The organism is Nitrobacter sp. (assembly GCF_051535215.1).
Lineage (GTDB): Bacteria > Pseudomonadota > Alphaproteobacteria > Rhizobiales > Xanthobacteraceae > Nitrobacter.
In genome coordinates this window covers 1-91143 of record NZ_JBPPLY010000010.1, presented here as the reverse complement: position 1 = coordinate 91143, position 91143 = coordinate 1, and the positions used below count along the sequence as shown (strand labels likewise).

Here is a 91143-nt window from a genome sequence, read left to right as displayed (position 1 = left end):
CAACATTATCCGCGCTTCGAACGCCTTCGGAACCGGAGCGCTGATGTCGCGGGGCTGAGAACCCCGCTCTATTCGGTTTGCGTCATCGCGGCCGCATCGAGTCCTCGCTGAGTTTCTGCACAGCCTGGGGGTCTCCCCGCAGAAGGGGTCGGCCGAGACCCTGGGCTCGGCCGCAGGGGAAGGCTTTCCCTCCCGGCCTCCCAGATTGCGGCCACGTCATTCCCAATCAGCGGGCGACTGACTCCCAAGCGACCGGGATTCTGGGCTGGCGGCAGTTCGGCGACACGGCCCTCGCGCCTTGCTCACTGGCTGCGGCGACAATCAGGGTGTCTCGTTCAACGGCCAGACTTCAACGACGCCATGCGCTACAGCGCAAGGCACGCGCGACACCTTCTCGATGGCCTCGGCCAGGTCGGCTGCCTCGATGATGGCGAAGCCGGCAATCGGCAATGCGGACGACATGAACGGTCCATCGCGGGTTTCCATGCCACGCGCTTCCGGATTGCGGACCTGCACCGGCACGCCGGCGATCCCCATCACCGCGCCTTCGGACCGCAGCCTCGCGTCCTGGGCATGAGCGGCGTCCCTGACGGGACGCGGCGTGCGCTCGTAGCCGGCCTCGTCGCCATATCCGATCGTGATGAACTTCGGCATGATTCCGTCTCCTTTCAGGGGTTTTGCGCCGCGGCTTCGGCCACAACGGCGGCGTAGGCGGCTTGCAGCAATCAGATTGCAGCATAACGCCGAACCGTCGGCGTTCGATTATGTGCCAGCCATCCTTGAGGCCTGATCCGGGCCATGTCGCAGCTTGGTTGAAAACTGTCAGAAAACTGCTTATATTTCTGACAGGAGATTGGCCGTGCAGCGACTGACCGAACAAATTCTGGCGCATACCGAAGGCTTGCCCGAGGGCGCTCCGATCGCGGCGAAGAGCCTGCTCCATCTCGGCAATCGCGCCGCGGTGGACCAGGCATTGTCGCGACTGGTTGAACGTGGCCGGCTGATGCGCGCCGGGCGCGGCGTCTATCTGCGCCCAGTTTCGAGCCGGTTCGGCGTTCGGGCACCATCCGTCGAGAAGGCCGTCGAAGCCCTCGCGCTCCAGCGCGGCGAAGTCATCGTGTCGAATGGCGCCGCCGCCGCCAATGCGCTCGGCCTCACGACCCAGGTGCCGGTCCGGTCGGTCTATCTGACATCGGGCCGCAGCCGGACGATGAATCTGGGCCAGCAGGTCGTCGAGTTGCGGCATGCGCCGCGCTGGCAGTTGGCGCTGGCCGATCGGCCAGCCGGACAGGCGGTGCGTGCGCTCGCCTGGCTAGGGCCGGAGAAGGCGGAAGCTGCCTTGAAGGCGTTGAAGCGCAAGCTGCCGTCTTCCACGTTCGGCGAACTTGTCGCGGCCGCGCCCCAGCTTCCGAGCTGGCTCGCCAGGACGGTGGGCAAGGTCGCGCATGGCTGAGGCCTTCCTCACATTGTCGGCGGATGATCGGCGCGAGGCCTTGGCCGTCGCCGCCGATCGATCCGGCCGCCCGCTCCATCTGCTGGAGAAGGATGTGTGGGTCGTCTGGACCCTCGCGACGCTGTTCGGGTCCGACCTCGGTGAGCATCTCGTGTTCAAGGGCGGCACGTCGCTGTCGAAGGCGTATCACGTCATCCGGCGGTTTTCCGAGGATGTGGATCTCACCTACGACATTCGCGCCATCGCCCCCGATCTGGTGGGCGAGAACGGCGAGGCCTTGCCGAAAAACCGGAGCGAGGAGAAACGGTGGTCGAAAGCCGTCCGGCACCGCCTGCCCGAGTGGGTTGACGGAACGGTCCGGCCTCTCCTTGCCGGCGCCATCGACGCGCAATCGCTGCCCGCGACGCTCAGGGTCGAAAGCGACAAGCTGTTCGTCGACTATGAGGCGACCGCTGCGGGATCGGGCTATGTGGCTCCGAGCGTGATGCTGGAGTTCGGCGCCCGCTCGACCGGCGAGCCAGCCAGCCCGCGCGATGTCGTGTGCGACGCCGCAGGGCTGATCGAGGGCGTGGAATTTCCAACGGCGCGACCGCGGGTGATGCATGCCGAGCGTACCTTCTGGGAGAAGGCGACGGCCATGCACGTCTTCTGCCTGCAGGAACGGCTTCGTGGCGAACGCTTCGCCCGCCACTGGCACGATGTCGTTCGACTTGACGAAGCCGGGATCGTTGCGAGCGCCGTGACCGATCGCGATCTCGCTCATGCCGTTGCGCGCCACAAGGGCATGTTCTTCGCAGAGAAGGCTGTGGATGGTGCTGCGATTGACTACGAAGCCGCCGTGAATGGAGACCTTCGGCTTGTACCGAAGGGTGATGCCCTCGCAGCGCTGGCGAAGGATTACGGCCAGATGATCGAAGACGGCTTGCTGTTGGAAGAAGCCGAACCATTCGACGCACTCATCGACCGGTGCGCGGGTGTCGCCGCGCGTGCGAACGACGTCGGCCAATAACAACAAGAACGGGAGACTGGGGGCATGCTGGACAGGGGATCGGAATGGCGGAGGTGGGAGCCGCATATTCACGCGCCAGGCACGGTCATGAACAACCAGTTCAACGGGCCGAGCGCTTGGAACGATTATCTGACTGCACTTGAACAAGCCACGCCGGTCATCGAGGCCATCGCGGTTACCGACTACTATGTGACCGACACCTACGAGGAGGTGCTCCGGCATAAGGCAGCAGGGCGATTGCCGCGCGCCAATCTGATCTTTCCGAACGTGGAACTAAGGCTCGATGTGGCAACGGCGAAGGGCGGCTTCGTCAATCTCCACCTGTTTGTCAGTCCGGAGGACGCGCAGCATATCGAAGAACTGCGACGGCTCCTGTCGCGTCTGCGCTTCAGCGTCATGCAGGATCACTTCGACTGCACGCGCGCGGATCTCATCCGACTTGGCAAAAAGGCCGACCCTAAAATCACCGACGAACGTGCGGCGTTGAGCTATGGAGCCAACCAGTTCAAGGTCAATTTCCAGCAATTGCGGGAGGTCTTTGCCGGCAGCGGGTGGGCCAAGAAGAACATCCTGATCGCTGTGGCCGGCGGTGTGACAGACGGCACATCGGGCGTGCGGGAAGCTGCGGATCAGACGATCCGACGTGAAATCGAGAGTTTCGCCGATGTGATATTCGCAGGGAGCCCCGCGCAACGCGAATTCTGGCTCGGCCACCGGGATCTCGGTCCTGATGAAATTCGAGCCCGGTATGGGGGGCTCAAGCCCTGCCTGCACGGAAGCGACGCACACAAGCTCGACGATGTGGCGTCTCCGTTTGGGGATCGCTTCTCCTGGATTAAGGGCGGATTGGAGTTCGACGCTCTCCGACAGGCATGCATCGATCCTAGCGGGCGCGCGCATGTCGGCGCCGAGCCGCCGGCGTCGGCCACGCCTTCCCAGGTAATCTCGGAAGTCCGCATCCTTGACGCTCCGTGGATGACGACACCGCTCATTCCTCTCAACCCGGGCCTTGTCGCCATCATCGGCGCACGCGGCTCGGGCAAGACTGCGCTGGCTGATATGATCGCGGCCGGTTGCGATTCCATCTCCGACGAGGCCTGGCGTGCGGAGGAATGGGCCAATCCGTCCTTCCTTGTGCGCGCTCGCCCCCTTGTCGGCGAGGCGAAGGTCAAGGTGAGCTGGGCAGCAGGCGAGCCGAGCACGCGGGCGCTCGACGGTTCGGACGCCAACGGCCCCTACAGCTATGAACGTGTACGCTACCTGTCGCAGCAGTTTGTCGAAGAGCTGTGCTCATCGAGCGGCCTGACGGACGGGTTGCTGCGCGAGATCGAACGCGTGATCTTCGAGGCGCACGCAGATGACGCGCGGGACGGCACGCTGGATTTCAGCGAGCTGCTCGAACACCGTGCATCGCGACATCGGCTTGCTCGCGATCGTGAAGCCGAAGCCGTTTCGCATATTTCAGAACGCATCGGCACCGAGCTGGAGAAGGAAAAGCTGGCTGCGACCTACGAGGCGCAGGCGGCGCAGAAAAAGAAACTGGTCGAGGCCTACACGGCCGACCGCGCGAAACTCGTTTCGGCAGGTAGCGAGAAGCGAGCACAGCGCCACACGGAATTGGCGGGGGCCGCCAATCAGATCCGAACGAAGCTGCGACAGTTCGCGGGCCAGCGACAAACCTTTCTGGCGATGCAGGACGAGGTGAAGGATTTGCGCCGCAACCAAGCGCCCGAGGCGCTGCGGCAAGCCCAAGCGCGCCATGCGCACAGCGGTATGTCCTCAGAACAATGGGCCGCCTTCTTGCTGGATTACAAGGGTCCGGTCGACAACGATCTCGTCGACTATGTGAAGTGGGTCGACGGCAAGATCGCCGAACTCAAGGGCACGACCCCGACGCCCGACGACCCGAATAAGCCGTACTTCCCCGACGACGCCAACCTCGGCACGCTGCCGCAGGCCGTCCTCGAGGCGGAAATGGCACGGCTCGAAAAGCTCGTTAGCGCCGACAAGGAAACACAGCGCCGGTACACCGCGCTTTCGGGCAGCATCGCGACCGAGACGGCGGCGCTTCAGACGCTGAATGACAAGCTCGCCGACGCGAAGGGCGCCAGAGACCGCGCCCGCGATCTGCAGACAGAGCGCGAAGAAGCCTATGGCAGAGCCTTCGACGCCCTCGTCGCGGAGCAGTCGGTTTTGGAGGATTTGTACGCGCCCCTGATGGCCCGACTTGCTGCGGCGTCAGGCACGTTGAGGAAGCTTTCGTTCTCGGTCACACGCGTGGCCAATGTGGAGCAGTGGGCGACCGAGGCCGAAGACGGCCTTATCGACCTCCGAAAGGCCGGGGCCTTCCGGGGGAAGGGCACGTTGTTGCAGAGAGCAAATGAGGTGCTCAAGGGTGCGTGGGAAACCGGCGATTCCGCAGCCGTCATTGCCGCTATGGCCGAGTTCCGACGCCTCTACCAAAAGGACCTGCTTGATCATTCTCCTGTCGCGCATACTGATCAGGCAGAATTCCGAGCCTGGTCGAAGCGCTTCGCCCAGTGGCTCTTCAGCACGGATCACATCTCGATCCGCTACGGCATCGACTACGATGGCGTCGACATCCGCAAGCTTTCGCCCGGCACCCGCGGTATCGTACTTTTGCTTCTCTACCTGGCGCTGGACGACAGCGACAACCGGCCGCTGGTGATCGACCAGCCAGAAGAGAACCTTGATCCCAAGTCGGTCTTCGACGAGCTGGTGCAGCTCTTCATCGATGCTAAGGCCCATCGACAAGTGATCATGGTCACGCACAACGCGAACCTCGTCATCAACACCGACGCCGATCAGATCATCATTGCCGAAGCCGGCCCGCATCCGCACGGCTCCCTACCGCCGATTTCATATCGATCGGGCGGACTTGAGAACGCAGAAATCAGGAAGGCCGTCTGCGACATACTCGAAGGTGGTGAAGGAGCCTTCCAGGAACGCGCGCGCAGGTTGCGCGTGCGGTTGGAGCGATAAATGATGATGGCGAGAAGAATCGACGAGCGTCGGCTAAGAGCCCGCATGGTGTAGCCGAAGGGGGGATCATGTTTTTGAACGATCAGGAGACGGCGACCGATCTCCTCTATTACGAGGCGATTGCAAAGACAGTCGTCAATCTGATCCGAAAGACGCCCGACGCGCCGGTCACAATCGGTGTCCATGGTGACTGGGGTGCTGGCAAGTCGAGTGTTCTCAAGATGCTGGAGGACACCTTCAAGGATGACAAGCGCGTCCTATGCCTCTGGTTCAACGGTTGGACTTTCGAGGGCTTCGAGGACGCAAAAACCGTCGTCATCGAAACCATCGTCGACGAACTTCGTCGCGCCCGCCCGATGTCGAAGAAGGTGGCTGACGCCGCGAAGAAGGTGTTGAAACGTGTGGATTGGCTGAAGCTCGCCCGCAAGGCCGGCGGTTTCGCCTTCACCGCCGCGACCGGCATCCCGACGTTCGATCAGGTCAAGGGCCTCTATGACATCGCGACGTCGTTCCTGGAAAAGCCGCAGGACCATATCTCGAAGGAGGATCTGAAGGGGCTTGCTGACAAGGCAGGCGAGTTCATCAAGGACGCGCCGGACGACAGCGATAACCTTCCCGAGCACATCCATGCCTTCCGCGAGGAGTTCAAAGAGCTTCTCGACGCCGCCGACATAGATCAGCTCGTCGTCATCGTGGACGATCTCGATCGGTGCTTGCCGAAGACGGCGATTGCGACCCTCGAAGCGATCCGCCTCTTCCTGTTCGTCGAACGTACCGCGTTCGTGATCGGCGCCGACGAGTTGATGATCGAGTATTCGGTACGTGAACATTTCCCGGATCTGCCACCGAGCTCCGGCCCAGTCAGCTACGCGCGCAACTATCTGGAGAAATTGATCCAAGTTCCATTCCGAATTCCTGCACTCGGCGTTGCCGAGACGCGCGTATACATAACGCTGCTGCTCGCGGAGAACGCGCTTGGCTCAGCTGATCCGCGCTTCCTGGCCTTGCTCAAATCGGCGCGCGAGGACATGCGACGGCCGTGGAAGAGCCGCGGTCTCGATCGGCGGACCGTTGAGCAAGCAATGGGCGGCACCATGCCGCCCGAGGTCGATCAGGCGCTCGTCATCAGCGCACACGTCACGAAGATTTTGAGCGAGGGCACGCGCGGCAATCCTCGCCAGGTCAAACGCTTCCTTAATTCCATGATGCTGCGCCACGCGATCGCTGAGGAGCGCGGCTTCGGCGCCGACATTCAGCGCCCGGTGTTGGCCAAGGTCATGCTGGCTGAGAGGTTCTATCCGGATTTCTACGAACAGCTCGCACGGCTCGCAGCCAACCACTCCGATGGCCAACCCGAGGCGCTTCGTCGTTTTGAGGAGCATGTGAGGGCGCCCGACGCGGAGGAAGATGACGAGAAACCCGCCGGCAAGAGCGGACGCAGGGCCTCGCGATCTACACCGGCACCGCTTTCGGCCGAAGCCGCCGAATGGGAGAAGAACGAGTGGGCGAAAGGCTGGGCAGCAATCGACCCGCCGCTGACGGGCGTCGACCTACGACCATACGTGTTCGTCACGCGCGACAAACGTAGCTCGTTGGGCGGGTTGGCCGCGGCAAGTCACCTGGAAGGCCTTGTCGAGAAGCTGATGGGGCCGACGTTGATGGTTCGTGGCGCAGCGAGCGAGATCATAAAGCTCACGGGACCGGAACCAGAGGAGGTCTTTGAGGCTATCCGCGGCCGTATTCTCCAGGACGATAACTTCACCGCCAAGCCAAAGGGGGTGGACGGCCTCGTGCGACTGGTTGAGGCACATCCGACGCTACAACGTCGGCTCTTGGAATTCATCCGAGAGTTGCCCGTGGCGAAGATCGGGAGCTGGGCGGCTTCCAGTTGGGGGGCTTGCTTCACGGACACCGGCATCGCGGCAGAGTTCCAAGCGACGCTGCGCTCGTGGGCTGAGCAGGCCGATAACGCGGTACTGCAAAAGGCCGCGCAGGGCATTAGCAAGCTGCAGCGGAGTTAATCGGATGGGCACGTCAAAAGGCTACGGCGGCCCGTCGAGCGGCCTTGTTCCATCTTTTGTGGATGACCCGGCGCCACCCACCCAACCCAGACCTCCGGGAACGACGCCAGCGGCTCCGGGCACACCTGGCGCTCCAACCAGCCCCGCCTCACCCCAACCGGCGACTCCGCGCACTCCGCCACGTCCAGATACGCAGGGCACTGGCAGTCTGGGCAGTGCCAGGGGTAACTTCACGCGCTTCGCAAGGACAGGCAGCCGCAGCGCGCTTGGCAGTGCGCTGTCGAGCTACGTGCGTAACAGCACTGGCGGAGCCCGACGGGCCGCGCGACGGATGGGAGCATCCCGAGCGACCGCCAGCGGATTGCTCGGTGTCGTTCGGGACTTCCAACGTATCGGGCCGACCGAAACGCTTCGTCAGCTCAACTTGGCGGGGTTGGCAGCGCAGCCCGCTGCCGATGTCTTCGTCGCCATCTTGGAATTCATTTGTCCGCCGGGCGGCGCTGTCGATGACGCGATTGCCCGTCAAGCGATGCTCGAGACCATCGGTGATCTGGCAGAAGCCGGGGTGGGCAGCTTCGACACCCTCACGCCGGATCAGCTTCAGGACGTCTTCCTAGATTTCATATCCCGCTCGATCGAGGGACGAGTCATGGCGGACCTGGGGAGCAGAGGTATCACCTTGCCGGACGACATTGCAGCGGTGGAAAGCGCCCAAGCGCAACTTCACGACTTCGTCGAAGGTGCAACCCGGGGTCAATTCTCTGGGAGGCTCGACGGCCTGGAGCGGTTGTCGGACCGCGAAGTCGAGACCGTGGTCAACCAGATTTACGAGACGGCGTTTGAGTTGATCGCCGTCGCCGGGGAGGCCGCCGCATGAGACACCACACGATCATTGGTCGGCTCGGCCCTGGAGACAGCATCAAAATCGCCCCTAGCCGCGTGGATACGCACGAGACGGAGATCAACTTCGTCGATGGCGAATTTCGGCTTAGCTATGGGCTCGGCCAGGCTTTGGACCAGCTTTGCGAGCTTGGCCTCCGCCCGTCCGAAACCGCGGTCGATCTGGCGTTGCTGGCTGCGGCGATCACCGCCGCTGACACACGCATCTCCCGCGCCGCTGACGCACAGGATGCCTGGACGCGGGAGATCGACCTCCACTTGCCGGTATATGACGCCGCCCGCTGGCACCAGTTGGCACCGCTGATCGTGACGACTTTGAATTTCCTGACCGGCGACCGTTGGGACGTGTATTTCCGTCCTCGTGCAGCCGGCACGCGCGATTTGGCGCCGAAGCCGACCAAGTTGCGCACGGCGACGCCCACAACGGTCTGCCTGTTCTCCGGCGGATTGGACAGTTTTATTGGCGCGATCGACCTGCTCGCGCGCGGTGAGGCGCCGATGTTGGTGAGCCACTACTGGGACGGCATCACCAGTACACATCAGGCATATTGCGGCGACGTCCTAAAGCGCCACTTCAACGGAACGACGCTTCATCACATCAGGGCGAGGGTCGGGTTCCCGACCGATACGGTGGAACACTCCACCGTAGAGGACACGTTGCGAGGGCGATCGTTTCTCTTCTTCGCGCTGGCTGTCATGGCGGCGGACGCGATCGGCGGCGACATGGTTGTGCATGTGCCGGAGAACGGCCTCATTTCGCTCAACGTGCCGTTGGACCCGCTCAGGCTCGGTGCGCTTAGCACTCGCACCACTCACCCGTTCTACATGGCGCGTTTTGGGGACCTGCTCAAAGGCCTCGGCCTCAGCGTCCGATTGGAAAATCCCTATGCGTTTATGACGAAGGGCCAAATGGCAAAGGGATGCGCCGATATCCCTTTCCTTCGGAAAGAGGCGAAGCACACTATGTCGTGCTCATCACCGGGAAGTCGCCGCTACGATCCCGACCCCAGTCAACGAACGCCGAAGCATTGCGGGCGTTGTGTGCCCTGTCTCATCCGGCGCGCCGCGATTCTGGAGGGCTGGGGCACGGACGACACACCATACCGAATCGTCGACCTTCGAGCCCAAGTCCTCGATACCAACAAGGCGGAGGGCGAGCATGTTCGCTCCTTCCAGCTCGCACTATCTCGGCTGGTGCGAAAGCCCGGTCGGGCACGGTTCGACATTCATCGGCCCGGCCCTCTGATCGACCATCTCGATAAACTCGCCGACTACGAGGCCGTCTATGTTGCTGGCCTGCAGGAGGTGGGTAGGCTCCTGAAAGATGTTCAGGCTCGCCCGCTATGACGACGCCATCGAAACAGTCAGCGCCGCGCTGGGTCGATTTCCATTGTCACGTCGACCTCTACAAGGAGCATGCGGCTCTCATTGCTGAATGCGATCGGGAACGCGTGGCGACGCTCGCTGTCACTACGACACCGAAGGCTTGGCCACGAAACCGGGAACTGGCGTCGAAGTCGGCGCATGTTCGCATAGCATTGGGGCTTCATCCGCAGCTTGTCGCCGAACGCGAGAATGAATTGCCGATTTTCGAGCGTTATCTGCCGGATGCGCGGTATGTGGGCGAAATAGGCTTGGACGCCGGGCCTCGTTTCTATCGCAGTTTCCCGGCGCAGGAGCGGGTGTTTGAACGCGTCCTGCGCGCCTGCGCAGAGCAGGGCGGCAAGATTCTGACCGTTCACAGCGTCCGTGCGGTGAGCAAAGTGCTCAACCATATCGAAGGTGCGCTGCCGCCGGACCGTGGTCGCGTCGTCCTACATTGGTTTACGGGTACGCCAGCAGAAGCGCGCCGAGCGGTGGCTCTGGGTTGCTATTTCTCGATCAATGGCGAGATGCTGCGATCTCCCAAACACAGACAGTTAGTCGGCGACCTGCCGCTTGAACGGCTGTTGACGGAAACGGACGGTCCGTTTGTCCAGAGCGAAGGGCATCCCCTCAGACCGCGTGACGTCGTAACGACAGTGGCGGAGCTGGCGGCGGCACGCAATCTTTCGCCCACGGCAATGGGGGACACGATCCTCCAGAATTTGAAGCAGCTGGTGAGCGCGTGAGCCGCTACTGCGGCGACGGATAGACGTGATCTATCCAAGATGCACACGCCTCCACCACGCTGAGCGCCATCCCGGGCGAGTGAATGTCGGAGGCGCCGTGTGATAGGCCGTTTCGCAGGGCGATCAGGGCTTCGATCGGGTCGGAAAGCGCGTTGGCGCCGGGTGCGAGTGGCGGTAGGACGCCAGCCTTCCTTGCCCTGTCGACGAGATTGCGCAGCGTGCCGCGAGCGGTGCCGCCATTGCCGTTGAGCAGATGTTTCAGCGCCAGTTCGAAAGCGCCGAATGCCTGCATTTCCCCCACCACAAAGAGATCGTAATCGAAGAAGGCGTAGATGATGGTGTTTCGAGCGCGATCGAAAGCCGCCACTACTTCCGCCGGCGCGGCGCCTGTAAGGCCGACGCTTGCCAGCGTCCCATGATGATCCGCGAGCGTCATTCGGCGAGCTACGCCGTTCTCGACGACACAGAGATCCGCGAAGCGCGGGTCGGGCTGAAGAATGCTTTCGACCGTCTTGAAGGCCATTTGACTGATCCGATTCGTTCGATACACGACCGGCTCGTCATAGACCTCATGCGGCCAGGCGGGTCTCCTCTTCCACTTCGCCCGCCTCCTGCCCAACTGCTTTGGTCAGGAAACGATCGAGCGCCGCTCTCCGGGAATCGCGATCCAATGCGTAGGCCGTCTGCTTGAACTCGATCCCGTCGAGCAGCCCATGAATATAGCCGGAGATGGTGTCGGCAGCCATGATGAGTGCGGTATCGAGCGTGTGAATATATTTGCTCGTCACCGAGCCCTTGGAGTGGCCGACCAGTGCGGCGATCGTCACCTCGGTGAAGCCGAGATCGTTGGCGATGCTGGCAAAGCTGTGGCGCAGGACGTGCGGGGTGACGCCGGCGAGCGGGCTGTCGTTGAAAATCTGCTCCCAATGGTTCGGGAAGCTGCCGAACGCGTTGTCCTCGCCCTGACCGGGGAAGACATAGGTGCCCGCCGCGGTCTTACGCCGTTCCTCCAGATATTCGACGACGGGCAATCCGATTGGCCGAATGGACTCGCCTTCCTTGCTGTCCACCAGGCGCATGCAGCTCGCGTCGGTGTCAGCCTCGATCCACATTAGCGAGATCATTTCCGAGCGGCGGCAGCCGGTGAGCGCGATCTGACGGATGATGTCCACGGTCATGGCGTATTTTTCGTTCGCCGTGGCATCGCGAAGCATTTGCCCGAGTGTGCGATACTCCGCCTCGGTAAGCCGACGATTCCGAACATTGTCCTTGGGCTTCTTGATTCCGTGCGCCGGATTGACCTCGATTATCCCAGCGTCGACAGCGTAGGTGAGGATTCCGCCCAACAGGCCGACCGTGCGCGTGGCGGTGCCCGCGCCACCACGAACGATGGCCTTTCCACGCAGCTTCTTCGTCTTGACGGCGACGCGCGTCTTGCCGGCCATGATGTCCTTCAAGACCTTGTTGATGTCGGCCTTGGTGAGATCCTTGACGCGGCGTGCGCCGATCAGCGGGATGATGTGCCGCTCGATGCGGCCAGTGTCGGTGACGATGGTGGTCGGCTTTTTTGGTCGCCCGCCCTTGCCCAGGATGAGGCCTGCGTTCAGGTCAGCGGTATAGAGGGCGCAAAGCTCCTTGACCGTGATGGCCTTGTGATCGAGCTGACGTTCCTCCGAAGGGTTGTCGCCGCGCGCGACACGCCCCAGTTGGACCTTTGCTTCTTGCCGGGCTGTCTCTGGCGTCCACACGCCATGCAAGCCGATGGTGTAGCGTCGCGTGCGTCCAGCAGCGCGGTATTGGATGAGGTAGCTGCGCTTGCCGGAGGCGAATACGCGGAGGCCGAAGCCGGGCAGTTCGTCGTCCCAGATGAAATAGTCCTTCTCGCGAACAACGGCAGCGTCCACGATCCGCTTGGTCAGCTTTGCCATGAGGCATTCCCCTCGCTAGTGAGGGGCTGCTTCCGCGGAAGCACCACGGAAGCAACCGGATGGATATCGGAGCGAAATTCTGGATAAACAGTTCGGCGCGGAAATCCGAATTGTCTAGCGACTTCAGTTACATATCGCATTGTAGCGTGCCCTATCGTGCATTTAGGATAGGCAGGCTAAATTGCTCCGAAGGCAAAGGTCACACGTTCGAATCGTGTCGGGTGCGCCAATAAAATCAAATACTTGGCTAGTTTTTCGGTTTCGCGCCACACATAGACGCCACACAGATAAACACAGCCCCTCACCATTGACGGACTGGAACGAATCCTTTGCTGTGAGATGAATTTGACGGGAGCGGTCTCAACCGCTCGACTTTTAAGTTCAGATGCCAGATGTGAATCACGAGTTCGGAGGCCAGCACACTGACTTAAAGCTGGCGATCGTCGAGAGTTATTTGACAGCGTTTGCAACCGCTCTTCGTCCCTACTTCAATCAGCTTTGGTACATTGATGCATTTGCGGGCACCGGCTTCCGCACGATCAAGCACGAAGAACGTCCTGAAAACCTGTTAGAGGCTGCCGAGCCGGAGCGTGTCGAGCAACGGCGCGGATCTGCGCAGATTGCCCTCAGTGTTGAGCCGCCATTCGACTTCATGGTTTTTATCGACGCGAAATCGTCACACGCGGCCGCATTGATGGACCTTAGAGCGAAGAACGCGCAGCGGCGCATCGAAATCGTCAACAGCGACGCCAATGCAGCCTTGCTGTCGCTCGTCGCCAACAACTCATGGGGTTCGACACGGGCCGTCCTGTTTCTCGATCCATACGGTATGGAGGTCGAGTGGCCGACACTCGAAGCAGTGGCCGCGACTAAAGCTATCGACGTGTGGTTCCTGTTTCCGTTGGCGGCCCTCTACCGCCAAGCAACGCGACAACTTACGGACATAGACGCTCACAAGCGTGCCGCGCTGATCAGGATGTTCGGTTCGGAGGCATGGGAAGAAGAGCTATATCCGAAAGAAGATTCAACGGACCTGTTCGGCAACACTCTCGAACGCAAGCGCGAACTTTATGTGGCCGGTCTTCAGCGGTTCGTCCAAAATCGACTCGGGAGCATTTTTGCGAAGGTGCTGGACCCTCTGGCGCTGCCCCTAAAGGGACCGCAGATGTTTTCGCTGTTCCTGTGCATCTCGAATCCGGCGCCGAAGGCCGTTGCGCTTTCGACGACGCTTGGCAACTACATCCTAGACCGCAAGCGGCACGGCTGATGGCATGTCGTCATAGGTGCGGCCGTGCAGAGTGCGACCTGCGGCTTTCTTGTTCTTGCCGCCCCACTGTTTGAAGAAAAACGTTGCGCCTGAGCGATCACACATGGCTTTGATTTCGTCGACCCACTCCGGCTTCATCTCGCGTGCGCGCGGCCCGCTCTCGCCACCGACAATCGCCCACTGAATGTCTGTCAAATCGCCGTCCGCGACAGAGCCGATTAGCGGCTCGAACGACACAAATCGGACGACGGCCGGCACACAGCGCAGTTGATCTAGGCGACGCAGAACTCGGTCATCCTCAACGCTCGTGCCGAGCCACACGTTCGGCAACACGTCAAAATCGGGTCCGGACAGGATCTCGGCCATACGATCGGGACGCTTCGTCAGAATCTGATAGGTATGGCGCGGCGTATCTTTCATCACTTGCCACACCCGCAGTATGAACCCAGCCGACACCTTATCGTGAAACAGATCGGACATGGAGTTGATGAACACCTTGCGCGGCTTCGTCCACAACCCCGGGGTGTCCAGCGCCTTCTCGTCGAGCCGTATCTTGCCAGTCCACACAGCGCGGCCACCACTCTTACGTGTCAGCCCTCTGTATTTCGAAACGCCCATAGCTTCGAGCCGCGCCGCCATGCGCATCGCATAGCAGTTCGTGCAACCGGCGGACAGTACCGTGCAGCCAGCCACCGGATTCCAAGTCGCGTCCGTCCACTCGATTGACGTTTCGGCCATGATGCACGCTCCAAAGCGCAACGAGGATTATGGAAAAGTGGTTAGATTGCGTTAACGTTGTCAAGCCGTCGGGGTTGCGACCGCCGCTCGCAAAGATGTCAAGAGGTCACCTCAGAGTCGCTTGTCAGCAGCGCTCGCGTCATCGGGCATAAGCCCGATCCAGCTCACCACCCATGATCGCCCGCACAACAGCGTCATCGTTCGCGGGTACGAATCGCTGAACCGCGTTCGGCGGCGCTTGCGTCGCTGCACGCGAGCCACCAGCCATGATAATGTCGAGCAGTGCAGCCTTGCGTTCGCTCGTCGTCAACAACTCATGGGGTTCGACACGGGCCATCCCGTTTCTCGATCCGTAGGGGGAGGGAGGTAGAGATATCTGCGCCACCCGATCTGCTTCCGCGACACGCTATCGATATTATGGACATACGTCATGGTTAGTGCCGCCGCGTCGACTCGAGGTTGCCGAGATCACCTGCGACCGAATGCATATTATAGAGTGTCGCAACTCGTTCCATCGTGGTTTTTACGCGCGACAATAGTCAAAAAAATTGGGCGCGTTTAATGCGTCTCGGTGCGGCTCCATGACAAGGGCTCGGTTTATCCATCCTTCCATTTGATCGAGCAGCCAAGGGACGGGTTTTGATCAGCCGGCGCCATACCGGTCTTCGCAATCGCGCGCATGGCTTCGACGAGTTCTCTAGGCGCCCCCGCAGGGGGCGGAGTTTTGCGGCCTTCGTCGAGCCGGCCCCGGTACTTGAGCTTGCGGTCAGCGCTGTAGCCGAAGAAGTCCGGCGTGCACACTGCCCCATATGCTCGCGCGACTGCTTGGGTCTCGTCGTGCAGATAAGGAAATGGGAAACCATGAGCTTTGGCGAAATGCTTCATGTTCTCAAATGAATCTTCAGGATGGCTCGCCGCATCGTTCGAACAAATCGCCACAAAACCAATGCCCTCCGACATCAGCACCCGCGCGTCCGCAACCATGCGGTCGATTATCGCTTTGACATAGGGGCAATGGTTGCAGATGAAGACGACGACAGTGCCCTTTCCGCCGGCAAGGTCGTCCAGTCTGTAAGTCTTGTCGTCGGTCGCCGGAAGCCGAAAGTCCGGCGCCGGCGTATCGAAAGTAACCTGGTCGGCTGTTATCGCCATGTCGCGTCTCCTTTGTCGCCACTATAGAACTGTGATCGGTTTTCGAAATGCCCTTCGGCTCAAACGGTGAATCCCTTCGTGCTTTCTGTAGATCGCGGCAGTTCCAACAAACGATGAACCGTCAAATTGTCACTGATGCCGTACTATCTATCGTAATGGAGCGTCGAATGGGCAGCGCCAAATGGCCAACCGTGAACATTGCGGCCCTCGGCCACTGTGTTTGCTTCAGCGGCGGATGTTTCAAGGCGTACCGATTTTACGAGCATCGCGCCGATCCTGGAAGGTGACAACGCAGCATCCCGCTCTGATGAAGGGCATCGGAGTGAATTAGCTCTCCCGCCAATTTCCAAGGCCAGCTCGGCCGCGACAGCCGGCCGCTCCAGCCGCATTTCTCGGCGGGGCTGGCGCCCGTGCTGCCTCGGCGGGAAGCGATCGACACTCTCCGGCGAGAGTTGAAACTTCCCAGCCGGGCCTTCGTAAGACGAGGGCACTTCCTCGAGCGGCGCCTTGCCCTTCGGCGCCATCTTGCTACCTTTCTTCCACTTGGCTATCGGATAACCTCCGACGTCTGGTCAACCCGATCCGGCGTTCCCGCGCAGGTCGGCCGCTTTTGTCAGTTATCGGAGCTTGTCGCTGTGTGGAAGAAAGAGACCATCGCGCATCACGAGGCCGGACACGCCGTGATCGCGCGCGTACTGGACATCCCGGTAAGCTACGCGACCCTCGATGCACACGACGGCGCTGGCGCCGTCGTGACGACGTCCAGCGCGACAGACCTCGCCCCGGACGATCTTGAGGCGCCGGAGAAGTACGCCATTGTCGCGCTGGCTGGCCCGCAGGCCCAGCATCACTATCGTCCCATGTCCCTCGAAGCCCAGAATCGCGCGTGCGACGGCGGCTGGCGCGTGGATCGCGCCAACGCGACCAGCCTCCTGGCGATGCTTGTTTTGCGGCAGCATGGCAAGCCAGCGGTGCCGGGCAGCTACGTCGAGTTGGATGGCCCCGAGACAGAGGAGTTCGACCGCCTATTCAGCCATACGACCCAAAAGACTGCGGATCTGGTCGAGGAAAACTGGCCTGCGATCCAGCGCGTCGCTGCGGCCCTGCTGAGCCGTCCCGCGCTTACCGAAGGCGATATCGACGCACTAATCGCGGGGCACGACTAGCTGATCTACTTTATCCCGATGCCAAATCTGCGTTCGAACCTTGAGTTGGCGTAAGATCCAACCTAGCGCGCCCGCCGCGTCTCGTCGACACGCTATAGCCGACGCTCTCTGCTTCGAGTAATTGGCTGTCTCGGTGAATCCGCAGTCCACTGTCCTATGCGTTGATTTCGCGTCCCAATGGTCAGCCTAACTCCTCGTGAGAATGATCTCTTCTGGTTCAAACTAGGGCGATTCATCCTCCCGATCGTCCAGTTCCGGATGTACTGCGCCGTCGTCTCGATGACGACGGAGCTTTTCTTCCCGAGCAGACGAGCTGGACGCAAGAAAATGTTACCTTCACGAAAAGCTACGCGAGGCTCGATTGCTGGATCAGAATGCCGAGGTTGAGCGCTAACATCATCTCTCAGTACTCGAACCACAGAACATTGCTCATAGTCATTGCACGGCAAGTGGTAGACCACAGTGAGCATCGCATTCGCTGTTTGCGATTTAACGAAACTACTATCTTCTATTGGCGAATTTCCGCGCTGCGAACACGCACCCACATCTGGCCGGGCGTCCTGCGCATTCGTGCCGCCGCGGTGCGGGCGACTTCAGTCGGAAAGCCATTTGTGTACGTATGCGTCAATGAGCTCGCGTACGGATTCTGACTTGATCACGAGGCCGAGGTCGATCATTTCCGCGCCGACGGACTGCGCCCGGGTCTGCGCGGGCACCGGTCCGGGCACGAGTTGGTTGGCCTCTTCGCGGAAAAACACCGCCGCCACCACCCCTGCGAACCAGATGGAACGTGCCGAGTCCCCGCGCGGGCGAAGCGGATCGTCGCGCATCACGAATACAGGGCTGCCGCTCGACCCGGGATATACCGCAGCGTCGATGAGGAATTGCTTGTGCCCCTCAAAGTCGAGCTCCAGCGGCGTGGCCGTGGTGCCGCGGCGCAGGATAGGCATGAGGTTGACCTCATCCCACACCCCGCTGGGATAGCCGACAAACAGCACGTCCTCGAGCGCGTCGAAGCCCCGCACCGTTGCCACATCGGGAATGCGTTCGCTGTCGATCGCGTGATAATACAGTTGGACACCGAGATCGCGCGCCGCGCGCTCGAGCGGTCGCAGCGGCACAATGGCCAGATCGACCTCGGGATCAGGATGGACAAACCACGCGGCGGGGAAGTCATCGATATTGAGCTGAAAGCGCTGGCCGAATGCCGGCTTGCCCTCGTTTAACTGAGTGAACACCAGGCCGCCGCGGCGCACGCCTTCGACCAGATGGCGGTTGGTGACGACAAACAGTGCGTTTCCCCGCGGGTGGGCGTGGCTGAGGATGAAGGCAGTGCCGGAGCCGGCGCTGCCATCCTCGAGCTCGGTATCCACTCGCACCGTGGAAAATAGCAGTTTTTTTGCGATAGAATCGATTTCCATGAGCTCACCCGTGCGGGACGGCGCGCTGGTTCAAGCGCTCGATCGCGGCCACTGCCGCGCGCTGGGCTTCCTCGGCCTCGGCTTCGTTGCCCATCATGGTCAGACGGCCGAAAGAACCGAAGGCCTTGACGTCCACCAGGGTGATGTGCGCGGCCTTCTCGGCCTCATTGGCGGCATACATGATATAGCCCGCCGGCTCGACCTCCAGGATGAACATGCTTTTACCGGGCAGGATCATCGAGCCCTTGCGCAATTGGCGATTTATCAGGGTGGCGTGGTCAGGTGTGATGGCGCGGATGATCTCGTTCCACGCTACCTTGCAGCGCAGCCGCGAATCCATGGTGGTGTTGAGTTGCCGCAGGATCAGTTCGCCAGCGGCGAGCACCTCGCTCTGGTTGCGGAAGTGAAGCTCCATCGAGCCGAAGGCGCGCTCGACCACCTGCTCGCCCATGCGCACATTGGTCTTCTTCAGAGCGATGTCCGAAAGGTTGTGCACCGCCATGCCGGGAGCGACCTCGATCCACATGCAGGCATCGCCGGGCACCGGCAGAAAGCCCTGTGAGGACGTCGCGATATAGGACGCGAGCTGCGGCTGCAGCGCGTCCATGAACACGTAGGTTCGCAGGGTGATCTTCATCTTCGGCCCACCCTCACCGCGTCAGGCTCATGTAGAGCATGGGCAGTTTTTCCGGCAGGCGTTCGACCTGATCGATGACGGTGAAGTTTTTCAAGCCGAAGATGCGTGACACATACTGGTCGGCATGTGGATCGAGCGACAGCGCATACACCGTGATGCCCTGGCGGCTGAGTTCTTCCACCGCGGCCTTGGTGTCGTGGCGCAGGTATTGCGGATCCGTCACGTCATTGTCGGCGGGCTCGCCGTCAGTGACGACAAAGACCACGCGCTTGCTCTTGGGCTGCTGCGCCAGGTAATGGGCCGCATGACGCAACGCCGCGCCCATGCGGGTGGAGAGCCGCCCTTTCATCCCCGCCAGCCGCGCCTTGACCAGATCGTCATATGGCTGGTCGAAATCCTTGAAGCGCTGGTAGTGGACATCGTGCCGGCCGTCGGAACAAAAACCATGAATGGCGAACGGATCGCCGATGCGATCCAGCGCGCCGGCCAGCAAGACCGTGGCGGCGCGGGTAAGATCCATCACCGTGTAGTCGTGCCCGCGCACCTTGTCGTTGGACGATTCGGACATGTCCAATAGAACGAGCACCGCCAGATCGCGCAGCGCACGCTTGTAGCGCATCATGATGCGCGGATCGTGCTGTTGGCCGATGCGGATGTCGATCATCGCGCGCACCGCGGCGTTGATGTCGATCTCGTCGCCGTCCTCCATGTGGCGGATGCGCTGCATGCCCTGCGGCACCATCGACTCGATCAGGAACTTGAGCCGCGAAATCACCGGCTTGTGCTCGAGGATGATGCCTTCGATCACTTCCAGATCGCCTAGCTGCGGATGATACTCGAGCAATGTCACCCAATTGGGCCGCTCGAGCTGAATCTGATAATCCCATTCCGGGTAGTGGTAGGGCTCGGAGATCGGCGGACGACCTTCGAGCGAGTTGATGCTCACGTTTTCCTGGTCGAGATAGAACTCGGTCGGAAGCTCCCACACCTCCTGCGCATCGTCGCCGGCGAACTCGACGTCCACCTCGTTGACCATTTCCATCACGTTGACTTTTTTGCGCACCTGCTGGCGGGTCTCCCAGGTGGCTGCCATCACCTGCGCCTCGTCGTATTCCTCCAGGAACCAGACGGCGCGGTTGTCGTCTCGGTAGATGGCGCTGAGCCCGTCGGTGAGCTTGTTGTAGGTCGGCAGGTCGAGTTCAAACAGGCGATGCGATAAATCCACGCCGAGATTCCAGCTCACCTGATTGCTGTCCAGGTCGGCCTGGGCACGAAACGCGGCCACGCCCTCACGCACAAAGGGATGCGGATCGGTCGAGTCGAGGTCGAGGAGCGCGCGGGCGAGGCGGTCGAGCAACTCGCCGACGGTCGCCGGCTGGGACGAATAGTCAAAAACCGGATGCAGCGCCAACCAGGCCTCGCGCATTCCGGGGAACTTGCGGATCGCGAGTTCTTCCACTCGCGCATCCTCGAACAGCTCGATCACTGCCATCTGCACCGGCAGCAGCTGCTGCATCGACAACGGGTGCTGCGTAAACACCAGATGAGCGGCGCAATGGTTGGCGGCGGCGCGGTAGACCTCGAGCGCGCTGACCGGCGCCGTCGCATCGCCCTCGGGCTTGTAGTCGTCATAAGCGTCGGCGATGTAGATGACATAATGCTCGATGTAGGGCTTGAGCCCTTCACGGCTTTCGTAATCGCCGGCGGTGGGGCGCAGAAAAAAATCGCGACCCCAGATCGCGCGCATGTAGATGTTGAGCCGCCTCTGGATGTCGACGAACAGCGTGCCCTTTCGCTCCTGCTGCAGCACCGCCTGCGCGTCCGCGCTCTGCAGCCCGAAATAAGACGCCTGCCCTTCGAAATCAGTCTTGTAGGCCTGCGCGCCCCATTGCACCCAGCGGCGCAGGCCTCCCAGCGTGAGATGATTGAGCAGGCGGTCGAGGTTTTCCAGCATCGGCCGCAGGCCGCGAGGAGCCTGCGCCGCCACGATCTCCAACACCTTCAGATAATGGCGAAACAGATCGGAATCGCCCACGCGGTGCGCCACGATTGGCGCGGTACCGACGATCAGCCCCAGCACCTGTCCCGAGGTCTTGGACGCCATGCCAAGCAGGAAATTCACCAGATCGGGCAGCACCTCCTCGCCGATCGCCCGTGCCACCTCCGGCATGGACTGGATGAAGCTGACCACCAGCTCCTCGCCGCGACCGAGTTGATGCAGCGCCGCCGCGCCCTTGAGATAGTTGTCGAGCCCTCGTGGGCTCATGGCCCTCGCCGCTTCGTTCCAGGAGGCGCGCAGCAGTTCCTGCGCACCACCGGGCAGTTCGTCGAGGAGTTCCTGAAATTCGTCGAGGTGGATGGCCATGATATGCAAAATTCGGACTGCTGGCTGCTGGCTCGGCTGTCCTCAAGTTTCCTTCTCTCACCTCGCAGCTTGCCGCCCGCTCGGCAGCGCTCAGAAATACGTCGTCACCGCGGAATCGAGCGCATCACGCATATCGGGATCGTCGGTAATCGGGCGCACCAGCGCCACCCGGCAAGCTGCCAGCGGCTCGACACCGCGCGCGATCAGCGAGCCGGCGTAAATCAGCATGCGGGTTGAGATGCCCTCATCCAGCCCGTGACCTTTGAGGTTGCGCGCATGCTCGGCGATGTGCACCAGCTTTTTCGCGGGATCCATCGCAACGCCGCTCTCGTGCGCGACGATCTCCGCCTCGACCTCGTGCTCGGGGTAGTTGAAGTCGAGCGCGCCGAACCGCTGCTTGGTCGACTGCTTCAGATCCTTCATCAGCGACTGGTAGCCAGGGTTGTATGAGATGACGACCTGGAAATCCGGATGGGCCTCGACGATCTCGCCCTTTTTCTCGAGCGGCAGAATGCGCCGCGCATCGGTCAGGGAGTGGATCACGACCGTGGTGTCCTGCCGCGCCTCAACCACTTCGTCGAGATAGCAGATCCCGCCGAAACGAGCGGCCATGGTCAACGGCCCGTCCTGCCAGCGGGTGCCGTTGGCGTCGAGCAGGAAACGGCCGACCAGATCGCTGGCGGTCATGTCTTCGTTGCACGCGACAGTAATCAGCGGCTTGCCGAGTTTCCACGCCATGTATTCGACGAAGCGCGTCTTGCCGCAACCCGTCGGACCCTTGAGCATCATCGGCATGCGCACCGAATAGGCGGCCTCGTAGAGCCCGACTTCATCGGCAACCGAACGGTAATAAGGCTCCTTGGTCACGCGGTAGGCATCGAGCGCGGCAGGAGAAGAGCCGGCCGTATCTGCATCTGCCGGACGCACGGCGCTGCTACCGAGCGCACCGGAGGCGGCAGGCGTGTGGAAGGCAGGGTCGCGTCTAGGCAGATAGCCGCGCTGGGAGGGGTCGTTACGCATGATCAACTTCCTGCAAAAATTCAATCCGGCCAAATGCGCTCGGGAAACAACTCCTCAACGCTCGGGGGTGGCTCTGCCGCCAGCGAATCCGCGGGCGCGGACGTGGCGGACTTTTTTTTGGCGGAGGCCACCGGTGCAGCGCGCGGCGTCTTGTGTGCCTCCTCCTTGTTGTCTGCCTCCACCTTGCCGGACGAGGCGGGCTCCGCGCCGGTCTTGGCCTGGCGGACGCTGCTGGCGAGCTTGTCTTTGATGCTGGTCATTCAAGGATCTCCTCAATGAGGCCGTCGATCTCCTCGACGGCGCTTTGCCCGCGAGCCCCCAACTGGTAAGCCGACACGCCCTCGAGCGCAGCGGTCTTGTAGATGCCGCGGCGGCGCACCGGAGTGCGCAGGACCGGCAGGCCGAACTCGGCCAATGCCTCCTGCATCGCCGCCGAGAGCGCGCTGCGCGCCTCGATCTGGTTCAGCAGCAGGTAGGCGCGCAGCCGCGGATTGAGCCGCCTTGCTTCATCGATGTCCTGCGGCAGCCGGATGCTGGCCCACAGATCCACCGGCGAGGGCAGCACCGGAATGACGGCCACATCGCAGCTCTGCAGCGCCAGAGCCGCGGCTCTGCTATCAGCCGCGGGCGGGCAGTCCAGCACGACGAAGGGATAGGCGCGAAAGTCACGCCGCAGATCGATCGCCCCGGTACCTACGCGCAATTGCTTGACTGTCGCGGGAAAGGACTGCGTACCGGCGGCGGCCCATTGCGTGGCCGAGCCTTGCGGATCCAGATCGACGACGACGGACGAAGCCCGCCGCGTCAGACCAGCGCCGAGGTGCATCGCTACGGTGGTCTTGCCGACGCCGCCTTTCTGGTTGATTACCGCGATGACCAGCGGACTGCCCATCGCTCACTCCCCGCGCCCGGCGAGAGCAGCGATACGCGCGGCGAACTGTTCGTCCTCGGCGCTCAACGCGTCACCATCGGCCGCGCCGATCGTGACATTGACGTAGGTGGTGCCGAAGTTGATGTTCTGCGGATGGCGCTGAACCTCCTCCGACAGCGCCGACAGCGCGTCAAGGAAGGCGCGGGTCTGCGCATACCGCGCAAACGCGAAGCGGCGAAACAACGTAGGCGGTTTGTCGCGGCGCTCCCAACCTTGGAAATCATCAGTCATCGGCGTCCTACCCCGGGGGTTCGATCTGGGTTACGTGGTCGAGATGCGCTCGCGCCTCCTGTAGAAATCTTCGAACAGCGACGCGGTGTCTTGGCCGCGTAGCTCGCCGCGTATACGTCAACGCGTTCGCCTGACGCTGCAGGGCCTTGATCTCGGGCCGCGGTCATGCAGCCCATACCGGGCAGGATTTCCCGCTCCATCAAACGCTCGGTTCACCCCGGTTGCTCCGTCCCGGCGCGCGGACGGCGCGCCAGTCCGGTATTTCCCAACCGGCGCGCGAGTACGCTCGGGTGGGATACTGCTGCACGCCGCCATCTCGCGGTTGAACGCGAGCGCCGGCCAGCCCAGGCTTCGCCGATCGACCTCCATGATACGCTCCGCGCAGGATCAGCTGCGGGTGGACGTGATCTCGGCGTCGCGGCCGCCACGGCCGCCGCTGGAATCCGGCTGGTTCGGCAGGATGCCTTCGACCTCGTTGTGCACGCGGGCGATGATGTGCGCGGCCACGAGGCCGTCACCGACGCGCTCGCAGGCGTCTGCCCCGGCACGCACCGCCGCGTTGACCGCGCCGGTCTCGCCGCGCACCAGCACGGTGACGTAGCCGCCGCCGACGAATTGACGGCCGATCAGCCGCACTTCGGAGGCCTTGGTCATCGCGTCGGCCGCTTCGATCGCGGGAACCAGTCCGCGCGTTTCAATCATGCCCAGGGCAATACCGTTCACATGTGTCGCCATGTCGTTGTCCTTCCAGTTACTAACAGTAGAAAAAAGCCGGGCTCAGGCGCTCGGCGCCTTCGGCAGGATGCCCTCGACCTCGCTGTGCACGCGGGCGATGATGTGCGCGGCTACCAGGCCGTCGCCCACGCGCTCGCAGGCATCAGCCCCGGCACGCACCGCCGCGTTGACCGCGCCGGTCTCGCCGCGTACCAGCACGGTGACGTAGCCGCCGCCGACGAATTGCCGCGAGATCAAGCGTACCTCGGCGGCTTTGGTCATCGCGTCCGCCGCTTCGATCGCGGGAACCAGTCCGCGAGTTTCGATCATGCCCAGGGCAATACCCATCGTTTCAGCCATTTGTTCGCTCCTTGTTGTCGAAATAAAAGAATCTCAAGCCAGTCACTGCATTCTGACGCCCGCTATGCGCGCGCCGTTGTTGCTCTTTGCTCACCGCGTCGTCACCCCTCCTCCCAGCCATCAATGATGCCGCAGATGGTAAGGTCGGTAGCCACTGTTCGATCGGGCATGGCCATTCGTGCGGCCGTGCCCGCGGCGGTGAACACCCATTTGCCAGGCGGCGCTCCGACCGGATCGGTCGCCACCGAGATTTCTCCCTTCTGGCCTTTCAGGATACGAAGCGAAGCCGAACTCATTCCCGGCACACGCCGGGTACAGACGAGATCATCCACCACGCGCCAGACTTCCATCACGCTCCCTCCGGATTCCAGTGGTCGATGATGCCGACGATCGTGAGATCGGACGGATAATCCCTGGCTCCGGCAGCATCGCGCGCCGCGGAGGATCCGACACAAATCACCCAGTCGCCCGGGATGCAGCCGACGGCGTCGACCGCAACGCTGCGCGTCCCATTCGGTGTCTCCTGCACGACCAGCAACGGGCGATGGCCCATGGCGTCGATGCGATTGGTCGACACGAGAGTGGTTATCACACGCATGATTCTCATGACGCATAAGTCCTCTCAATGATCGTCGACGGCGGCGTCGGCGACGAAGGCGCAGCACTCGTCGCCGGCACGGTCACTCACCGCGATTGCGCAATTGAGCAGGCCCCTTGCAGCCAGATCGGGGTAGCGTGCCGCGATCGCATCACGCACCCGCCGGCCTCGTGCGATCGCCCGCTCGCGTGATGCAGGGATCCGGCCATCGTACTCGAAGTGGACGAGTACCGGGACCGGCAGACCGTGCGCGACATTGAGCTTCGCAAAAATATCGATCCCGACATCCATGTCGGGCGCGCCTTCCTCGACCGTGTCGAGGTGGGCGAAATAAAACAGGTTGCGCAATTGCAGCGGCCGCACCGCTTCGCCGGCGACAATGCATTCCTCGTCGTGCCCGATGGTCGCGTAGCGCCCCGTATGATGCTTGATGACGTATTCGATCTGCGACAGATTGGCTTCGGCAAGCGCCAGCACCAGGCGGCGCATGCCCTCGTGCATGCGGCCATTGCCCTGTCCCCAGCCGCCCATGCCCTCGGCATCGGCCACGATCTCCGCGATGCGCTTCCGCGCCGCTTCGGGCGCAAGGCCGAGGGTGTCGCGATAGACCTGCGCCGTCTCGAAATAGCGATGCGCGTTGATCTCGCCAAAGCTGTCGGGCAGGTGGATGCGCAGCGCATCCAGATCCGTGTCCACGCCGATGAGCAGCACGTCGGGCGCGGCGCCCGAGCCGAATGTCCTATCGATGGCTACACGCAACTCGTTCTGCAGGCGTTGCAGCGCCGCTTCCGTGGCCTGGCGATCGTTGCTGCCGTGAGCGGCGCAACCGTGACCGTTGGGGGACGAGCTGCTGAAATGGTAGACGGCGATCTTGAGGTAGTTCAGACGCTCGCCATCGACCATGGCGCCCGACAACCGTTCGACTTCGCGCTGCGCCCAGTCACAGACATCGACCTCGACATCGAACAGCGCGCCTGCATAGGCCTTCACCCGCACGTTCGGCCCCGGCAGCATGCGTAGCACATAAGGGCTGACGCCTTGCAAGCGGCCATCCGAACAAGGGCTGATATCCACCGTGTGATAGCCGCACGACCGCAGAAAATTCTCATCGAGCGGCATGCGCTGACGCCAGCCGGCCTGCTCGACCTGAGCATTCTCGACGCACAACTTGAGGCCGCTGAAGATGCAGCGCGAATGCAAGGCGGATAAATCCAGCCCGCACACCCATGCGTCCTCCAGCACCTGCGACGGCAGATCGAAACCGAGTTGCTCGCGTGCGAGCTGCTGCGCGCGCTCGGTGAAGTTCTCGTCGTGCTGATGTGTGGAGATGCGCTTGAGCACGTCGACGATGCGAGTGAAGCGCGAACGCACCGTCCGCTCGTAGTCGAACAAAAGGCGATTGAGGTCGCGATCGACCAGCGCATGCTCGCAGGTCTGCCCGCTGCCAATCATGCACGCCGGATTGTCGGGCACCGCCGCCGCTGACGCTGCCGCGCTGGCAACCGGGGTTGCCTCTCGTCGCAGGGCCTGAAAGCTTTTGCGCGTATCCATCTTCGCGATCCTCAGCCGCGCGCCCCGCCGGAGACGGTCACTGTGGCGCCGCTCCGGGTGTTGCCGGCCGAGCCGGTAACCACCGATAGAGGCACTTCAGGCCGTTCGATGCTGCGAAACGCCATGGCGCTGGTGCCGGCGCCGCGCGGCTGCCCGCGCATCGAGGGATTGCGCGCCAGGCTGGAGGAACCTTCGGTGCCGGTGACACGGCTGTTACCATCCCAGGCGTCTCCGGAAATGCGCCGTCCCTGCTGGCTGCCTTCGCCGCTCAAACGGCGCGCGGCAGGGAGCGACTGATCGTCATCGCGCGGCCGGCGCACCTGATCGCCATGGCGGAATTCCGGCGTGCCGGTAATCAGGCCGTCGGCCTTGTTGATGGGACCGGTAATACGCGAAGTCCCCATGCCGCTGCCGGTGATGACCTCGGTTTGACGCTCCTCGCGAGCCTGCCGCGCCGGAATGCTGATACTGAAATTTCGGGGAGGTGGCGGACGCTGATCCACATCACGCGCGCTGAAGCGATCGCTCATCGCGCATTGTCCGGATGCAATATTGTCCAGCCCCAGATAGGGCGTGCCCGAAATCGGCTCGCAAGCGCCACGCTCGTCGCCGGTGACTTGCGCCCCGCCCGCGCCCGGCCGATCGCCGGTAACCACTGTGGCCGGGATCACCGCGCTGTCGCGAACCCGCGCCGCCTGCCGCTCGCGCTGCGGCGCCTGGCAGAACGCGGCGTACTGGCCCTGGCCGATGTACGGAGTGCCGCTGATCGGCGAGCACGTGCCGGCCTCGTTCCCGGTGACGTGGTCCGCCCGACCTGGAGCGATGCCAGTTACCCTCTGGCCGCGCAGCGTGGTGTCAACGATGACCTTGCTGACCGGGGAGACCGTCGGCACTGCTTCGGCCGGGCACACCGCAGCCAATTGGCGGGTGCCAATGTAATCCATGCCGGTGACGGGTTCGCACCCATAAGACTCGTCACCGGACAATTTTGGGCTTGGAGCGACCTCCGAACCAGTCACGGTCCGACCGCGCAGCGTCTGCATCTCGGCCACTTTCTGGGGACCGGGTGTTTTGCACAGCCCCGCGAAATCAGCCGTCGTATAGTATTGGCTGCCGGTGATGCTGCGGCAGGAGCCGACCTCGTTGCCGGTCACCTTGGCCGAACGATCGACCGCTGTCCCCGAGACAGTTTGTTCGTCACGCGTGGACATCACGCTGACCTTTCGCGCGCCTCCCGGGGGAGCCGTTCGACAAAAATCGCGGAACTGTTCAACAGTGTGATATTCGGTCCCGGTAATCGGACGGCAGCTTCCGGCCTCGTCACCAGTCTGCCGCTCGCTGCGGCCGACCACTGTGCCGGTCACGGGCTTGCCCGCAGCCGTATGGGTGATCGCCACCTTGGGCGGAGCATCATCGGTTTCGCCCTGACTGTAACGCGTGCCGGTAACGGCGCGGTCGGCGCCGTGCTCCACACCAGTGACGCGGCGCGGACGATCGACCAGCGCGCCGGTGACCGTCTGGCCCTTATCAGTGCGGGTGAGCGCCACCTTTCCAAGTGGCACTACCGGCCGCGTCGAACAGAACTGCTCGAAGCGCTCAGCCGAGAGATATTCGGTACCCGTCACGGGACGACACGCGCCCGGCTCATCGCCCGTGGTCTTGGTGGAGCGGCCCAGCGCAGTGCCGGTGATGCGCTGCTCGCGTAGCGTGCTGCTGACTGCGACCTTGGGCACAGTCGGCGCCGGCCGGGTGCCGCAGAGGGTCTGGAACTGCTCGAACCCGATATATTCCGTGCCGGTGATCGTGCGGCAGGAGCCCGGCTCATTGCCGGTCACCTTGACGCTGCGCTCGACCTGCGTCCCGGTGACGGCTTGCCCCGACAAGGTATGCCCCTCCTCGACCTTGGCAGGCGCCTCGACCACGTTGCGAGCGCGCACACGGCCGGTCGGGCGAGTGCTGGCACCGGACGTCTTGTCGACCCGGCCCGCCAGCGCCTGTACCAGCCGGCGCTGCATCGCGACCTGACGGCCGGTTGCGCCTTTGAGCATGGCGCTCTGCCAATCCTGCTGCGGCATCGCGGCAGCGATTCGCGTTGCCTGGGCGACGCGCTTGAGACCCTTCTTGCCATCCTGACTCAGCGCAGCACGGCGCATCTTGGCCAGCGCGCGGCCAGTCGCCTCTGACGCGTTCGATGCTGCACGCTCCACCGCCGGCATGACGTGCTGAACCGCTTCGGTACGCGCCGCCTCCTTGCGCTCCGCGCCATGGCTGCAGCCGCATTGTCCGCCGCAACTGCACTGTCCGCCGCAGCCACAACCGCAATCGGAGCCACGCACCTCGGCCGCCGCCCGGCCTGGGCGCAGATGCGCCGCGGGGCGGGTTGCCGTGCCGTGCCCGGCATTTTTCAACGCCGCCTTGCCAACGGTGGACAACGCCTGCCGCCGGGCTCGCGCCGCGGACTTCTGCGCCACCGGCTGAGTGAACGCCGCTGACGCAGGCACCGCCGAAACGCCGCCATGAGAGACGTTGGAGATATGCGCCGCATTCAGCCGAAAGCGTTCGGCGGCGGAGCGCTCAGTTTGCGCAGCCTTGGTGGTCCCGGTCTTGCCGTGACGCGCCATGGCCTGCCGGCGCTGGAGCGCCAGTTCGCGACCGGATAGAGTTGCAGTGGCATGACCGGGGGCGACGTTTGTCATACGGACCTCAGCACAAAGAACCCGATGAAGGGAGCGGCACCGATGCGCCGCGCCGCGTTCAATTCATGGGCGCCGAACCGAGCAGGCTTCAGCGCCCAGCTCATCAGCGATACACCACGAATGCCATGCCCTGGCTCTGGGCGTAGTTGTCGTACGCGACGAACCGCACCATCTGATCCGGAAATTCGCGGTGACAGGCCTCGATCTCCGCCATCACGGTATCGACGGACTGCTCGCCGAACAGCGGCAGTTTCCACATGTACCAATAGCTCGCCTTTGCGGGCGTGCCCTTTTCGGTGTGCTCGACCGCCGGATTCCAACCCTGCGCGATGGCGTGAGCGATCTGACGACGCACCTGATCGGGCGTCATCTGCGGCAGATAGGAGAAGGTCTCGTACTTTTTCATCGAGCGGTAGGCTTGAACGGCCATGACTTCAGTCCTTTCGAAAGTGGTTCTGCTGGGCGGCGGCGCGCCCCACAGGGGCGCTGCCGACCGCAGCCGGCGGGTTACTTGTTGGCGATGGCGAGCTTGTCCATGGTTTCAAACTCGAACTTGATCTCTTTCCACGTTTCCATGGCGATCTTCAGTTCGGGCGAATGAGCGGCCGCAGCGGTGAGGATGTCCTTGCCTTCCTTCTCCAGATGACGGCCTTCGCCGCGCGCCTGGACGCAGGCTTCGAGCGCGACACGGTTGGCGTGCGCACCAGCCGCATTGCCCCACGGGTGACCGAGCGTGCCGCCACCGAACTGCAGCACCGAGTCGTCGCCGAAGATGGTGACCAGCGCAGGCATGTGCCAAACGTGAATACCACCGGATGCAACGGCGAAGCCGCCGGGCATCGAACCCCAGTCCTGATCGAAGAAGATGCCGCGCGAGCGGTCTTCGGGAACGTAGGATTCGCGCAGCAGGTCAATCCAGCCCAGCGTGGAGGCGCGATCGCCCTCGAGCTTGCCGACCACGGTGCCGGTGTGCAGATGGTCGCCGCCCGACAGACGCAGGATCTTGGTCAGCACGCGGAAGTGGATGCCGTGGTGCGGGTTGCGGTCGATCACGGCGTGCATGGCGCGGTGGATGTGCAGCAGCATCCCGTTGTTGCGGCACCAGTTCGCCAGACCCGCATTGGCGCAAAGACCGCCGGCGAGGTAATCGTGCATGATGATCGGCGCGCGGATTTCCTTGGCATACTCGGCGCGCTTGTACATTTCCTCGGGCGTGGGCGCGGTCACGTTGAGATAGTGACCCTTCCGCTCGCCGGTTTCCTGTTCGGCTTTCTGGACAGCCTCCATCACGAAATCGAAACGGTCGCGCCAGCGCATGAACGGCTGGCTGTTGATGTTCTCGTCGTCCTTGGTGAAGTCCAGACCACCACGCAGGGCTTCGTAGCAGGCGCGGCCGTAATTCTTGGCGGACAGGCCGAGCTTGGGCTTGATGGTGCAGCCCAGCAGCGGACGGCCGTATTTGTTGAGCTTGTCGCGCTCGACCTGAATGCCGTGGGGCGGGCCACCGCAGGTCTTCACGTAAGCGATGGGGAAGCGCAGATCCTCCAGCCGCAGCGCGCGGACAGCCTTGAACCCGAACACGTTGCCCACCAGCGAGGTGAACACGTTGACCACCGAGCCTTCCTCGAAAAGGTCGATGGGATAGGCAATGAAAGCGTAAAAGCACGTATCGTCGCCCGGCACGTCCTCGAGGCGATAGGCGCGTCCCTTGTAGTAGTCGAGGTCGGTCAGCAGATCGGTCCACACCGTGGTCCAGGTGCCGCAGGACGACTCGGCGGCCACCGCCGCTGCCGCCTCTTCGCGATCCACTCCAGGCTGCGGCGTGATCTTGAAACAGGCCAAGATATCGGTGTCGAGAGGCGCGTAATCCGGCTGCCAGTAGCTTTGCCGATATTCCGTGACGCCGGCCTGGTAGGTTTTGACTGCCATCTTCGAGGACTCCTTCATGCGCGCTTTTGCGGTAGCGACGGGCGAGGACCTACCGCGATGCGGCGGCCATCCCCCCACCCGGCCCGGGGATTACGTTCGTGCATCTCAGCAGGACCCTCATTCAGCACGGCCCCGCGAATTCACGAGTGCCAAACATAAAAGAGGCTCTGCATAAAAACTAATTGTTATTATTGATCTGATGCATTAGCCTCGCTTATGGATCAGCCATGCACCTGACCTTAAGACAGCTCCAGATCTTCGACGCAGTCGTGCATCAGCAGAGCTTCACGCGCGCGGCCGACGCGCTGCATCTGACGCAGCCGGCTGTCTCGATGCAGATGCGGCAGCTGGAAGAGCAGGTCGGCGTGCCGCTGTTCGACCACGTCGGAAAACAGATTCAGCCGACTGATGCCGGTCGCGAGTTGCATCGCCACGCCAAGCTCGTCGCCGCCAAGATGCGCGACCTTGAATCGGCGATGGAGGAGTTCCGCGGCGTCCAACGTGGGGAACTCGACCTCACGGTGGCGAGTACGGCCAACTATTTTATGCCCAAACTGATCGCAGCCTTTTGCGCCCGCCACGCCCGGGTGCAGGTGCGCCTTCAGGTGTCCAATCAAACGCAGATCCTGGAGTCGTTATCGGCATCGAACAAAGATCTGGCCATCATGGGGCAACCGCCAGAGGACGCCGAACTCGTCGCTCGCGGGTTTCTCGATAACCCGCTGGTGGTCATCGCTTCGCCCGAGCATCCCCTGGCCGAACGTCGGCAGATTCCGCTGATGCAACTGAGTCGCCAGCCCTTCATCACCCGCGAGCCCGGCTCGGGCACGCGCAATGCGGCGGAGCGACATTTTTCGCGTTACGAGGTGGAATTCCATTCGGCGATGGAAATGAGTAGCAACGAGGCGATCAAGCAGGCGGTCGAAGCCGGCCTGGGTTTGGGCGTCCTGTCGCTGCACACTCTGGAGCTCGAGCTGGCGATACGCCGCCTGGTCATCCTTGATGTGGAGAGTTTCCCGATCGTGCGGCAATGGTTTGTCGTGCACCGCAAGGGGAAGCGGCTGTCAGCGGTGGCTCAATCCTTCCTGGCGTTTCTCACCCAGCAGGCGCGCCCGCTGGCCTCGCCCAAGCATCCGCAGCTCGTCCAGCTCACGCCATGAACTTGACCGGACGACCGACCTGGATATCGCTGACGAAAATCACGCCCGAGTGGGCCTCGAAAAACGGCTGAAAGCCTTCTAGCAGCGGATCGAACAGGCTTTGCGGCACGGCGACGATGATCATGATGAGGGCATCATCCTCATTGAACATCAGGTGCCCTTCGTACATGCCGTGGCTGCCCTTGCCCGACAGGTTGCCGACGATGGTGTAGCCCTTGACTCCGGCGCGATCGAGCAAGTCGGTGGCGAATTCCTTGTGCGCGCCTTCGAGAATGATTTCCAGCTTTTTCAGTGGATGCAGCTTGATGGCGTTCATGCGGCATGTTCCTCCTCGGCGGCAGCGACGAGAGGCGAGCGCTCTTCCCACTGGCCATTGTTGAAGACGAAGGGTTTGTAGCCCTGGGTGGGATCGATCACGATGGCGCGGATCCAGCCACCGAGCACCAGGTTCTTGACCTTGACCACGCTTTGCAGCGCGCGCCCGGCGAAATCCAGCGGCGCCTCGATGAGAGCGATCATGCGCATGGGCTCGTGATAGGGCTGGCCCTCCCGCATCACCGTCTGCATCGGCAGGCCGGTACGCAGATCGCTCAGGTTACCGGTCATCACGCCGAAGCGTCCCGCCACGTTATGATAAGCCTTGCTGCCGCTGCCCATGCGGGCATTGTCCACGGTGGAGAAGAAGTGTTCGAGGTTGATCCATTGACCGACCACCACCGGCGCCGCCAACAGGTTTTCCAGCAGGCGTCCCTTCGGATCGCAGCGCCAGTCATACGACAGCAGGAAGGGCCGCCCCTCCAGGTCGGCATGCTCGCTGAGCGAGCGCCGACCGACGATGCCGTACAAGTTTTTCGACAGCCCCCACTCCGGCCGTACTTGAGCCCAGTCCACCGCCTGGCGGTGAGCCAAGTGCCAGGCCTGCGCCGGCTCGATCGCCTGCGCCTCGGGCAGAAGCTTCGGCATGCGCTCGGCCGCGGCGAGCTTGGAGGCAGCGAGCAGGCCGTTACGCAGCCGATCCAGATAGACAAGGTGACGCGGCGGCAACAGGTCGAGGTCGAACAGCTCAATGGCATCGGTGGTGGTGATGTGCAGCGCCGGCAGGAACCAGGTATCATCGGGAATATTAATGCCCATGCCGCGCAGCCGCTCGCGCACCTCGTTCTTGTTGGCCATCTGCGCCAGCACGCGAGCATTGACCAGGCCGCTGGCGCCGCCGCAGGCGCCGCAATCCAGCGCCGACTCATAGGGGTTGTTCTCGGTCTGCCCGGTGTGGCCCACGATGAGCACGAAGCGCGAAAAGGTCTTGGTCAGCCCGATCATGGTCAGGGCCGTGTGCACGTAATTGACCTGCTCGTCGAGCGAGTAGCCGATGCGCCCTAGCCGCACGAGCTGATAATTGGCGTAGTCAGCATCGACGCGGTATTCCTCACGCAGTTTCTCGATAAACTCTGCCTCCTGCTTGTCCAGCACGCTGAAGGCCGTGCGCAGCCGCGTCGGACCTTGGCGGTGACGCAACGCGGTTTCGCGCAGTTCGCGGATCATGTCGTCATCCACGCGCTCGCGCTCGATATGCAGTTCGGTATGCAGTGCCTTGACGATCATCGCCCGCTGCAGCGTGCGGATGATGGAGTCCGCGTGCTCGCGGGTGAGCTTGTCCACCAACAGGCGGGTAACAGGCTTTTCGGCATCGATGCGGTTGCGCCAGCGGCTATAGCCCAGCGGCGCCAGCGTCTTGCCGAACAGATCCAATCCGAACAGGATACCCACCGCCTCCACCGTGACGTAAGGTGAGAGCACCGAGCTCTTGAGATCGTGCAGCACATGACCGAGCGTGCTGAGCAGGTCGTCCTCTTCTGGATCGAGCTCGGCGGGCAGTTCCAATACGAGATTCTTGGGCGTAACCACCGCCGGACAGAAGTGACTCTCGCTGCCCTTGCCATAGCCGAGGAAGCCCACGGGCACGCCGAAGAAGCCGGCGATGCCGAACGTCTGGTAGTCGCCGACACGTTCCAGGTGGCGGCGGATGGGCTCGGCACGCACATCGATGCAGAACCAAGCCTGCGCGAATGGCCGCTTGCCGGCCGGCAGATCCTCGGGCACCTGCACCTGCGTGAGCAACCGGTCGATGGATTCCGCTTCCATCGCCAGCGTCCATACCATGCCCTCCTGCGGCGCAAATTCGTGCAAGCCCCGCAACAGACCCCCGACGTTCTCCGGCGTCAGCGCATCGAGCACCGCCGTGGCATCGGCAGCGGCAGCGAGTTCGCGAAGCATGCTGGCCTGCTCCTGCCCGCGCTGAGCCTGCCATAGCGGCCAGTAGCGTTGCAGCAGACTCTCGCAGCGTTTACCGCCGCCGCGCGACAAGGTGTCGTCGATGCGCTGCGCCCAGTCGGGCAACACATCGCCGCTGTGCAAAGCGTAGCGCAGCAGGCTCTCCGCGCCGCGATCGTGCAGCACGGCGTCGAGCTGCTCGCGCCGAACCGGCGTACGGCGATGGCGCGCGCTTTCCTGCAGTAGCGCCAACCCCACCACGAGGCGAACGGCCAGAAGATCAACGACGTCGGCGGGGTAGCGCTGCGCCCAGTAGTAATGCTTGGCAGACGAACGCCAGCGCACAAAGCCAGTCCAGCCGTGCAGCCTGGTGAGCTCACGGGTGAAGTAGGCCGACCAGTCGTCGGCATCGATGCCCATTTCCTCCATGACGTGCACAACCGCGCTCTCGGCGTCCTGCACCCGATCAAGGATGCGTCGCACGTGCAGCCCGCGCAGGAACAGTCGCGCATTGCGCCGCGCGATCTCGCTCCAGGCGGCGAACAGGCCGCGCTCGCGTCCCGGCATTCGCCAGGAAGATTGGTCTTCGTCGAAAAAGTCGAGGCAGCTCTTGATGACCAGTTCATCAAGTTCGTCGGCGAGCCGCGGACCCCATAAGGCGTCGACCGCTTCGAGCAGCGTCAGCTCGTGCAGGCGCCGCTTGAGCGTGGGCAGCTGCGCAGCCACATCCACCGCGTGGGCGGATGGCCGCTTTGCGTGCAGCGCGGCGTGGACGTCCTGCTCGCGCACGCCCGGCACCACTGCATCGCGGTCATGCGCCGACTGCATCAGCGCCTGCAACCAGCGAGGCCAGTCGACGCCCGGCAGCGCAGGCAGTTCCTGAGCGCGGCGCGCGAGCTCTTCCGAAATGGTATCCTGCCGCACCTTGCCCTCGCGCTGCCAGTGCTGGTAGTTGCTGCGCGGCAGGAACATCCGCGCGTGGAACAGCTCCGCACCGCGACGTACGGCCTGCTCGAAAGGCATGTGCTCAAGGCCGTAGAGCGGGTTGTGGTGAATGAAGTTACGCATCGGCCAGAAAAATGGCACCGGCTCGCCCGCGACGTAGGCGGTCGAACGCACCCGCAGACGCCGTCCGAGGTTCAATGCATCCACCATGACCATCCTCCGATCGAACCCAGCACTGCGGCAGCAGCAGCGAGCACCAGCCACAGGGCTGCGCCGCTGCGTGACAGGTCAACCGTGCCGGCTGTGCGTGGCCATTGGTCTCCGAACAGGCCGTGCTGCCACAGCGCCGCGGCCGCCCAGCTCCACAAAAGCCACACCGCGAGCACCACAGCGGCGAGACCCGCGGGAACCTGCTTCAGCACCGCGAACATGGCGAAGAATCCCGGGAAGGGCGGAGCCGCAAGGGCTGCGAGCAACGCCACCACAAACACGCCGGTCAGACGCGGAAAGGACGGCCCGATGCGTCCGCGCAATCCGAGATACGCCCCTCCGAGACGCCGGCTCAGGCTGCAGCCGATCATCATCAGTGCCGCAGCGGGAATTGTGACCGCCAAAGCTACCAGCACGAGGTTCGTGCCATGGAGGCCATGCAGCCAGGCCAGCCAGACAAGAGGCCAGGCCGAGGTGGCCTGCAGACGGGCCCAGACGAACACCTCCTGCACCGCGAGCAGCCGCCAAGCATAAAGCAGTGCGGTGAACGCAGCCAATAGCTGCAGCGCATTTGTCCATTGCCCGGCCGGCGCTGTCGCCTGGTTGAGTAGCAGGGCGCCCGCAGTGGGGAGAGCCACTAGCGCTGGAATGCGCAGCCACACGGGCAGCATCTGGAGCCCCGCGTTGAACAGCATGCTCAGGGGAAAAAGCGGCAACAGGATCAAGGCAAGTAGCAGCGCGACCATGACCGTTCAGACCCAACGCAGCCAGATATTCACCCGCTTAGTTGCGGCCAGTGCGCCGCGCGCCAGTTGGGCATAAACGTCGGGCACGTAAAACTCCCGCGAAAACAACGCATAGAGATTGAGGTAGATGGCGTTCCACAGCGTGCCGGGCGTTCCCTCGAATTCGAGCGACTGGGCATAAAACGTCATGAGCCAGGCCCCGACCAGCACAACGGTTAGGAATACAACCAGGATATCGAACGCCAGGAAGTTGATGCCCGCAGCGGCGTAGATGGCATCGCGCAACACCGGATCCGGGTAGAGGAAAGCCTCGAACGCATGCGCGATCAGCGTGTAACCCACCACCACGATCAGGAAGGACAAGAGGATCATGGTCAACGAGCGCCAGGGGCTCTCGCTGGGAAGCTTGTGAATGGAAAAGAAAACCTGCGCTCCCGTGACCCAGCCGAAGAATAACAACACCACCGCGCCTTGCTTGTGGAAGAAGTCCTCCGCCACCAGCCAGTGCGACAGGCCCAGCACCAGCGCAGGCACGAGCACGGTGATGAGCGCGGCCAACAGCCAGGGCACCTTCACTGCGCGCAGCGGACGACGCTCGACTACGAAGGTGTAGATGTCGTCGGGTGGCACGCCATCGTCGCGGCGGGTCGCGCCAATCACATTGCCCGAATTCAGAAACAGCGTGGCTTTGAACAGCCCGTGTGCGATGAGGTGATAGACGGCGAGCGAAAATGCCCCCAGCCCGCACTCCATGATCATGAAGCCCATCTGCCCCATGGTGGAATAGCCCAAGGATTTTTTGACATCGTTCTGCGTCAGCATCAGCGCCGACCCGACCAGCGCCGTCACAACACCGACGACGAAGGCCAGGTGCAGCGCGTGGGGCGCGTGGACAAATACCGGAGCGAAGCGATTGAATAAAAATCCACCGGCGTTGACGATGCCAGCATGCATCAGCGCGGATACCGGCGTGGGGCCGTCCATGGTGTAAGGCAGCCAAGTATGCAACAGAAACTGCGCCGATCGCGCAAACGCCGCCAGCGCCAGCAGCATCGCCGCTACCGGCACCACCGCCACCTCGCCGAGGTGCACGCTCGGATCGGCGCTGATCCGCGAGAACAGATCCGGCAGCTGCGCCGTGCCATAGCCATGCCACAACAGTAGCGCCGCACCCACGAGCGGCAGATCGCCTACCCGATAGGTCAAGAATGTCCACAAAGCATAGCGGCCGCTGGCCTTGCGGCTGGTGTCGAACCCCAGCAGAAAGAACAGCAACACTCCAATCAAGAACCAGGCGGCGAGCAACGTCAGCAGATCGGCTGCGGTGACCATCAGCAAGATCACGGCGGTCATCAGATCGAGCAAGGCGAAAAACCGCGGATAGCCGGGCTCGTCGGCCATGTAGCGCACCGCATATACGTGCACCACCAGGCTGATGGCCGCGACCAGCACCGCCATCGCTATGGCAAGATGGTCGAGCAGCAGAGCCGCCGGGCCAAGTTGCACCAGCGCCACGTCATCCTGTGGCGCGCGCAGCACTGCCACAAGCAATGCCAATGCGACCGCGGTGGTGGCAGCGAGCATAGCCACGCTGACATGCGCCGCCCGTGCCGGCCGCCCTGCTCCGGCCAGCGGGGCGATGATCGCGGCTAGCGCCGGCAGCGTCGGCAACACCACGAGACACCAAGAGACCCATTGGTCCACGGTAGAGACTCCTCGCTCAATCGGGATGGCACGATGCGAAGCGGCTTGGTCCGCCAGTTCCCTCTTCCTCTGGCTGAACGGTCCTACGATAAGAGATGAATTGAATAAGGAAAAATTTGAATTGCTTATTCAATCCCAAAGGCGGACTGATACACTTTGACGGCCGCCGCCCCCGCAACTCATCTCAGGCCTGTGTTCCCCATGGATAAAAAATACGTCGGACTCGATCAGGACATCTACGGCATCACCCAACTTGGACGCATCGTGCTCGATGCGCGCGTGTTCGGTCTCATCCCCGAGACACAGGACTGCGCAGGATGGAACATTGGCCAAATGCAGGCGCTCAAATGCAAAATAGAGGAGCTCTGGGATCGGTACGGCAACCTGCCGAGCGCGCTTCCGCCGGAGTTGGCCGAGCGCCATAACCGCCTCTATGCAGAGGCCATCGCCCGCGCCAAGGAGCGTGGCTGGGACGCCGAGCTGTCAGAGGATGAATAGCGCGCCATCGCGGCGCGGGCGGGACGTTCCCGGCAATTCGCGGTAAGCGCCCGCTGCAACTTAATCCGTTTGCGGGGGTTTCCGGGTGTCGCAGTGAGGTCTTTCGATCTGCATTAGTTCATCACCAAGGAACTCACGGCCAGAACACCTGCTTATCAATGAAGCTCGGGGTGGTGGGTGTGAGGGAGCCCAGCTCTAGAGTCGCAGGAAGTATCTAAGTCGATCGCCGGGACAGGCCAACGCGCAAGTTTGAGGGGTTCGAATTTCCAATAATCCGAATCGAACGCCCGCAAAAAACCTGCGTTACCTCCGTTTCTGTTTGCCGCAATCCGCGCGTGGTGGACCGTTCGACCAGGAGGGAACGATGAAAAAGCTCGAACGGACGGAAGACCAAAAGCCAGGGACCGTTACATATGCGTTAGATGATGGTCGCCATGTCACGCTCGAGGAAAGCGCTGTGCAGCAGTACGGGGTAAAACAACTTCTGGAATGGCTCGATATCGAACTTCCAGCGACGACCGAAAAGAAGGAGAGACATTCCTAGGGCGTCCCATTAGTCGGCCAAGATCGTGTGGCCCATGATGATCATTTCCCAAGACAAGCCTAACTCGACCCTCTTGGCTTCTGCTTTTCGCGCTGCTGCCAGAACTTCACCATCCTCAGACGAACCGAGCATTCCGAGTATTTTTGAAAGCAGTTTCAATCGTTCGTTTTGATGAGCAATTGGCTCCTGCCGGTTCTTACGGGCAAAGCGTCCGGCTTCCCTTCGCCTGGTCGCCAAAACCCACTTTCCCTCGATGCGGACCACCTTTCCTAAAGCTTCCAAAGTTCGTAATGCGCGATGAACCGATATGATTATCGATCTGCTGCGGACTCCGTGGTTGATCTTGCGAGCGAGATCAATCGCCGAGAGCGTGATCACCAGCTTGTCCGATAAAGCATCAAGGATCGCCTGCTGAATCGCGCTGAAGCCTCGCGACATGGAACCCTCCAACGCTGTTCGCGCACGCTTATTTTAAGCATTACCAAACGGAATGCCACCAGCACTTGACGCTGAGTTCCCAGCCATGGCGCGAACCGACGATCGAAGCCCGGCGACTGGAGGCAGTCCGGCATCGGAGGCTGAACGCTACGGTCAGTCGCTGCGGCAGGAAGCGCGACGACCTTCGACAAGGAATACGACCTCGCCGCGTGGTTGGGTCTCCTAATGTTGCTGCCCGTTTCCGTGCAGGCATTCCGCGCCGATGAAGACCACGCCAGCTAGGGGGGCGAAATGTCGTTCTACGGCCGGCGCGCCGGCGTCCGATTCCAACACCTGAGCTTTCACGGCTCGTCTCGAGCTAGACAAGACTGTCACCATCGGTCATCATCATGTGCACGTCGGCCGAAAAACCTACGCGAATGTCACGATGCGCGATGTGCTCAAGGCGTTGACAAGCAAGCTGGCCTGGCGTGACTGGCCGAGAATTCGGGCTCGAACTTTCGACAAAAATCAGGTTAGCGGCGCCGAGCCGATCACAGCGAGGCGCTTTACCCGCGCTGCCTTACCGGAGCTAGCTGGCTGTTCTGCGGCCTCGAGCAGAGCGACTCTCTTTTGCGTTCACAGAAATTGTTCTTCGCTTTTGAAAGCACCCTTCGATGTCCAACGTCATCATATTGCGTTGTCGTTGCTTGCGGTGCGCCCGGCAACGGTTGCCGCAATCGAGATTTCCATCGATCGGCCAAACCTTTCGGCATCGACGGATGAACGGGATGTGATCGGCTCGCGACGCCAACCACGATCCCGGATTTTTAGACCGTCTTCATAGTTGACACAAAGGAGAACTTTTATGACCAAAACTTTCTTTCGTGCCGCGGCAATGATCGCAATCATCATCGCAGCGGCGCTCGCCGCCACTGAGCCTGCAGCCGCGCGAGATGGCTGCGGTCCTAACCGATACCGTGGACCGGGCGGCGCCTGCCACTGGTTCGGCAACGGTCCCTATCCGGGCGGCTATTACGGCCCACGCAGGGCTGGGAACCGCTGCCCTCCCGGCTACTGGCGAGGTCCGTGGGGTCATTGCCGCAACACGCCGTATCACGGCCGGCTCCCCGGCGGCGGCTGGCAATAGGCAGCGCATCCGCGGCCGCGCGATTGGTCTTTCCGAGCGCGCGGCTCTCGCTCCACGGGCCATGCAGAATAGGGAGCCGAGAATTCGATGTCCGACCGATTAGGTATTCGCGCACGAGCCGACAGCCTGGCTTCACACATCCTGCCCGTATCAGGCACGATGATCGGCGTATGTACGACCTTGATTGGACTGGTCAAGCTCGCGGAAACAAAGTACGGCGCATCGCATGTCGACGAATATGCGGCGATCGTGGCGGTGACGTTCCTTGCCAGCGCTCTGACGTCCTATCTTTCGATCCGCTGGTCCAATCGCGCCGAGCTCAGCGTTTGGATCGAACAGATTGCCGACATGATTTTCTTTTGCGGCCTTGTTGGTATCACGTTAGTGGCGACCCTTTTTGCATATGAAGTGATTTGAGCCAAAGCACCCTGCTCAGGAGAAGCGCGTTTTCTCATCCCTTAAATATTGCCATCTGAATTCAAGCGTCATGGGAGGTCGAACCATGCTACCGCGATTGATCAAAAGTTTTTCTTTTACATTGGCGATGATCTCGATTGGCGCGGGCGCCTTCGCGACGACACAGCAGGCCTGAGCGAGCCGTGCTACAAGGTCAGGTTTCCGGCCGTGTCGAACAGGACAGCCATGAACAGACGGCGTGCATCCGATCCGTCGATAGGCGCTGAGCCCGCCTCTCGACGGTACGTCCCCGATGTTTTGCGCGGGATGCGCCTTCTTTCATCGATTGATCCAGCGTGAGGCTGCCATGAAGGTTCCGGAGAAATCCCGCGCTGTCGCGCCGCGACTGGCCCGCTGGTTCGGCGCGCTGCTTTGTGCGGCTGCGCTATCGTGTCCGGCGGCGACGGCGCAGGCGCAAACCGCATTCTATCAAGCATCCGCTCGAGAACTCGCAGGACCGCCGGGCAGCCTGATCCGATCCGAACCCATGATGTTCGCACCCGCGGGCGCCCAAGCTTATCGGGTGTTGTATCGTTCTGCCGGCATGCACGGCGAGCCGATTGCGGTATCCGGCATCATCGTGGTCCCGCCTGGTCCGGCGCCCGCCGGTGGCCGGCCGATCGTGGCCTGGGCGCATCCGACCACCGGCGTGGTGCCCCATTGCGCGCCGTCGCTGGCAATCTTCGCATTCCAGCAGATGGCGGGCCTGCGCCGACTCATCGAGCAGGGCCCCGTGGTTGCGGCGACCGATTATCCCGGCCTCGGGACGGTTGGCCCGCACCCTTATCTCGTCGGCGACAGCGAAGCGCGGGCGGTGATCGATTCCGTGCGCGCTGCGCGCAATCTGCCCGGTGTCGGCGAAGGTAATCGCTTCGCCGTGTGGGGACATTCGCAGGGCGGACAGGCGTCGCTCTATACCGGGCTGATCGCCAAAACCTATGCTCCGGAGTTGCGCCTGGTTGGGGTCGCCGCGGCGGCGCCAGCGACATCGCTCGTGACCCTGATGGACGACGATTTCAAGACGTCCGGTGGCAAGAACCTGACGGCAATGACTCTGTGGTCGTGGTCACGTGTCTATGGAGCACCGATCGACAAAGTCGTGTTGCCTCAGGCGATGCCGACTGTCGACCGGCTGTCGACCGAGTGCATCGAGTCGATCTTCGACCTCCTGGAGCGGCGGCGGACCGAGAAGCCGCTTGAGCAGACCTTCCTCTCGGTCCCCAGCATTGCCACTGTCGAGCCATGGCGCTCGCTGGCCGTCCGCAATACGCCGGGCGCGTTGTCGCCGCAGATTCCGCTTTTTCTGGCGCAGGGCACCACCGACAACATCGTTCGCCCCGAGGTGACTCGGGCGTATTTCCAGCAGCAATGCGAGGCCGGCGGCAAGGTCGCCATGATGTGGGTACCAAGCGTCGGACACGGTTTCATCGCGCGGGACAGTGCCGATACCGCGGTCAGTTGGATAATGGATCGCTTCGCGGACAGGCCCGCGCCAAGCGATTGCGGCAAGCCGGTTTCGGCGACGGCCCGGCAGAAGTTGCCCGACAGCGGCGCAGATTAAGTCGCACCGGGTGCTCGGCGTGCTCCCGTCACGGCGCCGCTCGATGAGGATTATGCCCATGAGTGATAAAGGGCGGCGAACCATGAAGACGACGGATAGTAATTCCCACAACGATTTCAGGTCGCACCGACAACCGCGTCGGGACTTCGCCTGCGCCGTTCCGACCATTGCGCTCTCGCTGCCCGTTCAGTCTTTCCTGAATTTCGCGAAGATCGAGACCCGTCATGAAATTGCACCATAAGATCTGCTGCCACCCGATCCGGCGTCGCTTCGGCACTGCGCTCGCGGCCGTCGTTCTCATTGGATCGACTTGTGCGGCGTCGGCTGCCGAGAAACCGCCGCTGACTCCCGACACCGTGATGCCGTTCAGCACGGATTCTCGCATCTCGGCCAGTATCGAATTTGGTCTGCGTACCCTCGCCTCCGACATCGAGAAAGACATTCCCCGCCGCCTCGCGAGCATCGACGAGAAGATCAGTTGCGTGCACAGGCGCGTGCTGTTCTTGCGGGTCAACGCCAATTGCGACGTCTGGGGCTACGTCGAGCGGTCAGGGCCGGTGTCGCTGTATGGTCGCGGCGACCACATCTATGGCTCGGTTCCGATTCATGGCGTGCTCGAAGGGCAAGGCGCTAACAGGATCACCTCGCGTATTCACGGCGAGACAGAGGCCAGCGCGACGATCGAGGCCGAGGCCCATCCTCAGCTTGGCCGCGACTGGTCGCTCGACTTGAACTTCGGCGACGGCTTTCGCTGGAGCGAGCCACCAGTGCTTCATGTGATGGGCCGCGAGATCCCGCTGGCGAAGTACGCCGAACCTCGCATCCAGGCTCAGCTTCGTATCGTCAGGTCGCATGCACGAGCGGCGGCGCGACGCCTCAATCTCCGCGACAAGGCGGCAATCGCCTGGCGGCACGCATTCGAGCCGATCCAGCTTTCCGATCATCCCGCCATATGGCTGCAACTCGCGCCGCAAAACGCCTCTTTCGCCGGTGTCCGTGCCGACGCAGAGGTCTTGCGGGGATCGCTCGAACTGACCGGGGCCGCCACGACCGTTGTCGGCCAGCCTCCGTCGTCAGTCACGGCCACGCCGCTGCCGCCCTTGGGCCAGGACGTCGACAGGCCTGGCACGTTCGACGTCATTCTCCCGGTCAAGATCGGCTACGACACGATAAGAGACAGACTGAAGCAGGCGATCGCCGCGATGCCAGCGGTGCAAGGCGTCTCAGTCCGTGACATCGACGTCTACCCGTCATCCGGCAAGCTGGTGCTTGGTTTGCGCATAGCGAAGGCCTCCGAGGCGGATCCGGCCGATGGCAAATGGATCTATCTCACCGGCGGAATTCAGGTCGATACAGACGGGCATGCCGTTCGCCTTTCCAGTCTCGCGGTGATCTCGGACGACGACGCGCTCGCTCCGTTGATCGCGCCGATTACGGCTGAGCTTGGATCGAAGGTCAGTGTCGACTACGGCATTGCCTACGGGAATTTGCTGAATGCCGCCAATTCCAGGCTCACCCGGTCTCTGAAGGATGGCTTCCGTATGGAAGGGCACCTGTCCTCCGCGCAGCTTGAAAAGATCTATCTGCCAGCAGATGGCATCGTGATCGCGCTACGAGCCAGCGGAAATCTGAAGATTCTCTACGGCATGTAGCAGGCCCGAATTATGGTGGACTTCAGGTGCGGACTTGCACTGGCCGACGCTCGAAAGCACCGGCCTGACATGCTGGAACTGGAACTTACGTTAAGCGCCGGGACATCCGCACCGTGGTTCCGCGCATAGGAGGGAAGGCATCGCCGGATAGAGGCCCGTCCCGCCGGCACGATGCCGTGATGCGAGGCCCGATCGAACCGGTCGATGGCCGGACCTTCTCCTCCCGCGAGCAAATGCGATTGCAAAGCACTGTCGGTTGGGAACATATTCAAACAGTCTCGAATCCTGCGGGAGCTGTCGGCCCATGCGTCACATCGGCTGGGTGCTTGTCGTCGCCGTTCTCGCCGCGCTCGGCGCCCTGCTCTGGTTCGCAACCCGCCCGCCGCCGCTCATCCTTCAGGGCGAGGTGTCAGCCAACCGTATCGACATCAGCGCACGCGTCGCCGGCCGCGTCGCCAAGCTCAACACCGATGTCGGCAAGGAAGTGAAGGCCGGCGACGTCGTCATCGAGCTGGAGAGCCCGCAGCTTGAGGCGGCCCGCCTCGCCGCCTCGGCGGCGGTCGGCGTCGCCCGTGCGGATCTGGCGCGCATCGGCAGCACCCGGCCGGAGACGATCGACGCGCGCAAGGCGGAACTCGCGGCTGCCGAGGCCGATGTGAAGCTCTACCAGGAAGTCTATGACCGGCAGACGCAACTCGTGCGCAGCGGAAGCACTCCGCAAGCCCGCGTCGACGAGGCCACCCGCAACCTCGACGCCGCAATCCGCAAGCGCGAGGCCAGCGAAGCCAATCTGCGGCTCGCCACCCAAGGCGCGAGCCCGGAGGAGCGAGCCCTCGCCGCCGCGCAGGTGAAGCAGGCGGAAGCCGGCCTTGCCCAGCGCGAGACGGATATCGGCGAACTGACGGTGCGCGCCCCGATAGCTGGCCAGGTGACGACGCGCGTGGCCGAACTCGGCGGCAATTACGGCGCCGGCGCGCCGCTGCTCTCGCTCATCGACATCGCCCATCCCTGGTTCACCTTCAATCTACGCGAGGATCTGCTGGGCGGGCTGAAGATCGGTGACCGCTTCAAGGTCGATATCCCGGCGCTCGGCAGGAATGGCATCGAGGTCCGCGTCACCGTGATCAATGTGCAGGGGCAATACGCCACCTGGCGCGCGACACGGGCGACCGGCGGCTTCGACCTGCGTACCTTCGAGGTCCGGGCCGAGCCCGTCGCCGCAGTCGAGGGTCTGCGCCCAGGCATGAGCGTCATCGCGCAATGGACAGACCGGAGCCGCTGAGATGCGGCGCCGGGGTGATCTGCATTTCGGCTTCTCGCTCCTCTTCTGGCGGGAGCTCGGCTGGCTGCGGCGCCGGCCGCTGCTGCTGGTGATGACCACGCTCATACCGCTTGCGGTCATGGCTGTGCTGACGCTGCTGTTCAATCAGGGGCTGGCGACGCGCCTGCCGATCGGCGTACTCGACCTTGACCGTTCGGACCTGTCGCGCAGCATTGTCCGGGCGGTCGACGCGACGCCCGACACGCGCGTCGGCGCCGCAGTCGCGGACATGGCCGAGGGACGAAGACTGATCCTCTCCGGCCACATCCACGGCCTGCTCTATCTGCGCAAGGACCTCGAACGCGACGTGCAGGCCGGCCGCCAGCCGGAGGTGGTGTTCTTCTACAACGCGCAGACGCTGACGAGCGGCAACCTCGTGCTCCGGGGCATCAATGCGGCGCTGCCGACCGTCTCCTCCGGCATTCGCCTGTCGTTGCGCACAACGCGCGGCATGCCGGCCGAGGAGGCGCGCGCCTCGCTGCAGCCCGTGCCGGTCCAGCTCAGTGCGCTGTTCAACCCGACACTCGACTACACCTTCTTCCTGCTCGCAGCACTGCTGCCCAGCGTGTTGCAGATCGTCGTCACCACGACCGCCGCCTATTCCGTCGGCCTTGACGTCGAGACGCCGCATCGCTTGCACATCCTGCGCCGGCTCGGCGGCGGGCTGCTGCCGGCCATCGCCGGCAAGCTCCTGCCCTATACGGTTCTGTTCCTGCTGGTGCTCGGCATCGCTGATGCGGTTCTTTTCGGCGTCTTCGGCCTGCCTTTGCGGGGCAGCCGGCTGATCCTCGTCGCTGGCGCGGTGCTGTTCATCGTCGCCTGCCAGCTAATCGGCGGGCTGCTGGCACTGTTGCTCAAGCCGATGGCGAGCGCGGTCAGCATCGCCACCCTCGTCACAGCCCCGGCCTTCGGCTTCATGGGGATCAGCTTTCCGCGCTTCGGCATGAACCTTTTCTCGCAATGGTGGGGCGCGCTTTTGCCTGGCACCTGGTTCCTGACGCTGCGCATCGACCAGACAGTCCGGGGCACGCCGCTCGACCTCTCACTGAAGCCACTCGTCATCCTCGGCTTCTTCGTGCTCGTCCCCGCCCTGCTGCTGCTTCTGCGACTCGAGGCGCTGCGCCGCGGCAGCAAGGCTCCGGCGCCTCGGAAAACTGAGGCGGCCGCATGAGCGGGATGCTGATCATCTTCCGCAATGAGCTCCGCCGCATCCTGACGCTGTGGCCGGTCTTCTCCGTCATGGTCGTGGCGCTCGCGATCTATGCGCTGCTCTATCCGCAGCCCTACCGCGCCGAGGTGCTACGCCGCACGTCGGTCGCGATCGTCGACCAGGACCAGACCGTGACCAGCCGCGATCTCGTCCGCCGCCTCGACGCCTCACCGGATGTGGCGGTCGCGTCAGTGCTGCCCGATTTCCCGGAGGCCCGGCGCAGCGTCTTCGCGCGCGAGGTCTCCGGCATCCTCGTCTTGCCGGAGGGCTTCGAGCGCGAGCTGCTGCGCGGCAATCCCTCGCCGATCGCGCTCTATGCCGATGCCAGCTATTTCCTCGTCTACCAGCGCGTGGCGCTCGGCGTTTCGGCCATCGCCCGCACCGTCGGCGCGGAGGTCGAGATGCGGCGCCTGATAGGGCTCGGCATCGATGCCCCCATTGCGCGGGCGGCGGTGAACCCGATGCCACTCACCACGATCCCGCTGTTCAATCCGCAGGAGGGCTATGCCAGCTACGTGCTGCCAGCCGCCTTCATCCTGATCCTTCAGCAGACGCTGCTGATCGGCGTTGGCCTGCTCGGCACCCTGCCGGGCGCGGACGCCGTGCGACGCACGCCTGACGGAAGAACGATCGCAGGCCCGTTCGCCGTGGTGGCCGGCAAGCTCCTCGCCTATCTGGCCTTGGAGGCGGTCATCCTGCCGCTCTATCTCGTCGTACTGCCCTCCATCTACGGCATCCCGCGTTTAGGCGGGCTGCTGCCGACCCTCCTCTTCGCAGTGCCCTTCGTCCTAGCAACCGGCGCGCTCGGGCTGATCGTAGCGGCCGCCTTCCGCACCCCGCTCGCAGTGCAACTGGTGATGGCGGCGCTTGGCCTGCCGTTCTTCTTCCTCTCCGGCTTTTCCTGGCCGTTCGAGGCGATGCCGCCGGTCGCCCGCTGGCTGGCGCTGCCGGTGCCGAGCACCGCAGCCATCGACGGCTTCGTCTCGCTCGGCCAGATGGGCGCGACACTCGCAGACATACGCGGTCCGATCCTGACGCTGCTCGCGCTGAGCCTGGTTTATGGAGTTGCCGCCATCGCGCTGGAAAAGTGGCGGAACGCCTAGCGCTATTCCGGCTTTGATGAATCAAAGCCGGGCTCCAGTTTTATTTTGACGCGTTTCCTTACGCGAACCGGCATCCGCTTCACTTGAGAGGCTATAGGATTGAGAAGCCAGCGAAGCCGCCATCGATGATGCCTAAGATTTGCCCATCGGATTGGGGAGGCACGGATTCCGAGGCGATATATGGACAAGCGCATGCCCGGCCACGATGGCGGGCAGCGAAGACAGCGCTACGATCAGCCACGCTCGCGAATGACGTCTGACCAGCGTGGGCTGAGACTTTGTCATTTGAGTTTGGTCATCTGAGCTTGGCGGCGAATGTGATTCCATCCAGCTTTGGCATCGATCTGCCGACCGATCCTGCCGCCGCGCATGCAATGATTCTGGTCGAGCGTGCCATGGCGCGTCGGCCGATCAGGTTCGGGCCACCAGCATGATGCCGATCAGAATAACGACAATTCCGGCGATCCGTTGGATCGTTAGTTGGTCGCTGAAGAGCCACCACCCAAAGAACGTCGTGAACGCGAAGCCGAGGCCTACGAAAGGGTAAGCCTGCGACAGTTCGATCCTGCTCAGAGCGCTCAGCCAGAGCAAGGTGCCGACGCCGTAACACCCCAATCCCACTATTACGCCCGGCGTCAGCAGCGCAAGTGGGATTGTTTGCAGGGGATCCGACGACGCATCAGAACGGTTCAAAGAATTCAGACCGAGCTTGAAGCAGACCTGACCGATGGCTGACAGCATGACACTAGTGACGATCGTTCCCAGCGAGATCAGTGTCATACGCGCCCTTTTGTAGCTCTGTTTTTAATGTTGCGAACTATACAGGGCGACAGGCGAAAACTTCGTGCTTCTGATTTTCCCGGCGCTTTGGATTTTAACCGTTTTGGCTGGCAGCTCCGATCCATTCACCTTCAAACCAAATCCATCTGTTTGGAGTCTCCGCTTCCTGGAGATAAATTGGATTGTCTTTCTGATCCTCGGGTTGATTGGCATCTTCTATTTCAAAGGCGCTCGATTTTTCGTCGCCGTATTTTTCATGATCAATCTATATTTCATGGTAGCGATGACAGCCTCTCAACTATAGGCGTTACGCGACCTTGGATTTAACGTTCTGTATCGCATTGTGCTTCGTTTGCTGACGGCGGCGCTTTGAGCGGCGATGATCGCCGCATGATACGGCACAGCAAAACGCGGGCACCCCACAACGAGGTTTCGACTGCCGGGCGCGATACTGCGCCGCGTCAACCGTCTGGCGCCCTACAGCATGTCAACACGCGCAAAGTAGCGCTGGCTCCAACCCATCATTCAAAAGTCTGCAGAAAAACAATCGGTTAGGCGCTATAAATGGCGGAGAGAGTGGGAAAAAATTTCTAGACTAAGCATCTGATCTGTTTTTGTATTTCAAAATATGAAAGTTGCTGCGTACAAATTTGCGCACAAACTCTCGCCGCAACAATTCACAAAGGAAGGCGGCCGCTCGACACGGCCGCCTCGGGGTTGGTTCAAGCCTCGCCAACTAAGTCTTCCACCATCGAAAAGATAGCCACTTCATCTGTCCCGGAGGGCTCTTCGTCGGCTTCACTTCGACGGCACCATTTGAAAACCTTGGCCTTGAATCGAAGGCCATCAATCGTCGACGCGGGCATCGCGACAATTCGCTTGGCGAGATCATGAGCGACGCCGGCGCTGGCCGTAGCAAACTCTTCGGCCTCTATGCGGCCAGACTGCTGACGCCAAAGGCCAAGCGTTACCTGTTCGCGGCTGATCTGACGAATACGTTTTTTGAGGTCCGCGTGACAGCTGGGACCGAGTTCTTCAAGCTTCGGAATCCAACCCGGCGAAATAAAGTCGCATGGAGCCGATATGCCAAGAAGCCGCGCGATCCCTCGATCGACAGGATTATCTTCGAGGCGCATGATTTTCAGGTGGCGCTTCCAATCGAACTTATCGTTGATCTTATAAACGATCTCCCATCGAGCATCGTCTTCTATAACTGCCACGTCGAACGCATTGCCGAGCTCGATCAGAGCGTGATCGGGATGGGTCGGCGATTCCACCGCGATCGGCGCGGTCGTTGCATCGGGAAAGACTTCCACACCGACGAATTCGCAAAGCCGATCGACCAATCGCCGAAAGGCGATTTGCCCCGAATCGGCGTGTTTGATCGAGAACGCATCAGTCCACAGCTCGTTGTTTGTTGCCGCAGTAGCTCTCGCTTGAAGGACCACGTCAGCCATCGTTTCCGGTCGCTTGTCTAGAATCAAACGAGCCAGGGCGCCTTGCTCGGCAATGATTTCGTCCCACTCCGTGTCGATGTCCTCATGGTCCTCTTCTGTCTCAATCTCATCCAGCTCGCGGCGACGGCACCAGCGCGCGTGATAGCGCTCGAAGCGCGCGGCCAGATCGGGCCATGAGCAAAAATCGTTGGTTGCCGCGATCGACGGCGATGCGATAACAGCCGAAGCCGTCGCGACGGAAGCAATGGTCATGAATCTTCTCCGAGATACGGTTGAATTCGGTTCGGCCGGACGGCCGCGCGGGCTCGTTGTGTCGGAGAGCAGCGCATTGGTCTGCGCGGACCGGCGCGCATGGTTAAGGGCGCCCTCGGTCGAGGGCGCCGGCAACTTAGGCGGTGTTGCCGAAGGCGCATCTAAAGGCGGAGAAGGTGATTCAAGACACGAATAATCTTGATCCGCGCGTGGCGGAGACGTTGGTCGAGCAAGAGTCATGATGAAGGCTCTCTAGGTTCTGGCTTTCCAAGGCCGATGCAGGTGACAGACCGGCAGCCGGGAGTTGGAAACCTGCCTAGAGACAGGCCGATGCACTTTTAAGCCCGAAGGCTCTGGACATGGCGCACCGCTCCCGGCCATATTGGCCAGGTCGGCGCACCCGCCAAGGTGCTGCCATAGCGCTAAGAGAGCCCGCCAAGGCTCAACGCGCTTCGGACGTTACCCCGCCAAGGGTCGCGTGCCGTTCTAGGTCCGGGTTTCCAAGCCCACGGACAGATTCCCTGATTTGCAGGCAAAAGCCAAGCCCCTCGCGGGCCGCTTTCGCGCGTTCCGGATTATCGCTGGTTATTTGGAGTTGTCGCCGAACGGCGGGCGACCGCGCTGGATCACTTTGCCGTCCTTCACGATGGTGGCGCGGTCGAGCATGGCGTTCGTGATCTCCGGAGCGTCGTCGGGATCACGCCACGCGCGGGCCTCAGAGGCCGAAGTGGCCGAGGATTTTGCTTTCTTCCTTGGCATGGCAGCACCTAGGGATTGCGACGGCTCATTTAGGAGCTGCACGGATATTCCCTCAATTGAGGGAATAAAATCGGGAGCGAATTTGAAATTCCGCCAATTGGCGGAATTTCCCCCTACTAACAAACTTCGAAATTTGCGAATATTTGGACCCGAGCGACCCCGCGAACGTCCCTTTTTGAGATGATTTTTGCCGATTTCCTCAGGGAAAACGGGTATTTGCCCAAGTGAACCATTGGGCGGGTTTCATCGTTTTTCAATGGTCGCATGGCATGCTACGCCATTGTCCCCAAGTGACCGGTAGGGATTGTGCTTTCGTTCAAGGTTAAGAATCTCGGAAGAATTGCGGAAGCTGATTTCACGGCTGCACCGCTCACGATTCTTGTTGGCCAAAATAATACTGGCAAAAGCTATCTAGCTTCTTTGATCTGGCTACTTGCCAGACCAGAGATCGCACCCTTCACGGATACGAAAAACACCGGCGTCAAATGGCTCGACCTGCTCATCAGTCGCTTTGAAAAAGAGGGCCAGGAGGCCGTCGCCAAATATTCCGTCGGGCCGGAACAGGCGTCTCAGTGCATTGAGTATCTGCAGTCGCTTTATCATGAGAGATTTGCCGAGCTTCTCGGACGTCTGTTTTCTTACGAAGGGTTCGAAGAAAGCAGCATTCAACTCAAGCTATCCAATGAATTCGAACCGTTCGAAATATCCATAAGCCGCACCTCCCCCGGCGGGGTAGATGCAAAGCCTAGCGAGCGGCAGCGCTACGTAAACGTAAAGTTTTCGTCCGACGGGAATACTGTTCGACAGTTCCGCTTTCCATCCAGCAAAAATTTCCCTCGTAATCTTTACATACATCGCGTGCTCTCTGAGTGCGCGGCACTTGCCTTATTCGGCCGCGACTGGCCAAGCTACCGTACTCCTGTCTATATTCCTGCCGCTCGAACCGGCCTTATGTTGACAATACGCTCGCTAATCGCGGAGCGTCTCGATTTCGACTCTGAGCGTGAAACAGTATTGCCACTCCCTATCGCGGACTTCGTCAGCACATTTGTTCGCGCCGGCGCATTCGCGTCGAGACCTAAGGCACCGGTTGCCTCGTGGCTTGAAGATACGGTGCTAAATGGGACGCTTGATGTTAGCGAAGAGGAAGTCCCTTCCTTCAGTTATGTCCCGGCGCACTCTTCCCGGAGAGTCCCACTTCACGCGACCTCGTCGATGATCACCGAGATGGCTCCCTTTATTCATCTCATAAAATATAATCCGGGTGGTCACTTCATATTCGAGGAGCCGGAGGCGCATTTGCATCTTTCTGCCCAACGACAAATGGCCCGAGCTATCGCTCGACTATTAAACGCTGGAGCCAAATTTACAATTACAACGCACAGCGACACTTTCGTTCAACAGATCAACAATCTGATGCGATTACACGGGCACCCAGATCGCCAGAACCTGCTAACGCAATATGGTTATGATGAAAGCGATGTCATCGACCCGAGCAAAGCAAGAGCATACGAATTTATCCAAACAACAAATGGGACTGAAATCACAGAATTAAATAAAACTGGGGAGGGATTCGTTGTCCCAAGCCTAAACGAAACACTGATCTCTTTGACGCGGGAGACTATTGATTTTAATGAGGAAGAATGATGCTTTCTGGATGTCGCGAATGCCTCGGACATTTCAACAACGCTTATGTTTGGGAAGCCCACGCAAGGGTCGAAGTTACAGAGAAATCCCCGACAGGAAAAGGAACGGCATCATTCTCTTTGGGATCTCCTGCTATCGTTCTTAAAGCGCACAACCAACCACCATTGATTTGGGCGCTCTCAAAAAAGAAGTGCGCTGACGGCTCGTTTGTAACATTCAAGGATGACAAGGCGCACCTTCATCTTGTTGAACTGAAGAGCAAGCTTACGCAATCGGCCTTTGCAAAGGCGATGGAACAACTCGAAGGAATGTTCCTATCCGTGCTTGCAGCTTCGCGACTACTGCAAATCCAATCCTTTGAAACGGTCGATTGCTACGTTGCTTACTCAGTAGACGCAATGCAGCCAACCGCGACGGCGGATCCTGCCCTGCTCAAAACGCTTGTCGGCACTAAAAGAGTTCTAGGCGATGGACTAGCCTGGAAAAATGGTGAGGTCAGGCTGCCGTTCGGTACCACCGCGAAACTACATAAAGCCAAGAGAGACACAAGCGGTAACGCCGATTTCGGAAAGGTACATTAGCAGCCCCGCGCCCTTCCCGCGCGAGCTTTCCCAGTCACGGACCGTATGCGATTCCCGACGATGCCGCCGCGGCATCGGGCGACGAATGCCCGGCCGAGCCGGGACCGTTGCCGCCTCCCGTGAACATCGAGCCGACCAGCTTGATGACGCGATCGAGGTCGTTTCTGATCTTGAGCAGCCCTGTGCCGTCCTCGATCACGATCTTACCAATGAGCTGACCTTCGACCGTGCCCGTGACATCCACCCTGGTCGGCGCCGCGTCGAGCGGCTGCACTGGTGGCATCTGTGGGAGCCTTCCTCGCGGATCTTCCATCGGTAGCGGAATGCGGGATTTTCCGCCTCGCATCGGCGCCGGCATCGACGACAGCGCGACCCCGCGGCGGTGCTCGCGATCCATCTCCTGCCAGCGGTCCAGCTCTTCAGGCGAAAAGAGTGGCGGCATTGTCGCCTGATTTTCGGATTGATCGATACCCATCTGGAGATCGAAGCGACGAAGCCGCAGACGCCGTTTTGTGGGCTCATCGAGCGGAAAATGCGCCAGCTTATTGTCGATCTCGCCAGTCTGCGCCTTCATATTGTCGCGGCGGCGGATTTCGGACCATTCGGCCGGGGTGCGGCTGTTGGCATGGATGATCCGGCCGAGGTTGGTGTTTTCAGGAACGTGTCCGGTCTCAATGGTCTTCGCTATATTGCCGAGCGAGTTCGATGCGGCGTTCATGGCATCGATGATGGGTTTAACGCCGATGAATGCTGTCGCCACGTCTTTGAGCTGCGTCGTGACACCGGCCCAGGCGGCAAAAGGATCCTCGCGGCGAACCTGCTCGGCCGCCTCGGTGCCCTTGGCGCGAGGGAGCAGCACGCTGTCCTTTTCGATGATCGCCCGATTGACGATCATGGAGGCAAAGAACTCTCCCACCTTTCGGTTCGAAAACATCTCCGTCATCGCTTTGACGACTTCGCCGCGATGTTCCTCATCCGTAGCGATGCCGTGCTTCTGCAGCGCCGGCACGATGTTCGCCTCCGCCCATTTGAACGGCGACTTGATGAAATCGCTTTCGTTCAAGAGACGATCGTTCCCGTCCACCAGGCCAAACCTGCGCATCGCCGCCTTCGCAGCCTTGGTCTGGCGATGGCCAACCAGCGCCGAGAATGCCGACGCCTGCATAACGCCGAAATTGCTGGCACCTTCGTGCTGCATCATGGTCGGAACAACGCTGGTCAGATAGTCCTCGCTGAGACCATATTTCGAGACATTGGCGCGTTGCATATACTGTCGGAAATCCTCGCCGCGAAGGTCAGGAAACAGCGACTTCGCGCGCGTGAACGCGTTCAGATAGGTCTTGAATTTCTCCGGCTGCGAACCGATGCCCTGGCTCTCAAGGCCAAGCACCAACTTCTCAAGATCCTCCGACGCATTTTCCCCATGTCCCAGCGTGCCGAGTACGACCTGCGCCTTGGTCAGGGTTTCGACGTTCTCGATCGCGTGATGGAAGTCGCCGAGCCGCGACCGTAGCTGACGGATATGGCCGAGCACCTCAGTGCGGCCGATGGAAGGATATTTAGCGGAAATCTCGTCGGCCTTGAGGGCCGCTTGCGCCTTTTCCTCCTCGCTAAGGCCGCCGAGGTCATACCTTGGCGAGCTCACGAGCTCGTTCGGCTGACGCCTTGACGCCAGCGCGGGCCGCACTGCCCACCATATAGGCCGCGCCGCCGATACCTGCCACATGCAGCGCGAAGCGACCCGCCCCCGCGAAAAACTTCTGGTGGTACTTCTCGGTCTCGTCCATAGCGAGGCGGACCTCGCGCAGGTTCGAAAGCGTGTTCTTCTTCCATTGATCAACAGCACCGAAATACTGGGCGGCGCGGACCGGTCCATTGCGTGACATCGCGGAATTGAACGAGGCCCAGTTTCGTTGAATTTCCGCGAGTTCTTTCGAGGAAACTTTGAGCGCGTCGATTTCCTTCTGAAAATTGGTGCCCCAACCCATTTTGCCAAGCACAGGGGGCTTAATGCCCTCGAAGGCTTTGCCCGCTTTCGCGATGCCCTCGAACTTCTTGGCGATGTTGTCGAATACGGCGCCAGTTTTATCCTGGGCCGAAATTACAGCTGTCGCCTCTATAATTTTCCCCATCTACTTTTGCCTCTGTACCGACATCTCGAACCAAAATTCGAGCTCATCAAAAGTGAGCTGCGCGCAAGCATCGGCAGTAACGACGCGCAGATCGAACACGAGTCGGCGCGCTATGAGGGATAAATCGCCTCGCGCGCGGCCCCGAAAAAACCGTTGATCGTATCCTTAAGCTTGAGCGTGTCCGCGAGTGACAACTGGTTCAATAGGTCGGTGTGCTTTGGCTCCACTACTAGCCGTTCAATATACGACTGTATGACCCCATCCTTTTCGGCCTGATAGATCATACCGCCCTCACTTCGTGCGTAGGTCGTCGGCTCGCCAAGCGTCATCACGTCCATGTACTTGGGCGCGCGCAGAACTAGCTCGCTGATTTGGACGCCTTCAAAACCCTTGATCGGCTCGAGCAGCTGGACTTTGATTGTCATTGCAATTTTTCCTTTGGGAGTTTGTTGTCAGTCTTCTCGCGCGACGATCAGCTGCTGATCCAGCTGGCGCAACGCAATCGTTTTCTCGGCGGCGATCATGCCGTCCGGCCAGATCAGCTTGTCAGCGACGACAACGCCCAGCCGGCGCAACACAAGAATTCTCTGGTCAATCCCATTGACGGCGGCGCGCGCGCGGCTTTGCGAAACTCCGTAAGCGTTCTGACTGCCATCGGTCGCGGCGAGATTGAGGGGTACCACTTTGTTGCTGCCGGCCTCGGCGGTTACGGTGATGTCAGCCGCATCGCCGACCACCGCCGGCGTATCGACGGCAACAAGCGTGAAGTTCAGCTTGTTCGTGAACGCAACGCCCGTCGTGCCCTCGCCAATTTCGATACCATCTGGATCTTCGACCCGGAATTTTGTCACGTCGGTGAAGGTGATAGTGTAAATGCCAGGTTTCGCCCCGGCATCGACCTTTGGAGTGCCAAAGGTATTCGCCAAGTCGCCGGTGTTGCCTGCGCGCGCCGCGAAGGTCGCATCAAGCGTCCCGATGGTGATGCGGCCGAGCACCGTTCCGACGTCAACAACATTGTCGGCGTCGACGCCAGCGGCCAACATCTCTTCGGTGTTGGACATCATTTCCGATTGGAAATATTTGACGACATCGCTTTGGATGATGGGTGACCCTAGTTTGAGAGTTTTGAGCATGGCGTGAGTTCTCCTTGGGTTTACGCGACTGTCAGCGGGCCGATAACGTCGCCGTAAAAAGGGCCTGATGCGTCAGATTGCGGTTCGGCAAGGGCGCATCGCTCGAAATGCCGAGAACGGCCCGCGGATCGGCATCAGAACGGCGCTGCACGTCAAAATCGGCGGCGGCGATCAACGCTTCTTCCTCGCGCTCGGCGGCGAGCAGTTTGTCGAACAGCTTGTCGAAGCGATTGAAACGTTCGTCATCGGTCAAGCTGTCAGCGGCGCCGCCAACCTCGTCGATCTCTCGCTCGACGGCCGCAATGAGAGATTCCTCCAGGGCAAAGGCCATAACGGCCAAGCTGTCGGTCTCGAAAAGATCAATCATGCCGGCAAATCCGATTTTCCGCTGCGGCCAGCCAATGCCTCCGCGGTCTTCGAGCAGCTTGTGCACCGCCGGCCGGCCGCGTTCGGCGAGCTTTTTGACTTCCTCGCGGGCTTGTTGTTTCGCGGCCTTGGTGCTGATCGGCGCTGCGTCGACGCGTCCGATGTCGGCGAGGAGCTCGCGAATGCGGCGGCGGCGCTTTTCGATAGCGCCAGGCGAGGACTTCGAAACCCCGGCATCCTTGGCGACGTGATCACGTAGCTGGATGCTCTCCGGTATTGCCGCGAGCCAATCGCGGATGCCTTTCAGTAGCTCTTGGTGCTGCGTTGTATGACCTAATTCGCGATCTTTTTTGATTAGGATCGTATCCAGCTCCGATCGGAGATTTTTGACCTGGTCGACCGGGCTGAGATCGCCGCCGCGGGCAGTGAACTTGGCGATCTGCTGGCGAAGATAACTGGACTCCTGTTGCGCGGCTCGCGTGATGGAGGCCTGCCGCTCGTATGCATCGAGCAACGAGCTCAATTTCACGAACGCGGCGGGCGGCAGGCGGTGCAATAGCTGCGTATCGAATTCAAACATCAAAAGCTCCCCATCGTGCGGGGGGTGCCCACCGGTGGGCACCCCTATGTTCGGTTCGGTGTTCGGGGTGTTCGGGGTGTTCGGTCAGTTTTTGGGGTCCGCCAATTGGCGGACCCTCGGGCCGATTTCGGCCGCGGAGCAAAGCGACACGGGAAGGACCCGCGCGGGCGGCGGAGATCGATGTCTCGCCCTCCTCGAAGAGGGCTGCAAATGTGGGGCGCGCGCGGTCAACGCTCTATGTGCTCGCACAGTGCGTCGCCACGCGCCCCGGCGCGATGAACCGGTCTGTCTGGTAACCGGTCTGCCGCGCTGGTCACGTCGGGTGCTGCGGCAACAGTCGCCCGACATGAAGTTAACCACGCCGCGCCGAGCGGCATTTCGATAAATAATCGATCGCAGCATCTAGACCGTCCGAACGCGTCGTCGGTTCGATGCCCTTTTCGGCGAGCAACTGATCGACAGCGGCGTTAAGATCATCCGAGCCGGCGGACGAAATCGAGATAGCTCTCGACCTCTGTTGCACCACCGCGGGGGCAGCAGCGCGAGCAATACCTGCCGCTTCGCCTCGTTCCTTGGCAATGGCCACCGCGCGATCCATCTGGGCTGCAGTGACAAACTGCGCATCCGAGGGGATGCCAGCAAGTTCCATGATCTTCGCAACTGTCGTCATGTCCATCTCCGTGGCGTGTTCGAATCGACTTCAGCCGAGTCGGTTGGCCACGAATAGCGGGAGCTCGTGGCCAACAGCGCGCGGAGGCGCCGAGCGCTGGGGACATCAGCGCGGGCGCGCAGGATCGCCCACAGCATTGCGCGCAACGTTCCCGCTGGGGCTGGACAATCGGGAAGCGCTCGCTCTCGAATCCATCCGGCGGCAGCGTAGCGCTTCAAAACCTTGTGCAGCTCACGGGCGGCGGCGGCCTGCGACGCATCCGGATAGAATTTTTGCGCGGCGTCGCGCACCAGGTCGTCGCGCTGATCATAGGCTGACCGCGTTGCGGCGCTTCGTTCCCCCGGTTTCAGCCGCAGCCCAAAAGGATCATCGACGCCAGCGAGCAGCCCATCCAGCCCATGGACCAAAAAATCCGCGTCGTCAGGATGGACCGGCGTCCCGCTTCGGTGAGCGGCAACGATTCGCGCGAGCGCTGTCCACCGTGCCGCGGCGGTATTCACGACGCACCGCCTTCGGCTACGGTGCCGTAAATAATTTCGACGCGTTCAATGGTGGGGCTGGTGGCTTTCCAACAGCTAAGGACCATCTCGTCGAAATGCTGAACGATATAATCCCGGATAAACCTACTTGGAGCTCGGAGCGTCGCGACTGGTGGCCCAGGAACGACAAGCTCGACCTTGGCAAACCAGCTCTCAAACTTCTCACTGCCAAGCCTCTTGTGGAGCAACTGCGCGGGCGACCCCAATCGGAGGGCTAAGGCGCTCGCGCGCGCGTTCTTAGAGTTAGTCTTAAGAGTAGGGTCGCAACCCATTGCGACCTTTGATGCAGGATTTTGCGACCTTTGAGACCCGCTAAGCTCGCAATCCATTGCGACCTTTGAGCCGTTAGAGGTCGCAGCCACTTGCGACCTTTGAGACCAGACAAGGTCGCAATGGGTTGCGAGCTTTAAGCCGCGAGAGGTCGCAGCTACTTGCGACCTTTCGAACGCCGGAAGATAAACATTGGCGGCGCCCTTACCGCCGTTTACGCGGCGACCGTCCGATACTCTGACGCCCAATTCTCGCCGACGCACGATGATGTAACCGCATTCCTCTAGTTCTCTGATCGCACTCCAGACGGTTCTGGAGCTCACGCCCATCACTCGCGCAACCGTGTCCTGAGTGACAAAGGTCTCGCCAGTCGTGCTATTGAAGTGACTGCCAATCACGCATGCGACACGGAATGCCGCGTGCGAAATCCCGGCGTCGAGCGCCAGGACATCCGTCCATTCCATCCGGAGCTGCTTTGGAATGAGAATGATCTCAGCCAAGATCATCCCCGTCAGCGCGTGGTATTTCTTCAGAAAGCCGCTGCCGAGTGGCCGGCGGCGCAGCACCCAAGGCGGCGAGCATCCCATCGCGAATGCGTTGACGCATGGCAGGATCCTCCGCCGTCCGCGCTATGGCTTTTTAAGCCGCGCTGGACGCATCGCGCTCGGCAATGCGAGCCTTCTGCCAATCGACGATGTCTGTTTCGAGCCAGCCTACGGCTTTCGGCCCCAACGGTACGGGCTTTGGGAAGGTGCCGTCTGCAACGCCTGCATAGATTGAGCTACGCTTGAGGCCGGTGCACTTTTCAACGTCGGGTCGCCGCAAAATTTTCTGAAGCATTACAATCCTCCGTTTCGAACGTAAGTGGTTCGAGGCGGATGATGATGATCATGCGCGGAATAGCGATAATGCGCCAAATGCGCCGATCAAAAAAACCGGCCGATGTTAACGGCGTATATCAGCGGCAGATATTCTTTCCTCTGATAACGCGGGCATTTTCGCCGCGTGATCGCAATCGGGGAGCAACGTCGGGATTTTTCTTCAATGCAGCTTTGATCTCGCGCCACTGGCTCCGCGGGATACTTTTGATGTTCAGCTCGCGGCAAATTGCTTCCTGCAAGCCCGAATCTGTCAAATCGATCGATGCTAGTTGAGTTGCTGCTTTCGTTATGGCAACTCCCGATGCTAGCGCCGCTGGCGGTGTATGCGAAGTCGCATCGGACGAATCGCCCTTTTTGGGACGCAGTATTGCGTCAAGATCATCCTTGTGAACCATGATGCCGGATATTCTGAAGCAAGTCCCATCGCGGCCGACGGATGCATGATCGCTTCCCCAGTCTATCAAGGATCCTAACCAGAAGGTCGGGTCGACAACCCCCCATTTGAAACTAATGGCAAGCTCCTCTTCCGCGCCCCAACCTTCGAAATCTTCACAGATCGCGCGAAGGCGTGACGTCTCGAGGTTGAAGGCAATGGCGCGGCCGGCGAGGGTCCAATCGCCCAGCGTATCTTTTGCACGCTGCAGCGCGTCGCTGAGTTTCAACCACCGCGCAAAATCAATGTCCGTCACTAGCTCACCAGACGCTTTCGCGCGCGCAATGCGTTTTTTCCAATCCTCAAAATCAAAGCTCATTGGCCGCCTGAGACGTTGCGGCGCTCTCACCCCGGCAATAGCTTGCCCAGTCGGCCATCAGCCGCCGGCGCTTTTCGAACATGTCGGATCGCCTGTAAGCAGCCTCGACCTTGTCCGCGACCGTGTGCGCAAGCGCGATGTCGAGAAGCTCTTTGGGGTGACCGGTCAGGTCATGCCCCCAGTCGAAGAACGATGATCGAAAGCCGTGCACCGTGAGACCATCACCCCTCATGCCTCGCAGCATTTCGAGCATGGCCATGTTGCTCAGCGGGCGGCCGGGCTTCGCTCCTTCGAAGACAAATTCCCTTCCAGTTTTGATCAACGGCTCGACGATCTCGGCTGCGCGATCGGACAGTGGGACGCGGTGCTCACGGCCGGCCTTCATCCGCTCGGCGGGCACGGTCCATGTCTTTGCGTCAAGATCGAATTCCGAGGATCTCGCCCCAATCGATTCGCCGGTCCGTGCCGCAGTCAAGACCGTGAATTCGAGTGCACGGGAACTGATCTCTTGCTTGGCCCGCAGTAATGTCACGAAGGCGGGAACATCACCGTAAGGCATCGCCTTGTGATGGGCGACGGCAGCGATCTTGCTTTTCGCCGGCAATACGTTCTCAAGGTGACCACGCCACCGCGCGGGATTTTCGCCGTCTCGATACCCGTGAGCTTTTGCCCAATCTAGAATTGTCTCGATGCGGCCGCGGACGCGACTCGCGGTTTCCGGCTTCTCACGCCAGATTGGCCGAAGAACCTTCAGTACGAGCTCGGTGTCAATGCCGCCGACCGGCAGGCCGCCGAGCTCGGGATACACACAAGCCGCCAGCGTCGATGTCCACTGCGCAGCGTGTTTTTCGTTCCTCCAGGCTGCCTTGTTGTCCTCAATGTATTGCTCGGCGCATTTCCGGAACGTTGTCGTTTTCGCGGCCTCCAGCGCCGCCTGAATGCGCCGAAACTTCCGCGCCTCGATCGGGTCGATACCGTCAATCAACAGACTGCGGGCCTCTGCCGCCCTTTGCCTGGCTTGGGCAAGCGAGACCTTTCCATCATTGGCGAGAATACTGACCGGACCCAACCCCATCTTGCGGGGAACGCCGGCGCGCATGAAGCGCAAGACCCATGCTTTCGTTTCCTGCCGGCTGACCTGCAAATAAAGGCCGTTGCCGTCGGCGTAGAGGCCGGGCTTCAGCTGCTTTTTCAGCATCAAGGTCGAAAGTCGATTGGAAACCCGTCCCAAGCCTTCCTCCCGGTCTCTACGCACGTATGTGCGTACAAATCATTCGCGGATTAAGCCGGAACCTTACGGATTAGACAAGACGGAAATGGTGATAAAAGCGTTGTTATTATTAGATTTTATGGAAGGCTACGGACTTGGCAGGAATATAATCTGGCGGAGAGAGTGGGATTCGAACCCACGGTACGGTTTCCCGCACACACGCTTTCCAAGCGTGCGCCTTAAGCCACTCGGCCATCTCTCCGGGCGCCTTCTCATGACGGGGCATGCCGGTTTTTGCAAGAGAGCGGCGTTACGAAGCGGGAATTTTCCATAAATATATGAAGATATTATATATTTCTGTACGAACCCAATCGAGAGCACCGGATGATTCAGTTCTGATCCCCTGCCGCCGGCTGGTCGCTGTGGCATCTGCCGACGGCGCAAGTGGGCGGGCAAAACGCCCGGCGTGACTTGCAACGATGGGCGCCGCGGCGTTCCTCTCAGGTGATAAAATCATTGCCCGACGGAACGCGCCAGAGTTCATCGAGCATCCAGTGTCATCCTCAGGAACTCAGTTCACGTCGGACCAGTCGTATTCGTCTGCAAGAGAAAGCGTGTCTTTTCGACGATCCAAACGTGCCGAACAAGATGCGCTGCGCTTATCAGGTAATGGTGCCCAGGGGCGGGATCGAACCACCGACACTGCGATTTTCAGTCGCATGCTCTACCAACTGAGCTACCTGGGCGCCGCCCAGCTTCGGCTGGGACGCGCCGGTTTATAGTCAGGCCCGATGGCCCTGTCCACCCATCGCGGGTTCGAACCCACGCCGGTGATTTTTCAAACCATTGACTGCATAATCAATCGCCGTCCCAAAGGCGACCGGACTATTCCGCATCTTCTTCGGCGGTCTTGCCGCCGGGGATAGCGTAGCCGCCCGACAGCCATCGATTGAGATCGACATCGCGGCAACGCTCCGAACAAAACGGAAATGACGCCGCGACGCCGGGCTTGCCGCAGATCGGGCAGCGCTTTTTCGGACGCGCCTCGGCTTTTTTAACCGGCATTCAACCAGCCGGAGCGGATCGGAAATCCCTCACCGCCGAGCAGCGAGACCGATTCGTAAAGCGGCAGGCCGACCACATTGGTGTACGAGCCTACCAGCTTGACCACGAACGAACCCGCAATGCCCTGGATCGCGTAACCGCCCGCCTTGCCGCGCCATTCGCCGGAGCCGATGTAGGCCTGGATGTCATCCTCGGACAGCCGCTTGAAGCGCACCCGGGTCTCAATCAGGCGCTGGCGAAAATTTTCCTTCGGTGTCACGAGGCAGATCGCGGTGTAGACACGGTGATTGCGCCCGGAAAGCAATCGCAGGCACTGCGACGCCTCGTCCGCCAGATCGGCCTTGGGCAGGATACGGCGGCCCACCGCGACAACGGTGTCGGCGGCCAGAATGAACGAACCTCGCAACTCGTCGTCGAGTTGCACCGCTCTCAATGCCGCATCGGCCTTGGCGCGGGCGAGGCGGTTGGCGCAGGCGCGCGGCAGTTCGCCCCGCGTCGGCGTCTCATCGATATCGACGGGGCGCAGCGCGTCGGGCTCGATGCCTGCCTGATTGAGCAGGCTGAGCCGCCGCGGCGAGCCGGAGGCGAGAACGAGTTTGATGCGGCCTGACATGCGGGCTTCATGGTGTCGGGGCGAGGGTCGATGCGCGCGGAACCTATCGGAACGCATCCGGTTCGACAACCGGCGATCGGCCGGCGCGAAAGGAACTTGCGGAAAATCGGCTAGGCGCCGCGCCGGACAAACCCGCAATACAGCACGACGGGAATCGCCAGCACGATCCACGACACACCGTCCCAGATGCCATCGCCGAGCAGCGCCGAGAGCAATCCGACTGTGCTCAGGACAGCGATGACGGCTGGCCACGCGAAAATCTGACGGACGGTCTGCCGACCGGCGCGCGCCGGCCTCATGACGACAGCATAGGGCGGTTGACCGCGGTCGCGGCGTCCACCGCCTCGCGCGCGGCGCTTTCGCCGGGCTTGCGGCGCCGCAGCCAGAGATAGACGCCCGTTCCGAGCACGATGATGGTCATGATGTCGAGCAGCGCCCAGATGATCTTCAGCGGCATCCCGCCATAGTCACCGAAATGCAGCGGCTGCGAGACGAACAGTGTCGTGACGTACCACGGCATGTTGCGACTGTCGGTGAGCTTGCCGGTTTCGGCATCGATCAGCGCCGGCTTGAGCAGCCGCGACGTCACCGGCGTGTCGCCGCGCATGAACACGGCGTAGTGGCTCTTGCTCGAAAAGATCGTGCCGGGAAACGCGATAAACGACGGCAGCATGCCGGGGGTGGCCCTGGCCGCCACCTCCGCCGCCTCCTGTACTGATGTCGGATGGGCGGGCAACGTGCGGTCGCGATATTGCGCCGTCATCTCGGCGAGCTGGCCATATTGCCACATCTTCAGCACGAGGTCGGCCCAGGTGTTGATGACGCCGGTGAATCCCACGATCAGGGTCCACATCACCAGCAGGATGCCGGCGAGGTTATGCAGGTCGAGCCAGCGCACGACGCGCGGGCGCTCGGCGCGATAGACGCCGAACTTCTGCTTGCGCATCGACGGCGCATACACCACCACGCCCGAAACGATCGCGACACAGAACAGGATGCCCATCAGGCCGAGAAACAGCTTTCCCGGCAGGTCGGCGAACATGTCGGTGTGCAGCTTGAGCATGATGTATGTGAAGCGCCCGGTGACGTCGGGCGCGTCGAGATAGGCGCCGGTATGAGCATCGACACGGACGATGCGGTTGTTGGCCGGATTGGCGTCGATAGTCTTGCCGACGCTCACCATCATCGCGTTCGGATCGTCGCGATCCCAGATCAGGAAATGCGGCACCTGCCCCGGCATGGCCGCCACCGCGCTCGCCACGACGCGATCGAGATTCGCCGGCGGGGTGCCCTCAGGGACGACGGCCGCCGAGACCTGGTCATGCAGCAGCGCGTCGATCTCATCGTGGAAGATCAGCGGCAGACCGGTGATGCACAGCATCAGCATGAACAAGGTGCAGATGATGCTGGACCACTTGTGAACCCAGCTCCATTTGCGCAAGGCGCTTGTCGTCATTCCTCAACTCACCTCTCTGCTCACTTCGTGATCAAGGGCGGAGCGGGATCAGCACCCCAGCTAAATTTCAAGGTCCCCAGAATGGTACGCCCTGTGCCGAGCGCGCAATAGGGCAGGCCCGTGAAGCACGACTGGACATAGTAGCGGTCGGTCAGGTTCCGCGCGTTGATCTGGGCTGAAAGCCCTCTCAAATCGGGCCGCATATAACCGAAATCGTAGCTGATGACGGCATCGGCCAGCGTATAGGAAGGAACAATGAGCCTGTTGGCATAGTCGCCGAAGGTATCACCGACATAACGCACGCCCGCGCCGACGCCGAGACCCGCCAGCGGCCCGTCATACCAGGTATATTTGCCCCACAGCGACGCCTGATCTCGCGCGACGTTGATCATGTCCTTGCCGATATTGCCGGCGACGCTGGCGGTCACCTTTGGCTCGAGATGGCTGTAGCCGCCGACGATCTCGAACTCGCGGGTGATGTTGCCCTTCGCCTCGAACTCGAAGCCGCGCACACGCACCGCGTCGGTCTGGATATTGAAGAAACCGTTGACCGGATCCGGCGATAGCACGTTGTTCTGCCGGGTGTCGAAATAGGCGGCGGTCAGCATCAGGTTGGAGCCGAGCGGCTGGTACTTGATTCCGATCTCGGCGTTATCGCCGGTGGTCGGCTTGAAGGTATCGCCGAAGCGGTTGGAGCCGAGATTGGGCGTGAACGAGGTCGAATAGGTGACGTAGGGCGACACGCCGCTGTCGAACAGATAGTTGAGGCCGACGCGGCCGGTCTGCGCGGAATCGCTGCGCGAATAATTGCCCGCCGGCGGATAAAAGGCGGTGCTGGTGAAGGCGGTGTTGACGACATCCTGCCGCCCCGAGAGCGTCAACCTCCATCGATCCAGCTTGATCTGGTCCTGGAGATAGAAGCCGGCCTGGGTCTGGTGATCGTCGCGCTTGATGAACGGCGGCAGCGAATCCCAGCTCGGGATCGGCGCGCCATAGACCGGATTGAAGGCATCGATGGGCGGGAAGGCGTAAGTGATGCGGAATTCCGAATTCGCCTTCATATGCGTGTAGTCGAAGCCGCCCAGCACCTTGTGAACCAGCGGCCCGGTGCGGAAATCGGCCTGCAACTGATTGTCGAGGGTGAGGTTCTGCGTCCCGGCGCGGACATAGTCGTAGGAGCGCAGCACGAGATTGTTGCCGATCATGCCCTCGGGACGGATCGATTGCAGATCCTGAGTCGCTTCTGTGTAACGGAAATTCTGGCGGAACTGGACGCTGTTGTCGAAGCGGTGCTCGAACGCATAACCGACCGCCTTCTGCTCCAGCGTGTAGTGGTCGGCTCCCGGCTCGCCGAGATAGGTGCTGCGATTGATCCGGCCCAGCGGATTACCCGATAGAGCCACATTCCCCGGCACATACTGCTGATAACCTTTGTTGTCGATCTTCTGATAGTGCGACAGGATCGTGAAGCTGGTGTCGGCATTGGGCCGCCAGGTCAGGCTCGGCGCGATGAAGACCTTGTTGTCGTGAACGAAATTGACCTCGGTGTCGCTCTGCCGGTACAATCCAACCAGGCGATAAAGCCACTCGCCGGCCGGATCCGCCGGTCCGCCGATATCAAACGCACCCTGATAGCGGTCGTTGGAACCGAAGTTGCCCTCGACACTGTAGTGCGGGATCGCCTGCGGCCGCTTGCTGATCATGTTGATGATGCCGCCCGGATCGCTGGCGCCGTAAAGCCCCGACGAGGGGCCCTTCAGCACCTCCAGCCGCTCGAGACCGTAGGGCTCGATTTTCGGTGCGGCGAAGGTGGTGATGTCGGATGGCAACCGCAGGCCGTCGAGATAACGTGGCGCATCGAAGCCGCGCACCTTGAAGGCGTCGAAGAACTGGTTGGGGCCGAAGCTCGGCACGGTGACGCCCGGCGTGTATCCGAGAGCCTGCGGCAGATCCTGCGCGCCCTGCGCTACCATCTGGTCGCGGGTGACAACGGACACCGACTGCGGCGTTTCCAAAAGCGGGGTATCGGTCTTGGAACTGCTGATGCTCTGGTGAGCCAGATATCCGGTGACCGGTCCGGTACCGCGTTCGACCCCGGCGCCGGCATTGGCTTGCGGTACAACGACCTGACGCTGCGCGGGCGCCGCCGTGGCCCGGCGACTCTGCTGTGACGAGCGCGCCGTGGAACGAGCGGGTTTCGCCCGGCGCGCGGGCTTCGGCTGCGGCGCGACCACGGTCACCGTCGGCAGTTCGGACTGCGCATGTCCGGCACCGGGTCCACCAATCGACAATGCGACGACGCTGACGGTCGCAAGGCAAAGACTCTTTGCATTCATTCTCAACATTGTCGTCGCCCCATTGAGCCGATCGGCCAGCGCCTGTTCGCTTTTTTCCAACAGCAGTTTTTTCCGCGCGTGAGCAATTAGAACACCTACAAACAAAGTCGTTCAGATCGCCGTGTTGCATTTGTGCCTGCGACACAGGAGTTTCCTGCAAAGCGAGACTCGCGCCACCCATGCGGGCCGCAAACTCGTATGAGTTTGATTCCACGCGTATTCTTGATGCGAAGCGCATTCGCTTTGCTCGATACAGATCCGAAATGTGCAGCTTGCATATCGAACTATTCTAATTCCAAACGCCTTCAGTTCCGGCGATTGGAACTGAAGTAAATGGTTGGCGCGCGTATCACGCCGCGCGATCTTCGCCGTTGCCGAACTGCGAAGCGCGATCGCTGGCCGCCAGGGCATTTCCTTCTGATGGAATCAAAAGCGAGGCTTCGTGATTTTGATCTGACGCGTTTTCTTCAAGCGAACCGGTTTCCGTTTCGCTCGGAAACGCTCCTAAAGGCCCGCGCCGCCGCGCGCGAAGCGTTTGCGGATGCGCAGCAGCAATCCGTCGCAGACATCGCGATAGGCCTGCATGCGCTGCTCGCGGCTGCCCTCGATCACGGTCGGATCCGGCGTCGGCCAGTACTCGACGTCGGCGGCGATCGTGCGGGTCAATTCCAGGGCCTTGTGGTGGGCCTCCGGCGACAGCGTGATGATGAGATCGAAGTTGAGGCCTTCCCAGTCCTCGAGTTGCTCGAACGTCATCGGCCGATGTCTGGAAATGTCCTGACCGAGTTCGGCCATCACGGCGACGGCGAACGGATCGAGTTCGCCGGTCCGAACGCCGGCGGATCTCACATACAGGGTTCGCGGAAACATGTGGTGCAGCAGGCTCGCTGCCATCGGCGAGCGCACGCTGTTGAGTTCGCAGGCGAACAGAACCGACTGCGGCTTGTGCACGCGCGACGGCGCGTCCATGCGCTCAGGCCGCTTTCGTTTCGCGCGCGCCTTCCGCGCAACCGTTTCGCATGACGCGCGACGACAGCCGGTGCTCCCTGTTCAGAACCATCGCTAACCCTTCCAGTGCAGGACGGAGATCAACGTGAACAGCCGCCGCGCGGTCTCGAAGTCGACGCGGACCTTGCCGTCCAGCCGCTCCTGCAGCGTGCGCGATCCTTCATCGTGGACGCCACGGCGACCCATGTCGAGAGCCTCGATCCTGTCGGGCGTCGCGGTGCGTATCGCCTGATAGTAGCTGTCGCAGATCATGAAGTAATCTTTCACGATCCGCCGGAACGGCGTCAACGACAACAGGTGCGTCACCACGGGCGCGCCGTCTTCGCGCCGGATGTCGAACATCAGACGGTTGCCGGTGATCGCGATATGCAATGTGAATGGACCGCCTGCCGCGCCTTCCGGCGCAAACAGATTCTCTTCCACGAGATCGTAGATTGCGACCGCCCGTTCGTGTTCGATATCCGGCCCGGAACGCCCGATCGACTCCTCATCGAGCGTGACCGCCACGATGCGATTCCGGGAATCTTCCTTTGATGGGGCCTTGCTCATTGCCTACTGGTCCAATCCCAACATTCGCATCCCATTTCAGCGCAGCTCCCCTGCGAATGTTGGAATTAAAAAACCATTAGTTTGCAATATGAATGCTGGTGGAGCTTTGAATTTGACATTCGCCTGGAAGACCCGGCGTGGTGGGCGATCTTCAGATTCGAAAGGGCACTAGCAAATACATAATTCTAGTGTGGTTTAGGTTCAGAAGTTCACCTGAAGCGCTCACAGAAAATGAAGCGAACTTCTGAACCACCACACTAGTTGAGGCGCACTCCGACCGAACGGGCATGAGCGTCGAGGCCTTCGGCCTTGCCAAGCGTCATCGCCGCCGGCCCCAGCGCCCGCAACTGATCTGGTCCGCATTTCAGGATCGACGTCCGCTTGAGGAAGTCAAGCACGCTGAGGCCCGACGAAAAGCGCGCCGAGCGCGCCGTCGGCAGCACGTGATTGGATCCGCCGACGTAATCGCCGATCGCCTCCGGCGTATGCGGTCCGATGAAGATCGCGCCGGCATTGCGGATCCGCGCGGCAAGGCCTTCGGGATCTGACGTCATGATCTCCAGATGCTCGGCGGCGATGGCGTCCGCGAGCGTTACGGCCTGATCGAGGTTCTCCACGAGAATGACGGCGCCGAAATCGTTCCATGACGCCCGCGCGATCTCCGCCCGCGGCAGCGTCGCGAGTTGCGCTTCGACCGCGCGCTCGACGTTGGCGGCGAGTGTCGCGCTATCGGTGATCAGGATCGATTGAGCGCTGGCATCGTGCTCGGCTTGCGCGAGCAGATCGGCTGCGATCCAGTTTGCATTGCCGGTATCGTCGGCGATGACGAGCACTTCCGAAGGGCCTGCGATCATGTCGATGCCCACCTTGCCGAATACCTGGCGCTTGGCGGCAGCGACATAGGCGTTGCCGGGCCCCACGATCTTGGCCACCGGCGCGATGGTCGCGGTGCCGTAGGCGAGAGCAGCGACGGCCTGCGCGCCGCCGACGCGATAGATTTCGGAAACGCCGCCGAGCCGCGCCGCCGCCAGCACCAGCGGATTGATCCTGCCGTCCGGCGACGGCACCACCATGACAACACGGGCGACGCCAGCGACCATGGCCGGCACTGCGTTCATCAGCACTGACGACGGATAGGCCGCAGAGCCACCTGGCACATAAAGGCCGACCGCCTCGATCGCGGTCCAGCGCGAGCCGAGTTCGACGCCGAGCGCGTCGGTGAAGCGATCGTCCTTCGGCAGTTGACGGCGGTGAAAGATTTCAATGCGATCGCGCGCCAGCTTCAGCGCATCGAGCGTCGCCGCGTCGCAAGCATCCACGGCGGCGTCGATCTCGGCGGCGGTAAAGCGCAGGCCGTTGGCATCGACGGAAAGCCGATCGAACCTGCGCGTCGCTTCGATCAGCGCCGCGTCGCCGCGCGCCTTGACGTCCTCGACGATGGCACGGGTCGCGGCTTCGATATCGGCCGAAACTTCCCGCTTGGTCGCGAGAAACGCCTTGAAGCGCGAGGCAAAGTCGGCGCTGCGGCTATCGATGCGGATCGGCATGAGGATGTTTTCCGGCAATAACAAGAACAAGGCTCGTCACGAGGACAGGGCTCAATGGCGCGACCCCAAATCGCCGTCAACCCTTCGTGGCAGCGGACGAACCTATAAATTGCAACCCGGCTCCGGATGCCACGGGCGCCCCCTTCAGTCCCGGATCCGTTCGATCGAGGCGCCGCACGCCGACAGTTTTCTCTCCAGGTGCTCGAAGCCGCGATCGAGATGGTAGACGCGGTTGACCATGGTCTCGCCTTCGGCGGCGAGCCCCGCAATCACCAGCGACACCGAGGCGCGCAAGTCCGTCGCCATCACCGGCGCGCCGCGCAGCGTCCCGATGCCCTCGATGGTGGCGGTCTCGCCGTCGAGATGAATGCGCGCCCCGAATCGCGCCAGCTCCTGCACGTGCATGAAGCGGTTTTCGAAGATGGTCTCGGTGATGCGGGACGAACCCTTGGCGCGCGTCATGAGCGCCATCAATTGGGCCTGAAGGTCGGTCGGAAAACCGGGGAACGGTGCGGTGGAGACCGTCACCGGATTGATGCCGGCGCCGTTGCGAGCCACCCGTATGCCTTCATTATTCGGCGTGACGACAACGCCTGCCTCGCCCAGCACGTCAAGCGCTGATTGCAGCAGTTCGGGGCGCGCGCCGCGCAGCAGAACCTCGCCGCCGGTCATGGCCACCGCCATCGCATAGGTGCCGGTCTCGATCCGATCGGGCAGCACGGTGTGCCGCGCGCCGCCGAGCTTACCGACGCCTTCGATGACGATCCGCGGCGTGCCCGCGCCGGAAATTCGCGCGCCCATTTTATTGAGGCAGTCGGCGACATCGGCGATCTCTGGCTCGCAGGCGGCGTTGGTGATGACGGTGGTGCCCTTCGCCAGCGTCGCAGCCATCAGCGCGACGTGGGTGCCGCTCACGGTCACCTTGGGGAAATCCACCTCGCCCCCCCGGAGGCCGCCGGGCGCCTTCGCGATCACATAACCGCCGTCGATCGAAATCTCGGCGCCGAGATTTTCCAGCGCGACGATCAGGAGGTCAACGGGGCGGGTGCCGATGGCGCAACCGCCCGGCAGCGACACCTTCGCCTCATGCATCCGCGCCAGGAGTGGGGCGATCACCCAGAAACTCGCCCGCATCCGGGAGACCAGTTCGTACGGCGCCGTGGTGTCGATGACGTCGGCGGCCGAAATGTGCAGGGTCTGTCCCTGATATTCGTGATCGCCGGGCCGCTTGCCCGCCGACATGATATCGACGCCGTGATTGCCAAGGATGCGCTGCAGTTGCGCGACGTCGGCAAGCCGCGGCACGTTGTCGAGGATCAGCGTCTCCTCGGTCAAAAGCGCCGCGATCATCAACGGCAACGCCGCATTCTTTGCGCCGGAAATCGGAATGGTGCCATTGAGCTTGTTGCCGCCGACGATGCGAATGCGATCCATGCCGATTCCTGTTTTTCGTGTCTTGAAGTATAGGGGAAATCGCCCGGCGCTCCAAAACATGGAAAATTAAGGCGATTTGAGGAGCTTAGAACGAAATCCCCAGCATCATCCGGCCTTTGAAGGAAGCTTCGTCGAGCCGCGCCCCCAGACGATGATCTTCAATCACTCGTCCCGGCATTCCGAATCAGATCGATCGGCGGCAGGGGCCTGATCGGCGCGGCCACGGGACTGCAATTTCCGCCGCTTGAGGTTTTCACGCAGCGCAGCGCGCAGCCGCATCTCGCGCCCCGCATCTCCTCCGTTGCGATCCCTATCCGGTTTTTCGCTCATGACGTCCCTTGGCTTGCGTGTCCGGGCATGCCCGGTCCGATTCGCCGGTGTCGGTGGAACGACGACCGCAACATATACGCTACCGCCCTTGCCGCAACAGAGGTTGCCGGCCGGCGACGATACCTCATTCTTGTCGGCTTGCGCGCCTTCCGGCCTTGTGGCAAGGATCGGCCCGCCTTGCGGGCCTTTTTAAAGCTGATTCCCCGCAGGTGGGCTTGCTGCCGTAGCTCAGTGGTAGAGCACTCCATTGGTAATGGAGAGGTCGACAGTTCAATCCTGTCTGGCAGCACCATTTTTTCGTGGATGCCTGCCACTCGGCATGAGAAGCCTTCGAATTCTGGTTAGAAAAAGATTTTCCCGAGAATATTGCAACTTTCTCGTGTGCGAAACCACCTGCCGATTAAGGCATCATTTAGTTTTGATTAAGGCCGTATTAGGCAACAAGTTCCGTGGTTCCCCAACAGCTTACGAACCTCCCGAGTGTGTCCTCTCAGTGACAGCTTTTTGCTCAGAATCGTTTTAGGGTCCGAATGACGGGGCCGACCAACGGTTGCTTCGGATATCGAATTCCTGGAGAACATATAATGAAAAAGATTCTGCTCGCCTCTGTGGCAATCATTGGCCTTAGCGCGATCGTGCCGGCACAAGCCGCCGATCTTGCCGCCCGGCCGTACACCAAGGCTCCGGCCTATACACCTGCGCCAATCTACAACTGGACCGGCTTCTACATCGGCGGTCATGTCGGCGGCGCATTCGGCGGCGACAACAACGTCCTCGCGCCCGGTTTCTTCAATAACAACGACGGCGTGTTCATGGGCGGTGTGCAGGTCGGCTACGACACGCAGTTCTCGCCGAACTGGGTCTTCGGCCTGGAAGCCAACTATAGCTTCCTCGACACCGGCAGCTCGTTCGCCAATCGTGGTCTCGGCTCGGTGACCGGCCGCCTCGGCTACACCTGGGGTCCGGCGCTGCTGTACGTCAAGGGCGGCTACGGCTGGGCCGACTCGCGCTTCACCAACGGCTTCAGCGGCAACGGTGGCCGTGATGGTTACACCGTCGGCGGCGGCCTCGAATACCTGTTCACCCAGAACTGGTCGGGCAAGATCGAATACCAGTACTATGACTTTGGTACTGTGAACGTTCTCACGGTTCCGGCCTTCAGCTTCCGCAACGACGAGCACACCATCAAGGTCGGCCTGAACTACCGCTTCAACTGGGGCGCCCCGACCGCTCCGCTTGCCCCGGGATACTGATTACTCCTGAGTCCTGAGGGTTTCGAAATAGAGAAGGCCGGCACCATGGTGCCGGCCTTTTTGTTTGCGCTACGCGAACATTTCGGCTTCCGATAAACCAAAGGCCTCATTCGAATTGGGCGGGGCACCGTGGTATCGTCGCGCCGCGGAGGCTTTGCCTGGAGCTGTTCCGGCTTTGATGAAGTCAAAGCCGGGCTCCCGCCTCTGTTTGGACGCGTTTTCTTCACGCGAACCGGTATTCACTTCGCTTGAAAACGCTATAAGCACTTCTGGCGTAACGCGGCAAACAGGATCGTGACGATATGGATGCAGCACCGGTTTCGTTCGACAGCGGCGATAATGCGTCCTCGCGGTTACGCCACGACTGGACGCGATCCGAGATCGAGACACTTTATAATGTCCCTTTCCCGGATCTGATCTTCCGGGCGCAGACCGTCCATCGCTGCAATTTCGATCCCAATCAGGTCGAGACCGCAAGCCTGCTCAGCATCAAGACCGGCGGCTGTCCGGAGGACTGCGGCTACTGTGCGCAGAGCGCGCATTACGACGCCGGCGTCAAAGCCACCAAGTTGATGGATAAGCACGCGGTCGTCGAAACCGCGCGGCGGGCAAGGGACGCAGGCGCAAGCCGCTTCTGCATGGCAGCTGCGTGGCGCAGTCCGAAGGAGCGCGATCTCGACCGGGTCTGCGACATGGTCAGCGCCGTCAAGGAGCTCGGCCTGGAGACCTGTGCGACGCTGGGCACGCTCACGCCCGATCAGGCCCGGCGACTGCATGCGGCCGGACTCGATTTCTACAACCATAATGTCGACACCTCGCCGGAATTCTACGGCAGGATCATCACCACGCGCACGATGCAGGATCGCATCGACACGCTCGCCCATGCGCGCGACGCCGGGCTCAAGGTCTGCTGCGGCGGCATCATCGGCATGGGAGAACAGGCGGGGGACCGTCTCGGCATGTTGATGCTGCTGGCCAATCTGCCGGCGCACCCTGAAAGCGTCCCGATCAATATGTGGAATGAAGTCGAGGCGGTGCCCGTCAACGCCACGGCCGAGCGACCCGATCCGATCGCGCTGGTCCGCATGATCGCGGTGGCGCGGATCATGATGCCGAAGAGCGTGGTGCGACTGTCGGCGGGACGCCAGTACATGACCGACGAACTGCAGGCGCTGTGCTTTCTGGCCGGCGCCAATTCGATTTTCATCGGCGACGTCCTGCTGACCACAAAAAATCCGCAGACCGCGCGCGACGCCGCGCTGCTCGATCGCCTGGGCATCCGCTCGCCGCTGGACGGTGCCAAGGCCGCCGTTCAGCCTCACTGATCGGACCGGTTGCCGAGCAGCTCGCTCTCCGGACGTCAAGGGTTGCTGTGTGGGGCCAGGCGTGCGGAGAAGACGCCAGCCAACCGGTCCTCATTTGCGCTGGAGCAAATGAACGGCGATTTTTAACCCTCAAACCGCCGTATTAGCGAATTCCGTCTCGACAGCCCGGCTGGAAAGGCTCTAAAAAGGTTTTGATCGGTCCGGCGTCCCGGGCTTCTTTCCGGATGTAGTCATGGATTATAGCAAGTTCTTCAGTAACGCGCTTGATCGCCTTCATAACGAGCGGCGCTATCGTGTTTTCGCTGATCTTGAGCGTGTGGCCGGCCGGTTTCCCCACGCCACGTTGCACACCTCCGATGGACCGCGCAACGTCGTTATCTGGTGTTCCAACGATTATCTCGGCATGGGTCAGCACCCGAAGGTCGTAGGCGCGATGGTCGAGACCGCGACCCGTGTCGGCACCGGTGCTGGCGGAACCCGCAATATCGCCGGAACCCACCATCCGCTGGTGCAGCTTGAGCAGGAACTCGCCGATCTGCACGGCAAGCCGTCGGCGCTCGTATTCACGTCTGGTTATGTCTCGAACCAGACCGGTATTTCGACGCTTGCGAAGCTCATTCCGAACTGCCTGATCCTGTCCGACGCACTCAACCACAATTCGATGATTGAAGGCATCCGGCAATCGGGCTGCGAGCGCGTCGTATTCCGCCATAACGACGTCGTTCATCTCGAAGAATTGCTGCGCGCAGCCGATCCCGATCGTCCGAAGCTGATCGCTTGCGAGAGCCTTTATTCCATGGACGGCGATATCGGGCCGCTTTCGAAGATCTGCGATCTCGCCGAGCGCTATGGCGCGATGACCTATGTCGACGAAGTGCACGCGGTCGGCATGTATGGGCCGCGCGGCGCCGGCATCGCCGAGCGCGACGGCGTCATGAATCGCATCGATGTCCTTGAAGGCACGCTGGCCAAGGCATTCGGCTGCCTCGGCGGCTATATCGCCGGCAAATCCGAAATTATCGACGCCGTGCGTTCCTATGCGCCGGGATTTATCTTCACCACCTCGCTGCCGCCCGCGATCTGCTCGGCCGCGACCGCAGCGATCCGGCACCTCAAGTCATCAGGCTGGGAGCGTGAACGCCATCAGGAACGCGCGGCGCGCACCAAGGCGAGCCTGATCGCGGCAGGTCTGCCGGTGATGGTGACCTCGACCCACATCGTTCCGGTCCTGGTCAGCGATCCCGAACGCTGCAAGCAGGCCTCCGACATGCTGCTGCATGATTACGGCATCTATATTCAGCCGATCAATTATCCGACGGTCCCCAAGGGAATGGAGCGGCTGCGGATCACGCCTTCGCCCTATCACGAGGACGCGCTGATCGATCAGCTGGCCGAAGCTCTGGTGCAAGTTTGGGAAAAACTCGGCCTGCCGTTGCAGGCGAAATCGCTGGCGGCCGAATAGCTAGCGATCTGCGCGAGCCCGGCAAAAGACGACTGATATGGTCGGGACATAGGCGAGCGAACAACGCCGTTGTTTGAGCAGCAATGCCCGGCCTATCGATCAAAACGCAAAGCTCTTTATGAGGCGGACAACCGCCTCCGCGTGCTCGCTTCCGACAATACGATCCGAATCAGATCCGCTGCATTTCTGGCGCCTAGCTTGTCCATGATGCGGGCGCGATGAACCTCGACCGTGCGCGGACTGATGCCGAGTCTGCGCCCCGCTTCCTTGTTCGAGGCTCCCCTGGCGACCTGGCAGAGGACCTCGCGCTCCCGGCAGGTCAACAGATGACGGCCGGGAAAATTGGCAAGACCGTCGATCTCGCCACCCCGTGCCTCGCGCCACACCTTCACCGCGGCACGAACCCGGCCGACGATCGTATCCGAGGAAAACGGCTTCTCCAGAAAATCCAGCGCACCATATTTCATGGCTTCGACTGCGGTCGCGATGTCGGCCACACCGGAGATCACGAGGACCGGCGCGGCAAGCCGTTCAGCCGCCAGTTTGCGCAGGATCTCGAATCCGGATTCGCCGGGAAGATGCAGGTCGAGAATCACGCAGGCGGGCGAGACATTCTGAACCGCCTCGAAGAACGAGGCTCCGTCGCCAAAGCATTGCGGGGCATAACCCTCGATCTTCAAAAGAAGAACCAAAGCGTCCCGCACCGATGAATCGTCATCGACGATGAAAACCGGCACTTCCGGAACGAACGACAGAAGCTGGCCCATCCGCGACCCTCTCACTGGATCACAGCGATCCTGGAGCGAACAGATCCGGGAGCGCGATGTGATCGATTGCAACATGTCAGAGCGGGATGCGGGCGAACCGCGACACGCTTCCGAAGCCAGAAACGGAAACAAATCTGATTCCAATCGACACCAAGCCGCTATTCGGCCTAGAGAGTTAAGCGAGTTACACAACTTATACGTGTATAAGCTGATTCGCTCCGGTGCGCAAATCATGACCGCGAAGGCGTCGCATAACGTTAGTACGCGGCCTTTCTCTGGATTCTGACGTTCGCACCACGGTTCATATGTTAGAATCGGCCCGCTCGATCTCGGGCAAGGTCCAGGGCAGCGCCTGTCGGAGGAGCCACCCGCAATGCTGCACGACTGGGGCGTGATCGCCGCCGCCATCGGCTATATCGGCTTCCTGTTCCTGGTCGCGAGCTATGGCGACCGGGACTCCAGGTTTGCCCGGGGCGGCACCAGCCGGCTGATCTATCCGCTGTCGCTGGCGGTGTACTGCACGTCATGGACCTTTTTCGGTTCGGTCGGCCTCGCGACCCGCACCGGGCTCGAGTTCCTCGCGATCTATATCGGTCCGATCCTGCTGATCGCATTCTGCACGCCGCTCTTGCGGCGGATCATCCAGTTGGCGAAATCGCAGAACATCACGTCGGTCGCCGACTTCATCGCCGCGCGCTACGGCAAGAGCCAGGCGGTCGCGGCGACGGTCGCCGTCATCGCGATGATCGGCTCAGTCCCCTATATCGCGCTTCAACTCAAGGCGGTCGCCTCATCGCTGGGGACCATCCTGATCGACGATCAGGCGATCGCCCGAATTCCTGTCATCAGCGACATCGCGCTGCTCGTGACGATCGCGCTTGCTCTGTTCGCGGTGCTGTTCGGAACCCGGCAGACCGATGCGACCGAGCATCAGCACGGACTGATGCTGGCGATCGCGACCGAGTCCATTGTCAAGCTGGTGGCGTTTCTCGCCGTCGGCGCCTTCGTCACATTCTGGATGTTCAGTCCCGTCGGCCTGATCCAGGCCGCGATGAATTCGCCTGAGGCGGTGCGGGCCATCGAGCACACCCCCTCGATCGGCAACTTCCTCACCATGACGCTGCTGTCGTTTCTCGCGATCATGCTTTTGCCCCGGCAATTCCACGTCAGCGTTGTGGAGAATTCCAGCGACGCCGAGGTCGCCCGGGCGCGCTGGCTGTTTCCGCTCTACCTGATTGCCATCAACATCTTCGTCGTCCCGATCGCGCTCGCCGGTCTCGTCACTTTTCCGTTCGGCATTATCGACAGCGATATGTATGTGCTGGCATTGCCGATCGAGGGCCAGTCGAGACTGCTCAGCATCGCGGTGTTCATCGGAGGACTTTCAGCGGGCACCGCGATGGTGATCGTCGAATGCGTCGCGCTGGCGATCATGGTGTCAAACGACATCGTGGTGCCGCTGGTGCTGCAGCGCAGCCCGACCTCCCGCGGCGGACGCCGGGACTTCGGCAACTTCCTGCTCAAGACGCGTCGTCTTGCGATCTTCGCCATCATGATCATGGCGTATCTGTATTATCGCGCGCTCGGCAGCGCACAGCTCGCCGCGATCGGGCTATTGTCGTTCGCCGCCATCGCGCAGCTCGCCCCGGCGTTTCTCGGAGGAATGGTCTGGCGGCAGGCGACAGCGCGCGGCGCGATGGGCGGCATGCTCACCGGTTTTGCGGTCTGGGCCTATACGCTGTTTCTTCCCAGCTTTCTCAACGGAAGCGCCATCGGCATGTCGCTGCTGCAGCATGGTCCGTTTGGCATCGCCGAACTGAAACCGCAGGCGCTGTTTGGCATCAACCTGCCCCCGCTCATGCACGGCGTGCTGTGGAGTCTTTCGCTGAATATCCTGACTTATGTCGCGCTGTCGCTGACGCGGCGGCCGTCCTCGATCGAGCGGCTGCAGGCGGAAATTTTCGCGCCCAATGCCGCGCCGCTGCCTCCTCCGTTCGGACGCTGGCGGTCGACGGTGACGGTGCAGGACATTTTGGATGCCGTGGCGCAGTATCTTGGTCCCAACCGCGCCCGGCAATCCATTGAGGAGTTCGCCGCCATGCGGCGCCTCAACCTCGATCCGACAGCGCCGGCCGCTTTCGAATTGTTGCAGCACGCGGAATATCTGATCGCATCGTCGATCGGCGCGGCATCGTCGCGGCTGGTGATGTCGCAATTGCTCCGGCGTCGCACGGTGTCGGCGAAAGCAGCCTTGAAGCTGCTCGACGACGCACATGCGGCGCTCCATTTCAACCGCGAGATGCTGCAGACCGCGCTGAACCATGTGCGGCAGGGAATCGCGGTATTCGACGCCGATCTGCACCTCATCTGCTCGAACCGGCAATTCGGAAACATTCTTGGACTGCCGCCCCAGGCCATTCAGATCGGGATTCCGCTGACCGAGATTCTCGACTTTCTGGGCGCCATCGATCGCTCTCCAGTCGATCACGAGGCTGCGAAGCAGGCCCGGCTGACCGCCTATACGACCGAGGGGAAGCCTTATCTGGAGAGGCTTCCCGACCGCAACATCGTGATCGAGGTCCGCGCCAACCGGATGCCGGACGGCGGTCTGGTGGTTACCTTCTCCGACGTGACGCCGAGTTTCGAGGCCGCCGAGGCTCTGGAACGCGCCAATGCGACGCTGGAAAAGCGCGTGCGCGACCGCACCGAGGAACTGACCCGTCTGAACTCGGAACTTGCGCGGGCGAAGAGTAATGCAGAGGACGCCAACAACTCCAAGACCCGGTTCCTGGCGGCAGCCGGCCACGATATCCTGCAGCCCCTCAATGCTGCTCGGCTTTATGTCACGAGCCTGGTGGAGCGGCAGACCGGCGGCGAGGATTCCAGGCTCGTTCAGAACATCGACGATTCACTTGAAGCCATCGAGGAGATTCTGGGAGCGTTGCTCGATATCTCGCGGCTCGACGCCGGCGCCATTACGACATCGATCACGAGTTTCCGCGTCGGCGATCTGATGCGCTCGCTCGAAATCGAGTTCGTTCCGATCGCGCGGGCGAAGCAGGTCCAACTGACATTCGTGCCGTGCTCGCTGCCGATCGCATCCGACCGGCTGCTGCTGCGACGGTTGCTGCAGAACCTGATCTCGAACGCCATCAAATACACGCCGCAGGGCCGCGTGCTGATCGGATGCCGCCGTCTCGGCAAATCGCTGCGCATCGACGTCTACGACACCGGCGTCGGAATCCCCGTCCTCAAGCGCGGTGAGATATTCAAGGAATTTCATCGGCTCGAGCAGGGAGCGCGCATCGCGCGTGGCCTCGGGCTTGGTCTGTCGATCGTCCAGCGGCTGGCGCGCGTGCTGGATCACAACATCGCGCTGGACTCGAACCGCAGCGGCGGCTCGGTGTTCTCCGTCACGGTTCCGCTCGCACCCGCCATCAATCAGACCAACCATACCACCGCGGTGACCAGCAGCACGCCGCTGTCACACGCTCCGATGAGCGGAGCCCTGATCGTCTGCATCGAAAACGATCCGGCGATTCTCGACGGCATGAAGACGCTGCTGACGTCATGGGATGCGCGGGTGATCGCCGAGGTCGAACCCGACGCGGCAATCACAGCGATCGAAGGCGCCGGCGGGCGCATCACCGGTCTGCTGGTGGATTATCATCTGGACCGCGGCAACGGCATCGCCACGATCCGGGAGATCCGGCGGAGATTCGGCGCGACCATTCCGGCGATCCTGATCACGGCCGACCGCAGCCCCCACGTTCGCCAGGCAGCGCAGCTCGAACAGGTTTCGGTACTCAACAAGCCGCTGAAGCCGGCCTCGCTGCGGGCGCTGATCGGCCAATGGCGAAGCCAGCAGATCGCCGCCGAATAGAAACCGAAGCCTTTCGCTTCTGATGGAATCAGAAGCGAGTTCCAAGATTTTGGCTTGACGCGCTGTCTTCACACACTTCGCTCGAAAACGCACTGAACGCTTCGTCGACCGTCACATCGCGTCGAGCTCATTTATCGATCGCGTCATCAACCTGCAGACGGCTCGCTCTGACGCCACTGATCCCCGGCAATCTTCGCCGCGGCAATCACCGCCTGGGTGCGGCTTTCGACACCGAGTTTTTGCAGGATCGCGGAGACGTGCGCCTTGATGGTCGCCTCCGATACGCTGAGTTCGTAGGCGATCTGTTTGTTGAGCAGCCCCTCGGACAGCATCATCAGGACGCGCACCTGCTGCGGCGTCAGCGTGACGAGCCGGTCGCGCAAGCGCGTCATCTCGGGATCGGCGGCCGCGGAGAGATCGACGTCAGGCGGAACCCAGATATCGCCCTCGATGACTTTGAAGATTGCAGGGCGCAGCGCTTCGATTCCCAGCCGCTTCGGAATGAATCCTGACGCTCCGAAATCCATCGAACGGCGGATCGTCGCCACGTCGTCACTGGCCGACACGACGACCACCGGAATCGCCGCATACTGGGCGCGCAAATAGATCAGGCCGGAAAAACCGCTGATCCCCGGCATCGACAGATCAAGCAGGATCAGGTCGATGTCGGCGTCCTGCTCCAGCCGCGCGGTCAATTCCTCGAACGTGCCGGCTTCGTCGATTTTCGCCGGCATGATGCTCGCAATCGCCTGTCGCAAGGCGCCCCGGAACAAGGGATGATCGTCGGCGATCACGATGTGGGTGCTGTCTGATGCTGTCATTGAATCCGTGGGCTTGCCAGGCGTTCACGTTCACTGCGGGTCACAGGCGGGGTGCGCTCCCCGAAATCCCGATTGTCCCCTGCTCGTACCTGTCTTGCAAGGCGCAATGCCGCCGAATAGGTAAACGAGTTAACGCGCCGATATGCGTTGCATGCTCCATCCGCCCCGATTGGAAGCCTTGAAAGTAAAGGTCGGCTGCAAACGGCGGGATCGTTATACCGGACGCAGCGCGTCGAGTTCCAACGACGGGCGCCACGATCGCCGCGCGCAGGGTAACAGTTCCAGCGCGCAGGTCGCATCGAAGCGCCGATCAGATTCCACCGGACTGTTCGCGCTGGACGCGAGCGGCCATCTCGACCAGTCGCCGCCAGGCGCGCTCGACGAACGACATCACGCGATCCATGTCGCGATCGCTCGGCAACGGAATCTCGATACTGTTGCGGTTGGCGTCAGCGGATTTCCGTCCGTCGGCTTTTGGCCCTGCGGTGCCGGGCTCCCCGGGCCGCGATGATTCCGCCTTCGGAAAAGCCTTCTGCGCCTTGCCACTGAGGGCGGAGTCGGGCGCAGCAAGTTGCGCCTTCAGCTTCTCGTTTTCCGCCTGCAGCCGACCGATTTCCTTGTCGAGCGCGACATGTTCTTCAGGCAACGCGTAACACGCCCAGCCGTTGCCCCTGTCGGCGCAATGCGAGACCACGCCGGTCTGGGTATCCAACCTGACGAAGCCGCCGCTCATCGGCATGAGAGTATAGCGTCCCTTCTCCATGTCCGGCGCCGTCTGCGCCAGCGCCGGCGCGGCGAGACAGACGAGCGGCGCGGCGATCGCGAAAATCCGCAACAATCCGGGAAGCTGCGTGACTGCGCTCATGCTTGGCTCCGTCGATGCCGATCGCTCCGCCAGCGGACCAGAGCGCGTCGGGACATTCTCGAACTATAGCGCCACTTGTCCGATTTCAACGCAACCAGCCAATCGCGATTCGGGTCTGTTGCGGCCGCAAACCACGGGCAACGCGCGGAGCGAAGGCCTGGTCATTGAATTTTTCCGTAGACATTACAGTATCTTATAATATGCCTTTCGGCCTCCGACCGCGATGCGGCGAGGCGGGCAAAGCGAAATCAGCCTGCCGGCCCCCGACATGATCTGCGGGATGCGCTGGTTCGACATCCAGGCTTCACCGCACGAGGGCGGAACCCTAGCGAGCCGAGCGCCAGCGCGAACCGGCTTTCGCAGCGCGGCAACTGGGCGCAGCCGGTTTGATTTTTTGAAATAAAATCAGCTAATTCAATAATGTAGCCGGTTGCGACACAATCTTGACTTGACCTGTGGCCGTCAGTATGGTCCGCGCGGCTTTTGAGGGTAGCGGGCGTTATTTCCTGAGATCGCGGACGTTGTGTCGGGTGTCGAGAGCATGGCTGACGGCACGGACAAGAACAGCAGCGAGAACGGGGATCGCGAGCATTCCGCTCCCGACGAAGCTGCGCTTTCCGCAAGGCTCGGAAATCTCGATCGGCGGCTGTCGCAACTTCGCGGCGCCCGCAAGAACGAGACTGACCAATCCGGAGATGGAAGCGGAGATGGAGCCGCCAGAGCCTCGGCGATGGCGCGTGGTTTCCGCCTATCCTCCGAGTTGATCGCGGGCGTTGCCGTCGGAGCGGTGATCGGCTGGGGATTCGACCGCTTGCTGTCGACCTCGCCCTGGGGGCTGATCGTGTTTTTCCTGCTCGGCTTCGCGGCCGGCGTGATCAACGTGATGCGGTCGGCGGGCGTGATTCCCGAGCAGACTGACCGATGACGGATGGTTGCCGAGACGACTGAGTTGCTTGAACGCCGGCCAGCCGGCAGACTGAAAGTTGCACGCGGATGATGGACCCGATCCACCAGTTCAACATCGAGAAGATTTTCACGATCGGCCATATCGGCGGGCAGGAAATCGCTTTCACCAATTCCTCCGCCTACATGCTGCTCGCCGTGGCGCTGACGTCGCTTCTGATGCTGGCCACCGGCCGCAAGCTCGTGCCCGGCCGCATGCAGTCGATCGCCGAGATCAGCTACGAATTCGTCGCCGACACCATCCGCACTACCGCCGGCAAGGACGGGATGAAGTTCTTCCCGTTCGTATTCTCGATCTTCATGCTGGTGACCGTCTCCAATCTGGTCGGCATCATCCCCTACACCTTCACGATCTCGAGCCACATCATCGTCACGGCCGCGCTGGCGTTCCTCGTCTTCTTCACCGTGCTGATCTACGGCTTCTACCGGAACGGCCTGAGATTCTTCAAACTGTTCGTGCCGTCGGGCATTCCGGTCGTGATCCTGCCTCTGGTGGTGGCGATCGAGGTGATCTCGTTCCTGTCGCGGCCTGTTTCGCACAGTGTGCGTCTGTTCGCGAACATGCTGGCCGGCCACATCACGCTGAAGGTGTTCGCAAGCTTCGTCACCATGCTGGGAGCCATGGGCATCGTCGGCGTGTTCGGCGCCGTGCTCCCGCTTGCGCTGGTGGTGGCGCTCACCGCGCTCGAACTGCTGGTCGCATTCCTTCAGGCCTACGTCTTCACCATCCTCACCTGCATCTACATCAACGATGCTATCCATCCCGGTCACTAGCCGGTTTCCGCAACCTTTAAAGTCACTCTCACAAGCCTCAGCAAGGAGTTTGTTCTATGGATCCGATTGCCGCGAAGTATATTGGCGCTGGTATTGCCTGCATCGGCATGGGTGGCGCCGGCGCCGGCGTGGGCATCATCTTCGGCAACTATCTTGCCGCGGCGGTGCGCAATCCCTCGGCCGCCCAGGGCCAGTTCGGCAACCTGATCTTCGGCTTCGCGGTGACCGAAGCGCTCGGCATCTTCTCGCTGCTGATCGCGCTGCTGCTGCTGTTCGCTCTTTAAGATCACTGACCGGCTGACGGGACCCGAAAAACGGGTCCCGCTCGACCGCAGAGGAGAAGCCCGTGGCTGAGAGTCATGGCAACGCACAGGGCGCGGCGGCCCACACCGAAGCCGACGGCGGCCACAAGGCTCCGTTTCCGCCGTTCCAGAAGGACACGTTTGCGTCCCAACTGGTATCGCTGACGATTGCGTTCGTTGCGCTCTATCTGATCTCGTCGCGACTGGCATTGCCGCGCGTCCGCAAGACCATCGACGACCGCCAGGACCGAATCGAGAGCGATCTCGCTCAGGCGCGGAAACTGAAGGACGAGTCCGACACTGCGCTCAAGGCTTACGAGGCCGAACTCGCGGCTGCGCGGGCCCGCGCTCAGGCGATCGGCAACGAGACCCGTGAGAAGCTGAACGCTGCGGCCGACGCCGAACGCAAGGCTCTCGAAGAACGGCTATCAGCCAAGCTCGCCGACGCCGAGAAGACCATCGCCTCGACGCGCGCGACGGCGATGAGCAACGTCCGCGGTATCGCAAGCGATGCCGCAACGGCTATCGTGCAGCAACTGACCGGCGCAGCGCCCGACAGGAGCCTCGTCGACAGCGCCGTCCAAGCCTCGATGAAGGGATGACGTAACCATGTTTGCCGAGCCGGAAACCTGGGTTGCCATAGCCTTCCTGATCCTGATGGGCGTCTTCGCCTATGTCGGTGTGCACCGCACAGTGCTATCCGCGCTCGATCGCCGCAGCGCGCGCATCAAGAGCGAACTCGACGACGCGCGACGCCTGAAGGACGAAGCCGCGAAGCTGCTCGCCGATTACAGAGCCCGCCATGCCGGCGCCGAGCGTGAGGCGCAGGACATCATCGCCTCGGCAAAAGCCGAGGCCGAGCGCGTTGCGGCCGAAGCAAAAGGCAAAATGGAAGATTTTGTCGCGCGCCGCACCAAGGCCGCGGAAAGCAAGATCGCGTTGGCGGAAGCCCAGGCCGTCGCGGACGTTCGCTCCGCCGCTGCAGACGCAGCGGTTGCCGCCGCCTCCGCCATCCTGTCGAAGTCGGTGAAGGGACAAGTCGCCGACGACCTGCTTGCCAAGGGCGTCAGCGAAGTTCGCGCCAAGCTGAACTGATTTTATTCAGATCCTACGAGGAGCCGGCGCAAAACTATTTTGCGGCGGCTTTTTTCTTGCGCGTGAGGGGCGAGCGCCTCGACAGGGCCAGAGCTGCAACAATGTCTTACTGCTGCTTCGGCGGGCCACCTTCATACCCGGCTTTATGCCGGGCCTCCATGTCCTGGCGATTCGGCAGGTCCAAAAGACGCGGATGGCCCGGACGGCGCCCGGCCATGACGCGCGTGAAGACTTTTTCACCTTGCAATCGCGCACCTGATTATCTTCGCTTGCCGCGCGAGCGCGGCTCAGGCTTCAGCGCCTGCGGATCGAACCCGATATAAAACACATATCGATCGGCGGCCGCGCCTTGCGGCGCCGGATAGACGATATCGCTCGACACAAAACTATAGGTTCCGCCTTGGTCGCCCGACAGGTTCACCGTGACCGTATAGGCCTTGGTGGCGACGGTTTTCGAGGAGACGCCATCCTCGACGACCGCGACGCGCAACGGCACCTCCACCGTCGGCGGCGCGCCGGCCGGTCCCACGATGACACGCCCCTGGATCCCTACCTTGATCGCGATTTGATGCGTGTCGGTGTTGTAATCGCATTCCCGCGCGGTCTCGCCGATAATCGCCTGGTAGCGGAGATCGGGGCCGCTCGCTGTCTTGCCCGGCAGGCCGACCGCGTATGTCGATGCGCCGGCGCGGATGGTCACGGGCGGACAGGTAAGATCGTCAGGGGCCGAAGCCGTCGCGCCCGATGCAGGCGCCCGCTCCGGCTGCGATCTGATGCCGAACAGACTCTTGAAACGATCGCCAAGCGATTGCGATTGCGCCGGCGCAACCGCGACGATGCAGCATGCTGTCGCCACGACCGCCAGACGAAACGGAAAGCGCCGTGGTCGCCCGGCTTCAGCCAGCCCACGCGCTTCGGTCGAATCCGCAACAGGAGCCATTTCGCGCCGTCCGATCGTTGTTTCCACGCGGCGGCTTTATAGCAAGGCAATCACGGAAATCCCAAGGCGCAAAAACGCCCACTCCGCCCGGTTCCTGTCAAGTGAGACGGGTCTGCACGGTTCTGACGGTTCTGTTCACGCAGATCTGAATGCGGCGCACTCGCAACTGCATCCGCACGATCCGGAGAGGCTCAGTCGTGGAAATCTTCGTGCAGCATCCCAAACAACAGGTGATCCTGCCAGATCCCGTTGATGCAGAGATAGCGCCGCGCAAGCCCCTCGCGCGTGAAGCCGCACTTTTCCAGCACCCGTATCGAGGGCACATTGCTGGGAATGCAGGCCGCCTCGATGCGATGCAGGTTCAGTTCGCCAAACAACGTTGGCAGCAATACCCGCAGCGCCGCGGTCATATAGCCTCGTCCCGCATAGGGTTCGCCGATCCAGTATCCGATGGTGCCGGCCTGCACGATGCCGCGCCGGACATTGGCGAGCGTGACCCCGCCCAGCATGACGCCATCGGATTCGCGCAGCACAATGAATGGATAGGATCTGTCGCCGGCGATATCCTCCGCGTAACGGCGCAGTCGTCGCCGGAAGCCGGCGCGGGTCAGGTCATCCGATGGCCAGATAGGTTCCCATGGCGTCAGATAGGCGCGGCTGTATTCGCGAAGCTGCACCCATTGTTGAAAATCAGCCGCCTCGGGCGCACGCAGCAACAGGCCGCTTCCTCGCGGCATGAGCGACGGTGCGCTGGATGGCAGACGAAACAAAGCCATGGCGTTCCTCGACGCAGAACCCGCCAGCCCTTAGCCTTAGATATTCCGGCTTTGATGGAATCAAAGCCGGGCTCCAGCTTTTGTTTTGACGCGTTTTCTTTACGCGAACCGGCATCCACTTCGCTTGAAAACGCCATAGAGCATTTTCCAGTTCCATCCCGGCAAATTCGCGTATCCTGCTCGCAAAACCGATATTCACTTCGCGGACCAGAGCGGGATGAGGAAAGTGTATAACAGTTTTCCGCCGGCATCTCGCTTCTTATGATATCGGAATCGATCACGTTCGTGATTTAGGGATCGATTGACCCATCGTGATCGAGCGTCAATGGAGCACGATCCTGGCCTTGGACCGTGCCAATCCTTCGGCAAAAGTCACCGCTGTGTCGAGCCCCCTGCCGCTGCCGAGCGCGACGACTGCGGGGCGGCTGCGCGCGAGCAGGCTGCGTGCCGCATCACGGGTCGACTCGACATCGACGGCATCGATCCTGGCCATCAGTTCGGGCACCGTCTGCGGCCGCCCGTAGACCAGCATGTGACGCGCCAGTTGTTCGACGCGGGCGCTGCAACTCTCCAGCGCCATCAGCAAACCGGCTTTCATCTGCGCTTTCGCGCGCGCGATTTCGGCTTCGGTCAGCGTCTCGACCGCCTCATTCATGACGTCGATAACGACTTCCATCATTTCAGGCGCATCGCTCGGATCGGTGCCGGTGTAGAGTCCAAAGAACCCGGTATCGGCATAGGGTGCATGGAAGGCGTAAATCGAATAGCACAGTCCGCGCTTCTCGCGGACCTCCTGGAACAACCGCGAGGACATCCCGCCGCCAAGAATATTGGTGAACACTTGCAATGAAAACAGCGAGGGGTCCGTCTGCGGCAATCCTTCCAGCGCCAGCGTCAGATGCGCCTGCTCGAGGTCACGGTGGACGACCCTGGAGCCGCCCTCGCCGAATTTCGCCGCTTGCGGCTTCGGCGCCGGCGTTGCGTCGAAGCTAGCAAAGCGACGCTCGGCCTCGGCAACGACAGTCTTGTGGTCGACCGCCCCGGCGGCGGCCACCACCATGTCCGGCCCCCGATAATGCGTCGTGAGATAGCCATGAAGCATGTCGCGGTTGAACCGTTTCAGCGTCTCCGGCGTACCGAGCAGCGTGCGTCCCATCGGCTGGTCGGGATAGCAGAGTTCGTTGAGATGCTCGAACACGACGTCATCCGGCATGTCCTGCGCCGCGCCGATTTCCTGCTCGATGACGCTCTTTTCGCGTTCGAGCTCGTCCGCGGCAAAGCTCGGATTGGACAGGATGTCGCTCAGCACCTCGATCGCGAGCGGAACGTCCGCCTTCATCACCCGCGCGTAATAGGCTGTGGTCTCGACGCTGGTGGCCGCGTTGAGATCGCCGCCGACCGCCTCGATTTCCTCCGCGATCTCCCGCGCCGAGCGCGTCGCCGTTCCCTTGAATGCCATGTGCTCGAGCAGGTGAGAGATGCCGTGCTCGTTCGGCTTCTCGTCGCGGCCCCCGACTCCGGTCCAGACGCCGAGCGCGGCCGTTTCCAGATGCGCCATAGTGTCGGTGACGACCGTGAGGCCGGACGGCAGCTTTGTCACCTCGACACTCATCCCGCAACTCCCTGCTTGGCGGCGCGGCTGACGGATAGCACGAACCGCTCGATTTCCGCCTGATCGTTGTTCACGACAGTGATCCGCTCGGGACGAGTCATCAAGCCGTCGAGCCACGCCGGCAATTGCGGCCGCACGCCGCAGGCGGCCTCGACCGCATCGGGAAATTTCGCGGCATGGGCCGTCGCCAGCACGATATTGGGAATGCGGGAATCGGAGGTGTCACGGTCGGCCGTCGCGAGCGCCACCGCGGTATGCGGATCGACGAGATCGCCGACCTCGCGCCACGCCGTGCGAATCGCGGCCGCCGTCTCGGTCTCGTCGGCACTGCCGGCGTCAAAATCACAGCGGATTTCAGCCAGAACGGAATCCGGCAGCACGAAGCGGCCGGACTGCTGCAACGACGACATAAGCGCGCGCACCTGCGCGGGGTCGCGACCGGTCGCCTCGAACAGCAGCCGCTCGAAGTTCGACGACACCTGGATATCCATCGACGGCGACGTGGTCGAGTGAACCTCGCGCACCTCGTAGATGCCGGTCTTCAGGGTGCGGGCCAGGATATCGTTGACATTGGCGGCGATGCGCAGGCAGCGCACCGGCAAACCCATCTTCTTCGCAACGTAGCCAGCGAAAATGTCACCGAAGTTGCCGGTCGGAACGGTAAAATCAACGGTGCGCGTCGGCGCGCCGAGCGCGACCGCCGAGGTGAAATAATACACGACCTGCGCAACGATCCGCGCCCAGTTGATCGAATTGACGCCGGAAAGCGAGACCTCGTCGCGGAAGCGGTGGTTGTTGAACAGCCCCTTCACGATCGCCTGACAGTCATCGAAGGTGCCCTTGACCGCGAGCGCGTGAACGTTTGGTGCGTCTGTCGTGGTCATCATGCGCCGCTGCACGTCGGAAATGCGGCCATCAGGAAACAACGCAATCAGATCGACATTATCGCGGCCCGCGAACGCGTCGACCGCGGCACCGCCCGTATCGCCAGAGGTCGCCACCACGATAGTGGTTCGCTGACCGCGTTGCGCCAGCACATGATCCATCAGCCGCGACAGGAGCTGCATCGCCACGTCCTTGAACGCGAGCGTAGGGCCGTGAAACAGCTCCAGCATGAACTGATTGGGTCCGATCTGATCGAGCGGCACCACCGCCGGATGGCGGAACGTCGCATAGGCCTCGTTCGCCATGCGGCCGAGCTCAGCATCAGAGATATCGCCGGCCATGAAAGGCCTGATGACCTCGACGGCCACCTCCCAGTACGGCCGGCCGGAGAGGTCCGCGATGGCATCGGGCGACAACTGCGGCCAGACCTCAGGTACATAGAGACCGCCGTCGCGAGCCAGCCCGGATAGCATCACATCGCAAAACCCGAGTTTGGGGGTCTCGCCCCGGGTCGAAAGATAGTGCGTCAAGCCGGCCTCCGGAGGCGGCATAGGGTGCCAAGGATCGATATTGAATCGCTTCGCCATTGAGCGATAGCCCTTCACCATAGAAGGTTTCGCGGTGAAGGGGAAACCAGCAGAAAGAAAAACAGCCGCCGCAAACGACGGCTACTCCAAAAGATTTTCAAGCGAAGCACATCCGGAGCTTCACCCGAAAACCATGTCGCTTCGCGCCCGCTCAAACCGGCCTTTTTGGTGACTTGGAGTATTTGTCATTGGTTTTTGTGGACGGGTCTGGCTTCTGCGGCTTTGTGGTGGAACTGGAGGCTGATGAGGAGTGATTTCATGGCGCGGAGGGGCCAGAGTGTGACGGCGAGGATGAGGGGGAACCAGAGTGCGGCGTGGACCCAGAAGGGGGGCTGGT

General features: G+C 61.7%; 86 protein-coding genes and 4 tRNA genes. 32 read left to right on the top strand and 58 right to left on the bottom strand.

Annotation, left to right across the window (positions count from 1 at the left end):
* Window positions 1-321: 321 nt before the first annotated feature.
* Window positions 322-654: a YciI family protein gene (locus ACS3WB_RS11515; RefSeq protein ID WP_438275693.1), complete on the bottom strand. Its 333-nt coding sequence runs from the start codon at window positions 652-654 to the stop codon at window positions 322-324.
* A gap of 205 nt (window positions 655-859) precedes the next feature.
* Here ACS3WB_RS11515 and ACS3WB_RS11510 point away from each other — a divergent pair, with 205 nt between their 5' ends.
* From ACS3WB_RS11510 to qatD, 7 genes are all read left to right on the top strand, one after another.
* Window positions 860-1453 (top strand): DUF6088 family protein, encoded by a 594-nt coding sequence (locus ACS3WB_RS11510; protein ID WP_438275692.1) that lies wholly within the window; start codon window positions 860-862, stop codon window positions 1451-1453.
* Window positions 1446-2462, top strand: coding sequence for a nucleotidyl transferase AbiEii/AbiGii toxin family protein (locus tag ACS3WB_RS11505; protein ID WP_438275691.1), 1017 nt, complete (start codon window positions 1446-1448; stop codon window positions 2460-2462). The genes ACS3WB_RS11510 and ACS3WB_RS11505 overlap by 8 nt, the downstream gene beginning before the upstream one ends.
* Window positions 2463-2486: 24 nt before the next feature.
* A complete protein-coding gene (locus ACS3WB_RS11500) occupies window positions 2487-5465 on the top strand; it encodes a TrlF family AAA-like ATPase (RefSeq protein ID WP_438275690.1) in 2979 nt (992 codons plus the stop codon).
* A gap of 74 nt (window positions 5466-5539) precedes the next feature.
* Window positions 5540-7486 (top strand): Qat anti-phage system ATPase QatA, encoded by a 1947-nt coding sequence (qatA, locus tag ACS3WB_RS11495; protein ID WP_438275689.1) that lies wholly within the window; start codon window positions 5540-5542, stop codon window positions 7484-7486.
* A gap of 4 nt (window positions 7487-7490) precedes the next feature.
* On the top strand, window positions 7491-8363 hold the full coding sequence (qatB, locus tag ACS3WB_RS11490; protein WP_438275688.1) for a Qat anti-phage system associated protein QatB: 873 nt from the start codon (window positions 7491-7493) through the stop codon (window positions 8361-8363).
* The gene (gene qatC / locus ACS3WB_RS11485; protein ID WP_438275687.1) at window positions 8360-9733 is read left to right on the top strand and encodes a Qat anti-phage system QueC-like protein QatC; all 1374 of its coding nucleotides are present in this window, start codon (window positions 8360-8362) and stop codon (window positions 9731-9733) included. The genes qatB and qatC overlap by 4 nt, the downstream gene beginning before the upstream one ends.
* Window positions 9730-10497, top strand: a complete 768-nt coding sequence (gene qatD / locus ACS3WB_RS11480; RefSeq protein ID WP_438275686.1) for a Qat anti-phage system TatD family nuclease QatD — start codon at window positions 9730-9732, stop codon at window positions 10495-10497. The genes qatC and qatD overlap by 4 nt, the downstream gene beginning before the upstream one ends.
* A gap of 4 nt (window positions 10498-10501) precedes the next feature.
* Here qatD and ACS3WB_RS11475 read toward each other — a convergent pair whose 3' ends face one another.
* Both ACS3WB_RS11475 and ACS3WB_RS11470 read right to left on the bottom strand, forming a co-directional pair.
* On the bottom strand, window positions 10502-11020 hold the full coding sequence (locus ACS3WB_RS11475) for a hypothetical protein (protein ID WP_438275685.1): 519 nt from the start codon (window positions 11018-11020) through the stop codon (window positions 10502-10504).
* Window positions 11021-11066: 46 nt separating this feature from the next.
* On the bottom strand, window positions 11067-12425 hold the full coding sequence (locus tag ACS3WB_RS11470; protein WP_438275684.1) for a tyrosine-type recombinase/integrase: 1359 nt from the start codon (window positions 12423-12425) through the stop codon (window positions 11067-11069).
* A gap of 158 nt (window positions 12426-12583) precedes the next feature.
* On the opposite strand from ACS3WB_RS11470, the gene ACS3WB_RS11465 reads away from it, so the two are divergent.
* Together ACS3WB_RS11465 and tcmP are read left to right on the top strand one after the other, a co-directional pair.
* Window positions 12584-12654, top strand: a tRNA-Ser gene (locus ACS3WB_RS11465).
* A gap of 156 nt (window positions 12655-12810) precedes the next feature.
* Window positions 12811-13692 (top strand): three-Cys-motif partner protein TcmP, encoded by an 882-nt coding sequence (tcmP, locus tag ACS3WB_RS11460; RefSeq protein WP_438275683.1) that lies wholly within the window; start codon window positions 12811-12813, stop codon window positions 13690-13692.
* On the opposite strand, the gene ACS3WB_RS11455 is transcribed toward tcmP, so the two are convergent.
* The 3 genes from ACS3WB_RS11455 to ACS3WB_RS11445 all read right to left on the bottom strand — a co-directional run bounded on the left by ACS3WB_RS11455 (window position 13669) and on the right by ACS3WB_RS11445 (window position 15582).
* Window positions 13669-14430, bottom strand: coding sequence for a DUF5131 family protein (locus tag ACS3WB_RS11455; protein WP_438275682.1), 762 nt, complete (start codon window positions 14428-14430; stop codon window positions 13669-13671). The two genes, tcmP and ACS3WB_RS11455, sit on opposite strands and share 24 nt — an antisense overlap.
* Before the next feature lie 139 nt (window positions 14431-14569).
* Window positions 14570-14767, bottom strand: a complete 198-nt coding sequence (locus ACS3WB_RS11450) for a hypothetical protein (RefSeq protein WP_438275681.1) — start codon at window positions 14765-14767, stop codon at window positions 14570-14572.
* 260 nt (window positions 14768-15027) lie between these two features.
* A complete protein-coding gene (locus tag ACS3WB_RS11445; RefSeq protein ID WP_438275680.1) occupies window positions 15028-15582 on the bottom strand; it encodes a thioredoxin family protein in 555 nt (184 codons plus the stop codon).
* A gap of 635 nt (window positions 15583-16217) precedes the next feature.
* On the opposite strand from ACS3WB_RS11445, the gene ACS3WB_RS11440 reads away from it, so the two are divergent.
* Window positions 16218-16748: a hypothetical protein gene (locus tag ACS3WB_RS11440; protein ID WP_438275679.1), complete on the top strand. Its 531-nt coding sequence runs from the start codon at window positions 16218-16220 to the stop codon at window positions 16746-16748.
* A gap of 593 nt (window positions 16749-17341) precedes the next feature.
* Here the strand turns inward: ACS3WB_RS11440 and ACS3WB_RS11435 are convergent.
* From ACS3WB_RS11435 to ACS3WB_RS11365, 15 genes are all read right to left on the bottom strand, one after another.
* Entirely contained in the window at window positions 17342-18169 is an 828-nt protein-coding gene (locus tag ACS3WB_RS11435; protein WP_438275678.1) for a S1 family peptidase, read from the bottom strand.
* Window positions 18170-18173: 4 nt separating this feature from the next.
* On the bottom strand, window positions 18174-18806 hold the full coding sequence (locus tag ACS3WB_RS11430; RefSeq protein ID WP_438275677.1) for a hypothetical protein: 633 nt from the start codon (window positions 18804-18806) through the stop codon (window positions 18174-18176).
* Between the two features lie 13 nt (window positions 18807-18819).
* Window positions 18820-21171 carry a nitric oxide reductase activation protein NorD gene (locus ACS3WB_RS11425; protein WP_438275676.1) on the bottom strand — a complete coding sequence of 784 codons (2352 nt, stop codon included), beginning with the start codon at window positions 21169-21171 and terminating at the stop codon, window positions 18820-18822.
* A gap of 90 nt (window positions 21172-21261) precedes the next feature.
* The gene (locus tag ACS3WB_RS11420; protein WP_438275675.1) at window positions 21262-22191 is read right to left on the bottom strand and encodes a CbbQ/NirQ/NorQ/GpvN family protein; all 930 of its coding nucleotides are present in this window, start codon (window positions 22189-22191) and stop codon (window positions 21262-21264) included.
* A 20-nt stretch (window positions 22192-22211) separates the two neighbouring features.
* Window positions 22212-22451 (bottom strand): hypothetical protein, encoded by a 240-nt coding sequence (locus ACS3WB_RS11415; RefSeq protein WP_438275674.1) that lies wholly within the window; start codon window positions 22449-22451, stop codon window positions 22212-22214.
* Complete coding sequence (gene parA, locus ACS3WB_RS11410; protein ID WP_438275673.1) at window positions 22448-23083, bottom strand: ParA family partition ATPase; 636 nt, start codon at window positions 23081-23083, stop codon at window positions 22448-22450. Before parA ends, ACS3WB_RS11415 begins: the two co-directional genes overlap by 4 nt.
* A gap of 3 nt (window positions 23084-23086) precedes the next feature.
* Window positions 23087-23353, bottom strand: a complete 267-nt coding sequence (locus ACS3WB_RS11405; RefSeq protein WP_438275672.1) for a 4a-hydroxytetrahydrobiopterin dehydratase — start codon at window positions 23351-23353, stop codon at window positions 23087-23089.
* A gap of 387 nt (window positions 23354-23740) precedes the next feature.
* Window positions 23741-24055: a BMC domain-containing protein gene (locus ACS3WB_RS11400; RefSeq protein WP_438275697.1), complete on the bottom strand. Its 315-nt coding sequence runs from the start codon at window positions 24053-24055 to the stop codon at window positions 23741-23743.
* 75 nt (window positions 24056-24130) lie between these two features.
* Complete coding sequence (locus ACS3WB_RS11395) at window positions 24131-24427, bottom strand: BMC domain-containing protein (RefSeq protein WP_438275671.1); 297 nt, start codon at window positions 24425-24427, stop codon at window positions 24131-24133.
* Between the two features lie 101 nt (window positions 24428-24528).
* The gene (locus ACS3WB_RS11390) at window positions 24529-24777 is read right to left on the bottom strand and encodes a carboxysome peptide B (protein WP_292611388.1); all 249 of its coding nucleotides are present in this window, start codon (window positions 24775-24777) and stop codon (window positions 24529-24531) included.
* Window positions 24777-25034: a carboxysome peptide A gene (locus tag ACS3WB_RS11385; RefSeq protein ID WP_292617462.1), complete on the bottom strand. Its 258-nt coding sequence runs from the start codon at window positions 25032-25034 to the stop codon at window positions 24777-24779. Before ACS3WB_RS11385 ends, ACS3WB_RS11390 begins: the two co-directional genes overlap by 1 nt.
* Window positions 25035-25049: 15 nt before the next feature.
* A complete protein-coding gene (locus tag ACS3WB_RS11380; protein WP_438275670.1) occupies window positions 25050-26576 on the bottom strand; it encodes a carboxysome shell carbonic anhydrase in 1527 nt (508 codons plus the stop codon).
* 11 nt (window positions 26577-26587) lie between these two features.
* A complete protein-coding gene (locus ACS3WB_RS11375; RefSeq protein WP_438275669.1) occupies window positions 26588-29272 on the bottom strand; it encodes a CsoS2 family carboxysome shell protein in 2685 nt (894 codons plus the stop codon).
* Window positions 29273-29375: 103 nt separating this feature from the next.
* Window positions 29376-29702: a ribulose bisphosphate carboxylase small subunit gene (locus ACS3WB_RS11370; RefSeq protein WP_438275668.1), complete on the bottom strand. Its 327-nt coding sequence runs from the start codon at window positions 29700-29702 to the stop codon at window positions 29376-29378.
* Window positions 29703-29779: 77 nt separating this feature from the next.
* Window positions 29780-31201, bottom strand: coding sequence for a form I ribulose bisphosphate carboxylase large subunit (locus tag ACS3WB_RS11365; protein WP_319799098.1), 1422 nt, complete (start codon window positions 31199-31201; stop codon window positions 29780-29782).
* A gap of 227 nt (window positions 31202-31428) precedes the next feature.
* Between ACS3WB_RS11365 and ACS3WB_RS11360 the strand changes: the two genes are divergently transcribed.
* The gene (locus tag ACS3WB_RS11360; RefSeq protein WP_438275667.1) at window positions 31429-32361 is read left to right on the top strand and encodes a LysR family transcriptional regulator; all 933 of its coding nucleotides are present in this window, start codon (window positions 31429-31431) and stop codon (window positions 32359-32361) included.
* On the opposite strand, the gene ACS3WB_RS11355 is transcribed toward ACS3WB_RS11360, so the two are convergent.
* The 4 genes from ACS3WB_RS11355 to ACS3WB_RS11340 form a co-directional block, all read right to left on the bottom strand.
* Window positions 32351-32677, bottom strand: a complete 327-nt coding sequence (locus tag ACS3WB_RS11355; protein ID WP_438275666.1) for a P-II family nitrogen regulator — start codon at window positions 32675-32677, stop codon at window positions 32351-32353. The two genes, ACS3WB_RS11360 and ACS3WB_RS11355, sit on opposite strands and share 11 nt — an antisense overlap.
* Window positions 32674-35787: a DUF2309 domain-containing protein gene (locus ACS3WB_RS11350; protein WP_438275665.1), complete on the bottom strand. Its 3114-nt coding sequence runs from the start codon at window positions 35785-35787 to the stop codon at window positions 32674-32676. The genes ACS3WB_RS11355 and ACS3WB_RS11350 overlap by 4 nt, the downstream gene beginning before the upstream one ends.
* Window positions 35772-36458, bottom strand: a complete 687-nt coding sequence (locus ACS3WB_RS11345; protein ID WP_438275664.1) for a hypothetical protein — start codon at window positions 36456-36458, stop codon at window positions 35772-35774. The genes ACS3WB_RS11350 and ACS3WB_RS11345 overlap by 16 nt, the downstream gene beginning before the upstream one ends.
* 81 nt (window positions 36459-36539) lie before the next feature.
* Complete coding sequence (locus ACS3WB_RS11340) at window positions 36540-38237, bottom strand: proton-conducting transporter transmembrane domain-containing protein (protein ID WP_438275663.1); 1698 nt, start codon at window positions 38235-38237, stop codon at window positions 36540-36542.
* 201 nt (window positions 38238-38438) lie between these two features.
* Here ACS3WB_RS11340 and ACS3WB_RS11335 point away from each other — a divergent pair, with 201 nt between their 5' ends.
* The gene (locus ACS3WB_RS11335) at window positions 38439-38735 is read left to right on the top strand and encodes a hypothetical protein (protein WP_438275662.1); all 297 of its coding nucleotides are present in this window, start codon (window positions 38439-38441) and stop codon (window positions 38733-38735) included.
* A 364-nt stretch (window positions 38736-39099) separates the two neighbouring features.
* On the top strand, window positions 39100-39279 hold the full coding sequence (locus tag ACS3WB_RS11330) for a hypothetical protein (protein WP_438275661.1): 180 nt from the start codon (window positions 39100-39102) through the stop codon (window positions 39277-39279).
* Window positions 39280-39288: 9 nt separating this feature from the next.
* Here ACS3WB_RS11330 and ACS3WB_RS11325 read toward each other — a convergent pair whose 3' ends face one another.
* Window positions 39289-39717, bottom strand: a complete 429-nt coding sequence (locus ACS3WB_RS11325) for a hypothetical protein (protein ID WP_438275660.1) — start codon at window positions 39715-39717, stop codon at window positions 39289-39291.
* A gap of 877 nt (window positions 39718-40594) precedes the next feature.
* Here ACS3WB_RS11325 and ACS3WB_RS11320 point away from each other — a divergent pair.
* The 7 genes from ACS3WB_RS11320 (at window position 40595) to ACS3WB_RS11290 (ending at window position 48149) form a co-directional block, all read left to right on the top strand.
* Window positions 40595-40846, top strand: coding sequence for a hypothetical protein (locus tag ACS3WB_RS11320; RefSeq protein WP_438275696.1), 252 nt, complete (start codon window positions 40595-40597; stop codon window positions 40844-40846).
* Window positions 40847-40933: 87 nt separating this feature from the next.
* Window positions 40934-41263 carry a hypothetical protein gene (locus tag ACS3WB_RS11315; protein WP_438275659.1) on the top strand — a complete coding sequence of 110 codons (330 nt, stop codon included), beginning with the start codon at window positions 40934-40936 and terminating at the stop codon, window positions 41261-41263.
* Window positions 41264-41609: 346 nt separating this feature from the next.
* Window positions 41610-42863, top strand: coding sequence for a lipase family protein (locus ACS3WB_RS11310; RefSeq protein ID WP_438275658.1), 1254 nt, complete (start codon window positions 41610-41612; stop codon window positions 42861-42863).
* A gap of 224 nt (window positions 42864-43087) precedes the next feature.
* Window positions 43088-44515 carry a DUF4403 family protein gene (locus ACS3WB_RS11305; protein WP_438275657.1) on the top strand — a complete coding sequence of 476 codons (1428 nt, stop codon included), beginning with the start codon at window positions 43088-43090 and terminating at the stop codon, window positions 44513-44515.
* 304 nt (window positions 44516-44819) lie between these two features.
* A complete protein-coding gene (locus ACS3WB_RS11300; protein WP_438275656.1) occupies window positions 44820-45797 on the top strand; it encodes an HlyD family secretion protein in 978 nt (325 codons plus the stop codon).
* 1 nt (window position 45798) lies between these two features.
* Window positions 45799-47007, top strand: a complete 1209-nt coding sequence (locus ACS3WB_RS11295) for an ABC transporter permease (RefSeq protein WP_438275655.1) — start codon at window positions 45799-45801, stop codon at window positions 47005-47007.
* Window positions 47004-48149, top strand: a complete 1146-nt coding sequence (locus tag ACS3WB_RS11290) for an ABC transporter permease (protein WP_438275654.1) — start codon at window positions 47004-47006, stop codon at window positions 48147-48149. The genes ACS3WB_RS11295 and ACS3WB_RS11290 overlap by 4 nt, the downstream gene beginning before the upstream one ends.
* A 411-nt stretch (window positions 48150-48560) precedes the next feature.
* On the opposite strand, the gene ACS3WB_RS11285 is transcribed toward ACS3WB_RS11290, so the two are convergent.
* The 3 genes from ACS3WB_RS11285 to ACS3WB_RS11275 form a co-directional block, all read right to left on the bottom strand.
* Entirely contained in the window at window positions 48561-48929 is a 369-nt protein-coding gene (locus ACS3WB_RS11285; RefSeq protein WP_438275653.1) for a DMT family transporter, read from the bottom strand.
* 722 nt (window positions 48930-49651) lie between these two features.
* On the bottom strand, window positions 49652-50638 hold the full coding sequence (locus tag ACS3WB_RS11280) for a hypothetical protein (RefSeq protein ID WP_438275652.1): 987 nt from the start codon (window positions 50636-50638) through the stop codon (window positions 49652-49654).
* A 585-nt stretch (window positions 50639-51223) separates the two neighbouring features.
* Entirely contained in the window at window positions 51224-51397 is a 174-nt protein-coding gene (locus tag ACS3WB_RS11275; protein WP_438275651.1) for a hypothetical protein, read from the bottom strand.
* Between the two features lie 306 nt (window positions 51398-51703).
* On the opposite strand from ACS3WB_RS11275, the gene ACS3WB_RS11270 reads away from it, so the two are divergent.
* Both ACS3WB_RS11270 and ACS3WB_RS11265 read left to right on the top strand, forming a co-directional pair.
* Window positions 51704-53044, top strand: coding sequence for an AAA family ATPase (locus ACS3WB_RS11270; protein ID WP_438275650.1), 1341 nt, complete (start codon window positions 51704-51706; stop codon window positions 53042-53044).
* The gene (locus tag ACS3WB_RS11265) at window positions 53041-53625 is read left to right on the top strand and encodes a hypothetical protein (protein WP_438275649.1); all 585 of its coding nucleotides are present in this window, start codon (window positions 53041-53043) and stop codon (window positions 53623-53625) included. The genes ACS3WB_RS11270 and ACS3WB_RS11265 overlap by 4 nt, the downstream gene beginning before the upstream one ends.
* Window positions 53626-53659: 34 nt before the next feature.
* Here ACS3WB_RS11265 and ACS3WB_RS11260 read toward each other — a convergent pair whose 3' ends face one another.
* The 21 genes from ACS3WB_RS11260 to murA all read right to left on the bottom strand — a co-directional run bounded on the left by ACS3WB_RS11260 (window position 53660) and on the right by murA (window position 72166).
* Window positions 53660-55270, bottom strand: a complete 1611-nt coding sequence (locus ACS3WB_RS11260) for a hypothetical protein (RefSeq protein ID WP_438275648.1) — start codon at window positions 55268-55270, stop codon at window positions 53660-53662.
* On the bottom strand, window positions 55251-55757 hold the full coding sequence (locus ACS3WB_RS11255) for a hypothetical protein (protein ID WP_438275647.1): 507 nt from the start codon (window positions 55755-55757) through the stop codon (window positions 55251-55253). Before ACS3WB_RS11255 ends, ACS3WB_RS11260 begins: the two co-directional genes overlap by 20 nt.
* Window positions 55758-55867: 110 nt before the next feature.
* A complete protein-coding gene (locus ACS3WB_RS11250; protein ID WP_438275646.1) occupies window positions 55868-56182 on the bottom strand; it encodes a hypothetical protein in 315 nt (104 codons plus the stop codon).
* A 27-nt stretch (window positions 56183-56209) separates the two neighbouring features.
* Window positions 56210-56890: a head decoration protein gene (locus tag ACS3WB_RS11245; RefSeq protein ID WP_438275645.1), complete on the bottom strand. Its 681-nt coding sequence runs from the start codon at window positions 56888-56890 to the stop codon at window positions 56210-56212.
* A 31-nt stretch (window positions 56891-56921) separates the two neighbouring features.
* A complete protein-coding gene (locus ACS3WB_RS11240; protein WP_438275644.1) occupies window positions 56922-57836 on the bottom strand; it encodes a hypothetical protein in 915 nt (304 codons plus the stop codon).
* Window positions 57837-58188: 352 nt separating this feature from the next.
* Window positions 58189-58512 (bottom strand): hypothetical protein, encoded by a 324-nt coding sequence (locus ACS3WB_RS11235; RefSeq protein ID WP_438275643.1) that lies wholly within the window; start codon window positions 58510-58512, stop codon window positions 58189-58191.
* 490 nt (window positions 58513-59002) lie between these two features.
* Window positions 59003-59815, bottom strand: a complete 813-nt coding sequence (locus tag ACS3WB_RS11230; RefSeq protein ID WP_438275695.1) for a helix-turn-helix domain-containing protein — start codon at window positions 59813-59815, stop codon at window positions 59003-59005.
* 139 nt (window positions 59816-59954) lie between these two features.
* Window positions 59955-60155, bottom strand: a complete 201-nt coding sequence (locus ACS3WB_RS11225) for a helix-turn-helix transcriptional regulator (RefSeq protein WP_438275642.1) — start codon at window positions 60153-60155, stop codon at window positions 59955-59957.
* A gap of 118 nt (window positions 60156-60273) precedes the next feature.
* Window positions 60274-60948: a hypothetical protein gene (locus ACS3WB_RS11220; RefSeq protein WP_438275641.1), complete on the bottom strand. Its 675-nt coding sequence runs from the start codon at window positions 60946-60948 to the stop codon at window positions 60274-60276.
* The gene (locus tag ACS3WB_RS11215) at window positions 60938-62146 is read right to left on the bottom strand and encodes a tyrosine-type recombinase/integrase (RefSeq protein WP_438275640.1); all 1209 of its coding nucleotides are present in this window, start codon (window positions 62144-62146) and stop codon (window positions 60938-60940) included. The genes ACS3WB_RS11220 and ACS3WB_RS11215 overlap by 11 nt, the downstream gene beginning before the upstream one ends.
* A gap of 184 nt (window positions 62147-62330) precedes the next feature.
* Window positions 62331-62420: transfer RNA gene (locus tag ACS3WB_RS11210), tRNA-Ser, on the bottom strand.
* Between the two features lie 408 nt (window positions 62421-62828).
* A tRNA-Phe gene (locus tag ACS3WB_RS11205) sits at window positions 62829-62904 on the bottom strand.
* A gap of 139 nt (window positions 62905-63043) precedes the next feature.
* On the bottom strand, window positions 63044-63223 hold the full coding sequence (yacG, locus tag ACS3WB_RS11200) for a DNA gyrase inhibitor YacG (RefSeq protein WP_438275639.1): 180 nt from the start codon (window positions 63221-63223) through the stop codon (window positions 63044-63046).
* Window positions 63213-63836 carry a Maf-like protein gene (locus tag ACS3WB_RS11195; protein ID WP_438275638.1) on the bottom strand — a complete coding sequence of 208 codons (624 nt, stop codon included), beginning with the start codon at window positions 63834-63836 and terminating at the stop codon, window positions 63213-63215. Before ACS3WB_RS11195 ends, yacG begins: the two co-directional genes overlap by 11 nt.
* Before the next feature lie 110 nt (window positions 63837-63946).
* Window positions 63947-64135 (bottom strand): hypothetical protein, encoded by a 189-nt coding sequence (locus ACS3WB_RS11190; RefSeq protein ID WP_438275637.1) that lies wholly within the window; start codon window positions 64133-64135, stop codon window positions 63947-63949.
* On the bottom strand, window positions 64132-65292 hold the full coding sequence (locus tag ACS3WB_RS11185) for a PepSY-associated TM helix domain-containing protein (protein ID WP_438275636.1): 1161 nt from the start codon (window positions 65290-65292) through the stop codon (window positions 64132-64134). The genes ACS3WB_RS11190 and ACS3WB_RS11185 overlap by 4 nt, the downstream gene beginning before the upstream one ends.
* A 20-nt stretch (window positions 65293-65312) precedes the next feature.
* On the bottom strand, window positions 65313-67628 hold the full coding sequence (locus ACS3WB_RS11180) for a TonB-dependent siderophore receptor (RefSeq protein WP_438275635.1): 2316 nt from the start codon (window positions 67626-67628) through the stop codon (window positions 65313-65315).
* Window positions 67629-68132: 504 nt separating this feature from the next.
* Window positions 68133-68597: a low molecular weight phosphatase family protein gene (locus ACS3WB_RS11175; protein WP_438275634.1), complete on the bottom strand. Its 465-nt coding sequence runs from the start codon at window positions 68595-68597 to the stop codon at window positions 68133-68135.
* 93 nt (window positions 68598-68690) lie between these two features.
* Window positions 68691-69185 (bottom strand): UPF0262 family protein, encoded by a 495-nt coding sequence (locus ACS3WB_RS11170; RefSeq protein ID WP_438275633.1) that lies wholly within the window; start codon window positions 69183-69185, stop codon window positions 68691-68693.
* Between the two features lie 257 nt (window positions 69186-69442).
* Window positions 69443-70732, bottom strand: coding sequence for a histidinol dehydrogenase (gene hisD / locus ACS3WB_RS11165; RefSeq protein WP_438275632.1), 1290 nt, complete (start codon window positions 70730-70732; stop codon window positions 69443-69445).
* Window positions 70733-70876: 144 nt separating this feature from the next.
* Window positions 70877-72166 carry a UDP-N-acetylglucosamine 1-carboxyvinyltransferase gene (gene murA, locus ACS3WB_RS11160; RefSeq protein WP_438275631.1) on the bottom strand — a complete coding sequence of 430 codons (1290 nt, stop codon included), beginning with the start codon at window positions 72164-72166 and terminating at the stop codon, window positions 70877-70879.
* Window positions 72167-72713: 547 nt separating this feature from the next.
* On the opposite strand from murA, the gene ACS3WB_RS11155 reads away from it, so the two are divergent.
* The 4 genes from ACS3WB_RS11155 (at window position 72714) to hemA (ending at window position 76536) form a co-directional block, all read left to right on the top strand.
* Window positions 72714-72788: transfer RNA gene (locus ACS3WB_RS11155), tRNA-Thr, on the top strand.
* A gap of 292 nt (window positions 72789-73080) precedes the next feature.
* Window positions 73081-73749 carry an outer membrane protein gene (locus ACS3WB_RS11150; protein ID WP_438275630.1) on the top strand — a complete coding sequence of 223 codons (669 nt, stop codon included), beginning with the start codon at window positions 73081-73083 and terminating at the stop codon, window positions 73747-73749.
* A gap of 302 nt (window positions 73750-74051) precedes the next feature.
* A complete protein-coding gene (bioB, locus tag ACS3WB_RS11145) occupies window positions 74052-75074 on the top strand; it encodes a biotin synthase BioB (protein WP_438275629.1) in 1023 nt (340 codons plus the stop codon).
* Between the two features lie 232 nt (window positions 75075-75306).
* Window positions 75307-76536, top strand: a complete 1230-nt coding sequence (hemA, locus tag ACS3WB_RS11140) for a 5-aminolevulinate synthase (protein WP_438275628.1) — start codon at window positions 75307-75309, stop codon at window positions 76534-76536.
* Window positions 76537-76652: 116 nt separating this feature from the next.
* Here the strand turns inward: hemA and ACS3WB_RS11135 are convergent, their stop codons facing one another.
* Window positions 76653-77303, bottom strand: coding sequence for a response regulator transcription factor (locus ACS3WB_RS11135; protein WP_438275627.1), 651 nt, complete (start codon window positions 77301-77303; stop codon window positions 76653-76655).
* Window positions 77304-77676: 373 nt separating this feature from the next.
* On the opposite strand from ACS3WB_RS11135, the gene ACS3WB_RS11130 reads away from it, so the two are divergent.
* Window positions 77677-81186, top strand: coding sequence for a hybrid sensor histidine kinase/response regulator (locus ACS3WB_RS11130; RefSeq protein WP_438275626.1), 3510 nt, complete (start codon window positions 77677-77679; stop codon window positions 81184-81186).
* 146 nt (window positions 81187-81332) lie between these two features.
* Here the strand turns inward: ACS3WB_RS11130 and ACS3WB_RS11125 are convergent, their stop codons facing one another.
* Together ACS3WB_RS11125 and ACS3WB_RS11120 are read right to left on the bottom strand one after the other, a co-directional pair.
* Window positions 81333-82007, bottom strand: coding sequence for a response regulator transcription factor (locus ACS3WB_RS11125; RefSeq protein ID WP_438275625.1), 675 nt, complete (start codon window positions 82005-82007; stop codon window positions 81333-81335).
* Window positions 82008-82317: 310 nt separating this feature from the next.
* Window positions 82318-82872, bottom strand: a complete 555-nt coding sequence (locus ACS3WB_RS11120) for a hypothetical protein (protein ID WP_438275624.1) — start codon at window positions 82870-82872, stop codon at window positions 82318-82320.
* Window positions 82873-83413: 541 nt separating this feature from the next.
* Here ACS3WB_RS11120 and ACS3WB_RS11115 point away from each other — a divergent pair.
* The 5 genes from ACS3WB_RS11115 to ACS3WB_RS11095 all read left to right on the top strand — a co-directional run bounded on the left by ACS3WB_RS11115 (window position 83414) and on the right by ACS3WB_RS11095 (window position 86006).
* Window positions 83414-83797 (top strand): AtpZ/AtpI family protein, encoded by a 384-nt coding sequence (locus ACS3WB_RS11115; protein ID WP_438275623.1) that lies wholly within the window; start codon window positions 83414-83416, stop codon window positions 83795-83797.
* 68 nt (window positions 83798-83865) lie between these two features.
* The gene (locus tag ACS3WB_RS11110) at window positions 83866-84609 is read left to right on the top strand and encodes a F0F1 ATP synthase subunit A (protein WP_438275622.1); all 744 of its coding nucleotides are present in this window, start codon (window positions 83866-83868) and stop codon (window positions 84607-84609) included.
* Between the two features lie 56 nt (window positions 84610-84665).
* Entirely contained in the window at window positions 84666-84893 is a 228-nt protein-coding gene (locus ACS3WB_RS11105; protein ID WP_009796340.1) for a F0F1 ATP synthase subunit C, read from the top strand.
* A 62-nt stretch (window positions 84894-84955) separates the two neighbouring features.
* Window positions 84956-85513 carry a F0F1 ATP synthase subunit B family protein gene (locus tag ACS3WB_RS11100; RefSeq protein WP_438275621.1) on the top strand — a complete coding sequence of 186 codons (558 nt, stop codon included), beginning with the start codon at window positions 84956-84958 and terminating at the stop codon, window positions 85511-85513.
* 7 nt (window positions 85514-85520) lie between these two features.
* On the top strand, window positions 85521-86006 hold the full coding sequence (locus ACS3WB_RS11095; RefSeq protein WP_438275620.1) for a F0F1 ATP synthase subunit B family protein: 486 nt from the start codon (window positions 85521-85523) through the stop codon (window positions 86004-86006).
* A 259-nt stretch (window positions 86007-86265) separates the two neighbouring features.
* On the opposite strand, the gene ACS3WB_RS11090 is transcribed toward ACS3WB_RS11095, so the two are convergent.
* The 5 genes from ACS3WB_RS11090 to ACS3WB_RS11070 form a co-directional block, all read right to left on the bottom strand.
* Entirely contained in the window at window positions 86266-86946 is a 681-nt protein-coding gene (locus ACS3WB_RS11090; protein ID WP_438275619.1) for a hypothetical protein, read from the bottom strand.
* Window positions 86947-87137: 191 nt separating this feature from the next.
* Window positions 87138-87722 carry a GNAT family N-acetyltransferase gene (locus ACS3WB_RS11085; protein ID WP_438275618.1) on the bottom strand — a complete coding sequence of 195 codons (585 nt, stop codon included), beginning with the start codon at window positions 87720-87722 and terminating at the stop codon, window positions 87138-87140.
* 322 nt (window positions 87723-88044) lie between these two features.
* Entirely contained in the window at window positions 88045-89334 is a 1290-nt protein-coding gene (locus ACS3WB_RS11080) for a M16 family metallopeptidase (protein WP_438275617.1), read from the bottom strand.
* Window positions 89331-90749: a threonine synthase gene (gene thrC, locus ACS3WB_RS11075; protein WP_438275616.1), complete on the bottom strand. Its 1419-nt coding sequence runs from the start codon at window positions 90747-90749 to the stop codon at window positions 89331-89333. The genes ACS3WB_RS11080 and thrC overlap by 4 nt, the downstream gene beginning before the upstream one ends.
* 242 nt (window positions 90750-90991) lie before the next feature.
* Window positions 90992-91143 (bottom strand): DUF983 domain-containing protein (locus ACS3WB_RS11070; protein ID WP_438275694.1); only part of this gene is annotated, 152 nt, incomplete at its 5' end.

Excerpts from the sequence above, each read along its gene's own strand:
- ACS3WB_RS11080 (WP_438275617.1), bottom strand. The coding sequence starts at position 89,334 with ATGAGTGTCGAGGTGACAAAGCTGCCGTCCGGCCTCACGGTCGTCACC.
- ACS3WB_RS11335 (WP_438275662.1), top strand. The coding sequence starts at position 38,439 with ATGGATAAAAAATACGTCGGACTCGATCAGGACATCTACGGCATCACC.
- ACS3WB_RS11515 (WP_438275693.1), bottom strand. The coding sequence starts at position 654 with ATGCCGAAGTTCATCACGATCGGATATGGCGACGAGGCCGGCTACGAG.
- ACS3WB_RS11355 (WP_438275666.1), bottom strand. The coding sequence starts at position 32,677 with ATGAACGCCATCAAGCTGCATCCACTGAAAAAGCTGGAAATCATTCTC.
- ACS3WB_RS11420 (WP_438275675.1), bottom strand. The coding sequence starts at position 22,191 with ATGCGTAACGACCCCTCCCAGCGCGGCTATCTGCCTAGACGCGACCCT.
- ACS3WB_RS11395 (WP_438275671.1), bottom strand. The coding sequence starts at position 24,427 with ATGGCTGAAACGATGGGTATTGCCCTGGGCATGATCGAAACTCGCGGA.
- ACS3WB_RS11435 (WP_438275678.1), bottom strand. The coding sequence starts at position 18,169 with ATGGAAATCGATTCTATCGCAAAAAAACTGCTATTTTCCACGGTGCGA.
- ACS3WB_RS11330 (WP_438275661.1), top strand. The coding sequence starts at position 39,100 with ATGAAAAAGCTCGAACGGACGGAAGACCAAAAGCCAGGGACCGTTACA.
- ACS3WB_RS11290 (WP_438275654.1), top strand. The coding sequence starts at position 47,004 with ATGAGCGGGATGCTGATCATCTTCCGCAATGAGCTCCGCCGCATCCTG.
- ACS3WB_RS11315 (WP_438275659.1), top strand. The coding sequence starts at position 40,934 with ATGTCCGACCGATTAGGTATTCGCGCACGAGCCGACAGCCTGGCTTCA.
- parA (WP_438275673.1), bottom strand. The coding sequence starts at position 23,083 with ATGGGCAGTCCGCTGGTCATCGCGGTAATCAACCAGAAAGGCGGCGTC.
- ACS3WB_RS11295 (WP_438275655.1), top strand. The coding sequence starts at position 45,799 with ATGCGGCGCCGGGGTGATCTGCATTTCGGCTTCTCGCTCCTCTTCTGG.
- ACS3WB_RS11505 (WP_438275691.1), top strand. The coding sequence starts at position 1,446 with ATGGCTGAGGCCTTCCTCACATTGTCGGCGGATGATCGGCGCGAGGCC.
- ACS3WB_RS11085 (WP_438275618.1), bottom strand. The coding sequence starts at position 87,722 with ATGGCTTTGTTTCGTCTGCCATCCAGCGCACCGTCGCTCATGCCGCGA.
- ACS3WB_RS11130 (WP_438275626.1), top strand. The coding sequence starts at position 77,677 with ATGCTGCACGACTGGGGCGTGATCGCCGCCGCCATCGGCTATATCGGC.
- ACS3WB_RS11115 (WP_438275623.1), top strand. The coding sequence starts at position 83,414 with ATGGCTGACGGCACGGACAAGAACAGCAGCGAGAACGGGGATCGCGAG.
- ACS3WB_RS11215 (WP_438275640.1), bottom strand. The coding sequence starts at position 62,146 with ATGCTGAAAAAGCAGCTGAAGCCCGGCCTCTACGCCGACGGCAACGGC.
- qatB (WP_438275688.1), top strand. The coding sequence starts at position 7,491 with ATGGGCACGTCAAAAGGCTACGGCGGCCCGTCGAGCGGCCTTGTTCCA.
- ACS3WB_RS11240 (WP_438275644.1), bottom strand. The coding sequence starts at position 57,836 with ATGTTTGAATTCGATACGCAGCTATTGCACCGCCTGCCGCCCGCCGCG.
- ACS3WB_RS11265 (WP_438275649.1), top strand. The coding sequence starts at position 53,041 with ATGATGCTTTCTGGATGTCGCGAATGCCTCGGACATTTCAACAACGCT.
- ACS3WB_RS11370 (WP_438275668.1), bottom strand. The coding sequence starts at position 29,702 with ATGGCCGTTCAAGCCTACCGCTCGATGAAAAAGTACGAGACCTTCTCC.
- ACS3WB_RS11455 (WP_438275682.1), bottom strand. The coding sequence starts at position 14,430 with ATGGCCGAAACGTCAATCGAGTGGACGGACGCGACTTGGAATCCGGTG.
- ACS3WB_RS11125 (WP_438275625.1), bottom strand. The coding sequence starts at position 82,007 with ATGACAGCATCAGACAGCACCCACATCGTGATCGCCGACGATCATCCC.
- ACS3WB_RS11345 (WP_438275664.1), bottom strand. The coding sequence starts at position 36,458 with ATGCTGCCCGTGTGGCTGCGCATTCCAGCGCTAGTGGCTCTCCCCACT.
- ACS3WB_RS11325 (WP_438275660.1), bottom strand. The coding sequence starts at position 39,717 with ATGTCGCGAGGCTTCAGCGCGATTCAGCAGGCGATCCTTGATGCTTTA.
- qatD (WP_438275686.1), top strand. The coding sequence starts at position 9,730 with ATGACGACGCCATCGAAACAGTCAGCGCCGCGCTGGGTCGATTTCCAT.
- ACS3WB_RS11275 (WP_438275651.1), bottom strand. The coding sequence starts at position 51,397 with ATGCCAAGGAAGAAAGCAAAATCCTCGGCCACTTCGGCCTCTGAGGCC.
- ACS3WB_RS11285 (WP_438275653.1), bottom strand. The coding sequence starts at position 48,929 with ATGACACTGATCTCGCTGGGAACGATCGTCACTAGTGTCATGCTGTCA.
- ACS3WB_RS11220 (WP_438275641.1), bottom strand. The coding sequence starts at position 60,948 with ATGAGCTTTGATTTTGAGGATTGGAAAAAACGCATTGCGCGCGCGAAA.
- ACS3WB_RS11175 (WP_438275634.1), bottom strand. The coding sequence starts at position 68,597 with ATGGACGCGCCGTCGCGCGTGCACAAGCCGCAGTCGGTTCTGTTCGCC.
- ACS3WB_RS11190 (WP_438275637.1), bottom strand. The coding sequence starts at position 64,135 with ATGAGGCCGGCGCGCGCCGGTCGGCAGACCGTCCGTCAGATTTTCGCG.
- ACS3WB_RS11180 (WP_438275635.1), bottom strand. The coding sequence starts at position 67,628 with ATGAATGCAAAGAGTCTTTGCCTTGCGACCGTCAGCGTCGTCGCATTG.
- ACS3WB_RS11185 (WP_438275636.1), bottom strand. The coding sequence starts at position 65,292 with ATGACGACAAGCGCCTTGCGCAAATGGAGCTGGGTTCACAAGTGGTCC.
- ACS3WB_RS11500 (WP_438275690.1), top strand. The coding sequence starts at position 2,487 with ATGCTGGACAGGGGATCGGAATGGCGGAGGTGGGAGCCGCATATTCAC.
- hemA (WP_438275628.1), top strand. The coding sequence starts at position 75,307 with ATGGATTATAGCAAGTTCTTCAGTAACGCGCTTGATCGCCTTCATAAC.
- ACS3WB_RS11305 (WP_438275657.1), top strand. The coding sequence starts at position 43,088 with ATGAAATTGCACCATAAGATCTGCTGCCACCCGATCCGGCGTCGCTTC.
- ACS3WB_RS11415 (WP_438275674.1), bottom strand. The coding sequence starts at position 22,451 with ATGACCAGCATCAAAGACAAGCTCGCCAGCAGCGTCCGCCAGGCCAAG.
- tcmP (WP_438275683.1), top strand. The coding sequence starts at position 12,811 with ATGCCAGATGTGAATCACGAGTTCGGAGGCCAGCACACTGACTTAAAG.
- ACS3WB_RS11245 (WP_438275645.1), bottom strand. The coding sequence starts at position 56,890 with ATGCTCAAAACTCTCAAACTAGGGTCACCCATCATCCAAAGCGATGTC.
- ACS3WB_RS11105 (WP_009796340.1), top strand. The coding sequence starts at position 84,666 with ATGGATCCGATTGCCGCGAAGTATATTGGCGCTGGTATTGCCTGCATC.
- ACS3WB_RS11475 (WP_438275685.1), bottom strand. The coding sequence starts at position 11,020 with ATGGCCTTCAAGACGGTCGAAAGCATTCTTCAGCCCGACCCGCGCTTC.
- ACS3WB_RS11135 (WP_438275627.1), bottom strand. The coding sequence starts at position 77,303 with ATGGGCCAGCTTCTGTCGTTCGTTCCGGAAGTGCCGGTTTTCATCGTC.
- hisD (WP_438275632.1), bottom strand. The coding sequence starts at position 70,732 with ATGCCGATCCGCATCGATAGCCGCAGCGCCGACTTTGCCTCGCGCTTC.
- ACS3WB_RS11320 (WP_438275696.1), top strand. The coding sequence starts at position 40,595 with ATGATCGCAATCATCATCGCAGCGGCGCTCGCCGCCACTGAGCCTGCA.
- ACS3WB_RS11390 (WP_292611388.1), bottom strand. The coding sequence starts at position 24,777 with ATGGAAGTCTGGCGCGTGGTGGATGATCTCGTCTGTACCCGGCGTGTG.
- yacG (WP_438275639.1), bottom strand. The coding sequence starts at position 63,223 with ATGCCGGTTAAAAAAGCCGAGGCGCGTCCGAAAAAGCGCTGCCCGATC.
- ACS3WB_RS11095 (WP_438275620.1), top strand. The coding sequence starts at position 85,521 with ATGTTTGCCGAGCCGGAAACCTGGGTTGCCATAGCCTTCCTGATCCTG.
- ACS3WB_RS11235 (WP_438275643.1), bottom strand. The coding sequence starts at position 58,512 with ATGGACATGACGACAGTTGCGAAGATCATGGAACTTGCTGGCATCCCC.
- bioB (WP_438275629.1), top strand. The coding sequence starts at position 74,052 with ATGGATGCAGCACCGGTTTCGTTCGACAGCGGCGATAATGCGTCCTCG.
- ACS3WB_RS11225 (WP_438275642.1), bottom strand. The coding sequence starts at position 60,155 with ATGCTTCAGAAAATTTTGCGGCGACCCGACGTTGAAAAGTGCACCGGC.
- murA (WP_438275631.1), bottom strand. The coding sequence starts at position 72,166 with ATGGATCGCATTCGCATCGTCGGCGGCAACAAGCTCAATGGCACCATT.
- qatC (WP_438275687.1), top strand. The coding sequence starts at position 8,360 with ATGAGACACCACACGATCATTGGTCGGCTCGGCCCTGGAGACAGCATC.
- ACS3WB_RS11445 (WP_438275680.1), bottom strand. The coding sequence starts at position 15,582 with ATGGCGATAACAGCCGACCAGGTTACTTTCGATACGCCGGCGCCGGAC.
- ACS3WB_RS11425 (WP_438275676.1), bottom strand. The coding sequence starts at position 21,171 with ATGGCCATCCACCTCGACGAATTTCAGGAACTCCTCGACGAACTGCCC.
- ACS3WB_RS11150 (WP_438275630.1), top strand. The coding sequence starts at position 73,081 with ATGAAAAAGATTCTGCTCGCCTCTGTGGCAATCATTGGCCTTAGCGCG.
- ACS3WB_RS11375 (WP_438275669.1), bottom strand. The coding sequence starts at position 29,272 with ATGACAAACGTCGCCCCCGGTCATGCCACTGCAACTCTATCCGGTCGC.
- ACS3WB_RS11430 (WP_438275677.1), bottom strand. The coding sequence starts at position 18,806 with ATGAAGATCACCCTGCGAACCTACGTGTTCATGGACGCGCTGCAGCCG.
- ACS3WB_RS11405 (WP_438275672.1), bottom strand. The coding sequence starts at position 23,353 with ATGACTGATGATTTCCAAGGTTGGGAGCGCCGCGACAAACCGCCTACG.
- ACS3WB_RS11255 (WP_438275647.1), bottom strand. The coding sequence starts at position 55,757 with ATGGGGAAAATTATAGAGGCGACAGCTGTAATTTCGGCCCAGGATAAA.
- ACS3WB_RS11360 (WP_438275667.1), top strand. The coding sequence starts at position 31,429 with ATGCACCTGACCTTAAGACAGCTCCAGATCTTCGACGCAGTCGTGCAT.
- ACS3WB_RS11090 (WP_438275619.1), bottom strand. The coding sequence starts at position 86,946 with ATGGCTCCTGTTGCGGATTCGACCGAAGCGCGTGGGCTGGCTGAAGCC.
- ACS3WB_RS11310 (WP_438275658.1), top strand. The coding sequence starts at position 41,610 with ATGAAGGTTCCGGAGAAATCCCGCGCTGTCGCGCCGCGACTGGCCCGC.
- ACS3WB_RS11385 (WP_292617462.1), bottom strand. The coding sequence starts at position 25,034 with ATGAGAATCATGCGTGTGATAACCACTCTCGTGTCGACCAATCGCATC.
- ACS3WB_RS11380 (WP_438275670.1), bottom strand. The coding sequence starts at position 26,576 with ATGGATACGCGCAAAAGCTTTCAGGCCCTGCGACGAGAGGCAACCCCG.
- ACS3WB_RS11350 (WP_438275665.1), bottom strand. The coding sequence starts at position 35,787 with ATGGTGGATGCATTGAACCTCGGACGGCGTCTGCGGGTGCGTTCGACC.
- ACS3WB_RS11120 (WP_438275624.1), bottom strand. The coding sequence starts at position 82,872 with ATGAGCGCAGTCACGCAGCTTCCCGGATTGTTGCGGATTTTCGCGATC.
- ACS3WB_RS11195 (WP_438275638.1), bottom strand. The coding sequence starts at position 63,836 with ATGTCAGGCCGCATCAAACTCGTTCTCGCCTCCGGCTCGCCGCGGCGG.
- ACS3WB_RS11400 (WP_438275697.1), bottom strand. The coding sequence starts at position 24,055 with ATGATTGAAACGCGCGGACTGGTTCCCGCGATCGAAGCGGCCGACGCG.
- ACS3WB_RS11470 (WP_438275684.1), bottom strand. The coding sequence starts at position 12,425 with ATGGCAAAGCTGACCAAGCGGATCGTGGACGCTGCCGTTGTTCGCGAG.
- ACS3WB_RS11280 (WP_438275652.1), bottom strand. The coding sequence starts at position 50,638 with ATGACCATTGCTTCCGTCGCGACGGCTTCGGCTGTTATCGCATCGCCG.
- ACS3WB_RS11170 (WP_438275633.1), bottom strand. The coding sequence starts at position 69,185 with ATGAGCAAGGCCCCATCAAAGGAAGATTCCCGGAATCGCATCGTGGCG.
- ACS3WB_RS11250 (WP_438275646.1), bottom strand. The coding sequence starts at position 56,182 with ATGACAATCAAAGTCCAGCTGCTCGAGCCGATCAAGGGTTTTGAAGGC.
- ACS3WB_RS11110 (WP_438275622.1), top strand. The coding sequence starts at position 83,866 with ATGATGGACCCGATCCACCAGTTCAACATCGAGAAGATTTTCACGATC.
- ACS3WB_RS11450 (WP_438275681.1), bottom strand. The coding sequence starts at position 14,767 with ATGGCCCGTGTCGAACCCCATGAGTTGTTGACGACGAGCGAACGCAAG.
- ACS3WB_RS11365 (WP_319799098.1), bottom strand. The coding sequence starts at position 31,201 with ATGGCAGTCAAAACCTACCAGGCCGGCGTCACGGAATATCGGCAAAGC.
- ACS3WB_RS11300 (WP_438275656.1), top strand. The coding sequence starts at position 44,820 with ATGCGTCACATCGGCTGGGTGCTTGTCGTCGCCGTTCTCGCCGCGCTC.